99 protein-coding genes and 1 riboswitch (2 of these 100 only partly in view) are annotated in these 113,596 nt (G+C 66.3%); of the genes, 48 read left to right on the top strand and 51 right to left on the bottom strand.

The window, feature by feature from the left end:
• The 5 genes from AC1DE3_RS11800 to AC1DE3_RS11780 form a co-directional block, all read left to right on the top strand.
• Positions 1-17, top strand: the final stretch of a protein-coding gene (locus AC1DE3_RS11800; RefSeq protein ID WP_441509470.1) for a M48 family metallopeptidase. 724 nt of this gene lie to the left of the window's left edge; only the last 17 of its 741 coding nucleotides appear in the window; its start codon lies off the left edge, out of view; its stop codon occupies positions 15-17.
• A 93-nt stretch (positions 18-110) separates the two neighbouring features.
• Positions 111-326 (top strand): hypothetical protein, encoded by a 216-nt coding sequence (locus AC1DE3_RS11795; RefSeq protein ID WP_441509469.1) that lies wholly within the window; start codon positions 111-113, stop codon positions 324-326.
• 128 nt (positions 327-454) lie between these two features.
• Positions 455-1,612 (top strand): amidohydrolase, encoded by a 1,158-nt coding sequence (locus tag AC1DE3_RS11790; protein ID WP_441509468.1) that lies wholly within the window; start codon positions 455-457, stop codon positions 1,610-1,612.
• Positions 1,613-1,623: 11 nt separating this feature from the next.
• Positions 1,624-3,132 carry a serine hydrolase domain-containing protein gene (locus AC1DE3_RS11785; protein ID WP_441509467.1) on the top strand — a complete coding sequence of 503 codons (1,509 nt, stop codon included), beginning with the start codon at positions 1,624-1,626 and terminating at the stop codon, positions 3,130-3,132.
• 56 nt (positions 3,133-3,188) lie between these two features.
• The gene (locus AC1DE3_RS11780; protein ID WP_441509466.1) at positions 3,189-4,778 is read left to right on the top strand and encodes an ABC transporter substrate-binding protein; all 1,590 of its coding nucleotides are present in this window, start codon (positions 3,189-3,191) and stop codon (positions 4,776-4,778) included.
• 12 nt (positions 4,779-4,790) lie between these two features.
• Here the strand turns inward: AC1DE3_RS11780 and AC1DE3_RS11775 are convergent, their stop codons facing one another.
• On the bottom strand, positions 4,791-5,693 hold the full coding sequence (locus AC1DE3_RS11775) for an aldose 1-epimerase family protein (RefSeq protein ID WP_441509465.1): 903 nt from the start codon (positions 5,691-5,693) through the stop codon (positions 4,791-4,793).
• Positions 5,694-5,962: 269 nt separating this feature from the next.
• Between AC1DE3_RS11775 and AC1DE3_RS11770 the strand changes: the two genes are divergently transcribed.
• The 6 genes from AC1DE3_RS11770 (at position 5,963) to dapD (ending at position 10,866) form a co-directional block, all read left to right on the top strand.
• Complete coding sequence (locus tag AC1DE3_RS11770) at positions 5,963-6,562, top strand: nitroreductase family protein (protein WP_441509464.1); 600 nt, start codon at positions 5,963-5,965, stop codon at positions 6,560-6,562.
• Between the two features lie 70 nt (positions 6,563-6,632).
• A complete protein-coding gene (locus tag AC1DE3_RS11765) occupies positions 6,633-7,619 on the top strand; it encodes a TRAP transporter substrate-binding protein (RefSeq protein WP_441509463.1) in 987 nt (328 codons plus the stop codon).
• A gap of 24 nt (positions 7,620-7,643) precedes the next feature.
• Positions 7,644-8,423, top strand: a complete 780-nt coding sequence (locus AC1DE3_RS11760; RefSeq protein WP_441509462.1) for a VOC family protein — start codon at positions 7,644-7,646, stop codon at positions 8,421-8,423.
• 155 nt (positions 8,424-8,578) lie between these two features.
• Positions 8,579-8,845, top strand: coding sequence for a hypothetical protein (locus AC1DE3_RS11755; RefSeq protein WP_441509461.1), 267 nt, complete (start codon positions 8,579-8,581; stop codon positions 8,843-8,845).
• Positions 8,846-9,204: 359 nt separating this feature from the next.
• The gene (gene cobF, locus AC1DE3_RS11750) at positions 9,205-9,966 is read left to right on the top strand and encodes a precorrin-6A synthase (deacetylating) (protein WP_441509460.1); all 762 of its coding nucleotides are present in this window, start codon (positions 9,205-9,207) and stop codon (positions 9,964-9,966) included.
• Positions 9,967-10,023: 57 nt separating this feature from the next.
• Positions 10,024-10,866 carry a 2,3,4,5-tetrahydropyridine-2,6-dicarboxylate N-succinyltransferase gene (dapD, locus tag AC1DE3_RS11745; protein ID WP_441509459.1) on the top strand — a complete coding sequence of 281 codons (843 nt, stop codon included), beginning with the start codon at positions 10,024-10,026 and terminating at the stop codon, positions 10,864-10,866.
• Between the two features lie 108 nt (positions 10,867-10,974).
• Here dapD and AC1DE3_RS11740 read toward each other — a convergent pair whose 3' ends face one another.
• Together AC1DE3_RS11740 and AC1DE3_RS11735 are read right to left on the bottom strand one after the other, a co-directional pair.
• A complete protein-coding gene (locus AC1DE3_RS11740; protein WP_441509458.1) occupies positions 10,975-11,538 on the bottom strand; it encodes a DUF1269 domain-containing protein in 564 nt (187 codons plus the stop codon).
• A gap of 137 nt (positions 11,539-11,675) precedes the next feature.
• Entirely contained in the window at positions 11,676-13,169 is a 1,494-nt protein-coding gene (locus tag AC1DE3_RS11735) for an MDR family MFS transporter (protein WP_441509457.1), read from the bottom strand.
• A gap of 401 nt (positions 13,170-13,570) precedes the next feature.
• Between AC1DE3_RS11735 and AC1DE3_RS11730 the strand changes: the two genes are divergently transcribed.
• A complete protein-coding gene (locus tag AC1DE3_RS11730) occupies positions 13,571-14,101 on the top strand; it encodes a hydrolase (protein WP_476779769.1) in 531 nt (176 codons plus the stop codon).
• A 15-nt stretch (positions 14,102-14,116) separates the two neighbouring features.
• Here AC1DE3_RS11730 and AC1DE3_RS11725 read toward each other — a convergent pair whose 3' ends face one another.
• From AC1DE3_RS11725 to AC1DE3_RS11705, 5 genes are all read right to left on the bottom strand, one after another.
• A complete protein-coding gene (locus AC1DE3_RS11725) occupies positions 14,117-15,106 on the bottom strand; it encodes a branched-chain amino acid ABC transporter permease (protein ID WP_441509455.1) in 990 nt (329 codons plus the stop codon).
• 20 nt (positions 15,107-15,126) lie between these two features.
• The gene (locus AC1DE3_RS11720) at positions 15,127-16,014 is read right to left on the bottom strand and encodes a branched-chain amino acid ABC transporter permease (protein WP_441509454.1); all 888 of its coding nucleotides are present in this window, start codon (positions 16,012-16,014) and stop codon (positions 15,127-15,129) included.
• Between the two features lie 121 nt (positions 16,015-16,135).
• Positions 16,136-17,341: an ABC transporter substrate-binding protein gene (locus tag AC1DE3_RS11715; RefSeq protein ID WP_441509453.1), complete on the bottom strand. Its 1,206-nt coding sequence runs from the start codon at positions 17,339-17,341 to the stop codon at positions 16,136-16,138.
• A gap of 77 nt (positions 17,342-17,418) precedes the next feature.
• Positions 17,419-18,165 carry an ABC transporter ATP-binding protein gene (locus tag AC1DE3_RS11710; RefSeq protein WP_441509452.1) on the bottom strand — a complete coding sequence of 249 codons (747 nt, stop codon included), beginning with the start codon at positions 18,163-18,165 and terminating at the stop codon, positions 17,419-17,421.
• On the bottom strand, positions 18,152-18,919 hold the full coding sequence (locus AC1DE3_RS11705) for an ABC transporter ATP-binding protein (protein WP_441509451.1): 768 nt from the start codon (positions 18,917-18,919) through the stop codon (positions 18,152-18,154). The genes AC1DE3_RS11710 and AC1DE3_RS11705 overlap by 14 nt, the downstream gene beginning before the upstream one ends.
• A 407-nt stretch (positions 18,920-19,326) precedes the next feature.
• Here AC1DE3_RS11705 and AC1DE3_RS11700 point away from each other — a divergent pair, with 407 nt between their 5' ends.
• Positions 19,327-20,973, top strand: a complete 1,647-nt coding sequence (locus AC1DE3_RS11700) for a caspase family protein (RefSeq protein WP_441509450.1) — start codon at positions 19,327-19,329, stop codon at positions 20,971-20,973.
• 145 nt (positions 20,974-21,118) lie between these two features.
• Here the strand turns inward: AC1DE3_RS11700 and bluB are convergent, their stop codons facing one another.
• The 5 genes from bluB to cbiE all read right to left on the bottom strand — a co-directional run bounded on the left by bluB (position 21,119) and on the right by cbiE (position 25,652).
• Entirely contained in the window at positions 21,119-21,730 is a 612-nt protein-coding gene (gene bluB, locus AC1DE3_RS11695) for a 5,6-dimethylbenzimidazole synthase (RefSeq protein WP_441509449.1), read from the bottom strand.
• Positions 21,727-23,055, bottom strand: coding sequence for a cobyrinate a,c-diamide synthase (locus AC1DE3_RS11690; RefSeq protein ID WP_476852397.1), 1,329 nt, complete (start codon positions 23,053-23,055; stop codon positions 21,727-21,729). The genes bluB and AC1DE3_RS11690 overlap by 4 nt, the downstream gene beginning before the upstream one ends.
• Positions 23,052-23,816 (bottom strand): precorrin-4 C(11)-methyltransferase, encoded by a 765-nt coding sequence (gene cobM / locus AC1DE3_RS11685; protein WP_441509447.1) that lies wholly within the window; start codon positions 23,814-23,816, stop codon positions 23,052-23,054. Before cobM ends, AC1DE3_RS11690 begins: the two co-directional genes overlap by 4 nt.
• Positions 23,817-24,012: 196 nt before the next feature.
• Complete coding sequence (locus AC1DE3_RS11680) at positions 24,013-24,405, bottom strand: cobalamin biosynthesis protein (RefSeq protein WP_441509446.1); 393 nt, start codon at positions 24,403-24,405, stop codon at positions 24,013-24,015.
• Entirely contained in the window at positions 24,402-25,652 is a 1,251-nt protein-coding gene (gene cbiE, locus AC1DE3_RS11675) for a precorrin-6y C5,15-methyltransferase (decarboxylating) subunit CbiE (RefSeq protein ID WP_441509445.1), read from the bottom strand. The genes AC1DE3_RS11680 and cbiE overlap by 4 nt, the downstream gene beginning before the upstream one ends.
• On the opposite strand from cbiE, the gene AC1DE3_RS11670 reads away from it, so the two are divergent.
• A complete protein-coding gene (locus AC1DE3_RS11670) occupies positions 25,651-26,415 on the top strand; it encodes a cobalt-precorrin-6A reductase (RefSeq protein ID WP_441509444.1) in 765 nt (254 codons plus the stop codon). The two genes, cbiE and AC1DE3_RS11670, sit on opposite strands and share 2 nt — an antisense overlap.
• On the opposite strand, the gene cobJ is transcribed toward AC1DE3_RS11670, so the two are convergent.
• From cobJ to AC1DE3_RS11625, 9 genes are read right to left on the bottom strand one after another with little or no spacing between them, the layout of a single operon-like run.
• Positions 26,358-27,149 (bottom strand): precorrin-3B C(17)-methyltransferase, encoded by a 792-nt coding sequence (gene cobJ / locus AC1DE3_RS11665; RefSeq protein WP_441509443.1) that lies wholly within the window; start codon positions 27,147-27,149, stop codon positions 26,358-26,360. The two genes, AC1DE3_RS11670 and cobJ, sit on opposite strands and share 58 nt — an antisense overlap.
• Positions 27,146-27,886 carry a precorrin-2 C(20)-methyltransferase gene (locus AC1DE3_RS11660; protein ID WP_441509442.1) on the bottom strand — a complete coding sequence of 247 codons (741 nt, stop codon included), beginning with the start codon at positions 27,884-27,886 and terminating at the stop codon, positions 27,146-27,148. Before AC1DE3_RS11660 ends, cobJ begins: the two co-directional genes overlap by 4 nt.
• Before the next feature lie 3 nt (positions 27,887-27,889).
• Positions 27,890-28,522, bottom strand: a complete 633-nt coding sequence (locus tag AC1DE3_RS11655; RefSeq protein WP_441509441.1) for a precorrin-8X methylmutase — start codon at positions 28,520-28,522, stop codon at positions 27,890-27,892.
• Positions 28,519-29,829, bottom strand: a complete 1,311-nt coding sequence (cobG, locus tag AC1DE3_RS11650; RefSeq protein ID WP_441509440.1) for a precorrin-3B synthase — start codon at positions 29,827-29,829, stop codon at positions 28,519-28,521. Before cobG ends, AC1DE3_RS11655 begins: the two co-directional genes overlap by 4 nt.
• The gene (gene cobN / locus AC1DE3_RS11645; RefSeq protein WP_441509439.1) at positions 29,826-33,338 is read right to left on the bottom strand and encodes a cobaltochelatase subunit CobN; all 3,513 of its coding nucleotides are present in this window, start codon (positions 33,336-33,338) and stop codon (positions 29,826-29,828) included. Before cobN ends, cobG begins: the two co-directional genes overlap by 4 nt.
• A gap of 9 nt (positions 33,339-33,347) precedes the next feature.
• Positions 33,348-34,403, bottom strand: coding sequence for a cobalamin biosynthesis protein CobW (gene cobW, locus AC1DE3_RS11640; RefSeq protein ID WP_441509438.1), 1,056 nt, complete (start codon positions 34,401-34,403; stop codon positions 33,348-33,350).
• Between the two features lie 4 nt (positions 34,404-34,407).
• Positions 34,408-34,797 (bottom strand): DUF1636 family protein, encoded by a 390-nt coding sequence (locus AC1DE3_RS11635; protein WP_441509437.1) that lies wholly within the window; start codon positions 34,795-34,797, stop codon positions 34,408-34,410.
• A gap of 39 nt (positions 34,798-34,836) precedes the next feature.
• Positions 34,837-35,580 carry a CbtA family protein gene (locus tag AC1DE3_RS11630; RefSeq protein WP_441509436.1) on the bottom strand — a complete coding sequence of 248 codons (744 nt, stop codon included), beginning with the start codon at positions 35,578-35,580 and terminating at the stop codon, positions 34,837-34,839.
• A gap of 12 nt (positions 35,581-35,592) precedes the next feature.
• Positions 35,593-35,769, bottom strand: coding sequence for a CbtB domain-containing protein (locus AC1DE3_RS11625; protein ID WP_441509435.1), 177 nt, complete (start codon positions 35,767-35,769; stop codon positions 35,593-35,595).
• A 36-nt stretch (positions 35,770-35,805) separates the two neighbouring features.
• A riboswitch (cobalamin riboswitch) is annotated at positions 35,806-35,991 on the bottom strand.
• 147 nt (positions 35,992-36,138) lie between these two features.
• On the opposite strand from AC1DE3_RS11625, the gene cobU reads away from it, so the two are divergent.
• Complete coding sequence (gene cobU, locus AC1DE3_RS11620; protein WP_441509434.1) at positions 36,139-36,651, top strand: bifunctional adenosylcobinamide kinase/adenosylcobinamide-phosphate guanylyltransferase; 513 nt, start codon at positions 36,139-36,141, stop codon at positions 36,649-36,651.
• Positions 36,651-37,259, top strand: coding sequence for a cob(I)yrinic acid a,c-diamide adenosyltransferase (cobO, locus tag AC1DE3_RS11615; protein ID WP_441509433.1), 609 nt, complete (start codon positions 36,651-36,653; stop codon positions 37,257-37,259). The genes cobU and cobO overlap by 1 nt, the downstream gene beginning before the upstream one ends.
• A gap of 289 nt (positions 37,260-37,548) precedes the next feature.
• On the opposite strand, the gene AC1DE3_RS11610 is transcribed toward cobO, so the two are convergent.
• From AC1DE3_RS11610 to AC1DE3_RS11565, 10 genes are all read right to left on the bottom strand, one after another.
• Positions 37,549-38,274, bottom strand: coding sequence for an aspartate/glutamate racemase family protein (locus AC1DE3_RS11610; protein WP_441509432.1), 726 nt, complete (start codon positions 38,272-38,274; stop codon positions 37,549-37,551).
• Positions 38,271-39,419 (bottom strand): saccharopine dehydrogenase family protein, encoded by a 1,149-nt coding sequence (locus tag AC1DE3_RS11605; RefSeq protein WP_441509431.1) that lies wholly within the window; start codon positions 39,417-39,419, stop codon positions 38,271-38,273. The genes AC1DE3_RS11610 and AC1DE3_RS11605 overlap by 4 nt, the downstream gene beginning before the upstream one ends.
• A complete protein-coding gene (locus tag AC1DE3_RS11600; protein WP_441509430.1) occupies positions 39,412-40,191 on the bottom strand; it encodes an amino acid ABC transporter ATP-binding protein in 780 nt (259 codons plus the stop codon). The genes AC1DE3_RS11605 and AC1DE3_RS11600 overlap by 8 nt, the downstream gene beginning before the upstream one ends.
• Before the next feature lie 14 nt (positions 40,192-40,205).
• On the bottom strand, positions 40,206-40,868 hold the full coding sequence (locus AC1DE3_RS11595; protein ID WP_441509429.1) for an amino acid ABC transporter permease: 663 nt from the start codon (positions 40,866-40,868) through the stop codon (positions 40,206-40,208).
• Positions 40,869-40,964: 96 nt separating this feature from the next.
• On the bottom strand, positions 40,965-41,792 hold the full coding sequence (locus AC1DE3_RS11590; protein WP_441509428.1) for a transporter substrate-binding domain-containing protein: 828 nt from the start codon (positions 41,790-41,792) through the stop codon (positions 40,965-40,967).
• 124 nt (positions 41,793-41,916) lie between these two features.
• Complete coding sequence (gene dapA / locus AC1DE3_RS11585) at positions 41,917-42,825, bottom strand: 4-hydroxy-tetrahydrodipicolinate synthase (protein WP_441509427.1); 909 nt, start codon at positions 42,823-42,825, stop codon at positions 41,917-41,919.
• A 20-nt stretch (positions 42,826-42,845) separates the two neighbouring features.
• Complete coding sequence (locus AC1DE3_RS11580) at positions 42,846-44,243, bottom strand: aldehyde dehydrogenase family protein (protein WP_476779808.1); 1,398 nt, start codon at positions 44,241-44,243, stop codon at positions 42,846-42,848.
• 13 nt (positions 44,244-44,256) lie between these two features.
• On the bottom strand, positions 44,257-45,540 hold the full coding sequence (locus AC1DE3_RS11575) for an FAD-dependent oxidoreductase (protein ID WP_441509426.1): 1,284 nt from the start codon (positions 45,538-45,540) through the stop codon (positions 44,257-44,259).
• Positions 45,533-45,796, bottom strand: coding sequence for a 2Fe-2S iron-sulfur cluster-binding protein (locus AC1DE3_RS11570; RefSeq protein WP_441509425.1), 264 nt, complete (start codon positions 45,794-45,796; stop codon positions 45,533-45,535). The genes AC1DE3_RS11575 and AC1DE3_RS11570 overlap by 8 nt, the downstream gene beginning before the upstream one ends.
• A complete protein-coding gene (locus tag AC1DE3_RS11565; RefSeq protein ID WP_441509424.1) occupies positions 45,793-46,950 on the bottom strand; it encodes an NAD(P)/FAD-dependent oxidoreductase in 1,158 nt (385 codons plus the stop codon). Before AC1DE3_RS11565 ends, AC1DE3_RS11570 begins: the two co-directional genes overlap by 4 nt.
• A gap of 159 nt (positions 46,951-47,109) precedes the next feature.
• Here AC1DE3_RS11565 and AC1DE3_RS11560 point away from each other — a divergent pair, with 159 nt between their 5' ends.
• The 3 genes from AC1DE3_RS11560 (at position 47,110) to AC1DE3_RS11550 (ending at position 50,632) form a co-directional block, all read left to right on the top strand.
• Positions 47,110-47,994, top strand: a complete 885-nt coding sequence (locus AC1DE3_RS11560) for a LysR family transcriptional regulator (RefSeq protein WP_441509423.1) — start codon at positions 47,110-47,112, stop codon at positions 47,992-47,994.
• 365 nt (positions 47,995-48,359) lie between these two features.
• Positions 48,360-48,980 (top strand): TetR/AcrR family transcriptional regulator, encoded by a 621-nt coding sequence (locus tag AC1DE3_RS11555; protein WP_441509422.1) that lies wholly within the window; start codon positions 48,360-48,362, stop codon positions 48,978-48,980.
• Complete coding sequence (locus AC1DE3_RS11550) at positions 48,977-50,632, top strand: acyl-CoA dehydrogenase family protein (RefSeq protein ID WP_441509421.1); 1,656 nt, start codon at positions 48,977-48,979, stop codon at positions 50,630-50,632. Before AC1DE3_RS11555 ends, AC1DE3_RS11550 begins: the two co-directional genes overlap by 4 nt.
• A gap of 139 nt (positions 50,633-50,771) precedes the next feature.
• On the opposite strand, the gene cbiB is transcribed toward AC1DE3_RS11550, so the two are convergent.
• Positions 50,772-51,746 carry an adenosylcobinamide-phosphate synthase CbiB gene (gene cbiB / locus AC1DE3_RS11545; RefSeq protein WP_441509420.1) on the bottom strand — a complete coding sequence of 325 codons (975 nt, stop codon included), beginning with the start codon at positions 51,744-51,746 and terminating at the stop codon, positions 50,772-50,774.
• Between cbiB and cobD the strand changes: the two genes are divergently transcribed.
• The 3 genes from cobD (at position 51,745) to AC1DE3_RS11530 (ending at position 55,066) form a co-directional block, all read left to right on the top strand.
• Positions 51,745-52,776, top strand: coding sequence for a threonine-phosphate decarboxylase CobD (gene cobD, locus AC1DE3_RS11540; protein WP_441509419.1), 1,032 nt, complete (start codon positions 51,745-51,747; stop codon positions 52,774-52,776). The two genes, cbiB and cobD, sit on opposite strands and share 2 nt — an antisense overlap.
• An 81-nt stretch (positions 52,777-52,857) precedes the next feature.
• Entirely contained in the window at positions 52,858-53,829 is a 972-nt protein-coding gene (locus AC1DE3_RS11535) for a D-2-hydroxyacid dehydrogenase (RefSeq protein WP_441509418.1), read from the top strand.
• Between the two features lie 19 nt (positions 53,830-53,848).
• Positions 53,849-55,066, top strand: coding sequence for an MFS transporter (locus AC1DE3_RS11530; protein ID WP_476779775.1), 1,218 nt, complete (start codon positions 53,849-53,851; stop codon positions 55,064-55,066).
• A 7-nt stretch (positions 55,067-55,073) separates the two neighbouring features.
• Here the strand turns inward: AC1DE3_RS11530 and AC1DE3_RS11525 are convergent, their stop codons facing one another.
• Positions 55,074-55,601 (bottom strand): hypothetical protein, encoded by a 528-nt coding sequence (locus AC1DE3_RS11525; RefSeq protein ID WP_441509416.1) that lies wholly within the window; start codon positions 55,599-55,601, stop codon positions 55,074-55,076.
• Positions 55,602-55,760: 159 nt separating this feature from the next.
• Positions 55,761-57,425, bottom strand: a complete 1,665-nt coding sequence (locus AC1DE3_RS11520; protein ID WP_441509415.1) for a GMC family oxidoreductase — start codon at positions 57,423-57,425, stop codon at positions 55,761-55,763.
• Between the two features lie 957 nt (positions 57,426-58,382).
• Here AC1DE3_RS11520 and AC1DE3_RS11515 point away from each other — a divergent pair.
• Positions 58,383-58,886, top strand: coding sequence for a class I SAM-dependent methyltransferase (locus tag AC1DE3_RS11515; RefSeq protein ID WP_441509414.1), 504 nt, complete (start codon positions 58,383-58,385; stop codon positions 58,884-58,886).
• 264 nt (positions 58,887-59,150) lie between these two features.
• On the opposite strand, the gene AC1DE3_RS11510 is transcribed toward AC1DE3_RS11515, so the two are convergent.
• Positions 59,151-59,960: a hypothetical protein gene (locus AC1DE3_RS11510; RefSeq protein ID WP_441509413.1), complete on the bottom strand. Its 810-nt coding sequence runs from the start codon at positions 59,958-59,960 to the stop codon at positions 59,151-59,153.
• A gap of 686 nt (positions 59,961-60,646) precedes the next feature.
• On the opposite strand from AC1DE3_RS11510, the gene AC1DE3_RS11505 reads away from it, so the two are divergent.
• From AC1DE3_RS11505 to AC1DE3_RS11480, 6 genes are all read left to right on the top strand, one after another.
• Entirely contained in the window at positions 60,647-61,996 is a 1,350-nt protein-coding gene (locus AC1DE3_RS11505) for a nucleotide sugar dehydrogenase (RefSeq protein WP_441509412.1), read from the top strand.
• Positions 61,997-62,113: 117 nt separating this feature from the next.
• Positions 62,114-63,352, top strand: a complete 1,239-nt coding sequence (locus AC1DE3_RS11500) for a glycosyltransferase (RefSeq protein WP_441509411.1) — start codon at positions 62,114-62,116, stop codon at positions 63,350-63,352.
• A 49-nt stretch (positions 63,353-63,401) separates the two neighbouring features.
• The gene (locus tag AC1DE3_RS11495) at positions 63,402-64,754 is read left to right on the top strand and encodes a glycosyltransferase (RefSeq protein WP_476779809.1); all 1,353 of its coding nucleotides are present in this window, start codon (positions 63,402-63,404) and stop codon (positions 64,752-64,754) included.
• Between the two features lie 101 nt (positions 64,755-64,855).
• A complete protein-coding gene (locus AC1DE3_RS11490; protein WP_441509410.1) occupies positions 64,856-65,974 on the top strand; it encodes a glycosyltransferase in 1,119 nt (372 codons plus the stop codon).
• 221 nt (positions 65,975-66,195) lie between these two features.
• Positions 66,196-67,239, top strand: coding sequence for a glycosyltransferase family protein (locus AC1DE3_RS11485; RefSeq protein WP_441509409.1), 1,044 nt, complete (start codon positions 66,196-66,198; stop codon positions 67,237-67,239).
• A 311-nt stretch (positions 67,240-67,550) separates the two neighbouring features.
• The gene (locus tag AC1DE3_RS11480) at positions 67,551-68,657 is read left to right on the top strand and encodes a class I SAM-dependent methyltransferase (protein WP_441509408.1); all 1,107 of its coding nucleotides are present in this window, start codon (positions 67,551-67,553) and stop codon (positions 68,655-68,657) included.
• Between the two features lie 175 nt (positions 68,658-68,832).
• Here AC1DE3_RS11480 and AC1DE3_RS11475 read toward each other — a convergent pair whose 3' ends face one another.
• The 3 genes from AC1DE3_RS11475 to AC1DE3_RS11465 form a co-directional block, all read right to left on the bottom strand.
• Positions 68,833-69,939, bottom strand: a complete 1,107-nt coding sequence (locus AC1DE3_RS11475; protein ID WP_441509407.1) for a TylF/MycF family methyltransferase — start codon at positions 69,937-69,939, stop codon at positions 68,833-68,835.
• Positions 69,940-70,175: 236 nt separating this feature from the next.
• Entirely contained in the window at positions 70,176-71,624 is a 1,449-nt protein-coding gene (locus AC1DE3_RS11470) for an ABC transporter ATP-binding protein (protein ID WP_441509406.1), read from the bottom strand.
• Entirely contained in the window at positions 71,614-72,627 is a 1,014-nt protein-coding gene (locus AC1DE3_RS11465) for an ABC transporter permease (protein WP_476852396.1), read from the bottom strand. Before AC1DE3_RS11465 ends, AC1DE3_RS11470 begins: the two co-directional genes overlap by 11 nt.
• Here AC1DE3_RS11465 and AC1DE3_RS11460 point away from each other — a divergent pair.
• The 9 genes from AC1DE3_RS11460 to AC1DE3_RS11420 all read left to right on the top strand — a co-directional run bounded on the left by AC1DE3_RS11460 (position 72,620) and on the right by AC1DE3_RS11420 (position 83,312).
• A complete protein-coding gene (locus AC1DE3_RS11460; RefSeq protein WP_441509404.1) occupies positions 72,620-73,477 on the top strand; it encodes a dTDP-4-dehydrorhamnose reductase family protein in 858 nt (285 codons plus the stop codon). The two genes, AC1DE3_RS11465 and AC1DE3_RS11460, sit on opposite strands and share 8 nt — an antisense overlap.
• 29 nt (positions 73,478-73,506) lie before the next feature.
• A complete protein-coding gene (locus AC1DE3_RS11455) occupies positions 73,507-74,520 on the top strand; it encodes a polysaccharide biosynthesis protein (protein ID WP_441510095.1) in 1,014 nt (337 codons plus the stop codon).
• A 2-nt stretch (positions 74,521-74,522) separates the two neighbouring features.
• A complete protein-coding gene (wecB, locus tag AC1DE3_RS11450; RefSeq protein ID WP_441509403.1) occupies positions 74,523-75,647 on the top strand; it encodes a non-hydrolyzing UDP-N-acetylglucosamine 2-epimerase in 1,125 nt (374 codons plus the stop codon).
• A gap of 16 nt (positions 75,648-75,663) precedes the next feature.
• Positions 75,664-76,797 (top strand): glycosyltransferase, encoded by a 1,134-nt coding sequence (locus AC1DE3_RS11445; RefSeq protein ID WP_441509402.1) that lies wholly within the window; start codon positions 75,664-75,666, stop codon positions 76,795-76,797.
• A complete protein-coding gene (locus tag AC1DE3_RS11440) occupies positions 76,794-77,810 on the top strand; it encodes a glycosyltransferase (protein ID WP_441509401.1) in 1,017 nt (338 codons plus the stop codon). The genes AC1DE3_RS11445 and AC1DE3_RS11440 overlap by 4 nt, the downstream gene beginning before the upstream one ends.
• Positions 77,807-78,718, top strand: a complete 912-nt coding sequence (locus AC1DE3_RS11435) for a glycosyltransferase family 2 protein (protein WP_441509400.1) — start codon at positions 77,807-77,809, stop codon at positions 78,716-78,718. The genes AC1DE3_RS11440 and AC1DE3_RS11435 overlap by 4 nt, the downstream gene beginning before the upstream one ends.
• Entirely contained in the window at positions 78,715-79,332 is a 618-nt protein-coding gene (locus AC1DE3_RS11430; RefSeq protein ID WP_441509399.1) for a glutathione S-transferase, read from the top strand. Before AC1DE3_RS11435 ends, AC1DE3_RS11430 begins: the two co-directional genes overlap by 4 nt.
• Positions 79,333-79,580: 248 nt before the next feature.
• Positions 79,581-81,620: an NAD(+) synthase gene (locus AC1DE3_RS11425; RefSeq protein WP_441509398.1), complete on the top strand. Its 2,040-nt coding sequence runs from the start codon at positions 79,581-79,583 to the stop codon at positions 81,618-81,620.
• A 384-nt stretch (positions 81,621-82,004) separates the two neighbouring features.
• On the top strand, positions 82,005-83,312 hold the full coding sequence (locus tag AC1DE3_RS11420; RefSeq protein ID WP_441509397.1) for a TAXI family TRAP transporter solute-binding subunit: 1,308 nt from the start codon (positions 82,005-82,007) through the stop codon (positions 83,310-83,312).
• Between the two features lie 201 nt (positions 83,313-83,513).
• On the opposite strand, the gene AC1DE3_RS11415 is transcribed toward AC1DE3_RS11420, so the two are convergent.
• From AC1DE3_RS11415 to purU, 5 genes are all read right to left on the bottom strand, one after another.
• Positions 83,514-85,364: an ABC transporter ATP-binding protein gene (locus AC1DE3_RS11415; protein ID WP_441509396.1), complete on the bottom strand. Its 1,851-nt coding sequence runs from the start codon at positions 85,362-85,364 to the stop codon at positions 83,514-83,516.
• Positions 85,365-85,382: 18 nt separating this feature from the next.
• Positions 85,383-86,324: an ABC transporter permease gene (locus tag AC1DE3_RS11410; RefSeq protein ID WP_441509395.1), complete on the bottom strand. Its 942-nt coding sequence runs from the start codon at positions 86,322-86,324 to the stop codon at positions 85,383-85,385.
• Complete coding sequence (locus tag AC1DE3_RS11405) at positions 86,290-87,249, bottom strand: ABC transporter permease (RefSeq protein ID WP_441509394.1); 960 nt, start codon at positions 87,247-87,249, stop codon at positions 86,290-86,292. Before AC1DE3_RS11405 ends, AC1DE3_RS11410 begins: the two co-directional genes overlap by 35 nt.
• 153 nt (positions 87,250-87,402) lie before the next feature.
• Positions 87,403-89,190: a peptide ABC transporter substrate-binding protein gene (locus AC1DE3_RS11400; protein WP_441509393.1), complete on the bottom strand. Its 1,788-nt coding sequence runs from the start codon at positions 89,188-89,190 to the stop codon at positions 87,403-87,405.
• Positions 89,191-89,399: 209 nt separating this feature from the next.
• Positions 89,400-90,263 carry a formyltetrahydrofolate deformylase gene (gene purU / locus AC1DE3_RS11395; RefSeq protein WP_441509392.1) on the bottom strand — a complete coding sequence of 288 codons (864 nt, stop codon included), beginning with the start codon at positions 90,261-90,263 and terminating at the stop codon, positions 89,400-89,402.
• A gap of 349 nt (positions 90,264-90,612) precedes the next feature.
• Here purU and AC1DE3_RS11390 point away from each other — a divergent pair, with 349 nt between their 5' ends.
• The 7 genes from AC1DE3_RS11390 (at position 90,613) to AC1DE3_RS11360 (ending at position 99,800) form a co-directional block, all read left to right on the top strand.
• Positions 90,613-91,413 (top strand): SDR family oxidoreductase, encoded by an 801-nt coding sequence (locus tag AC1DE3_RS11390; RefSeq protein ID WP_476852395.1) that lies wholly within the window; start codon positions 90,613-90,615, stop codon positions 91,411-91,413.
• Positions 91,414-91,448: 35 nt separating this feature from the next.
• The gene (gene iolG / locus AC1DE3_RS11385) at positions 91,449-92,471 is read left to right on the top strand and encodes an inositol 2-dehydrogenase (protein ID WP_441509390.1); all 1,023 of its coding nucleotides are present in this window, start codon (positions 91,449-91,451) and stop codon (positions 92,469-92,471) included.
• A complete protein-coding gene (locus AC1DE3_RS11380) occupies positions 92,471-93,268 on the top strand; it encodes an inositol monophosphatase family protein (RefSeq protein WP_441509389.1) in 798 nt (265 codons plus the stop codon). The genes iolG and AC1DE3_RS11380 overlap by 1 nt, the downstream gene beginning before the upstream one ends.
• Positions 93,269-93,371: 103 nt before the next feature.
• The gene (locus AC1DE3_RS11375; protein ID WP_441509388.1) at positions 93,372-94,409 is read left to right on the top strand and encodes an ABC transporter substrate-binding protein; all 1,038 of its coding nucleotides are present in this window, start codon (positions 93,372-93,374) and stop codon (positions 94,407-94,409) included.
• Positions 94,410-94,639: 230 nt separating this feature from the next.
• Positions 94,640-96,859: an ABC transporter permease gene (locus tag AC1DE3_RS11370; protein WP_441509387.1), complete on the top strand. Its 2,220-nt coding sequence runs from the start codon at positions 94,640-94,642 to the stop codon at positions 96,857-96,859.
• A complete protein-coding gene (locus tag AC1DE3_RS11365; protein ID WP_441510094.1) occupies positions 96,853-97,920 on the top strand; it encodes an ABC transporter ATP-binding protein in 1,068 nt (355 codons plus the stop codon). The genes AC1DE3_RS11370 and AC1DE3_RS11365 overlap by 7 nt, the downstream gene beginning before the upstream one ends.
• A 152-nt stretch (positions 97,921-98,072) precedes the next feature.
• The gene (locus AC1DE3_RS11360) at positions 98,073-99,800 is read left to right on the top strand and encodes a Na/Pi cotransporter family protein (protein ID WP_441509386.1); all 1,728 of its coding nucleotides are present in this window, start codon (positions 98,073-98,075) and stop codon (positions 99,798-99,800) included.
• Between the two features lie 9 nt (positions 99,801-99,809).
• On the opposite strand, the gene AC1DE3_RS11355 is transcribed toward AC1DE3_RS11360, so the two are convergent.
• Positions 99,810-100,130, bottom strand: a complete 321-nt coding sequence (locus AC1DE3_RS11355; RefSeq protein WP_441509385.1) for a YnfA family protein — start codon at positions 100,128-100,130, stop codon at positions 99,810-99,812.
• Between the two features lie 124 nt (positions 100,131-100,254).
• On the opposite strand from AC1DE3_RS11355, the gene AC1DE3_RS11350 reads away from it, so the two are divergent.
• The gene (locus tag AC1DE3_RS11350) at positions 100,255-101,478 is read left to right on the top strand and encodes a TIGR03862 family flavoprotein (protein ID WP_441509384.1); all 1,224 of its coding nucleotides are present in this window, start codon (positions 100,255-100,257) and stop codon (positions 101,476-101,478) included.
• Positions 101,479-101,533: 55 nt separating this feature from the next.
• Positions 101,534-101,902, top strand: a complete 369-nt coding sequence (locus AC1DE3_RS11345; protein ID WP_476779779.1) for a hypothetical protein — start codon at positions 101,534-101,536, stop codon at positions 101,900-101,902.
• Positions 101,903-101,908: 6 nt separating this feature from the next.
• Here AC1DE3_RS11345 and AC1DE3_RS11340 read toward each other — a convergent pair whose 3' ends face one another.
• The gene (locus AC1DE3_RS11340; RefSeq protein WP_476852394.1) at positions 101,909-105,304 is read right to left on the bottom strand and encodes a class I SAM-dependent DNA methyltransferase; all 3,396 of its coding nucleotides are present in this window, start codon (positions 105,302-105,304) and stop codon (positions 101,909-101,911) included.
• Between the two features lie 159 nt (positions 105,305-105,463).
• On the opposite strand from AC1DE3_RS11340, the gene uvrB reads away from it, so the two are divergent.
• A complete protein-coding gene (uvrB, locus tag AC1DE3_RS11335) occupies positions 105,464-108,133 on the top strand; it encodes an excinuclease ABC subunit UvrB (RefSeq protein WP_441509381.1) in 2,670 nt (889 codons plus the stop codon).
• Position 108,134: 1 nt separating this feature from the next.
• Here uvrB and AC1DE3_RS11330 read toward each other — a convergent pair whose 3' ends face one another.
• The 5 genes from AC1DE3_RS11330 to nhaA all read right to left on the bottom strand — a co-directional run.
• Complete coding sequence (locus AC1DE3_RS11330; RefSeq protein WP_441509380.1) at positions 108,135-108,644, bottom strand: hypothetical protein; 510 nt, start codon at positions 108,642-108,644, stop codon at positions 108,135-108,137.
• Between the two features lie 62 nt (positions 108,645-108,706).
• On the bottom strand, positions 108,707-109,732 hold the full coding sequence (locus tag AC1DE3_RS11325) for a DUF262 domain-containing protein (protein WP_441509379.1): 1,026 nt from the start codon (positions 109,730-109,732) through the stop codon (positions 108,707-108,709).
• Between the two features lie 1,645 nt (positions 109,733-111,377).
• Entirely contained in the window at positions 111,378-112,184 is an 807-nt protein-coding gene (locus AC1DE3_RS11320) for a class I SAM-dependent methyltransferase (protein ID WP_441509378.1), read from the bottom strand.
• A 219-nt stretch (positions 112,185-112,403) separates the two neighbouring features.
• Complete coding sequence (locus AC1DE3_RS11315; protein WP_441509377.1) at positions 112,404-112,853, bottom strand: NUDIX hydrolase; 450 nt, start codon at positions 112,851-112,853, stop codon at positions 112,404-112,406.
• 128 nt (positions 112,854-112,981) lie between these two features.
• Positions 112,982-113,596 carry the 3' portion of a Na+/H+ antiporter NhaA gene (nhaA, locus tag AC1DE3_RS11310; RefSeq protein ID WP_441509376.1) on the bottom strand. It continues 582 nt past the right edge of the window, so 615 of the gene's 1,197 nt are visible here — the last part of the coding sequence; its start codon lies beyond the right edge, outside the window; its stop codon occupies positions 112,982-112,984.

Genomic DNA, 113,596 nt, shown 5'->3' with positions numbered 1-113,596 from the left:
TGCACGGTTATGGTTGACGCGGTCTCTCTGCCGCAATTTTGCCGTTAACCACTTTCTGAAGCTTGGGCCCGCACACTGTTCGCCGATTCGCCTTCAGTGTGAGTATGCCTATGGGTCAGGTCATCGCGTTCCGTCGCCCGCAACAGCCACCAGCCGCGCCCGAGCCCGTGCTCGGTCTGCTTTCGGCTGTCGATTTTGCGCTCCGCGATCTCGCGGAAATCATGCCGCACATCGCGCTCGACGCCGCCCGCGCGCAGGCCGAGGCTTGTCGCGCCATGCTGGCGCAGGCCTTCGACGCAGAGGTCGAGGCCGAGCTCGGCAATTGATTCTGGCCGGCATCGCGCTCGCGCATGCCGCCCCCGGCGACGACGCGGGTTGCCGAAGCGGATGAATTGTCGAACCTCTCCGGGAAAGAGCCGGCACACGCGCCGGCCACAGCCTGGGAGGCTCATCCGTGTTCCTGACCAACAGCGATATGGTCGATCTCGTCGATCTCAGGCATCGGCTGCATCGCAGGCCCGAGATCTCGGGCGAGGAACGCGAGACCGCTGCCACCATCGTCGCGTTTCTGGAGCCGACCCGGCCCGACCGCATCGTCACCGAACTCGGCGGCCACGGCGTCGCCGCGATCTATGAGGGCGCCGAGCCCGGCCCGACCGTGCTGATCCGCGCCGAGCTCGATGCGCTGCCGATCGAGGAGCTCTCGACCAGCGACCACCGCTCCGAAATTCCCGGCAAGGGCCATCTCTGCGGCCATGACGGTCACATGACCATCCTCGCAGGGCTGGCACGCGGGCTTCACCGCAATCCGCCCAAGCGCGGCCGCGCCATCCTGCTGTTCCAGCCGGCGGAAGAGACCGGAGCCGGCGCCGCCGCCGTGATCGCCGACCCGAAATTCCCCGAGATCGCGCCGGACTACGCTTTCTCCCTGCATAATCGCCCGGGTGTCCCGGTCGGCCATGCCCGCATCTCGGAAGGCGCCGCCAACTGCGCCTCGCGCGGCCTCAGGATCGTGCTCAACGGCGAGACTTCGCATGCCTCGACACCGGAGCACGGCCGCTCGCCGGCTCCCGCCATCGCCCGCCTCATCCCCGAGCTGACGGCGCTCGGCCCGGGCGGCGAACTCGACGCGAATTTCACGCTCGTCACCGTGACGCATGCCGGGATCGGCGAGCCGGCCTTCGGCATCGCGCCCGGCCGTGGCGAGCTTTGGGTGACGCTTCGCACCGTCAACGACGCGCAGATGGGCGCGCTCTGCGCGAAGGCCGAGGCGCTGGTGCGCGAGGTCGCAGCCGCCGGCAGCCTCGACGCCGAGATGAGCTATCACGACATCTTCCACCACTGCGAGAACGAGCCCGAGGCGGTCGCGATGCTGCGCCGGGCGATGGACGAGGAGAAGGTGCCGCACGGCCCGACCAAGCCGTCCCGCGGTTCGGAGGATTTCGGCCTGTTCGGCCGCAAGGCCAAGTCGGCGATGTTCCTGCTCGGCTCGGGCGATACCGCCCATCTGCACAACCCCGATTACGACTTCCCGGACGATGCGATCGACACCGGAGCGCGCGTCTTCATGCGGGCGCTGCGCAATCTAGTCGGCGAAGCCCCGCGAGCCTGAGGACAAGCCGGATGGCTTTGGACTGGATGCGCGCCGCTGCGTGCGCGAACGAAATTGTCGCTAGCTGGCAGCGCGAGGCCGGTCCCGGCGGCGCCGTCGTGCTGTTCGATCGCGACGGCGTGCGCGAGGCCTTTGCCGGCGGTCTCGCCAGCATCGACTATCAGCTGCCCTTCACGCCGCAGACGCCGAACCGCTTCGCCTCGATCAGCAAGCATGTGCTGGCGATCGCGTTGCTGCGCGCAGGTGTGCCGTTCGATGCCCCGCTCGGTCGCTGGTTGACCGAATTGTCGGCGCCGCTCGCAGAAGTAGAGCTCGGCCGCGCCCTCGACATGACCGCCGGCCTGCCGGACATGATGGAGGTCTTCTGGCAGCAGGGCGTGCCCTTCACGGCGACGCTGAGCGCCGACGAAGTCTTCGCGCTCGCCTGCCGCTTCCCGTCGCTGAGCGCAGAGCCAGGCACGGAGATGGCCTATTCCAACACCGGCTGGCGGCTCGGCCAGCGCATTCTGGAGCGGGTCACGGGCAGGCCCTACGCCGACATCGTCGCGGAGCTGTCGGGCGAACTCGGCCTCGCCTTCCGGCTGCCCTATGACAGCGCGGAGATCGTGCCGGGCCTTGCCACGGGCTATTGGCGTGATGGCGAAAGCTGGCGGCGCGGTCATTACGGCTTTCACTTCTCCGCCTCGGGCGGCATCGCCGGCTCCGCTGCCGATCTTGCCGGCTGGGCCTCCGCCTTGCTGGCGGGGCGCGGACCGCTTGCCGGCATGCTCGAACGCCTGACGATACCGCGCCATTTCGCCGATGGCAGCGAGAGCGTCTATCGGCTGGGGCTTGTTTGCAGCCGCCTCGGCGAGATCGGGATCGTCGGCCATGGCGGCTCGCTCACGGGCTATCGCAACCACTTTCTGATGGCGCCGGCCTATGGCGCCGGCGTGGTCGTGCTGACCAATCGCGAGGAAGAAGCGCTCTGGCCGGCCATGACGGTGCTGGCGGCGCTGCTCGGGCAGGAACTGCCCGTGCCGGCCGACGCGCCCGCCGGCCTCTTCGCCGCCGAAGAAGGTCCGTTCTGGGCGGAACTCACGCCGGATTCGATCAGCTTCATGGGCGGCTATGAGCGCCTTGTGAAGGACGGGGCCGACGGGCTGCGCAGCCTGCCGGCCTATCTTGATATCCGTCTCCGGCAGGAGGGGGCTGACCGCCTGTCCGGCCCAATCGGCGGCGTGCAGCGTTCGCTGCGGCGCGTCCCCGCCGATACGGCACTCGATGCCCGGCTCGTAGGCCACTGGCGCGATCCGCATTTCGGCACCGAGATCGAGGTGCGCGCCGACGGCACCGCGCTGATGCCTTGGCCCTCAGGCGGCACGGTCTCACGGCTGACGCCGCTGCCGAACGGCCGCGCGCTGGCCGATCTGCTGCACGGCCCCTGGCGTTCGCGGCCCTGCCTCTGGCTCGATGGCGCCGGCGGCTTGCAGGTCGCCGGGCACAGGGCAAGGATTTTGCAACTGAAACGCGTCGGCTGACACCGCTCCGCGTGGGCGATGCAGCTGGGTCGATGACGATTGAGGAGGACGTCCCGATGCAACTGCCCCGTTTCGCTGCCGCGCTGCTTTTGACGGCATCTGCGCTGCTGCCCTTGCCGGCGGCAGCGCAGGCGCAGCCCGCCGCGAACCGCGTGCTGCGTGTCGCGCCGCATGCCGATCTCAAGACGCTCGACCCGGTCGCAGCCTCGATCGTCATCACCCGGATGCACGGGCTGATGATCTACGAGACGCTGTTCGCCTGGGATTCGAACCTCCAGCCGAAGCCGCAGATGGTCGAGAGCTTCGAGACCGCGCCGGACAAGCTGAGCTGGAGCTTTACGCTGCGCCCCGGCCTCAAATTTCATGACGGCCAGCCGGTGACCACCAAGGACGTCATCGCTTCGCTCGCCCGCTGGATGAAGCGCGACACCATCGGCGGCAAGCTCGGCGAGTACACCGAAGGCATGGAGGCGGTCGACGACAGGACCTTCAAGTTGAAGCTCAAGCGCCCGCTGGCGCTGGTGCCGTTCGCGCTCGGCTCGGCCGTGGGCCAGATCCCGGTCATCATGCGCGAGGCGGACGCCAAGAGCGATCCGATGAAGCCGATCACCGAGACGATTGGCTCCGGCCCGTTCAAGTTCAACCGCGAGGAATGGCGCAGCGGCTCGAAGATCGTCTACGACCGCAATCCCGACTATGTGCCCCGCTCCGAGCCTGCCGACGGCCTCGCAGGTGGCCGTGTCGTCAAGGTCGACCGCGTCGAATGGCTGATCATGCCCGATGCCGCCACCGCCGCCGCGGCGCTCCAGACCGGAGAGATCGACATCTGGGAGCAGCCGAGCCAGGATCTGATCCCGACGATCGCCACCAACAAGCAGATCAAGGTCGAGCGCTATTCCAACCTCGCCAATCAGGTGATGCTGCGGCCGAACCATCTCTACCCGCCCTTCGACAATCCGAAGGCGCGGCTCGCTCTGGCCTATGCCACTGATCAAGCCGATTTCCTCGCCGCCGGCTTCGGCGATGAGGAATGGTGGAAGCGCTGCAACGCCTATTTCGTCTGCGGCAGCCCGAACGGCACCGAAGCCGGTGCCGAGGGCTATGCCAAGCCCGATCTCGCGAAGGCGCGGCAACTGCTCAAGGAAAGCGGGTACAAGGGCGAGAAGCTGGTTCTCTCGACCAGCAACGACATCGCGCCGATCGGCCGCATGGCCGAGGTTGCGGCCGCCTCGCTGAAGGAAGTCGGCTTCAATGTCGACGTGCAGTTCGCGGATTGGGGTGCCGTCACCACGCGCCAGCAGAACAAGAACCCGCCGGATCAGGGTGGCTGGAACCTCTTCGTCACCTATGCCTCTGGCGCGACGATGCAGTCGCCCTTGACCAATATCGGCACCAACATGGCCTGCGAGCGCGCCTGGGCGGGCTGGCCTTGCGATGCTGAAGCCGAGAAGCTGCGCGGCGCCTTCGTCGATGCGCCCGATGACGCCAGCCGCAAGATCGCGCTCGAAGCGCTGCACAAGCGTCTTGCCGAGGTGCAGCCCTATCGCGTGCTCGGCCAGTTCGATCAGCCCTATGCCCGCCGCACGAATGTCGCCGGCGTGCTGGCGGCGCCGGTCATGCTGTTCTGGAACATCGAGAAGAAATAGCGCCGGGGGCGTTCAAGCTGGCGAAGCCGTCGGGATGAAATGCGGCGTGGCATGCCAGACGAAGTCGCGGCTTTCGCCCGGCGCCAGCGTCAGGATGCCCGGCTTCTCCGCGAACTCGCCCTGCCAGCCGGCCGGGCTCGCCATACTGAACCAGGGTTCGATGCAGAGGAAGGGGGCGCCGGTCGGCTTCGACCAGATGCCGAGGTCCTTGTAGCCCTCCCAGCTCACGGTAAGGGCGCGAACCTCGCGCCCGGCCGTGTCGAAGGCTGCAAAGCGCACCGAACTGTTGGCGACGTCCGGGATCACGATCGCATCGTTGGCGAACAGCGCCTCCGCGAGCGGCAGCTCGGTGCCGTCGAAAGGCAAGGGGATCGGCGCGCCGAGCAGCCCGCCTTCGACGCCCAGGCCCGGTCCGGGCTCGGCGTGAATGAAGCTGAGGCGGTGGGCCTCCTTCGCGATGCCCTCCGCCAAGGGCCAGAGGAAAGCGGGGTGGGCGCCGACGCCGCAGATCAGCTTCGTCTCGGCCGGGTTGGTGACGCGCGTCGTCACCGAAAGCCTGTCGTCGGCGAGCTCGTAGATCATCTGCAATACGAAGCGGAACGGGTAGCGTACCAACGTCTCAGCGCTCTCCCGCAATTCCAGCACGGCGCGGTCCGCCGCTCGTTCGACCCATTGGAACAGGCTGTCGCGCGCGAAGCCGTGCTGCGTCAGATGATAGGACTGGCCCCCTAGGATCAGCGTGTCGTCGGTGAGCCGCCCGACGATGGGGAAAAGCACGGGTGTATGGCGCGGCCATTCCGGCCCGCCATGCCAGAGCAGCGGCCCGTTGGCATCGGACAACGCGATCATTTCGCCGCCCTGTGCCCGGATCGTCGCACGCAGCCGGCCGGAAGCAATTTCGTGGGTGTCCGTCATCGTCGTCTCCGCTGGCCGCCGCGATCTGGCAGATCGGTCCGCCCTGCATATCACGCAAGAGTGACACCGCATTCCCCGGAATCCATGCAAAAGCGGCATCGTTCTCCGCCGCGCTGCCAGGCAAGTAACGCGTTGCCGAAACGGGTCTTCTTAAGGTTTTTCCTTTCCTTGACCCCTCCTTCGCCCATGCCGATCCTGCCGGAGGCCCCGCAGGGCTCCAGGCGTGGTGTATCTCGCGCCGGGTTTCGTTCATGCCGTCAGGATTTCTGATGACCAGTATTGCCAATAGCCGCACCGCCGATCACGCGATCGACTCGCTCTTTCTCGAGCGCTGGTCGCCGCGCGCCTTCACCGACGAGGTCATTTCCGAAGCTGAGCTGAAGGCACTGTTCGAGGCGGCGCGCTGGGCGCCATCCTCCTACAACTCCCAGCCTTGGCGCTTCGTCTACGCCCGCCGTGGCACGGCACACTGGCAGACGCTGCTCGGCCTGCTCAACGCGTTCAACCAGTCCTGGGCGAAGAACGCCGCGGCCCTTGTCGTTGTCGTCTCGAAGGAGACCATGGCGGTGCCTGGCAAGGCCGAGGAAGTGCCGTCCTACAGCCATTCCTTCGATGCCGGCGCCGCCTGGGCCAATCTCGCCCTCCAGGCCGTGCGGCTGGGCTGGCAGGCGCATGGCATGGTCGGCTTCGACCGTGCGCGTGCGCTGACAGAGTTTAAGGTGCCTGCTGGCTACCGCGTCGAGGCGGCGGTCGCGATCGGCAAGCCCGGCGACAAGGCGCAGCTGCCGGAAGCCTTGCAGGCGCGGGAGACGCCCAGCCAGCGCAACCCGATCTCGGCGACCGCCTTCGAGGGCGCCTTCCCGGCCTGAATCGTGCGCACCTCTTGCCGCGGGGCGCGTTTCGCGCGATCTCGCGGCAAGCGCTGAAGGAGGCACGCCCTTGCCGATCACCCGCCGCCAGTTCGCCGCCGGCTCCCTCGTCGCGCCCGCTATTTTGCGAAGCGGGCGGGCCTTTGCCGCCGGCCGGCCGGTCACCGTCGCCTCGCTGCTCGGAGAGGCCAAGCCGGAGACCAGGATCTGGCGGCGCGTCGCCGAGATCCTGGCGCGCACGGCGCCGGGGCGCTTCGATCTGCGGATCGTGCCCAATGCCGCGCTCGGCGGCGAAAAAGAGGTCGCCGAGGGCTTACGCCTTGGCTCCATTCAGGCGGCGCTCTCGACAGTCTCATCCTTGTCCGGCTGGGTGCCGGAGGGGCAGATCCTCGACCTGCCTTTCCTTTTCCGGGATCGCGACCATCTCGGAAGGGTTCTGGCCGGCCCGCTCGGGGCCGAGCTCAAGGCGCGCTACGAGGCGCAGGGCTTCATCGTGCCGGGCTTCATCAACTACGGCGCCCGCCATCTCCTCGCCAAGGAGCCGTTGACGACGCCCGCTTCCGTCAAGGGCAAGCGCATTCGCGTCATTCAGAGCCCGCTCCACACCGCGCTCTGGTCCGGCTTCGGCGCTTACCCCACGCCGATCCCGATCCCCGAGACCTACAACGCCCTGAAGACCGGCGTGGTCGACTGCATGGACTTGACCAAATCCGCCTATGTCGGCTTCCGGCTGCATGAGGTCGTGCCGGTCCTGATCGAGACCGGCCATATCTGGGCTAGCGGCGTCGTGATGTTCGCTGCGCCGTTCTGGAAGGCGYTGACGCCGTCCGACCGCGAGGCGTTGGCCGCAGCTGTGGCCGAGGGAACCGCCTATTTCGACGAGCTCATGCTGGCTGACGAGGCCGCCTCTATGGCGAAGGCCGCTTCCGAAGGCGGCAGGACCGTGCCGGCCGAGGACCGCGCCGGCTGGCAGGACGGCGCCCGCAAGGTTTGGGCGAGCTTTGCCCCCCAGCTTGGCGGCATGGCCAGGATCGAAGCCATCGCACAAAGCGACTGATCACCGCATCGCAGGACGACAGCCATGCCGCTTTCGATCGACCATATCGTCATCGCCGTCGCCGATCTCGATGCGGCCATGCGGGACTACGCCGCCCTCGGCTTCACCGTGCTGCCGGGCGGCGAGCATCCGCGGGGCTCGCGCAATGCGCTCGTCGTGTTCGAGGACGGCGCCTATCTCGAGATCATCGCCTTTCCGCGGCCGGTGCCGGGTTTCCGCTGGTGGCAGGTGCTCGATAGCGCCGGGCCCGGCCTCGTCGACTATGCCGTTCTGCCGGATGATTTCGAGGCTGATCTCGCCCGCGCCCGCGCCACCGGCATCGTCATGGACGGCCCGATCGAGGGCGGCCGGCTCCAGCCGGACGGCACGCGCCTCGCCTGGCGCTCGGCACGCCCGCCCGAGCCGGACATTCCCTTCCTCGTCACCGACGTCACCCCGCGCGATCTGCGCGTCCCGACCGGTGCGGCACGTCGTCACCCGAACGGCGTCACCGGGGTCGCCGGCGTCACGGTTGCCGTTCAGGACCTCGCGGGTTCGACGGCGCGCTATCGTGCTCTGCTCGGCCGCGAGCCGGTCGCAACCGGCAGCGTTCCCGGACTCGGCTTTGGCCTCGCCCAGTTCCGCATCGAGCGACAGACCCTCTCGCTGGTGGAGCCGCGTGCGGCGGCCGCAGCCGCCCCGGCGGCGCATCTCATCGCCCGTGGCCAGGGCGCCTATGCGATTTCCTTCTATGGTCCGGACGACGCGGTGCTCGACGTCGATCCGGCCCATGGCGCCCGGCTGGAGATCGTCCGCGAGCCCTGAGCCGGCGGCGTCATTTTCCGGTCACGCTTGCGGGCGAGAGTGGCCCGTTACCTTCGAATAGTTCTATTTACGTATTAATAACAAAGGGTTGCCTCGAATCGCCTGACTGCCTATCTCTCTGCCGCGATCAGTGAATCAACCGACGGAGGACCGGAATGGGTGGAGTCACCGAGGTCGATGTCGCGGCCGCAATCGGCCGCATCGACAAGATCATCATTCAAGAAATCGTCCGCACCGGCGCGAGCCGGCCGGAGTTGCGCCGCGCGCTCGCTCTCGCCAAGGGGCCGGGCGATCTCGCCGCCGATGCGGCACTCCCGCCGCGCATGCAGCGCCTCGTCGATCTGCTTGGCGTCACATTGCCCGAACAGGGGCCACCGAGCCGCCTCCATGCCGCCATGAAGGGCCTCGATTGTGCGGCTTGATCAGGGGAGCGCAGAATCGTTGGAAACCGCCCGGGCAGGATCCGGCAGGCGGTGCTGACGGCTTTTTGTGTGGCGCTCCGCGATACTCGGCTGCCGCCTCTCACCCTGATCGAGCTGGCGGCGCAGGCGGTCGGTTCTGTCGACAGAGAGGTGGCGGATGCTCATCGCGGCGATCAGCCATGCCCTTGCGGCTGGCGGCCGCGCCTCCAGGCGGATCTGGAGGCGCGTCAGGCGGCGCTGGCGTTAAGCGCAGCGCCAGCTCCCCAGCCGAGCCTCGCCGGCATGGCCGTGCTCGGCCGGGCCTGATCTCGCATTTCGCGCGCAGGCCATGCTAAGCCGCTGCGAACCCTCGGAGCGGCATGCGCAACATCCTCATCATCGGCATCGGGGCCGGCAATCCCGACCATATGACGGTCGAGGCGATCGAGGCGCTGAACCGCGCCGATGTCCTGTTCATCCCCGACAAGGGTGAGGAGAAGGCGGCGCTGCGGGCCCTGCGCGAAGGCATCTGCACGCGCTTCATCCGCAAGCCGGGCTACCGCACGGTTCCCGTGGACATCCCGCGCCGGGTCGAGGCCGGCAGCGACTATCATGGCGTAGTCGACGATTGGCATGAGCGCATCGCTACGCGCTACCGCGCGTTGTTCGAGGCCGAGTTGGCCGAGGGGCAGACCGGCGCGCTGCTGGTCTGGGGCGACCCCGCGCTCTACGACAGTACATTGCGCATCATGGACCGCGTCGCCGCCTCCGGCCTCGCCATTGACTGGCAGGTCTATCCCGGCATCAGCAGCGTCCAGGTGCTGGCTGCGCGCCACCGCATTCCCCTCAACACGATCGGCGCGCCGATCCTGATCACCACCGGGCGCCGGCTGGCGGCAGGCTTCCCGGCCGACCAGGACAGCGTCGTCGTCATGCTCGACGGTGAGCAGACCTTCACGAAGATCGATCCGTCTGAACTCGATATCTACTGGGGCGCTTATCTCGGCACGCCCGACGAGATCCTGCGTGCCGGGCCGCTCGCCGAGCTCTCGGCCGAGATCACCAGCGTCAGGGCTGCGGCCCGTGCCCGCCACGGCTGGATCATGGATACCTATCTGCTGCGCCGGCGCTCTGCGGCTTGACGCAGCGCCCCTCATCCGCCATCGCTCCCGCGACCTTCCAAGCGCCGGAGCTGCCCGATGTCCCTCGCCGATCTCGCCGCCACCATCGACGCCGCCTGGGAGAACCGGGCCGAGATCGGCGTTTCGACCAAGGGCGCCGTGCGTGACGCTGTCGAGCAGGCGATCGAGATGCTCGATGCCGGCCAGGCTCGTGTCGCCGAGAAGCAGGGTGCCGACTGGGTCGTGCATCAATGGCTGAAGAAGGCGGTGCTGCTCTCCTTCCGCCTCACCGACAACGTGATCATGGCCAACGGCCCGGGTGAGGGCGTGTTCTGGGACAAGGTGCCGTCGAAGTTCGAGGGCTGGGGCGAGAACCGCTTCCGCGCCGCCGGCTTCCGCGTCGTGCCGCCGGCCGCCGCGCGCAAGGGCTCCTTCATCGCGTCGGGCGTCGTGCTGATGCCGTCCTTCGTCAACATCGGCGCCTATGTCGATAGCGGCACCATGGTCGATACCTGGGCGACGGTCGGCTCCTGCGCCCAGATCGGCAAGAACGTGCATCTTTCGGGCGGCGTCGGCATCGGCGGCGTGCTCGAGCCGCTGCAGGCCAACCCAACCATCATCGAGGACAACTGCTTCATCGGCGCCCGCTCCGAGGTCGTCGAGGGCGTGATCGTCGGCGAGGGCTCCGTGCTCTCGATGGGCGTCTTCATCTCGGCCTCGACCAAGATCGTCGACCGCGCCACCGGCCAGGTCCATATCGGCAAGGTGCCCCCCTATTCGGTGGTGGTGCCGGGTTCGCTGCCGGGCAGGCCCTTCCCGGACGGCACGCCGGGTCCGGCGCTCTCCTGCGCCGTCATCGTCAAGACGGTCGATGCCCAGACCCGTTCCAAGACCGGCATCAACGAGTTGCTCAGGGACTGAGGCGTCGGTCGCGACGCGTCATGCTCGGACCTGACCCGAGCATCTCCTCAACGCGATTCTCGGGCCTCAGCTCCGCTTCGCCCGAGAATGACGGAAAGCCGGGATACCTCACCCCACCGGCGAGGGCGCGCCGGTTCCCTGCGGATAGGGTTCGGGCGGCGAGTCCGCGGCCGGCGGGGTCGCCGTATGGGCGTCGGCCAGTGCGTCGCGCAGCTTCTGCTCCTGCGTGCGGTCGAGCGAGGTCTTGAGCACGGTGCCGCCCGTGCCGCGGATCGCCTCCAGCACCTTGTCGCCTGTCACCTTCTTGACCAGCACGAAGAGCGCGGCATTGCCGGGCCGCAGGCTGCTCGACAGATCCTTCATGAACTTGTCGTCGACGCCGTAATCGGTCAGGGCGCCGCCGAGCGCGCCGGAAGCCGCGCCGAGCGCCGCGCCGAAGATCGGCATCAGGAAGATCGCGCCGATCAGGAGCCCCCAGAACGAGCCCGAGAGCGCGCCCATCGCCGTGGTGTTGAGCAACTGGTTCAGCTTCACCTTGCCGTCTTCATGCATCACCGCGATGGCGGCATCCCCGATCTCGATCAGATATTCCTTCTGCAGGCCGATGAGCTTCTGGCGCATCTCTTCGGCGCGGGCCTCGGTCGGATACACGATGACGACGAGATCGGACATGGCGTGAACCTCTTGCTGCGAATGGTGGCATGCTGGCCCGTGCAGGTGACAAGCACAAGGCAACGCGCAGCATCGCTGTCGGTTCCGCCAGGGATCGTTTTCAGCTCAGGTTGTTTCAACCTGATCCGATACTGGCCCTACTCGCCGCCGACCACCTCGGCCGCTTCGATCGCCCGGCCGCGCAGGGGGAGTTGTTTCATGCGTGCGAGCGAGATCAGGGCGCAGCCGAAGCCGAGGCTCGCTGCGCCGAAGACATAGCGGAACAGCGTCACCATCGTCTCGCGATCGACCGTGCCGAGCTTCAGCGCCTCGGGCGAGAGCTGCGCGGAGGGGCCACCGACGCCGCCGAGCACGATCGCGCCGAAGATCGCGACGATGAGCGCGCCGCCGATCTGGCGGAAGAAGTTGGCCACTGCGGTTGCCGTGCCGAGCTGATGCGAGTTCACGGCATTCTGGATCGAGACGGTCGCGACCGGCAGCAGGGTGCCGAAGCCGATGCTGACGACGGCGAGGATCACGGAGAAAGCCGACAGCGGAAGCTGCCCCGAGAAGGCGGACAGCCCGGCCGTGCCGACAAGCGCGACGAAGAGCCCGGCCAGCGGCACGCGCTTGTAATTCGTCAGATGCGACATCGCGCGGCCGGAGCTCAACGCGCCGACCACCGTCCCGCAGGTGAGCGGCAGGAGGCCGAGGCCGGAATGCGTGGCGCTCATCCCCATCACCGTCTCGAAATAGAGCGGCAGATAGATCGTCAGGCCGATGAAGGTGCCCATGCCGAAACCGGCTGCGACGGTGCCGCGCCGCACGACGCGGTTGCCGAGCAGGTCGAGCGGAATCAGCGGCTCGGCGGCCGTCCGCAGGCGCCAGGCGAAGAGCGCCCAAAGCACCAGGGATATGCCGACCAGCCCGGCGATCGGCAGGGAGCGCCAGGGATAGGCGGTGCCGCCCCAGGACAGGGCGAGCAGCAGCGATACGGTTCCCAGCGTCATCAGCAAGGCGCCGAGCACGTCGAGCTTGTGGGGGCGCTCATGGCGCGGGAGGCGCTTCAGCGCCGAGCTCGTCATCCAATAGGCCACGAAGCCGAGCGGGACGTTGATCCAGAAGATCACCGACCAGTTCAACTGCTCCGCGAGCACGCCGCCGAGGACCGGGCCGAGGAGGGAGGACGACATGAAGACGCTGGCGAAATAGACCTGATAGCGTCCGCGCTCCTTGGGCGGCACCATGTCGCCGACGATGGTCTGGGCAAGCGCGATCAAACCGCCGCCGCCGAGCCCCTGGATGAAGCGCGCCAGCACCAGCAGCCAGAGCGACGGTGCGAGCGCGCAGGCGATCGACCCGATCACGAAAACGACGATGCCGGAGAGCAGGACCACCCGCCGCCCATGGATATCGGCGAGCTTGCCATAGAGCGGTGTCACGGCGGTCGAGGACAGCAGGTAGACGGTGACGACCCAGGACAGATGCGTGACGTCGTTGAGTTCGCGGCCGATCGTCGGCAGCGCGGTGGCGACGATCGTCTGGTCGAGCGCGGCCAGGAACAGCGCCAGCATGACGCCGATCAGGATCGAGCGGATATCGGCAGGTGTCAGCGATGCGGCCTGGGCCGGTGCGTCGAGCCGCTTGTCCATGGAAACCGTGTTTCAATCTGCATTTTGAGAATGACGGAAATTAGTGCTGGCGTGAGCCATGCGCCAGCCGCGTGTTGTCGGGGCCGCTCTGCGATGGGGGCGGAGCGGCTGCGATCTTCTTTAGGCTAGCTGGCGCAATGCAGCGCGCAGCGCCTCGGTCAGTCCCCAGGCAATGCCGCCTCGACGGCGGCGTGGCTGCTCTGCCAGATCGGGAGAGCGGCGGCGAGCACCAGCAGCGTGGTCGCGAAGGGAACGCTCGCATCCTCGTTCATGTCGATGGCATGTGGGGCGCGCCGGAGCGAGTCAAGCGGCACCCGCGGCGGGTGACCGGCCGGGTTGACGCTGAGGGTGCCGAGGCGCGCTATGGTAGGTAAACCGGAAACGGCGAAAGGAGGTTCGCGATGCCGCTGCTGGCCGCCGAGAATGTGATGCTGGTCGTCATCGATTTCCAGACGCGGTTGATGCCGGCGATCCATGACGGCGATAAGGTGCTGCTCAATGCAGGCCGTCTCGCCGAGGCGGCGCGCCTGCTCGATATCCCCGCGGTTCTGACGGAGCAGAATCCGCGCGGCCTGGGCACGACGGTGCCGGAACTGGCCGGGGCTGGTCCGGTCGTCACCAAGATGAGTTTCGACGCTTGCGCGGAACCCGCCTTCCTCGATGCCGTCGCAGGAGATCATGAGCTGGTTATCTGCGGCTGCGAGGCGCATGTCTGCGTCGGCCAGACCGTGCTCAGCCTGCTCGATCGCCGCCGGCGGGTGGTCGTCGCCGCGGACGCGATCGGCTCGCGCGTCCCGGAGTCGCGCGCGATTGCGCTGAACCGCATGGCGAGCCATGGCGCCGAGATCGTCACCACCGAGATGGTGCTGTTCGAATGGCTGCGGACGGCGGACCATCCGCAGTTCCGGCCGGTCTTGAAGCTGATCCGGTGACGGCCCCGTCTCGGCTCAGAGCGGCTTCTTGATCGCCTTGGCGATGACGCCGACGATGCCCTCGCGGAAAAGCAGCACGCAGACCACGAAGACCACACCTTGGACGACGGTGACCCAGGCGCCGAGCGTGGCGAGGTAGTTCTGCATGGCGACGATGACGAGCGCGCCGACGATCGGGCCGAACACGGTGCCCAAGCCCCCGACCAGCGTCATCAGCACGACCTCGCCCGACATCGACCAGTAGACGTCGGTCAGCGACGCCAGCTGGAATACGATCGCCTTGGTTGCGCCCGCGAGTCCCGCGAGCGTCGCCGAGAGCACGAAGACCGCCAGCTTGTATTGGTTGGCGCGATAGCCGAGCGAGATGGCGCGGGGCTCGTTGTCGCGGATCGCCTTGCAGACCTGGCCAAAGGGCGAGTGGATGATGCGGTAGATCAGCAAGAGGCCGATCATGAAGATCGCCGCCACCAGCCAATAGAGCACGCGGTCGTCGGCGAGGCTGATCAGGCCGAGGAACTTACCGCGCGGCACCGCCTGGATGCCGTCCTCGCCGCCGGTGAAGCGTGGCGCCTGCAGCGAGAAGAAGAACACCATCTGGGCGAGCGCCAGCGTGATCATGGCGAAATAGATGCCCTGGCGGCGGATGGCGAGCGCGCCGAAGACGGTGCCAAGCACGGCGGCGATTGCCGTGCCGAGCAGGATCGCGAGCTCCGGCGTCAGGCCCCAGTTCTTGGCGGTGTAGGCGCTGACATAGCTCGCCATGCCGAAATAGGCGGCATGGCCGAAGGAAAGGAGCCCGCCATACCCAAGGAGAAGGTTGAAGGCGAGTGCGAACAGCGCGAAGCACAAAACCTTCATCACGAAGACGGGATAGGCGACGAAGGGCGCGACCACGAGCACCGCGGCGATGGCGATGAACAGGTTGCGGTGCAGGCGCGCCGTGCTGTCGTCGGTCTCGGTGACGACGGCGGCAGCCGGGGTGTCGCTCGAGGCAAGGTCGGTCATGAGATTGTCCCTCGCTCGCGTCAGGCCTGACGGCCGAACAGGCCGGCGGGCTTCACCAGCAGCACCAGCACCATGATGATGAAGATCACGGTCGCGGCCGCTTCCGGGTAGAACACCTTGGTCAGGCCCTCGATCACCCCAAGCGAGAAGCCGGTGACGATGGCACCCATGATCGAGCCCATGCCGCCGATGACGACGACAGCGAAGACGACGATGATCAGGTCTCCGCCCATGTTGGGATTGACCGAATAGATCGGCGCTGCAAGCACGCCGGCGAAGGCCGCGAGCGCAACGCCGAAGCCATAGGTCAGGGTCACCAGGAGCGGCACATTGATGCCGAACGCCTGGGTCAGGGTCGGGTTCTCGGTTGCGGCGCGCAAGTAGGCGCCGAGTTTGGTCTTCTCGATCAGGAACCATGTGCCGAGGCAGACGACGAGAGATGCGACGATCACCCAGCCGCGATAGTTCGGCAGGAACATGAAGCCGAGATTCTGGCCGCCGGCGAGCTGCGGCGGAATGGCATAGGGCAGGCCTGAGGAGCCGTAATAGTTGCGGAACACGCCCTGGATGATCAACGCCAGCCCGAAGGTCAGCAGCAGCCCGTAGAGATGGTCGAGATGGGCGATGCGCTTGAGCAGCAGCCGCTCGATCGCGATACCGGTCGCACCGACGATGATCGGCGCCAGCAGCAGCGCTGCCCAGTAGTTGATGCCGAGATAGTTCAGGCACATCCAGGCGACGAAGGCGCCCATCATGTACTGGGCGCCATGGGTGAAGTTGATGATGTTCAGGAGCCCGAAGATCACCGCCAGCCCGAGGCTGAGGATCGCGTAGAACGAGCCGTTGATCAGGCCGAGAAGAACCTGGCCGAACAGCGCCTGGGGCGGGACTCCAAGAAGTTCGAACATGCGGGGCTCAGATCATCTGGATGTCTTCATGGAACCTCGTCCGTCATTCCGGGCGCAGCGAAGCGCAGGCCCGGAATGACGTCGGAGGGTTCGAAGCCCGGCCGAGCCGGGCTTCAGTGGCTCACTTCTTGACGAGCGGGCACTCGCTCTCGGAAAGCGGCTGGAAGGCCTGCTCGCCCGGCAGCACGGCGATCTGCTTATAGTAGTCCCACGGGCCCTTCGACTCGGAGGGCTTCTTGACCTCGTAGAGATACATGTCGTGCACCTTGCGGCCGTTGATGCGGATGGTGCCCTTGCCGAAGAGCGGGTCGTCCGTCGGCATTTCCTTCATCTTGGCCATGACCGTGGCGCTGTCCTTGCTCTTCGTGGCCTCGACCGCCTTGAGGTAGTGCAGCATGCCGGAATAGACGCCCGCATGGACCATGGTCGGCTTCTTGCCACCGTTGAGCTTGGCGAAGCGCTCCGACCAGGCGCGGGTCTGATCGTCGTGATCCCAGTAGAAGGCTTCCGTCAGGACCAGGCCTTGCGCCGCCTGCAGGCCGAGCGCGTTGACGTCGCTGATGAAGGTGAGCAGGCCGGCGAGCTTCTGGCCGCCCTGGGTGATGCCGAACTCACTCGCCTGCTTGACCGAGTTGATCGTGTCGCCGCCCGCGTTCGCCAGCCCGATGACCTTGGCCTTGGAGGCCTGCGCCTGGAGCAGGAAGGACGAGAAGTCGGTGCCCGGGAACGGCGTCTTCACCGAACCCACGACCTTGCCGCCGGCCTTGGTGATCACGGCCGTGGCGTCGCGCTCCAGCGCATGGCCGAAGGCGTAGTCCGCGGTCAGGAAGAACCAGGTGTCGCCGCCGGCCTTCACCATGGCGCCGCCGGTGCCCTGCGCCAACGCGTAGGTGTCGTAGGTCCAGTGGACGGTGTTGGGGCTGCAGGCCTTGCCGGTCAGGTCCGACGAGCCGGCGCCCGAGTTGATGTGGATCTTGTTTTTCTCCTTGGTGATCTGGCTGACCGCCAGCGCAACCGAGGAGGTCGGCACGTCGAGGATCAGGTCGACGCCGTCCTGATCATACCATTGCCGGGCGATGGTCGAGCCGACGTCCGGCTTGTTCTGGTGGTCGGCCGAGACGATCTCGACCTTGATGCCCTTATCGGCGGCCTTGAAGTCCTCGACCGCCATGCGCGCGGCGATGACCGAGCCTTCGCCCGAGAGGTCGGCATAGAGGCCCGAGCGGTCGTTCAGCACGCCGGCTTTGACCGAAATCTGCTGGGCCAGTGCCGGGCTGGCCATCAGGGCGGCGAGCGCGGTCGTTGCAAGAATCGTCTTCAGTTTCATCGTCGTTCTCCCTGGTGTGGTTGTCGGCATTTCGCCGTGTTCTTGGCCGCGCGATGCCGGCATCCGGGCGAAGCCCGTCAAACTCCGAGATAGCGGTGCAGCTTCTCGATATTGGCGTCGAGCTCGGCGTTCGGGATCATGTCGATAACCTTGCCCTGCTCGACGACATAGTGTCGGTCCGCCACGGTCTGGGCGAAGCGGAAGTTCTGTTCCACCAGGATGATGGTGAAGCCTTCCTGCTTCAGTTTTGCGATGGTGCGGCCGATCTGCTCGATGATCACCGGCGCGAGGCCCTCGGTGGGTTCGTCGAGGAGGAGCAGATGCGCGCCGGTCCGCAGGATGCGGCCGATCGCCAGCATCTGCTGCTCGCCGCCGGAGAGCTTCGTGCCCTGGCTCTTCAGCCGCTCCTTGATGTTGGGAAAGAGCGTGAAGATGGCGTCGAGGGAAAGCCCTCCCGGCCTGACCTGCGGCGGCAGCATCAGGTTCTCCTCGACCGAGAGCGAGGCGTAGATGCCGCGCTCCTCGGGCACGAAGCCGATGCCGAGCCGGGCGATGGCGCGCGAGGGCAGGCCGATCGTCTCCTTGCCCTCCAGCACGACCGAGCCCCTGCGCTTGCCGATCACGCCCATGATCGACTTCAGCGTCGTGGTCTTGCCGGCGCCGTTCCTGCCCAGCAGAGTCACGACCTCGCCGGGCGCGACGTCGAGATCGATGCCGTGCAGTACATGCGATTCCCCGTACCAGGCCTCGAGCCCGCGCACCTTCAGCAGCGGAGCGTTGCCGGCCGCCGTCGCAGGGGCCTTCGCGGCTTCAGTGGTGGCCATGTCCGCCTCCCGAGCCGATATAGGCCTCGACCACGCGGGGGTCCTTCGAGACGGTGGCGTAGTCGCCCTCGGCCAGCACCTGCCCACGCGCCAGCACGGTGATGCGGTCCGACAGCGAGGCGACAACCGAGAGGTTGTGCTCGACCATCAGGATGGTGCGGTTCTTCGAGACCTTGCGAATCAGGGCCTCGATGCGCTCGACATCCTCGCGGCCCATGCCGGCCATGGGCTCGTCGAGCAGCAGCATCTCCGGATCGAGCGCCAGCGTCGTCGCGATCTCGAGTGCGCGCTTGCGGCCGTAGGAGAGCTCGCCCGCCGTCAGGGAGAGGAAGGGCGTGAGACCGACCGCGTCGACGAGGCTCCTCGCCTCATCGTCCAGGCTCCTCAGCGTGCGCTCCGAACGCCAGAAATCGAAGGAATCGCCGCGCTTGCGCTGCAGGGCGATGCGGACATTTGTCAGCACCGAGAGCTGCGGGAACACGGCCGAGATCTGGAACGACCGCACCAGCCCGAGCCGTGCGATCTCCGCTGGCTTCTCGCGCGTGATGTCGCGGCCGTTATACATGATCGTGCCGCGCGTCGGAGGGAGGAACTTGGTCAGCAGGTTGAAGCAGGTCGTCTTGCCGGCTCCGTTGGGGCCGATCAAAGCGTGAATCGAGCCCCGCCGGACATTGAGGTCCACGCCGTTCACAGCTGTAAAGCCGGCAAATTCTTTGGTTAGACCTGACGTCGAAAGAATATTGTCCTCAGGCATGCCGGTTGCCAGCCCTCATCAGCTTAATCATTCTTGCTTGTGCGGTTCCCCTTGCATGGCATGCTGCACCGCGCCGCGAACATAAGTCAACGATCCCGGGGCCGGAAGCGGCGCGCGGAAGGGACATCTCATCCCTTGGTCTTATTCCGCCGATCTCCTGCAAATGGAGGATGTCGCGCTCGGCCGCGTCGCGCGATGTTGCCAGCTCCGGACAATGCTCCGGAAAATCCGTTTGAACCTGCGGCAGGGGAGGCGCGACCAAGGGGTATTCTGGTTTACCGTTGGGAAATGTTGCGGTAAAAATGCCCATTGGCCTTCGTTTTCGTTGTCAGTCGACCAATCGTGTGGCCCTTGTCGGGAGCTTCGCGGCCAGAGGGTATGTGCCGCTGAATTGGGGGGAGGTTGTCGTGAACTTCGCGTCTCTGGTTTCGGTGTTCCAAGCCCGCTTGGCTTCGACCTTTGCGCTGGTGCTCTGGGCCATTGCCTTGGCTTCCCCTGGCCTTGCGGCCGCGCCGGAGCGGCGGGTCGCATTGGTGATCGGCAACAGCGCCTATACGGCGGTGCCGCCTCTCGCCAATCCGATGCGGGACGCCAAGGGCGTCTCGGCGGCGCTGAAGCGCCTCGGCTTCGAGGTTGTCGAAGGCTACGATCTCAAGATGGAGGAGATGACGGGCATGGTGCGCGAGTTCGCGCAGAAGCTCGACGGCGCCAAGGCTGGCCTCGTCTACTATGCCGGCCACGGCATCGCCATCGGCGACGAGAACTATCTCATCCCGGTCGACGCTTCGCTGCGTTCGGAGGCGGATCTCGACTTCAGGGCGGTCAACGTCCAGCTGGTCCTGCGCCAGATGCAGCGCGACGAGCGCGTCAATATCGTCATTCTCGACGCCTGCCGCGACAACCCCTTCGCGACCCAGCTCGCCGCAAAGTCCCGCTCCGTCTCCCGCGGCTTGACCGCGATCGAGACCCAGTCGGCCTCGGGCATCCTGATCGCCTTCGCCACCGATCCGCGTGCGACTGCGCTCGATGGTGAGCGTGATGGCAACAGCCCCTTCACCTCCGCGCTGCTCAAGCACATCGAGACGCCCGAGGTTTCCATCACCACGGTGATGGACCGCGTCCGCGCCGATGTATGGGAAACGACGGGCAAGAAGCAGAAGCCCTGGACGAATTCCTCGATCATCGGCGAATTCAGGCTGAACCCGACGCTGAAGCTCGCCTCGGTCGATGCTTCGGCTGCCGCGACCAAGACCATCGATGCGGCCGTGCCGGTTCCGGCCATGCCGGCTGCGCCCTCCCTCGATCGCGCCCAGCTCGACGTGAAGACCTGGGAAGTCGCCGAGCGCGGTAATTCCGCGGCCGATTACCGCGCCTATCTCGATGCCTTCCCGTCCGGTCAGTTTGCCACCTTCGCGCGCAATCGCCTCGCCAGCCTCGAAGCGGCGAAGCCCGCTGCGAGCGCCACGGAGGCGCCTCCCGGCGTCACTGACGAGGCGCTCAAGAAGGAGGTCGGCACTGTGCAGACCGAGACGGCGATGAAGCTCGAGGCGAAGGATCGCCGCGAATTGCAAGCCCGTCTGCGCGTCGCCGGCTTCCAGCCCGGCAAGGCCGCCGCAACCTTCGGGCCGAGCCAGCGCAAGGCGATTCAGGAATGGCAGAAGTCGCGCAGCATCCCGGAAACCGGCTTCCTGACGGCCATGCAGGCGACGGCGTTGCGCGCCCAGAGCGAGCTTGCCTACCAACAGCTCCTGGCCGAGGAGCAGAAGGCGGCCGCCGAAAAGAAGACGCGGAAGGCTGTCGCGGATACACCGCAAGGCAGCCGCAGCACACGCAAGGTCGCCGATGAGGGCGAGGAAATGTACCGGCGCGATCTCGCTCGCGAGCGTGGCACCGCCAGCTCGGGTACGCAGCCGCGCGGCACAACCAGCACCGGCTATCAGGGCCGCGTCCGGACGCGTGAGAGTGATACCGGGGACAGCACGGGTGCCGCGATCTTCGGCGGCATCGTCGGCGGCGCTCTGGGCGGGGTGATCGGTGGCGGATTCCGCCGCTGAGGCGCCGTCTCCCGCTTATATCATCCGGAAGGCCGGCCCCTCGGGCCGGCTTTTTCTTTCTGTTGCAGCATGGTGGCCATGGCCTTGCGCGGCCTCGTCGTGCGGCTGCGGCAGGGCGGCGTCTGATGGGGAAGTGCCTGAGCCCTCAGCCCTGTTCCCAGCCGGCTCTGACCAGATCCGGCACGTCGCAATCCTGTTCGGGCCAGCCCACGCAGAGATAGGCGATCAGCTTCCAGTCGGGCGGTGCGTCGAGAGCTGCGGTGATCTCGGCGGGCTCGAGGATCGAGACCCAGCCGACGCCGAGACCGTGAATGCGGGCTGCCAGCCAGAACTGCGTGATGGCCGCGACGACCGAGTAGTCGAGCATCTCCGGCATGGTCCGACGGCCGAGGCCATGGCCGCGCTCGGTGCCATGGTCGCAGAACACGGCGAGTTGCACCGGAGCCTCGCGCAGACCTTCGAGCTTGAGGCGCGCATAGAGCGCGGCGCGCTCGCCCTCATAGGACGCCAGAGCCTCGACATTGCAGCGGCTGAAGCTGGCCTGTGCAGCTTCGCGCTGAGCCGGCTCCTCGACGGCGAGCCAGCGCCAGGGTTGCGAATGCCCGACGGAGGGCGAGAGCTGCGTCTGGGCGATGAGACGTTCGATGAGATCGGCGGGGACCGGATCGCGCCGGAACCGTCGGACATCGCGCCGCCAGCGCAGCAATTCCTCGAATTGCCCGGCGAAGGTCTCGTCGAAGGCCGGAGCCCGGCTCATCTTGCTTCCGCCGCCGCGATGGCATGGAAGAACGAACCTGTCACCAGCCTGCGCCGGCTTCCGGCCGGGGCAGGAGCCGAGCCATGCGGGTCCGTCACCACAGCGAATGGCGGATCCTCTCCCTGAGCGGCGATGCTGGCATAGTGGAACTCGTGCCCGGTCAGCGCGGAACCCGCCGGCCCGAGCGGTCCGTCCGCTTCCAGGATGGCGCGGCGATAGCCCAGATTCATCTTGCGCTTGGCGAAGGAGGTCTCGACCGAGAGCAGCCCGGCCATGGCATGAGCGACGCCGTCGGTATCGATCAAGCTGCGCCCGAGAACCATGTAGCCTCCGCACTCGCCATGCACGGGCCGGGTCTCGGCGAAGCTGCGCAGGCCGCCGAGGAAACCGCTTGCTGCCGCTATCGTGCCGGCATGGAGCTCGGGATAGCCCCCCGGCAGCCAGCAGGCGTCGCAATCCTCCGGCGGGGCCTCGTCCGCGAGCGGCGAGAAGGGCACGAGTTCGGCGCCCAGCGCACGCCATCCGGCCTCGACATGCGGATAGACGAACGAGAACGCGGCGTCGCGGGCGATTGCGATCCGCCGTCCCGGTGCGGGCAGCGGCGGGGTATCGCCATCGGCTGCGGCCATGGGAACGGTGTCGCCGGCTGCCGCTGCGATTGCATCGAGATCGACAGCAGCCGCGACGGCGTCGGCCAGCGCGTCGAGCCGGGCATGCAGGTCGGCGGTCTCGCCGGCCTGCACCAGACCGAGATGGCGCTCGGGCAGGATCAGGCTCGCCTCGCGTGGCAGCGCGCCGAGCACGGAGAGGCCAATGCGCTCCATGCCCTGCCGCACCAGCCGCTCATGGCGGGCGCTCGCGACTTTGTTGAGGATGACGCCGGCAATGCGGATGCGCGGATCGTAGGCTTTGCAGCCGAGCGCGACCGCCGCCGCCGACTGCGCCTGCCCGGAGACGTCGATGACGAGCACGACCGGCCAGCCGGTCCGTGCCGCGATGTCCGCGCTGGCGCCTGTATGGCCCTCAGGACCCGGCACGGCGTCGAACAGCCCCATGGAACCTTCGGCGATGACCATGTCGGCAGCGCGCGCCGCCTCGGCCGCGATCCGCCCGAGCAGGCGGTCCGACATCGCGTAGCTGTCGAGATTGGCGCTTGGCGCCCCGGTCGCGGCGGCGTGGAAGGCGGGGTCGATGTAATCGGGCCCGCATTTCAGTCCGCGCACGGTCAGACCGCGGCGTGCCAGCGCACGCTGCAGCCCGAGCGTGATCGTGGTCTTGCCGGAGCCGGAGCGCGGCGCGGCGATGAGCAGGCCGCGCGCGCTCACAGCCCGCCCCGCGGCCGGAAGCGGCGGTCGTAGTCGATCGAATAGAGCGCGCTTTCGCCGAAATCATCGGCTGCGAGCGCCGGCCCCACCAGGATCAGCGCGGAGCGTTCGAGTTCGCTGGCGCGGACCTTGACAGCGATGTCGGCGAGCGCCCCTTGCAGCACGGTCTCGTCCGGCCATGTCGCGCGGAACACCACCGCGACGGGGCAGTCGGCACCATAGAACGGGGTCAACTCCGCCACGACCTGCTCGATGACGTGGATCGAAAGATGGATGGCGAGGGTCGCGCCGGAGGCGGCGAAGGTCGCGAGCTTTTCCTTCGGCGGCATAGCCGAGGCGCGGCCGGACGTGCGCGTCAGCACCAGCGATTGCGCCACGCCCGGCAGGGTGAGCTCGCGCTTCAGCGCGGCGGCGGCGGCGGCGAAGGCCGGCACGCCCGGCGTCACCGTGTAGGGAATGCCTGATCGGTCGAGCCGGCGCATCTGCTCGCCACAGGCGCTCCAGATCGAGAGATCGCCGGAATGCAGCCGCGCCACGTCCTGTTCGGCGAGATGGGCGGCTTCCATCTCCGCGATGATCGCGTCGAGATCGAGCGGGGCGGTGTCGACGATGCGGGCGCCCGGCGGGCACCAGTCGAGCATAGCCGTCGGGATCAGCGATCCCGCATAGAGGCAGACCGGGCAGGCGGCGATGAGGTCGCGCCCGCGCAGCGTGATGAGATCGGGCGCGCCGGGGCCGGCACCGATGAAATGGACGGTCATAAGGGCGATGCCTTGCGGTTCTGCGCCGCCGTCATTCCGGGACGCAGCGAAGCTGCGAGCCCGGAACCCATGAGCACGTCACGGAACCAAAGAGGCGCGGGCAGCGATCGGTGCGGCAAACGCGGCAATGTCGAGTTCATGGGTTCCGGGCTCATGCCTGCGGCATGCCCCGGAATGACGGGGAGGTTCGGGTGCATCACGATACCGTCCTGGCCAGCGCGCAGGTGACGCGGCCCGTCGCGATGCGCGGCTGCACCAGCTGGCCGCCTGGGCCAGCTCCAGCCAGCGCCGCAGCCTCCGCCACCGAGCCGACGCCGTAGAGGGAAGCGATGCGGGTCGAACGCGTCGCGCAGGCGGCCTCGAAGCCCTTCAGCGCCTCGTCGGGTATGGCGACGAGCTCGGCCGCGCGGTCTGCCGCCGCGGCAATCATGCCGGCTTCCCCGACACGGCTCGCGAGCGTGGCGAAGCGCGGCGTCGCAGTGCCGCTGAGGCCGGCAATCGCCAGCGCTTCGTCCAGACAGGCCAGGATGTCGACTGCTTCCGTGCCGGGCCGGATGCCGATGCCGGCGACCAGGCGGCCGGCGCTCAAGGCTTCTCGACCCGCCATTGCGTCACCGGCATCGCCGGGCGCCAGCCATGCTTGCCGCCGACGGGGGCGAGCCGATCGATCGAGATGCGGCGCAGCGAGCCACCATGTTCGGCGTGTAGCGCCGCGAGCTTCGCTTCGCCCTCGATGGTGACGACATTGGCGACGAGCCGTCCGCCCGGCTTCAGCGCCGCCCAGGCCGCGACGAACAGGCCTTCCTCGGTCAGCCCGCCGCCGATGAAGACCGCATCCGGCGCCTCGCGCCCGACGAAGCCGGCGGGCGCCGCACCAACGACGGTCACGTCGAGGCCGCCGAGTTCGAGCTTGTTGCGCGCGATCCGCTCGGCCCGGTCGGCCCGAGCCTCGAAGGCGACAGCCCGGTTGCGGACATGGCGCTGGCACCATTCGACGGCGACCGAGCCGGAGCCCGCGCCGACGTCCCAGAGCAGCTCGCCGCCGCGCGGCGCCAGCGCCGACAGCGTGATGGCGCGGATCTCCGATTTGGTGATTTGCCCGTCATGGGCGAACCATTCCTCGTCGAGCCCGGGCGTCAGCGGCAGGATGCGCGAGTCGTGGGTCGCGGCAACCTCGACCGCGATCAGGTTGAGCGGCACGATATCATCGATGGCGAAGGCGTCGGCGCGGGCCTCGCGGATGCGCTCTTGCGGCCCGCCGAGCGATTCCATCACGACGATACGGCTCGCACCGAGGCCGCGTGCGACCATCAGCTCGGCGACGGCGCGCGGTGTGCTCTCGTCCCAGGAGAGGGCAAGGATGCGCGCATCGGGCTGGAGGTGCGGGACGATGCGGTAGAGCGTGCGGCCGTGCAGCGACACCAGCGCGCATTCCTCCTGCGGCCAGCGCATCCGCGTGCAGGCCATCGAGAAAGAGGAGAGCTGCGGGATGATCCGCATCTCCTCGGCCGGGATCGCGCGGCTCAGGCTGTTGCCGATGCCGTAATGGAACGGGTCGCTGGTCGCGAGCACGCAGACCTTGCGGCCGCGCTCCTTGAGGATCTGCGGCAGCGCGTTGCGGAAGGGTTGCGGCCAGGAGCGCAGCTCCCCCGGCACGGAGCCGACGAGCGCGATATGCCGCTCGCCGCCGAAGACGATCTCGGCCTCGTTCAACGCTGCCAGCGCTTCACGACAGAGGCCTGCGGAACCGTCCTCGCCGAGGCCGATCAGCGAGAGCCAGGGCGCCGGCGCTTCGCCGCTCGACAGAGCATCCGATTCACGCAAAACTGTCGACATGACCGTCCTCATCCTTGGCGGAACGACTGAAGCTGCTGCGCTTGACCAGCACTTGGCTGATCAGGCTCCCGATATTCGCGCCATTATCTCGCTGGCGGGGCACACCGTCGATCCCCGCCCGACCAATCTGCCGGTCCGCACTGGCGGCTTCGGCGGCGTCGAGGGCTTGAGGCGCTATCTGGTCGAGGAAGGCATCGTCGCCGTCGTCGATGCGACCCATCCCTTCGCCGCGATCATGCCCTTCCATGCCGAGCATGCCTGCAAGGCCGAAGGCGTGCCGCTTCTGGCGATCCGCCGCGAGTCCTGGAAGCCGCGCGCCGGCGACCGCTGGAAATCCGTGCAGGATATCGAGGCTGCCGCGCAGGCGTTGGGCGACGCGCCGCGGCGCGTCTTCCTCACCGTGGGGCGCTTGGAACTGCCGGCCTTCGCCGACGCTCCCCAGCATCGCTATCTCGTCCGCGCCATCGAGCCGATCGGCGATCGCCTGCCGGTGCCGCATGTCGACGTTATCCAGCAGCGCGGCCCCTTCGACGTCGACGACGAGGAAGATTTGATGCGCCGCGAGGGCGTCGAGATCCTGGTCAGCAAGAATTCGGGCGGGCCGGCGACGGTCGGCAAGCTCGTGGCGGCGCGCCGGCTCTCCCTGCCGGTGGTGATGGTGGAGCGCCCGCCCAAGCCCGATGTCGAGACCGTCGATCATATCGATCAGGTCCTGCCCTGGCTGGTGGCGCAGGGCATCTTCGCGACCGAGCGCGGCGTGTAGACGTAAGGCGCGGCGCCCTCGCGCGCGATCAGGCGCGTGCTCGACGCGCCGATCATCACCAGCGTCGCCATGTCCGCCGTGCTCGCGGCAGCAACAGCCTCCGCCAGCGTCAGCACGCGCAGGTTTTCGTCAGGGCGCCCGACGGCGCGGGCGAAGAGCACCGGCGTTCCGGCCTCGCGCTGCTTGGCCGCCAGTTCCAGCGCCTTGCCGAGCTGCCAGGGCCGGGCCTTCGAGATCGGATTGTAGAGGCAGATCACCAGATCGGCGGCGAGCACAGCGTCGAGCCGCGCCGTCACCACATCCCAGGGCTTGAGATTGTCCGAGAGCGAGATCGCGCAGAAATCCCCGCCGAGAGGAGCGCCGGCCTTCGCGGCGGCCGCCAGCATCGCGGTGATGCCGGGTTCGACCCCGATGGGAATGGCCAGCCACGCCGCGGGGCCGGCTTCCAGCGCCTCGAACACCGCCGCCGCCATGGCGAAGACGCCAGGATCCCCGCCCGAGACCACCGCGACTGTCCGGCCTTCCGCCGCCAGCCGCAGGGCGTGCGAGGCGCGCTCGACCTCGACGCGGTTGTCCGAGGCGTGCTTGGTCAATCCGGCCCGCTCGGGCACCCGGTCGACATAAGGGCCGTAGCCGACAATGTCGGTTGCGGAGTCGAGAGAGGCCTGCGCCGCTGGCGTGATCCACTCCGGCGTGCCCGGGCCCAGGCCGACGATGGTGAGCGAGCCCGTCACAGGCGCCGTCCCTCGCCGGGCACCAGCACCATGGCGAAATAGGGCGCCTCGTCATCGGCCTTGTCGGCGAGGCGCGCCACCACTTGCCGCGCCATCGTCGCCCGCTCGACATAGATCGCTCGGCCCGCCAGCCCGGCGGCCGCCAAGGCACGGCGCACCTTCGGGAGATTGCGGCCGAGCTTCATGATGACGGCGGCGTCGGTATCGGCCAGCCGTCGCGCCAGCTCCGCCTCCGGCAGCGTGCCCGGCAGCACGGTCATGACGTCGTCGCCCCAGGTGATCGGCGCCCCGGCTTCGCCCCAGGCGCCGGTCATGCCGGTGACGCCGGGCACCACCTCGGTCGGAAAGCGCTGGGAGAGCCGCCGCCACAGATGCATGAAGGAGCCGTAGAAGAACGGGTCGCCATCGCAGAGCACGGCGAGCGACCGCCCGGCCTGCATCTCCGCCGCCAGACGTTCCGCTGCCTCCTCGTAGAATGTCGCGATCGGCCCGTCATAGTCGGGCTCGCCGACATTGGCCTCGGTCGTGACGGGGAAGGCGAGTTCGATCTCGCGGGCCGGATCGGGCGCGATGATGGCGTCGGCCGTGCTGCGGGCATTGCCGCGCCGGCCGCGCTTGCAGAAATGCACGAGACGATCGGCCGAAAGGATGATCTCGCGCGCCCTGACCGTCATCAGGTCCGGGGCGCCGGGCCCGAGGCCGACGCCGTAGAGCAGGGGCCGTTGTGTCCCGCTCATCGCCTATTCCTTGTCCTGCGCGAGCGCATTGACGGCCGCTGCCGCCATGGCCGAACCGCCGCGCCGTCCATGCACGACGAGGCACGGCACGCGCCCATCCTCCGCCAGCGCTGCCTTCGATTCCGCCGCGCCGACGAAGCCCACGGGGATGCCGATCACGGCCGCCGGCTTGGGCGCGCCGGCATCGAGCATTTCAAGCAAGCGAAAGAGCGAGGTCGGCGCATTGCCGATCACGACGATGGCGCCGGCAAGCCGGGACTTCCACAGCTCCATCGCGGCGGCGGAACGGGTCGTGCCCATCTCAGCCGCGAGCGCGGGGACCTGAGGGGCGTCGAGCGTGCAAATGACCTCGTTGCCGGCCGGCAGGCGCGCGCGCGTCACGCCATTGGCGACCATCTTGGCATCGCAGAGGATCGGCGCGCCGCTCCTGAGCGCGGCCTGTGCGGCTTTCGCGAAATCCGCCGACATCTCGACGTCACCGGGCAGGTCGGTCATGCCGCAGGCATGGATCATCCGCACGACGACGCGCTCGGCCACACCGTTGAAGCGGGCGAGATCAGCTTCCGCACGGATGATTGCGAAGGAGCGCTCATAGATCGCCGCCCCGTCCTGAATGTAATCGTATGCCCTGCTCAACCCTGCGATCCCGTTGAACGCGCGACATTGGCCAGCCGCGCGTGAAACTCTTCTCCCGGCTGCAATCGCGCCAGCAGCGTCGAAAGGTCAAGCGTCGCGACCGGCTTGTCCCGCGCCGTGCCGCCGAACACGACGTCGTAGCGCCCGTCACGCCCGACCAGAGTGAGATCGGTGGCCGCCGGATGGGCGCAGGATTTGACACAGCCGGAGACATGCAGCGTCACGCCTCGCGCGAGCAGATCGGCGGCCGCGTCGGCGAGGATAGCCGCATCCGCCGTTGCCGGTGCCTTGGCGCGCGAGCAGGCGGGGCTGCCGGCGCAGGCCTGCACGGAAAGGCGCGGATCCTCTTCCCGCGTGATCAGGCCGAGGCCGTTCGCCCGTGTCATCAGCTTGTCGGCTTCGGCGCGGCGGAGATTGCGGAAGGCAAGCCCTCGCCAGGGCGAAAGCCGGATGTCGCCTGCGCTGGTCTCAATATCGGCGCCGAGCTTGTCGAGGGTGGCCGCATCGCACCGGCCGAAGGGTAGGCCGATGACCGCCGCGAACCGGTCCTCCCCCAGAGCGAGCAGCCCGGCGCGCAGCCCCCGGGGGCGGTAGGCATGTGCAGGCGCTTCCGGGAGCGTGCTCAGGCCGGTCAACCTCTCGGATGGCAGGTCGCGCAGGCGGCGGATACGGTCGGGAGCGGCGCTGCGCAGCGCTGCGAAGCCGCGCAGGATGGTGTCAACCGTCGCTGCGGCATCCGCTTCGGGGATTGGCCCACGCCACAGATGGTCCGCCAGACACAGGGTGACACCCCCGGCCCCGACGCCGACGATTCGGATGTCGGCTGAAAGGCTGTCCAGAGCCTGCGTGCCGCCATCATCGACGATAACGCTGAGCTTGGCCGGCAGGCCGGGAATCCTGCGGGCGCGCAGCTCGATCTGCCCGGCCAATGCGGCTGCGTCGATCAGGCCGTTCGAATCGCTGCCCGCCAGCGGCGAGACCAGCGTCAGCCGCTGTGGTCCATCACCCGCATGCTCATCGACGAGATGCTCCGCCAGCAGGCGCTCGACCAGCGCCGGATGGCTCGCGGGCGTCACCCCCCGGATTTGCAGATTGGCGCGGGCGGAGATTTCGACGAGTCCGTTGCCGTGCTCGGCTGCCAGAGCCGCGATCCGCCTCAGTTGTGAAGGTGTCAGCATCGCGCCGGGCGGATGGAGGCGCACCAGCCAGCCGTCGCCGGTCTCCATCGGCCTGAGGGTGCTCGGGCACCAGCCGCGTCGCAGCGCTTCCTTTCCGGCCTGCGGCGCTTTTTGCGGGAGCGCGCTCATTCCGCCGCCTCCCGCGCCAGGAAGGCGCCGACCGAGTTGCGCCGGCTGGTCCAGAGGCCGCGTCGCGCCGCCTCGGCCAGTCGCGAGCGGATCGAAGCGGCGGCCGGCGCATTGGCGCTTTCGAGAGCGGACCAGATCTGCGGATCGGCGCAATAGGCCTGGAAGACCGCTTCGAACAGCCCGTCCGCGACGGCCTCCGTGCTCGCCGCGAAGACGAAGAGCGTATCGACCGCCTCGGCCAGCTCCGCCGCCCCGCGCCAGCCATGGGCGAGTTGGGAAGCGATCCAGCGCGGATGCGTCAGCCGGCCGTGCACGATGCGAGCGATGTCCTCGGCCAGCGTCCGCGCCTTCGGCGCTTCGGGGTTCGAGCTGTCGAGGCTGTAGAGGGCAGGATCGGCGCCGAGCGCCTTCGCAGCTGCCGCGAGCCCGCCGATCACATCGGCGGCGCTGCTGGCTTCGAGAATGTCACGCCCGGCGGTGTCACTGACATGGATGAAAGCGTCGGAAGCCTTGATGCGGTCGATAAAGCCGGGGTCGGCCGTGGCCATGCCTTCCGGGCCGCCATAGGCATGGTCGGAGGCGGCGAGATAGGCGGCCCCCAGCTCCTGGCGCTCGGTCCAGTCGCCGTCGAGCGCTCGGTCCGCCATGGCGGCGCCATAGCGGCCGGGAGCCGCACCGAAAATGCGCGCGCCATGCCCGCCGCGGCGGCGGGCAGCGGCCGGCTCGTTCCAGTCGTCGGGCTCGTCCAGCGCGGCGACAGCCCGCGCCGCCTGGTCGATCAGCGCGATCTGCCCCGGAAAGGTGTCGCGGAAGGTGCCGGAAATGCGCACGGTCACGTCGAGACGCGGATAGGCGAGCTTCGGCTGTGGCAGAATACTGAAACCAGTGATGCGGGTCGAGGCATTGTCCCAGAGCGGCTCGACGCCCATCAATGCCAGCGCATGGGAGATGTCTTCGCCGCCGGAGCGCAGCGTTGGTGAGGCCCAGAGGTCCATGATGATCCGGCGCGGATAGTCGCCATGATCCTGCAGATGGCGCGAGACCACAGCCTGCGCCGCCAGTTGGCCCAGCCGTGTGGCGGCGCGTGTCGGGATCGCGCGGGGATCGAGCGTCGAGAGGTTGCGCCCGGTCGGCAGCACGTCAGGACGGCCGCGATGCGGCGAGCCGGCCGGGCCCGGCGGAACGAAGCGGCCATCTAGGGAGCGCAGGAGGTTCTCGCGCTCGTTGCGGGCGGAAGCCGGGTCGGCGTCGGACCGACCGAAGACGTGCAGCCCGTCGCGGAAGGGCAATTCGGCGATGTCGCAGAGATGGGCGTCGAGCCGGGTCAGGGCCTCGCTCATCTCCATGTCGGCTGCGACGCCGCAGGAGGCCGCGAGCCCGCTCGCCTCGGCCCGCGCCCGGATTTCGCTGGCGACGAGGTCGGCGCGGCGCGGATCGAGCACCTGCGCCTGCGAGAACTCCTCGACGAGATCGCGCAGCAAGGCGGTTTCGCCGGCGTCCTCCGTCTCGGCCAGCGGCGGCGGGAGGTGGCCGAGGGTGACGGCCGAGAGCCGTCGCTTGGCCGGCGCCGCCTCGCCGGGGTCGTCGACGACATAGGGGTAGATCACCGGCAGCCCGCCGACGGCAAGGCGCGGCCAGCAGCCGGCCGAGAGCGCCACGGCCTTGCCCGGCAGCCATTCCGTGGTGCCGTGCGTGCCGAGATGGATCAGCGCGTCGATGGCCTCGGATTGGCGCAGCGCGAGGTAGAAGGCGAGGTAGGTGTGGCCGGGTGGCGCGTCGGGGTCGTGATAGCGCGCCTTGCGGTCGGGCGTGGTATCGCGCGGCGGCTGCAGGGCTACGGTGAGGCATCCATAGCGTACGGCGCGGAAGCGGAAGGCGCTCTCGCGGCAGGTGGGATCGGCTTCGGGCGCACCGTGGCTGGCAAGAAGGGACTCGCGCGCCGCAGCGGGGATGGTGGCGAGCCATTCGCGATAGGCCGTGAGAGGCATGGAGAGATTGGTTGGCCCGGCAGTCAGTGCGGCCATCAAGAGCGAGCCCTCATCCTGAGGAGCAAGGCGCGAGCCTAGCGTCTCGAAGGATGCTCCAGAGCGCGCTGGATCATCCTTCGAGACGCCGCTGCGCGGCTCCTCAGGATGAGGGTTGAGAGCGGCAACAGCGTATCCCACCCCCGCCAACAATTCCCGGATCGCCGTCACGCTGGCAGGCGTATCGAGCCCGACGGCGAAGCCGGCCCGGCCGCCGCGCGCGGGATAGTCCGACATCACCAGTGCCAGCTTTCGCTCGGCCGCCGGTCTCCGGGCGAGAGCGATCCAGCCCTTCGCCAAATCGGCAAGCGCAGAGATGCCCTCTGCATCCGGCACGAGCCGGCGGATACTGAGCCCGGTCGCCGGGTCGGTTGCTTCGGCCTTGAACGCCACCGGAATTGCCCCGATGCGCCCGTCGAATTCCGGCAGCGCCACCTGCATGGCGAGATCGGCGGCGGAGAGGCCACGCGGCGAGGCTTCCCAGGCTTCGCGCGGGCTGCCCACCGGCACGGCCTGCAGGATCGGGCAATCGGCGCCGTCGAGCACGAAATCCGCGCCTTCGCGAGCGGAGAAGGCGGTGCTGGTGACGATCAGCGCCGGCTTTCGCACTGCGATCAGCGCTGCGAGTTCGGCGGTGACCGCGGGGTCCTTCAGGCTGGTCACCGCGAGCGGGAGGGGTGCGAGGTCGCGCGCGGCGAGGGCGGTGGCGAGGGCCTCGGCCATGGCCGTGTCGCCAGCCGCGACGCCGGATCGGTAAAGCAGGATCGGGACGAGTGGTTTGTCGGCCGGGATCGTAGCGAGCGCGTCGAGCCATGGCAGGGGTTTGCCGTCGCTGCCGAGCGCGAAGAACGATGGCAGCGGGAGTGGCGTCAGGTTGGATGCTCTTGGCGCCCGCGCGATATATCCTGCGATCCGCCCCAGCAGCCGCCGCATGTTCTCGGCGCCGCCGCCCGCCTGGAAATAGGCTAGCAGTTCCGCCGCGAACTCAGCCGGGACGGTCGCCTGCTCGCCCAGTCTCGGATCGTCGCGCTCGTCGCCGGGGAGGATCGCGAGCGGAATGCCGCGCGCGCGGCAGGCGATGCCGAGCTGCTCGATGCCATAGCGCCAGTAGTCGAGCCCGCCGAGGCAGCGCACCAGCACGAAGCGGCATTGCGCCGCCGTCTTCTCGATCAACAAATCGACCGAGAGCGGATGTCTCAGCCGCCTGAGCGGAGCGAGCCGCACCGACAGGCTCTGTCCGTCATGCTCGCCCTTGTGGCGAGGATCCACGTCTTTAACACGACCTTCGATAGGGGAAGGCGTGGATGGTCGGGACAAGCCCGACCATGACGAGGGCGGTTCCGCGTCGACGCGGGCCGCCACCGCCAGCGCGGAGAGGTCGCTGTCGGTGAAGGAGAGCATGAGCACGTCTCCCGGCGGCAAGGCGAGATCGACGGCGTCCTCGCCGTCGTCGAGCCTGATCTCGCTGGTCGGGAGAAGATGCATCGGTCCGGTTTACGCCCCCGCGAGAGCCGCTTCCACGGCCGTGAGGTCGAAGCCCTTGAGGCCGATCACGGTGAGGCGCCCGTCGCGCGGCTCGCTCGCGCCCCAGGGGCGGTCGAAATGATGCCCGACGCGCCGGCCCACGCCCTGCACGACGAGGCGCATCGGCTTGCCCGGCACGGCGCTGAAGCCCTTCAGCCGCAGCACGCCCTCGGCTTCGGCGGCCTTGGCGACACGCGCCGTCAGCTCCTCCGGTGAAAGCCCCGCCGGCAGCGGCACGGCGACCGAGTCGAAATCGTCATGGTCGTGATCATGCTCGCCCTCGCCATGATGCGAGGGGCGGGCGGCGAGATCGCTTTCGGCCGCGGCACCCAAGCCCACGATCAGCGCCGGCTCGACCTTGCCATGGGCGGTCTCGACGATTTTGATCGCCTTGGGCAGGTGCTCGGCGATCTCGGCCTTGACCCGTGCGCGGCCGGCCTCGTCGACGAGGTCGCTCTTGTTGAGCAGGATAAGGTCGGCGCAGAGGATCTGGTCCTCGAATACCTCCTCCAGAGGGTTGTCGTGCTCGACGGAGACATCGGCCGCCTTCTGCGCCGCGAGCGCCTCGGGATCATCGGCGAACTGGCCATCGGCCACGGCCGGTCCGTCGACCACGGCGATGACGCCGTCGACGGTGACGCGGGCGCGGATTGCAGGCCAGTTGAAGGCCTGCACCAGCGGCTTCGGCAAGGCGAGGCCGGAGGTCTCGATCAGGATATGCTCGGGCGGGTTCGGCCGGTTCAGGAGCTTCTCCAGCGCCGGCACGAAATCATCGGCGACGGTGCAGCAGATGCAGCCATTCGGCAGCTCGACCACGTCCTCGTCGCTGCAGCCGGCGATGCCGCAGCCCTTCAGGAACTCGCCGTCGAAGCCGAGATCGCCGAACTCGTTGACGAGCACGGCGAGCTTCTTGCCCTGCGCATTCTCGAGGAGATGGCGCACCAGCGTCGTCTTACCGGCGCCGAGGAAGCCGGTGATGATCGTGCAGGGCGTCTTGCCCAGGTTCGTGGTTTGCGGAGCGTTCATGATGTCATCCTTGCTGGCGCGCCGGCAAAGGCGGCACGCGTGCGACCACGCCCTTGCGGAAGGACTGCGGCCGCTCTTTCCAGGGAACGATGCCGTTGGCGCTGGCGGCATAGGCCTCCGCCGCGCCGACGATCTCGTCGAGATGGGTGTCGGTGTCGAGGTCGCCGATCAGATAGGTCCATTTGCCATCGGCGCTGAGCGCGATGGTGCAGGGCCGCTTGCAGACGGCGAGGCATTCGACAGGCAGCACCGGGATGGTGCTGCCCTTTGCTGCGAGCTGAGCGGTGAGACGCTCCGCGAGCGCCAGCCCCGGCTGGTCGTAACCCTCCGGGAGATCGGCGCGCGCCCGCCTGCAGGCGGTGCAGACATGGATAGTGAGGTCGCCCTCGGACATGACTTGCCTTTCGCGCGGAGCCCGGAGGCTCCGCTGCCTTCAGCGCGCGAGCGCGGCGCGCCGGCTGGCCCAGGGCCAGAGCACGCCGACCATGAAGGCGGTGGCGAGCCAGAGCGCAGCCTGGATGCCGAGTGACAGAGCCGCGAAATGCGCCGCAACCTCGGCCGGCACCTTGCTCTCCGGCGCAGCCGGATGCGGGGCGCCGATCACATGCGGGAGCAGGATCACGACGACGGCCAGCAGCTTGAGCCAGGGCTGCTCGAAGCGCAGGAACAGGAAGAGCCCAAGCGCCGTGGCGATAGCGGTGACCAGCCACCAGAACTGCCGCTGCTCCAGCGCTGCGGAAGCCGCGCCCGGCAATTCCGGCGCGAGCCCCATCGCGGGGGCGAGCCCGAGCGCCAGGAAGCCGCAGGCGCCCCAGACCAGGGCGCTACGTTGGTCGATCGTATCGCCGGCCGCGATCATTCCCGCGAGCAGCAGCGCGGCGAAGCCGATTGCGGTCGCGATCGTCACTGCGCTGGTGAAGAGCGTGCGCTGGAGGCCGTCCTGCGGCTTCCATTCGGCATGGTCGTGGCCGGGCGCATCGCCAGCGGGGCCATGCGCGAGGATGATCTTCGCCTCGCCGTCGAAGGCGGCGAGCGTCGGCGCCTGCAGGCGCAACGCCGCCTCATAGGTCTCGGCCTTGAGGATCAGCGGGGTGGTGGTGACATGCTGGAGGGCGGCGACGATCAGCCCAGCCAGAAGCCCGGCCAGAATGCTGACCGTGAGAACACGCGTAACCATGGATGCTTTCCCTCAGTGGCAGGGGAAGGCGAGACCGTGGCGGGTATCGTGCCCGGCGTTGTGAACGTTCGTCGAGGCCGCGAAGCCGGTCGTGTAGATCAGCGCGACGCCGATCACGAGCGCGGCGGCGGCTGCCTTGACGCGTTCCGAGACGCTGAGTTGAGTGGTGGAAACCGAAGCGGTGTTCATGGGGCTCTCCGTGGCCGCCCCGCCGGCAGCCGGTTGGATCGTTGCGGGTCGACGGCAGGTCTCCTGGCTCGCGGGTCTGATGTTCCCCACCGCCTTCCCGGAGCGAGCGCTCCAGTGGCCGATGGCGGGAAACACCCGCTTACAGTTGCGGGGGCAGCCGCGGTATCTCACCGCGTTCCCTTTTCACCTCCTTGCGGAGGCACCGTCATGGACCATCATTAGCTATCGGCGTGCCGCTGTGCAATGCAGTGCGCCGTGGCAGAAACGTCATTCTCGGGCTTGACCCGAGAATCTCGTACAGGAAGAGGCTCGCCCTTTCGGATGGAGATGCTCGGGTCGAGCCCGAGCATGACGGCATAGGACTTTTCGATGGAATTGCCCCACCTCACCCTCGTCCTCGGCGGCGCCCGCTCCGGCAAGAGCCGCCATGCCGAGGCGCTGATCGAGGCTTGCCCGGCCCCCTGGAGCTACATCGCCACCGCCCAGGCCTATGACGACGAGATGCGCGAGCGCATCGCCGAGCATCGCGCACGCCGCCCGGAGGGCTGGCAGACCGTCGATGCGCCGCTCGATCTCGCCGAGGCCATCGCCGTCCGTCCGGCCGGCCGGCCCATCCTTGTCGATTGCCTGACGCTCTGGCTGACCAACCTCATCCTCGCCGAGCGCGATACGGCCGCGGCGCGCCAGGCCCTGATCGCCGCCTGCGAAAGCGTCTCCGCGCCGCTCGTGCTGGTCGGCAACGAGGTCGGCCTCGGCATCGTCCCGGAGAATGCGCTCGCCCGCCGCTTCCGCGACGAGGCCGGGCGGCTGCATCAGGCGCTTGCGGCGCGCGCCGGCCGCGTGGTCTTCATGGTCGCCGGATTGCCGATGCGAGTGAAATGATGACCGACACCGAAGACACCGCCCGCCACAAGGCCAAGATGGAGAAGCGCAAGGCGGTGCAGGACGCCGAGGTCGCTTCCAAGACCGTCGAGAAGGGCCTTCTCATCGTCAACACCGGCCCCGGCAAGGGCAAGTCAACGGCGGCCTTCGGCCTGATCTTGCGCGCGCTCGGACATGGCTGGCGCATCGGCGTGGTGCAATTCATCAAGGGCGCCTGGTCGACCGGCGAGCGCAAGGCGCTGGAAACCTTCGGCGATCAGGTCGCCTGGCACAGCATGGGCGAGGGCTTCACCTGGGAAACGCAGGACAAGGCCCGTGACATCGCTGCCGCCGAGCGCGCCTTCGCGAAGGCGAGGGAGCTGATGGCCGACCCCGAAATCCGGCTCCTGGTGCTCGATGAGCTCAACATCGCCCTGCGCTACGACTATCTGCCGCTCGCCGACGTCGTGTCGACGCTGGTCGCTCGCCGCCCAGACCTGCACGTCGTCGTCACCGGCCGCAACGCCAAGCCGGAGTTGATCGAGGCGGCCGACCTCGTCACCGAGATGACGTTGGTGAAGCACCACTTCGCCGCCGGCGTGAAGGCGCAGCAGGGCATCGAGTTTTAGTCACTCGGCCCATCTCGCGCGCCGATTGGCCCATGGCAGCGGAGGGCCGGGACACGGCGCGGGGTGGCGCAAGCTACCGCGGAGCCTGGATGCCGAGGCTGCGGCACATCTCCGCCTCCCGGTCCCGCACGAAACTTGCGTAGTCCCGCAGATGGACGCCATCGCTGAAGGCCGAGCGCGACCCCCGCATCTCCGCTGCAGTCTCGCGCCTAGGGACATGCCTAGTCCCGCCTTGCGAGCACTTCAATCAATAGCGAGACCAAAAGCCAGCGGCGCTCCTCGTCAAACCTTAGCGGAAGCGCGGCGGCGCGATCGCATGCCCGAACCATTCAACGAACCCGATGACGTCGAAGACCGGCCGCCCGGTGGCAGCAGCGACCGCCGCCGAATGCGGCGGAAGATTCGTGCATTCGCAGAGGATCGCGCCGACATTCGGATGGCGGCGGACCAGCGCGCGGGCGGCTGTCACGACTTCTTCCTCGAGCTTTGCGACGTCGGACACGCCGCCGCGATTGCCATAGACCTGGCGGAACAGGCTGTCCGGAGGCAGCCCCTCGATGGGAGTGTCGGGACGCACCCCGACGGCGGCCAGATGGCGCGCCGTCAACGCCTCCGCGGCGAAGGTGAGGATGCCGACTTGCTGGCCGGCGGGCAGCATGGCCTCGATCAACGGTGCCTGCAGCAGGCTGCTCGTGGCCACGGGAACCGGGAGTGCGGCGGCCAGCTCTCGCTGCAGCAGCGCCAGAAAACCGCAGCTGGTAGCAATGCCGCGCACCCCGCAAGCGACGAGATCGAGGGCGGCGGCGATGAAGGGCTCGAGGAATTCTTCCGGGCGACCATGGACGATGGCCGCGGGATCGGCGCCGCGGACGACCCGGAACTGGACCGGGAAAGGCCAGGTGCGGCCGTTGCCGATATCGCCCGGCAGGCGTTGAAAATGGGTGTCGAGCATCAGGACCCCGATGCTCAGATCGTTCACGACCGCGCCCAGCCGTCCGGACCCAGAGCCGTTCATGGATGCACTCCCTGCAAAACGCGACCGGGGACAGGTGCCGGCGTCTCGAAGAACCAGGCAAGGAAACGGTTTTCGCGCAGGAGATCCAGAGGAATGTCCTCCTGCGCAAGGAGGCCTTGGCGGCCTATTTGCCCGAGGCGCAACAGATCGAGCACCGCGGCGACATGGGAGGCAGCGGTGCGCCGCATGGCGCCGATCGCGGCGTCGCCGATCTCTAGCGGCTCGACCTCGCGCAGGAAGTGTTCGTGGGGCGCACCATCCGCGTCACGAGACGCTGCGGTGATCGAGATCAGCAGACGATCATCGGTGATCTCGGGCAGCGCGTTGAGGAAGAGATTGCGCAGCAGATAGACGCGGTCGCGCAATTTCAACTCGTCCAGCAGGAACGCCATCTGTTCGGCGTGCCCGGGATAGCGGATGGTATGCGAGATCAGATTCCCGACCTTGCCGGCCAGGCGCTCGCGAAGCGTAGCCGGGATCGCGCCTGAGACGAAAACCTCGTAGTCGCGCGATCCGAGATGCAAGGGGCTGCAGCGGGACAGCGGCGCCAGCCCGGACTCGCGGCCGTCGACGAGCGCAAGCGAGGCGCGCGTATATTCGCGCAGGGTGGCGTCGACATCCCAGACCAGCCCGTAGCCCAGGCGCCCGGCGGCCGTTCGCGGCAGAGCGCCGATCCGGACGTCGATATCCGGCAGGCCCGGGCAGCGCGAGGCGAGATCGAGAACCAGGCCCGAGACGAGCCCCGGCGAGATGCCGCATTGCGCGATGAAGCAGCCTGCGGCGGCGTTGGCCTCGTGCTGGACGGCTTCGAGCGCGGCTCCGTCATCGCCAAGGTCGAGATAGTTGCTTCCGCTGCGGCGGGCGGCCGCGGCCACCATGGGCGTCGCCGAGGACGGCAATGCCGCGACCACGGCATCGGCCCCGGTCAAGAGCCGGTCGAGCTGGGCTGCGTTGGCCGGATCGGCTTCCGTCAGCGGCAGCGCAAGGTCCTTGGCTCGCCTGCGGCCGGGCTCGGTCGGGTCCGCGAGCAGGAACTCGAATTCCGGCTTTCCGCGCAGGAGGAGCGCCAGCGCCGTGCCGATCCGGCCTGCACCGACGATGACGACCTTGAAGGGCCGGGCGTTGCTTGCCTGCGGATCAGCCATGGAAGCGCGCGAGAAAGGTCTTGAGACGCTCGTTGTCCGGGTTGTGCAGGATGCGGTCCGGGCTGCCCTGCTCGGCGATGCGCCCGGTTTCCATGAAGACGACACGATCGGAAACCCCGGCCGCAAACGAGATCTCATGGGTGACGAGGACCATGGTCATGCCCTGTTCGGCAAGGTTGCGCACGACGCCCAGAACCTCTCCTACGAGCTCAGGATCGAGCGCGCTGGTGATCTCGTCGAGCAACAGAGCGTCCGGCTGCATCGCGAGGGCCCTGGCGATGGCCACGCGCTGCTTCTGCCCGCCCGAGAGCTGGTCCGGCCGCGCGTCGCGCTTATCGGCGAGGCCGACCTTGGCGATGTAGTCCATCGCGATGTCGATGGCCTCGCCGCGCGGCTTGCGCTGCACGGTCATGGGGCCTTCGATCACGTTCTCCAGCACGGTCATGTGCGGGAACAGGTTGAAGTGCTGGAACACCATGCCGACATGGCGCCGCAATTCGCCAAGACCGAGAAGCTGGCCCGTGCCGCGGAATGTCGGGCCGACGCGGCGGCCGCGGAACAGGACCTCGCCGGTGTCCGGCACCTCCAGCATGTTCATGCAGCGAATGAAGGTCGATTTGCCGGAGCCGGAGGGCCCGATGATCGAGACGACCTCACCGCTGGTCAGCGAGAGATCGATCCCGTGAAGGACGGTGAGCGCGCCGAAGCGCTTGGTGATGCCGCGCGCTTCGAGAACGGTCTCGCGCAGGCCGGGCATGGCAACGGAGTTCATGGAATGGCTCTCGCTCAATGGCTGCCGCGCGTCCGGCTCTCGACGATGTCGGCGAACTTCGTGATCGGGAACAGGATGGCGAAGTAGAGCAGCGCGAGGATGGTGTAGGATTCCAGCGGGCGATAGGTCTGCCCGTTGACGATGCTGGCCATGTAGGTGAGTTCCGCCACCGAGATCACGGAGATGAGCGAGGTGTTCTTGAACTGCGTCACCGACTGGTTGATGAAGGCCGGCATCATCCGGCGGATGGCCTGCGGCAGCACGATGCGCCGCATGACCTGCCAGCCCGACATGCCGATGGCGGCGCCCGCCTCGGATTGCCCCTTGTCGATCGAGACGATGCCGCCGCGGAAGACCTCGGCGTAGAAGGCCGCGGCATAGAGCGAGAGCGTGATCAGCGCCGCCGCCCAATTCGCGAGATCGAAGCCGAGCAGCAGCGGCAGGGCGTAGTAGATCCATAGCAGCTGCACCAGCAGCGGCGTGCAGCGGAACAGCTCCTGGAAGCCCTGCGCCAGCCAGCTCAGCGGCCCGATGCCGGAAAGCCGCGCGAAGCAGAGGAGCAGCCCGAGGACCAGCCCGATGGCGATGGAGGCCACGGTGTAGACGATGGTGATCCACGCGCCCCAGAGGAACAGATCACTCGCCTGGAAGATCGGGGCGAAGCTCCACGTGTACATATCATGCCAGCCTTTTGTGAAGGCAGCCCTCGAGCAGGATGCGAAAAGCCGGAAGCCGGTTTTCGCGAATATCCTGCTCTGGGGGCTGCTCCTGCCTTAACCGCCGAAGCCGAAGCCTTCGGGCATGTCGTCGAGCGTGATGCCGAAGGGCGCGAGGCTCTTCACGATCCAGGTCTGGTTGTTGCCGATGCGGCGGTTGTATTCGGCCCAGGCCGAGATGAAGGCGCGCGACTTCTCGTCGGCCTTCCAGTTCATGGCGACCACGGAGGGCGTCGACAGAACCGGAGACGGCACCATCACCTTGCCGATGCCGCTCGCCTTCTTGCTCATGACGAGGCCGTTCAACATGGTGTTGACGAGACCGTCTGCCTTGCCTGTGACCACCGCCACGATCGCCTCGTCGCGGGACTTGAAGCGCAGCATCTTGGCCTTCGGCAGGTATTGCTGGGCGATCAGGTCCTGCGAGGAGCCCAGGTCGACCGCGAAGGTGTATTTCGGGTCGTTGAGCTCGGCCCAGCTCAGCTTCGAGAGCTCCGCCTTGGGCGAGACGATGACGAAGCTGTTGAAGTAGGTCGGGTTCGAGAACGCGACGGAGAGGGAGCGCTGCGGCGTCGCCGTGACGCCAAGCGCCAGATCGACCTTGCCGCTCTGCACGTCGAGGATGGAATTCGGCCAGCTCGACTCGACGACCTCCAGCTTGACGCCGAGGGTGGTGGCGATGTCGCGGGCCATCTCGATGGCGAAACCGCGCCATTCGCCGGACCGCGGGTCCTTGTTGAAGTAGGGATCCTCGTTGATGATCCCCGGTATGCGCAGCACGCCGCGCGAGCGTATGGCGTCGATGGTGTCTTCGGCCCGGGCCGAGGCTTGAAGTGCCAGCAATCCCAGGCTGGCTGCGCAGATGGCGCGAATGATCGATTTCATGAGCTTTCCACTCCGTTCCCTTGCCGATGTTTTTCGGTCTTGCGCTGGTGGTTAGGACGACGAGAGCCTAGGCGACGCACTTGCGTGGACAATGCGAGAGTAGGTCGTCGTCCTACCGGCTTTCTTATATGTTCGCTCGGCTCTCGAACGATTGCAGGCTTGCTTCCAGCGCCTTGCGGCTTTCCGGGCGCAGCGCTGCGAGCGGCGCCCGCAGCTCCGGGCCGATCAGGCCGGCGCGCGCGAGTGCCGTCTTCACCGGCACCGGGTTGCTCTCGATGAAGAGATGGCCGACGAGGTCGAACAAGGCGTTGTGGATGCGGCGCGCCTCGCGCGGGTCTCCGGCGTACCAGGCCCGGCACAGCGCGACGACCTCGGCGGGCAGCAGGTTCGAGGCGACGCTCGTCACGCCGTCGGCGCCGAGCGCGAGGAAAGGCAGCGTCAGGCCGTCGTCGCCGGAATGGATGACGAAATCCTCGCCGAGTGCCAGCCGCAGCTCCGTGATCCGTTCCGCCTTGCCCCCTGCCTCCTTGATGGCGACGACATTGGAATGCGCCGCCGCAAGCCGCGCTGCGGTCTCCGGCGCGATCTCGACGCCGGCGCGTCCCGGCACGCTGTAGAGCATGATGGGCAGGCTAACCGCGCCGGCGATGGCGGAGAAATGGTCGAACAGCCCCTCTTGCGAGGGCTTGTTGTAATAGGGGGTCACGAGCAGGAGGCCGTCGGCGCCCGCCGCCTGGGCACGCTCGGCCTTGCCGATGGCGAGCCGCGTCGCGTTCGAGCCGGCGCCGGCCATGACGAAGACGCGTCCGGCAGCCGCCTTCACCGTGGTGCGGATCACAGCGTCGGCCTCATCCTCGCTCAGCGTCGCGGCTTCGCCTGTCGTGCCGACCGGGACGAGCCCGGACACACCGGCCGCGATCTGCGCAGCGACGAGCTTCTCGAGCGCGGGAATATCGAGCGCTCCGTCGCGGAAGGGCGTGACCAGCGCGGTGAAGACGCCAGTCAGGCGCCGGCGCAGTTCGGGATCGATCATCTTGTTGGCTCCTTGCATCATCAGTCGATGACGACCTTGGTTTCGCTCATCTCGCGCAGGGTCATGTGGATGCCCTCGCGGCCCAGTCCGCTCGACTTGATGCCGCCGAACGGCACATTCTCGGCGCGGAAATCCGGCCCTTCATTGATCATGACGCCGCCGACGCGGAGCCGGCGGGAGACCCGCTTCACGAGCGCATGGTCGTTGGTGAAGAGCCCGGCCTGCAGCCCGTAGGCGCCGCCATTGATCTCGGCGATCACAGCGTCGGGATCGTCGAAGCGGCGCACGGCGAGCACCGGCCCAAACGTCTCGGAACGAACGAGTTCCGTCTGGGCCGGAACGGCGTCGAGCAAGGTCGGCGCGAACAGCGTGCCGCGGCGGTTTCCGCCCGCGACGATCCGGGCGCCGTCCGCGACGGCGAGTTTCACACGTCGTTCGACTTCCGCTGCCGCCGGCTCGTCGATGACGGTGCCCATGGCAGTCTCGGCATCGGCCGGATCGCCGGTGGTGACCTTCGCGACGCGCGCCGCGATGCGCTCGATCATCGTCTCGCGGATGGCGTCGTGCAGATAGAGCCGCTTCACGGCGGCGCAGCTCTGGCCGGCGATTTCGAAGCGGTGCGCGATCGCGACGTCGGCGGCGCGGTCGAGATCGGCGTCCGGCATGACGATCAGAGGGTCGTTGCCGCCAAGCTCCATCAGGCAGCGGACAAGGCCAGAGGCGTTCTTCAGCGCCAATCCCGCCGTCGGCCCACCCGTGAAGCTGAGCAGATCGATGTCGCCGCTCGCGATCATCGCCGCGACATCGGCGCCGCCATGGACGATACCGAACAGGCCGTCCGGGAAGCCCGCCTCCTCGGCCAGCTCTGCGAGGCGCTGCGCAGCGAGCGGAGCCTTCGGCGAGGGTTTGGCGACGACGGCATTGCCGGCCGCGATGGCGGGGCCGAGTTTGTGACAGAGCAGGTTGAGCGGATAGTTGAACGGCGTGATCGCTCCCAGGACCCCGGCAGGCTCATGCGTGATCACGGCCTGCTTGTCCGGCGCTCCCGGCACGATGGCAGTGGGCAGGACCTCGCCATGCAGGACGGTGACGGCGTCGCCGCTCAGCCGGAGCGTGTTGCGGGCGCGGCGGACTTCGTTGCGTGCCTCGGCGATCGTCTTGCCGACCTCCGCGCAGATCGTCCGGGCCATCGCCTCCGCCTCGTCCTCGAGGCGGCCGGCCAGGCGATAGAGCAGTTCCTTGCGTTCCGCGGGCGTGCTGAAGCGGAAGCTGGACCAGGCCTTGCGCGCCCGGCGCAGGGCCTCGGCCACCGCGACCTCGTCCGCTCCGCGGACCTTGCCGACGAGGGCGCCGTCGAACGGATTGGTCACCTCGACCATGGAGGCGGCGATAGCCCGGGCAGGCTTGGCGAGGGACATCGTCACGGTCAGATCACTCCGTTTCATCATCTGTCAGGCGGGCGAGCGCCGCGACCGAAACCGGTCGCAAGGGCCAGCGCGGGGGAGTTGCGGCCGGCAATGGCCGGTCTCGCAGGGCTGCGATCATCGGGCCGCAGAAGCGGCCCTGGCAGGCACCGAGGCCGAAGCGCCCCATCAGCCGGATCTCGCGCGGCGAAGCGTCGTCTGCCAGGGCGGCCAGATCCGCGCAGCTGCGTCCTTCGCAACGGCAGATCACGGTCTCGGGCGCAGGCACCACCGGCTCGCTGTGGAGCGCTTGTCCGAGAGCGGCCTGAAAGCCCCGTGCACGCTGCAGGCCGCGTTGCACTTGCGAAGCGTCTGTGCCTGCCAGGCCGAGGCGGGCAAGCATCTGCATCGCCGCGCGTCGACCGTCGAGCAGCGCGGCATCGGCGCCGAGCGCTTCCCGCCCATCCCCGGCGAGCAGGACGGGCACGGCCGCGTCGGGGGCCGGCAACGGAATCCCGGTGCGGTTCGGGGCGATGCCGTCATGGATGAGCAAATGCCGCACGCGCAGGGTGTCCTGCGTCTCCCCAACGCGGATGCCGACCTTGAGGCCTGGGCCATCAGGCTCAGCCCGTGTCACGACGGCTCCGCAGCGGTAGGGCACGCGGCTGATGGCAAGCGTCGCTGCATAGGCAGCCGCCTCGGCCATCGGCGCCCATGACGCGGCGAGGCGGGCCAGAGCCCTTGCGGCGCGCCATGGCCGGCCGCGCTCCAGCACGGCGACCGGGGGATTGCCGGCCTTTGCGAGCTGGGCCGCGAGGGCGGGCAGCAGCGGTCCGCTGCCGGCCACCAGGATCGGGCCCTCCGGAGGGCGGCCCGTTTCCTTGAGCAGGACCTGCGCACCGCCGGCCGTCATGACGCCGGGCAGTTCCCAGCCCGGGAACGGACAGATCGTCTCGACGGCACCGACCGCGATGATCGCTCCCCGGGGGCGGTGCGCAAAGACGTGGCCGGCACGACGATCGTCGAACAAAAAGCGACCCTCGCCGTCGACGCCGAGGAACACTGTTTGCGTCCGAACCTCGATCCGCTCGGCGGAGCCCCGGAGTCGCGCCGTCAGCTCCGTCCAGTTGCGGCGGTGACGAGCGGGCCGCCAGACATGGTTTTCGCCGGCAGCCGGCTGGCGATGGATGGCGCCGCCGAGCTGATCCCGCTGCTCGACCAGCATGACGGGCAGGCCGGCCTCCGCGATGGCGGCAGCCGCGCTGGCGCCGGCCGGACCGCCGCCCACGACGAGGACAGGGCCCTTATGCATGATCGGCTCCGACCGCAGGTAGCGCGCCGAGCCGGAGGCCTTCGCTAGCGAGCGTCAGGCAGGCCTCGACCGGCGCCGCACCTGCGACCGCGACGACGCAGCCCTGGCAGGCGCCGATCCCGCAGAACATCCGTCCGCCGGGCGCGTCGTTGGACTGGCCGAGATCGGTGATCCCGACCCGGAGCAGCGCTGCGGCGATCGTCTCGCCCGGCTGGAAAGCCACCGGCGCGCCGTTCCAGAGAAAATGGCTGGTCATGCGTGGGCCTCGACGCGAGCGAAGCGTTGCGGCGACAGAGCGGACAGGTCGGTTTCCGGCTTCTCGCCCAGCAGCAGGCGGGCAGCGCAGGCACCCATGAACGGTCCGAGGCAGATGCCGTCGCCCTCGAAGCCAGTCGCAATGACGACGCCTTCGCGATACGGGTGCAGGCCGACGATCGGCAGGCCGTCGCGGGAGGCGGTCCTAACCCCGGCGAAGCTGCGCAGGACGCGGCGACCGGCGAGCGGCGGGTAGAGATCGAGCGCCTCACGCAGGATCGCCGCGATGGTCACGGCATCGGTGGCGTGGTCGCTGCGATGGTCTTCGCGGCTGCCGCCGATCAGGAACTGGCCCGTCATCAGCGGGTCGATCACCAAGCCGATATGGGCGTTGTCGCGGACGATGCCGCGTTTGGCGGCGAGATACGAAGCCGCCATCAGATGGCCGTCGATCGCAGGTCCTGCCGTGCTGGCACGGTCGGTGACGACCATCTGCCCCTTGCGCGGGATCAGAATCTCGCCAAGGCCGAGCAGCGGAGCCGAGCCGATCCCCGCGGCGACGAGCACGGCATCGGCTGCGAGCAGCTCGTTCCGGATCGCGACGCCGCCGACGCGCCCAGCCCGCATGACGATCTCGGACACGGGCGCATTGCGGCGGATGCTGACGCCGCTCTTGTGCAGGAGGCGCTCGGTGATCTCATAGCCCAGCGCATGCCCGTCATCGGGGATTTCGAGCGCTGCGCAGACGCTGGCACCCAGCCCCGGAATGCGATCCAGCAAAGCCGTGCGGCTGATTTCGACGACGCGCTCGCCCACCGCGGCGAGGTCGGCGCCATGCTGGGCGACGAGATCGGCCTCGATCGCCGTTCGTGCGACGAGGAAAGTCGAGCGGCGATGGAACAGGCCGCGAAACAGGCCATCCCGCTCGCTGCGGACATAGAAGGCCCGGGCGTGGCGGGCCAGATCCATCATCGGACCCGGCCGTTTGCTGGCGACCGAGACGGCGCCATCCGACGCGCCGGTCGCGCCCGCAGCTGGCCCAGAGGCGTCGAGCAGCGTCACCCGCGCACCGGCGGCAGCCAGAAAATGGGCGGCCGCTGCGCCCACGATCCCGGCGCCGATCACGGCGACATGAATGGATGAAGAAGAGGCCATGCCCGGAGCGGTTCGTCCCGTAACGCGATGGCCAGAACCTCGTTCGCTTCTCCTGCCGGGTCGATGCAAATGATCCGGGCCGACTTGCCTCATTGTTTGCAAGTGGCGGAAGGAGAGCTGTTGTAGGAAGGAATGACGGGCCGGCCGGCGGAAGGGACCATGCGCGAAGCCAATCTGACGCTCATCCAGACGTTCTTCATCGTTGCGCGCGACGGCTCCTATTCCGCCGCGGCGCGCAAGCTCGGCATGAGCTACCAATCGGCCGCCAACCATGTGCGGCGCCTTGAGCAGTTGCTGGCGGAGCGACTGGTCGTCTCCGAGCAGGGCGCCAAGACGGTGACCCTGACGCCGCGTGGGCGCAGCCTCTACAAGCTGTTGCTGCCCGAGCTCGATACTGTGCTGACCCGGCTCGACCGCACGCTCCAGAAGGAGCGTCCCGTGCTGCGCATCGGCCTGCCGCAGGCGATCTTCTTCTATCTGATGCCGCCGATCCTGGCGCAGTTCCGCACGCTTTTCCCGCAGGTCGAGATCATCGCCTTCGAGCGCGATACCGCTCTTCCGGAGATGATCCGGGACGGCAGCCTCGACCTGTGCATTACGGAGCGCTATTTCGGCGACCCCAACGTGCCGCAGCACCTTGTCTGCACATACCGGCCGGCGCTCGTCCTGCCGCGCGAATGGGGGACGCCGCCGCGGGGGGAGATCAGGCAATGGGTGCAGGGGCGCCCCTTCGTGACCTATGAGCCCGGCCAACTGCTGCGCAACCTCGCCATCGATTATCTGCAGCCGGACGATACCGAGATGGAGATCGCGATCTCGACATCGGGCAGCTCAAGCGTGAAACGCTGCGTCGAAGCCGGTCTCGGCTACGCGATCATTCCCGCCTGGTGCATGGATGGCAGCGAAACCACGATCACCGTGATCGATTTGCCGGAACTGCCTGAAATTCCGATCTATTTCGGCGAAGCCAGCTTTTTGGCGCGAAACCCCTACGTCGTCGCGCTGCGTCGACTTTGCGTCGGTTTCACATCCGCGATGGGCTAGCAACGCGCCACCTAGGCTCGCTGCGATCCGATCCGGCTCGTCGAACCGCTGCTGCGCCTTGCGAGATCGGAAGGCGGCACCGCAGCAGCTTGCCGTGCAGCCGTGGCGGCGATGCCGCGGATGCGCTCGCGGCTCGAATGCGGCTGCTTCAGTCGGATGGCATAGCGGCTGCAACGCACAGGCTCACGGTCGAACTCGCTGATGCGACAGCGCATCCCGTTATTTTCAGGTCCGCTCCGGCCGCGCCAGCAATAGGCCAGGTTCAATGGACCCCTCCCAGAGCCCGCACGCTTCGCGCCGCTTGACGGGTGCTGGATTTGCTCTCAGATTGAATTTGAATTCAGATTCAAAACTCGAGGCGGGCCATGCCTGTTGCCACACCGAGACAACCGCGCAAGGTCGGGAAGCGCGAGGCGATCCTCTCCGCCGCGCGGGGCATCGTCTCGGAGGTTGGCTTCCAGGAGACATCAATCGCAGCCGTCGCTGCCGCCAGCGGCGTATCCACAGGCAGCGTCTATTCCTATTTCTCGTCCAAGGCTGAGCTGATGGCTGAGATCGTCGCCATCGTTTCGGCGCGCGAACTCGCCGTGCTGCGCGAGATCGCCGCCAGCGATGCGCCCGTTGCCGAACGCCTGACCGCCGCGGTCGAGGCTTTCGCCCGGCGCGCCTTCGCCAATCGCCGCCTGGCATGGTCGATGATTGCCGAGCCCGCCGATCCGGCGGTCGACGCGACGCGGCTCGACTATCGCCGCGAGATCGCCGGCATCTTCCGGGCACTCGTCCTCGAAGGCGGCGAACAGGGCGCTTTCCGCCCCGTCGACCCCGACGCCGCCGCGGCGATGATCGTCGGCGGGTTCATGGAGGCGCTGATCGGCCCGCTTTCGCCGGAGCGTGCCATCACCTCGGAGCGCGGCCGCGAGATCGCGGCGGCTCTGGCAGATCTCTCCCTTGCCGCCCTCATCAGCCGTGAAGGACAAGCTGCATGACCGCTCTCGACCCTTACGGCTACGACACCCATGAAGTGCTGAACCAGGCGCCGGCGCTGGCGGATTACGATGCCTTCGCGGCGGACCCCGCGCTCGGACGCATCCTCAATGCCTTCGGCGCGGGCTGGTTCCGCGAGCAGGCGAGTGTCGTCGGCGGCCATGTCGGTTCGCAGCGCGTGCAGGATCTGGCGCGGCAGGCCAATCGCAGCCTGCCGGAATTGCGCACCCATGACCGCTGGGGCCGGCGCGTCGACCAGATCGAGTTTCATCCCGCCTGGCACGAATTGATGGGGCTCGCGATGCGCGACGAGTTCCATTCGCTGTGCTGGACGAAGCCCCGGCCCGGCGCGCAGGTGGCGCGTGCCGCGGTTTCCTATCTCTGGAACCAGGGCGAGAACGGCATCTGCTGCCCGCTCGGCATGACCTATTCGGCAATCCCGGTCCTGCAGCGCGATCCCGAGCGCTGGGCGGAGTTCGGCCGGCTGGTCACCTCGTCAGACTACGATCCGCGCCCGCTGCCGGCGGCGCAGAAGCGCGGCGGCACGGTCGGCATGGCGATGACCGAGAAGCAGGGCGGCTCGGATCTCCGCCAGACCCAGACCGTGGCGACGCGCAATGCCGACGGCACCTATGCGCTCACCGGCCACAAATGGTTCTTCTCGGTCCCGCATTCGGATGTGTTCCTGACACTGGCGCGGACGGAGGAAGGCGTCTCCTGCTTCGTCGTGCCGGGCTGGCTGCCGGACGGCTCGCGCAACCGGCTGCAGATCCAGCGGCTCAAGGACAAGTGCGGCAACAAGTCGAACGCCTCCTCCGAGGTCGAATTCCGTGGCGTCATCGCCCATCTCATCGGCGAGCCCGGTCACGGCATCCGCGCCGGGCTGGAGATGAACCACTATACGCGGCTCGATTTCGCCGTCGGCTCGGCCGGGCTGATGCGTCACGCCGTGGCGCAGGCGGCGCATCACACCGCGCATCGCCGTGCGTTCCAGAAGGCGCTGATCGACCAGCCGATCATGACGAATGTCATCGCCGATCTCGCGCTGGAAGCAGAGGCCTCCGCCTGGCTCGCCTTCCGCTTTGTCCACGCGCTCGATCGCGAAGGCGAGAGCGAGGCCGAGAAGCTCATCGGCCGCATCGGCGCGCCGATCGCGAAATACTGGAACTGCAAGCGCGCCACGCCGGTCGTCACCGAGGCGCTCGAATGCCATGGCGGCAACGGCTTCATCGAGGACCATCTGATGGCGCGGCTCTATCGCGAGGCGCCGCTCAACGGCATTTGGGAGGGCACGGGCAATGTCGTCTGCCTCGACGTGCTCCGCTCGATCCGCCGCTATCCGGATTGCGTGGCAGCCCTGCTCGACGAGTTGCGCGCCGCGCGCGGCAACGATCCGCGCTACGATGCTTTCCTCGCAGAGTTGGAGACCGATCTCGTCGACGTGCTCAAGCATGAGCATCTGGCGCGCCGCTTCGTCGAGCGCATGGCGCTGGCCTTGTCGGCCGCGCTGCTGATCCGCCATGCGCCCCATGCGGTCGCCGATGCTTTCGTCGCCTCGCGGCTGGCCGGTGGCTGGTCCGGCCATTTCGGCTCGCTGCCTGCGGGAGCCGATCTCCAGGCGATCGCGCGTCGCGCCGTGCCGGTTCCGGATTGAGGCCGAAAAACCGAGATGCATGCCACGCGTCATGCTCGGGCTTGACCCGAGCATCTCATGCCTAAAGGGGCTTCGGTGCCTTATTTGCAAGAGATTCTCGGGTCTGCGCGCCGCTCCGCCCGAGAATGACGGGCGGGCGTCAGAGCAGCGCGGCAGCCAGCAGCGCCGCCAGCACCCAAAGCAGGCCGCAAGCGCGCCGGTAGAGCGCAAGCGCGCGCCTGATATCGGCCGCCGTTGCCTCGGCCCGGCCATCGCCCATCCAATGATCGTCGATGCGGGTCTGGCCGTAGACACGCGGCCCGGCGAGACGCAGGCCCAGCGCCCCCGCCATGGCCGCCTCCGGCCAGCCGGCATTGGGCGAGCGGTGCCTGCCGGCATCGCGCCCCACAGCCCGCCAGGCACCGCCGGCATCCGCCGACCGATCGAGCGCCGCCGAGGCAACCAGCAGCAACGCGGTCAGCCGCGAAGCCGGGAGATTGACGAGGTCGTCGAGGCGCGCAGCGGCCCAGCCGAAGGCGATATGGCGCGGCGTGCGGTGGCCGATCATCGAATCGGCGGTATTGATCGCCTTGTAGGCGGTGATGCCCGGTAGCCCGCCAACGCCGAGCCAGAAGGCCGGCGCGACGATGCCGTCCGAGAAATTCTCCGCCAGGCTCTCGATCGCGGCGCGGGCCACCCCCGCCTCGTGCAAACTCTGCGGATTGCGCCCGACGATCATCGACACAGCCGTGCGGCCGCCCTCCAGCCCATCCCGCTCCAGCCCTTCGGCAACGCGCGCGACATGCTCGTAGAGGCTGCGCTGCGCGATCAGCGTCGAGGCGATCAGCGCGAGCGGGATGAGACCGAGCGGTCCGAAGAATAGGCACAGGCGCTGGACCAATGCCGACAATGCGATGGTGACGGCGAGCAACAGCGCCAGCGCCAGCACGCCCATGGCCCTGCGGGTGATGAAGGACGAAGCGTCGCGGTTGAGGGCCCGGTCGAGCATGCCGATCACGCGCCCGATCCAGGTGACGGGATGGCCGATTGCGGCATAGAAGCGCTCGGGATAGCCGAGGGCTGCCTCGATCGTAAGCGCGAGCACGAGCAGCGGCAGGCTGGCGGAGAGGTTCATGCGGGGCGCGGGCAGGGTCGTGGCTGAGGACGGTATCTGGCATGGCGGCGATCTCGCCAGGGCCCGCGCGCTCTTTCCGGATGCGCCGCAGCCCTGGGTCGATCTCTCCACCGGGATCAACCCGATCCCCTATCCGCTTCCGGCGCTGCCGTTAAGCCTCTGGACGCGCCTGCCCGGTGCCGATGACGAGGCGGCGCTGATCGCCGCTGCCCGTGCGGCCTATCGCGTGCCCGATCATGCCGGCATCGTCGCAGCGCCCGGCACGCAGATCCTGATCGAGCTGCTGCCGCGCCTTGCGCCGTCTGGTCCCGTCGCCATCCTCGGCCCGACCTATGCCGAGCACGGCCATGCCTGGCGCAAGGCGGGCTTCTCGGTCGCCGAGGCGGGGCCGCCTGAAGAGACAGCCGCGACCATCGTCGTGGTCAATCCCAACAACCCCGATGGGCGGCAGCTCTCCCGCACCGAACTGGTGAGCCTCGCCGCGCGTTGCGCCAGGCGCGGCGGCCTGCTCGTCATCGATGAGGCGTTCGCCGATTTCACGCCCGAGACCAGCGTCGTGCCGGATTTGCCCGAAGGCGCGATCGTGCTGCGCTCCTTCGGCAAGACTTATGGGCTCGCGGGCCTGCGTCTCGGCTTCGCCATCGGCGCCGCCGACATGATGGCAAGGCTCAAGGCGGCGCTCGGCCCCTGGTCGGTGGCCGGTCCAGCCCTTCATGTCGGCGCCCAGGCTCTGGCGGATGCCGACTGGCTTGCCAGGGCCGGTGAAGCGCGGACGCATGATGCCTCTCGTCTCGACGCGCTGCTCGCGCCGCATGGCCGCATCGTCGGCGGCACCAGCCTGTTCCGGCTGCTCGAGACGCCCGCGGCGCCGGCGCTCTTCGCCCGCCTCGGTCGCCACGGCATCTATGTCCGTCGTTTCCAGAACGCGCCGGTTCGTCTGCGCTTCGGCCTGCCGGGCGACGAGGCCGGCTGGTCGCGCTTGCGGGCGGCGCTGGCCGCCGATGCGCGGGAGGCATCGCCTCCAGCGTGAAGCTTGCATGCGGCGGATGCGGGGACGGGAGCCGGCGCGCCAGCTAACGTCCACCGAAAAGGATTCGGGGAGAGACAACGCATGGCACTCCTGCCGCCGGAAGGCGAACTGACGATCGGCTTCGCCCACGCCGCCTATCAGCTGGGTGACGAGTTCGCGACGCGCGGCCATTCGGCCGGCAGCTTCGAGGTCCGCACCCTCGACGAATTGCGCGAGCGTGCGCCGGAGGCCGATGTGCTCGTCGTTTCCGGCCTGTGGCGCAACGAGCTGCTGCCGCGCCTGCCGAAGCTGCGTTTCATCCAGTCGATCAGCGCCGGTACCGACCAGTTCGACAAGGCGGCGATCGCCGCGGCCGGCGTCCGCCTTGCCAGCGCGCAGGGGAGCAATGAACGGGCGGTGGCGGAGCATGCGATGTCGCTGATCCTTGCGCTCGCCCGTCAGATCCATCTCGCTCGCGACAATCAGGCGAAGCAGCACTGGCGCCCGATGATCGGAGAGCGTGCTCGCCGCGAGGACGAGCTCGGCGGCAAGACATTGGTCGTCGTCGGGCTCGGCCGCATCGGCCAGAGGCTGGCGAAGCTGGCAGATGCCTTCGACATGCGCGTCATCGGCGTGCGGCGCAGCTCCGAGCCTCAGCCTCATGTCGAGGCGGTCGTCCATCCCGAAAAGCTCGAAGAAGCCGTGGCAAACGCGGATTTCGTCGCGCTGACCTGCCCGCTGACGCCCGAGACCGAAGGGTTGGTCGATGCCCGCATCCTCGCGGCGATGAAGCCCTCCGCCTTCCTGGTCAATGTCGCGCGCGGCCGCGTCGTCGACGAGGCGGCGCTGCTCGATGCCCTCGGCAACGGCCGGATTGCCGGCGCCGGGCTCGACTGCGTCCATGAGGAGCCGCTGCCGGCCGCCTCACCGCTCTGGCGCCTGCCGCAGGTCATCGTTACGCCGCACAGCGCCGGAGAGACCCGTGCCTATGAAGGCAATGTGGTCGACATCCTATTCGACAATCTCGCTCGCCTCGCCCGTGGCGAGACGGCGTTGCGCAACCAGATCGTCTGACCGGGAACAGGGGGCGGCCATGCCCTGGCCCAAATTCGGGCGGCCCGGCGGGCCGTCGCTCATTCTCGCGCTCGGCATCACCCAGGTCTTCGGCTACGGCGCGCTGTACTACGCCTTCACGGTGCTGGCGCCGCGCATCACCGCAAGCTTCGGCTGGGCGCCGGAATGGACCTATGGTGGTCTTGCGGCCGGTCTTTTTCTCGGTGGTGCCGTCGCGCCCGTCACCGGCAGCCTGATCGATCGCTACGGCACGCGGCTGGTGATGACCGTGGGCTCCGCGCTGGCCGGTCTCGCACTGCTGGCGCTGGCCGAGGCGCGCGGCATCGTCAGCTATGTCCTCGCCATGGTGGCTCTGCAGGCGGTCACCACCGCGGTCTTCTACGATGCCGCCTTCGCCGCGCTGACGCAGGCGCGCGGCAGCCAGGCGCGCCGCGCCATCAGCCAGCTCACTCTGATCGGCGGCTTCGCCTCGACGCTGTTTTGGCCGCTCACCAGCAGCCTGCTCGCCATTCTCGACTGGCGCGGTGTCTACCGGCTCTATGGCCTCGCGCAGATCCTGGTCTGCATGCCGCTGCATCTCGTCTTTCTGCCTGGGCGGGTGAAACGGCCGCTCTTGGCGCCGGCGGCTCATGCCGCGGCGACAGCCCCGCAGGAGCCGGAAGCGGCCTATCTGACGGGCGATGCCCGTCGCCGCGCCTTTCTGCTGCTGGCGCTGGCCTTTTCGCTGCAGGGCTTCGTGGTCTCGGCCATGGCCGTGCACATGCTGGCCCTGCTCCAGGGCTTCGGGCTCAGTGCCGCCGTCGCGGTCGGCCTCGGCGCCATGCTCGGGCCGTCTCAGGTCGCCGGGCGCCTCGCCGAGATGCTGTTCGGCCGCGCGCTCTCGCCGGTCACCACCGCCTGGGTCTCGGCCTGGCTGATGCCCTTGGGCCTTGGGCTTCTCCTGGTCGGCGGCTCGCTCCCGGTGGTCGCGGGCCTCTTCGCCATCGCCTTCGGCATCAGCATGGGGCTGAGCTCGATCGTGCGCGGCACCGTTCCGCTCCAGCTCTTCGGCCCGGTCGGCTTCGGCGCCACGATGGGCAAGCTCTCGGCGCCCGGCCTCGTGATCAAGGCGGCGGCGCCGCTCGTCTTCGCCGTTTCGCTGCAGCGCGGCGGCGTCACGGTCTCGACGTTGCTGCTGATCGCCTTCTCCGCTCTTGCGGCGACAGCGCTCGTCCTGCTGGCGCGCAGCCGGCGCTAGCGCGCTCTCAGGCGACGAGCCCCTGCCACCACCGCCGGGCGGCGTTGCGTGTGCGGATGGCGAAGCCATAGGCGGCCGAGGCGCGAACCCAGCCAAGCACCTGATCGCGCACGCGCACCACCTGCCCCATGATCCAGGCGAACCAGCGATAGCTCAACAGCTTCTCGCGGCCGGCATGGTAGATGCGCTCGACGAAGACGAAGCTCATCAGATGCGCGAAGGCCGTCACCACGAGCCCGGCCCAGAACTGCCCGCGCGCGAACAGCAGCAGGCCGACGAGCTTCAGCGGCTCGGCGATGGCGAAGGGGATCGCCAACGCCAGAAGGACGAGTGGACGCGGCAGCCCGGCGACAATCTCCTCAAGCCTGCGCATGACACGCAGGCCCGCGAGCCTGCGGATCAGCGGCCGGTAGAGCGGCCGCAGCAACTCGTCGAGGACGATGAAGACGGTGAGGACCGCGCGCAGTGCCGCAAGCAGCCCGCGCTTCAGCGGGCCGCGCTCCGGGGCGGGCGGGGGCGGGATTTTGTTGGACATTGCTGCCAGACTCATTGGCCCGAATTTATGGCATTTCGATGCAGCGCGCTGCTCGCATCGCGAGGAGCTCCAGCTGAGAAGCGATCCAGGAGGGCAGGGTGAAAGGTTCTCGCCCGGATCGCTTCGCTCCGCTCGCAAATGACGGTTCAGTTGCCCGCTCTAACCGCGCGCATCCTCTTTCAGCATCGCCACGCCCTTCTCGGCGATCATCATGGTCGGGTTGGCGGTATTGCCGGAGGTGATGGTCGGCATCACCGAGGCGTCGATGACGCGAAGGCCCGAGACGCCGCGCACGCGCAGCCGCTCGTCCAGCACGGCGCCCGGATCGTCGTCGGCACCCATCTTCGCCGTGCCGACCGGATGGAAGATCGTGGTGCCGAGCTTGGCGGCCGCCTCCAGCAGCGCTTCGTCGGACTGAGCCGTGTCGCCCGGCAGATATTCCTCAGGCAGGAAGCGCGCCAGCGGCTGCTGCGCCACGATTCGGCGCGTCAGTTTCAGCGCGTCGATCGCGACCTGCCGGTCTTCCTCGGTATCGAAGTAGTTCGGCGAGATCACCGGGTTGTCGAACGGACCGGCGGACCGCAGATGGATGCTGCCCCGGCTCGTCGGCCGGAGATTGCAGACGCTGGCGGTGAAGGCATCGAACGGGTGCAGGCCGGAACCCCAGCTGTCGAGCGAGAGCGGCTGGAAATGATATTGCAGATTGGCTGTCTCATAGCGCGGTGACGATTTGGCGAAGGCGCCGACCTGCGAGGGCGCCATCGTCAGCGGCCCGGAACGCAGGGCTGCCCATTGCAGCGCCATCAGCGGCCGGCGCCAGATCCTGGCGTAGTCGCTGTTCAGCGTCTTGACGCCGTGGACTTTGTAGACCGGCCGGATCTGGAGATGGTCCTGCAGATTCTCACCGACGCCGGGGGCGTCGACCAGCGTGTCGATGCCGAGGCCCTGCAGCCGCGCACCGGCGCCGATGCCGGAGCGTTCGAGCAGAAGCGGGGAGGCGACCGCGCCGGCCGAGAGCACGACCTCGCCGCCCACCTCGACCCGCAGCTTCTCTTCGCTGGGGGTGCCCAGGCCATGGGTGAACTCGACCGCTTTCGCCCGGCCGTCCTCGAAGACGATGCGCTCGACATGGACGCGCGTCTCCAGCCGGAGATTGGTGCGCTCGCGCTGGTCGAGCAGCGGCTTCAGGAAGGCGCGATAGGCGCTGAGGCGGCGTCCACGCCGCTGGTTCACCTGGAAATAGGAGGAGCCTTCATTATCGCCGGTGTTGAAATCCGGAATCTTGGCGATGCCCGCTGCCTCCGCCGCATCGCGGATGGCGTCGAGGATCGCCCAGCGCACGCGCGGATGCTCGACGCGCCATTCCCCGCCGGCCTTGTGCATCCCGCCGGGCGACGGCGCGATATGATCCTCGTGTTTCAGGAAGTACGGCAGCACGTCGTCCCAGCCCCAGCCGGTCAGGCCGCGCTGGCGCCAGCCGTCATAATCGGCGGCCTGGCCGCGCATATAGACCATGGCGTTGATGGCCGAGGAGCCGCCGACGACCTTGCCGCGCGGATAGGCCAGCGCCCGCCCGCCGAGGCCGGGCTGGGGCTCGGTCTGGAACAGCCAGTCGGCGCGGGGGCTGCCGATGGCGAAGAGATAGCCGACCGGAATGTGGAGCCAGATCCAGTCGTCCATGCCGCCGGCTTCCAGCACCAGAACCTTGGCCTCCGGATCGGCCGCGAGCCGGTTCGCCACCACGCAGCCGGCCGAGCCCGCACCGATGACGACGTAGTCGAAGGTGCCGATCAGGCGGCGGGCGGTGGAGGCGACGTCAGGCATGGCGTGTCCAGGGGCTTCGCTACCTGCCCGTTTTGTCGGCAGTCGGGAGCAATCTGGCATAGGTCGGAGTGCGGTGTCAGTCGGTGAAAACGCACAGCTCGTTGGCGGCGATTGAGGCGCTATCGATTTGCGTGCTCGCGGGCGTTCTCCGAGGCGATTGCTTAGGACAGATTAGGGTCGTCGCATTCTCCCGTTCGAAGGTAGGTCCGTCGACCCAGATGCGGTGGAGAATTACGGGGTCTTGCTTGCAATTGCGACCGCGTCGTTTTCATGCCGATCCGTTTTGATGCGCGACTCCGCGGCTAGACAGCATCACGCCGCGTTTTTGTCGTGAGCCGGGCGTTGATCCCAAAATAGCTGAGCGCGGAGTGCAGTCTGCTTGCGAAAGCACGGCGCTCCTACCAATTGCTGGCAGGCATATTGTCCAACTCAGTGGGTACTCCATTTGCCGACTTACGGCGTCCAAAACTTGCGTGCCGAAACACACCTGGTCGCCCTTTTTTAATCCCGCCTATCGCTCGAAACCGCGCAATCGCAAAGTTCCTCACTGAGAAACGCATACTACGCTACAACTACTTCTGGACATTTGCCTCGGATATTGAACGGTTGTCGCGCGCCCCGCCGAACGGATTTGGGCGCCGTTTAGTCTTATTTGGAGGCTTTCGCTCGTGCCAGTGCAAACTCTGGCTCACTTGGTAGGCCACTTGCCTACGCCGCTGCGCAGGTCGTTGCGGCGGGCCATCGGCGGCGAAGGCCATGCTCAACACTGGACGCACACTCTCTGGGCTTGGCACCGGGCCCGAGGCGAAAAGCGCATCGACCGAATTGGCCCTGGGCTCGCCGCCTCGATTAGAGACACATGTGGCTCCGTTGAAGGCCGTTCCTGCCTTGAATTCGGCCGTGGGCACTTGCGCTCGGAGGCGCTGGTCTTCTGGCTCGCGGGGGGGCGCGTGAGTCGTGGCTGTCGACTATTTCTCCCTCTTGCACCTGCATTTCGCGCGCCGCGCGTTTACGTCTGCCGACCGCGATGTGTTGCTGGCCGCTTTGGCGCCGGCGGCGTCGGGGGCGACCGTTGCGGAACGCATCACAGAGCAGGGGATCGACTACCTGGCCCCGGCTGATTTTGGCCGGGAGACGGAATTCGCCGGCACCTTCGATCTCATTCACTCCGCCACGGTGTTGGAGCATCTGCCGCTCGCCGATGTCAGAGCCATCGTCGCCAACACGCAGGCCGCGCTACGCCCGGGTGGGGTTGCCTTGCATGCCATCCATCTTGAAGACCATCTCGATTACCGACATAATCCGCATGCCTTTCTTGCAGTCGACACCGACTGGCGGGAAAGCGATGCGGATGCACGCGGAAATCGGCTACGTGCATCAGATTGGCTACGAATCTTCCGATCGATGCCGGCTGCGCAGGTCGAGGTTCTGTGGGATGCCGTACGCGAAGACGCCCCATAGCCGAGCGTTCTTGATGCAGTGTTCGCGAATTACGCAGAACGTGATCTCCGTATTGGCGGGATCATGCTTGCGGGCCGCTCCAGCACCGAGGCTTCCGAGCAACTGCCCGTCAAATGAAGAGCTGGCTTACGGCGCATGGCTGAGCACGGCGCGCGGCGCGGCGTCCTCGCGCGCTACGATCTACAACTATTGCGATCATAGCTTCGGAAAGCCCGATGGCCGGGCCTACGGTCGCGCGCTAGAACGCCCTTCTAGTGAGCAAGCTCACAAGAGACGCTGCAATTCCTGGATTAGCTCTGCTTCGACCTGCTCGGCAATCGGCGCTCGATAATGGGTTCTATCGAAAAAGTTCTTGGGGGTTTTCGTGAGGGCATCCGCCTTTCTGCGGTCAATGAATATTCCGCGGTGAAGAGACTCGGCGAAGTTCTTGAAGGCGCGCTTGCACAGTCCCTCGGAGATCAGCTCGGCGCCTCCTTGTGGCAGCGTTTCGGCCCAAACGGGGAGCATAATCAGCGCGACGGCCACATCGGGTGGTGCCAGCGATAGAGTTTGCTGAAGTAATCCCAAGGCGGGATAAGTTCCGGACAAGTTGGTCGAGTGAATCCAAGGCTTGGAAAGCTCGGAGCGAATCTTCTCTTCGTCCCATTTATAGTCCAGTTCGAGATCCCAAAAACCGCGAGGATCAGGCGGCCGCGCGACGGATCTCTCGGAGTTGGTGAAGCGCTGTACCGCCTGCTCCACACTGTCGTAGCGAAACAGCTTTGCCGCATACGACAATGAACTGTCGCTGATGAGCCAAGTGGGAAGCGCAGGCTCCTCCACATATTTTGGCGATTGTCGGCACCAAACATCGTCGATGCCGACGACGATCAGCCTTGGCGGCGCTTTTCGATGGGTGAGGAACCACTTCAGCAGTTGCAACTCGGGTTGAACCGACGCTCCTGGAAGAGTCAGAGATACGAACTCCAGCCTGGTCTTGGTGGAGAGCCGATGGGGCGATAGAGGAGCAACATGGGAGTTACCGATGATCGCTGCATCGAACCGATCATTTCGGCCGAGGCTGGCGATTGCCATCCGCGTTGATATCGACGACAGCGGTCGCTTACCGAAGGTCGCGAAGCGACCCGTATCATACGGATCCGCCATCAAGGTGAAAAGCCATGTGGCTGCGACCGCAACGGCAATAGTTACAAGTATAGTCGCCGAGAAGCGGCTCCAAGATTGTTGCATTCGTACCATACTCGATCGGCCCAACTGGCCCCCAACTGTTCGACCACCGGACGTTCGGGGCCGGCATTCCTAGTTCGGAGACTGCGCTCCTCGATCGAACATTTTTTACCGTGGAACCCCAAACGAAGGAAGGCGCTGYGCCTACGTCTGCGCAATCCTATTGATTTCGCTCGTACCGCCTGCTTGGCAGGCTTGGCGAACTTTCGCCAGCAGCGATCCGTCATTTTCAGCCGATACCGTGCGCATGACCAATTTGGCCGTTGCCCTCAATCTTGTATGGCATAGGTCGGAACGGTGTCTCAGCGCGTGGGGCCGCACATCCGGACGGCTTGCCTACGGTTCATCTTTGCTCGAAAGCCAATCGCGAGTCGCCGCGCCGGAAGCAAGTTACGGACCCAGCATACTTGTCATGGCCGCGAGGATGTGGCCGAAAGTGGGTTGCTAGGCGTTCGCATGCATCCATTTCGCGAGGAGCAGCAACGGGTGCCCAGCATCGAAACTCCTGCTGTGTCCGTCTGAGAATGATCGCTATGAATGAAATTCTGCCGGATGAGGCGGCGAAGAGGCTGCTGCAGCGCGTGCGCGACCGTAGCTTTCGAGTTGGTGTCATCGGCCTGGGGTATGTCGGCGTCCCGCTCGCCTTGGCTGCTCTCCGTGCCGGATTCGACGTACTCGGTTTCGATATCAACCCTGCAAGGGTGTCCGAGCTCAACGCGGGCAGAACCGGGATCAAGCATATTCAAGCCGACGATCTCGCCATGGCCGCGAGGGCAGGGCGCTTTCTCGCCACGGACGATTTTTCGCGGCTGGATGAGCCGGATGGCCTTATTATCTGCGTGCCGACACCGCTCACGCGCCACCGCGAGCCGGATCTCAGCTTCGTCGTCCAGACCGCGGAAGCCATCGCGGGACGTTTGCGAAAGGGGCAGTTCATCGCGCTGGAGTCCACGACGTATCCGGGGACGACCGAGGAAATCCTCAAGCCGATTCTCGAACGAACCGGGTTAAAAAGCCAGAAGGATTTCTACCTGGCCTTCTCGCCCGAGCGGGAAGATCCGGGCAACCTGCGCTTTGGAACCGCCTCGATACCCAAGGTCGTCGGCGGCGATGGTCCCGAGGCGCTCGCGATAGCGCAGGCGTTGTATGGCGAATTCGTCGTTCAGACCGTGCCGGTCTCGTCGACCTCCGTTGCAGAAGCCGTGAAGCTGACGGAGAACATCTTTCGCTCGGTCAATATCGCGCTCGTCAATGAGCTGAAATTGATCTACGCGGCGATGGGCATCGATATTTGGGAGGTTATTGAGGCCGCCAAAACCAAACCATTCGGCTTCATGCCGTTCTATCCCGGCCCTGGGTTGGGCGGGCACTGCATCCCGATCGATCCATTCTATCTTTCATGGAAGGCCCGAGAATACGGGATCACGGCCCGCTTCATCGAACTGGCGGGCGAAATCAACACGGCCATGCCGCACCTTGTGGTCGAACGGCTCGCGCAGGGGCTGGATCAGCGTTTCGCGCGCGGACTGAACGGAGCGCGGATTCTCGTCTTCGGCGCCTCCTACAAGAAGAACGTCGATGACATGCGCGAAAGCCCGTCATTGCGCCTGATCGAGCTGATCGAGCAACGCGGCGCCCAGACGTCCTATCACGATCCGCATGTTCCGATCATTCCGCAGACCAGGGAGCACGGGGGCCTAGCCGGGCGCCGATCCATTGACCTCGCCCCCGGTACGATAGGCGATTTCGATGCCGTTCTCATCGCGACAGACCACGACGCCGTCGATTACAAAAGACTCGTCACGGAAGCTCGTCTGGTTATAGACACGCGTAATGCTTGCGAGCGGCACGGCGTCTTGGCTGCTAACGTGATCAAAGCCTGACGAGTTCTGCCACGCGAGGTCTGACTGATTGTCGACTTCGGCATGCGAGGTTCCTGCCGTTGACCGTGCTGTCGGGCGGGTGCTATGCGCTCGCTGCGCCGGTTGGGTTGAGGCGTCTTGGCCTTTCAGGATGTAGTACGCAGTATAATGAAGCGCTTAGCGATTGTCACAACTGCGGTGCCGCCCTCCGCCAGCGGTCAGGCGCGGGTGCTGGGCGCGCTTCTGGCACAAGAGCGCGGCGAGTCACGCCATCTTTTTCTATCCGATCAGCTTCATGCGCGCGACGCAGGCGAAGCTGGATTTGGGGTTTACGTCGCCTTGTCGCCGCCGAGATTCCAGATCATGCGGACTCTCGGAAATGAACATATCCAGCGGTTCAATAATTTCGCCGGGCTGGTGCGGGACGTTTGGGCACGCGCGGGCGAAATCGTGGCTGCCGTCAAGAGGCACCCGGTGCAGATGATCGTTGGATGCAGCGGCAACCCCTTCGATCTGCCGGCTGCTGCCATCGCTGCAAGGCGTTTGCATCTCCCCTTTGTAGCCTATCTGTTCGATGATCCGGTCTATCAATGGGAGGAGGGTCCCTACCGCAGTCTGGCCCGGTTCTGGGAAAGGCGGTGGGCCGTGGCTGCGGCGAAGGTGATCGTTCCGAATGAGGTGCTGGCCCAGGATGTGCGCGCCCGCGTTCCTAAAGCCTCCATTGCCATCGTCCGCAATCCGGTGGATCTGGCGCGGATCGAGCATGGGGAGATCGGTCCGGACAGCGCGGCGCAGGAAGTCCCCCTGCCGAGTGCGCAATCTCCCTGGACGGTGCTGTACACCGGTTCAGTTTATAGCGCGCAGGCGAGCGCGTTCCGGAATCTGATCGGTGCGCTGGAGCGGGCCGAGGGGCGCTTTCATCTTCATGTCCACACGGCGCAGAGCGAAGTGCAGCTTCGGTACAACGGTCTTGTTGGCCCCTTCGTTCGCCGTTTTGACCACTTGCCGCAGGAGCAGGCGCTCGTGCGGCAGCGCGAGGCCGACATTTTGTTTTTGCCGCTTGCTTTCGAATCTCCGATCCCTGAGGTCGTACGTTCATCGGCACCCGCCAAAGTCGCGGAATATCTCGCCTCGGGACGGCCTGTCGTGGTTCACGCGCCGCGAGGGTCGTTCGTATCGTCGTTTTTCACGGAGCGCGAGGCGGGGCTGGTGATCGATCAACCGGATGTCGAGACACTCGCACAGGCCCTGACTCGGTTGAGCGAAGATGCGACCCTGCGGGCCAATCTCGTCGCCAACGCGCGGGTCGCGGCGAAGGAATTTGGTGTCGATCGCGCCCGTGCGGCCTTTTCGGCCGCGCTTGGCGAGGTCGCATAGAATGAAGCCTTTGTCGGGCGGAAGACGCCCCCGCATCCTATTCGTGGCGATGCATCATTCCGTGCATGCGGCACGTTGGATCGAAGCTCTTCTGGACGCGGACTTCGACTTGCACTTGTATCCGGTCGACCCCGCTCCCCCACACGCTTACATCCGCGGCCTGACTCTACATCGACCGACGCCGGCATCCCCTGTCGCCGCACCGTCGGTTTCGATCAGCCGGCGGGTGGCACGCTTTCTTCGGCATGTTCTCCAGGATCCGTTGGACGCGATCCGCCTGCTGCGCGAGAAACTCGCCCGCCATGCGGCCTCGACGCCCGCGCCGGAGCCGCGGCCGCGCGCTGGAGACCCTCTTCGCGTTCGCCCGGTTCCGTTCGATGGCGACGATCCGCAGGCACGGGTGCGGCTCGGTCGCCCCGACGAAAGCGAGGAAACCATTATGGCGCTTCACGGTCCGCAGATGCTGGCCAAAGTGATCGCCGAGGTGCAGCCGGACCTCATCCACTCGCTGGAATTCCAGCACAACGCCTACCTTGTGCTGGCAGCGCGCGATCTCATGCTCGCGGCAGATCCGTCCCGTGGCTTCCCGCGTTGGCTGGCGACGAACTGGGGCAGTGACATCTATTACTTCGGTCGGGACGAAGCGCATGCGCGCCAGATTCGGCGGGTATGCGAGGCGGTCGACCTCTATTCGTGCGAATGTCGGCGCGATCTCGCGCTTGGGCGCAGCTTCGGCTATCAGGGCCCGGAATTGCCGGTTCTGGCCAATTCCGGTGGCATCGATGTCGACGCCGCCCAGCGCCTGCGCAGCCAAGTCCCCCCATCGCAGCGCAAGCTCATCATGGTCAAGGGCTACGACCACTTTGCCGGCCGCGCCATGGTCTCTCTTGCCGTGCTCGAGCGTTTCGCCGACCGCTTGAAAGACTATGAGATCGTCATGTTTTCGGTCGGTTCCCGTCCTCGCGTCCGTGCACTCGAATTGAAGGCCGCCGGTATCCTCAATATCCGCGTCATCGATATCGCCACGCATGACGAGATTTTGGAATGCTTCGGACGTGCTCGAGCATATCTGGCCGTTAGCATATCCGACGGAATCTCGACCTCGGTGCTCGAGGCGATGCTGATGGGTGCCTTTCCAATTCAGACCAATACGTCTTGTTGTGAGGAATGGTTCGTGCAGGGGGAGACCGGTTTCGCCGTTTCTCCCGACGATTTCGATGAGATTTGTACGCAGTTCGAACGCGCGCTAACGGACGACGCCCTGGTCGACGAAGCGGCGATACGCAATCTCGATATCATACGGTCCCGCCTCGATCAGACTGTCATGACACCGGCCATCCGAGACTTCTATCGTCAAGCGCTCGGCATGCCGTCCCGTCACGAGGGGAGTGAACCCCGCTGAAAGTCCTCCAGGTCAACGCAAGCGATGTCGTCGGCAGTCGTTTCAATAATTTCGACATTCGCCATCTGCTCGCCGCGGAAGGCATCGATTCGACGCATCTTGTGTGGAGCAAGCTGAGCGACAGCCCGGACTCCCGGCTCTTCTTCGACGTGCCCGGCGCGCGCCTGGCCAACAGGGCCATCAACCGGATCGAATCCAGACTGTCGATCCATTCGCGGCTGCAATGGCAGGCTTATACGCTGGCGTTGTCGAAAGCCTATCGCGAGGCCGATCTGGTCCATTTCCACATCGTCCATGACGGCTATTTCAGCCTGGACGCCCTGCCTTGGCTAACGCGCGGCAAGCCGAGCGTATGGACCTGGCACGATCCCTGGCCGATGACCGGCCATTGCATCTACTCCCTGGAATGCGAGCGGTGGCTGGATGGTTGCGGGCGGTGCCCGTCGCTCGACCTGCCCTTCGCTATGCGCAAGGATCGCACGGCCGAGCAGTTTGCCTGGAAGAAGCGCATCGTCGCCAAAAGCCGCGCGCAGATCGTCGTCGCCTCACGCTACATGCGCGACATGGCTGCACGGTCCCCTATCGCCGCGGGCAAAAACATCGAGGTTATTCCGTTCGGCATCGATCTCACACGCTTCCGACCCGTCGATCCAGAACCGGCGCGGTCCCGTCTGGGAGTCCTGCCCGGCAGGCTGGTGCTCGGCGTGCGTGCTTTTGCCGACAGCCCGTTCAAGGGGTTCGAATATGTCGTCGAGGCGTTGCGGCAGCTACCCGACACGGGCGTCCCTCTGACCATTCTGACGACCCACGGCAAAGGGCACCTCAACGAGTTTATCGGGCGTCATCAGATCATCGATCTCGGCTGGGTCAATGACAATGCGACCATAATGGATACCTTCGCTGCGACGGATATTTTCCTGATGCCCTCGACGGCCGAAGCCTTCGGCATGATGGCGATCGAGGCACTCGCCTTCGCCAAGCCGATCATTGTCTTTGAGGGCACTTCGCTGCCCGAGGTTGCGGGAGCGCCGGATGTTGCGATCGCCACCCCGATGCGGGATGCGGCCTCGCTAGCTGCAGCGATTGAACGCCTCGTCGGGTCGCCCGACGAGCGCGAGCGGCGGGGCGCTGCGGGCAGACGCTGGGCCGAAGCGCATTACAGCGACGTCGATTTCACGCGCAAGATGTCGGCGCTCTATCGAAAGGTTGTGCAGGGATGACGCGGGAGGCTCCGAAGAAGCGTATCCTTCTCCTGACCGACATCCCACCATGCAGCAATCTAACTGCGGGGATCGTGACGGCGCAGATGTGCCGCTTCCTGCCGAAAGATGAGCTTGCGATCTTCTGCGTCATGAATCCGCATCTTCAGCCGAAGCGCTACGACGATCTAGCGGGCATCGAGATGAAGACTGTCCGCAAGCCCACCGAATTGCAGAGCCGGGTGCTGCGCGGCATCAGGGTGGGGAGAGCGGGTGCGGCGGCGATCGAGGCGATGAGGCGCATAGCCTTGCCCCGCCGCCTCATCCGCCAAGCGATCGACTACGGCCGGGTGGTAGGTGCGACCGATCTGTGGGCGATTCTCCAGGGGCAGACGATGGTGCGTATCGCCGCGCCTGTGGCGCGGGGGCTCGGCGTGCCGTTGCGCGTTCACGTCTGGGACCCGCTGCGCTGGTGGCTCGACGCCCACGGGGTCGACCCGGTCAATCGCCAGCTCGATCTCGCGATGTTCGATCGCACCTTGCGGCAGGCGGCGAGCTGTGCCGCGGCATCGGACCCGATGGCGCGGCACTATGAGGAGACCTATGGCGTCCCCTCGACAGCGGTCATCGCCTCGATCGACCCGGCGCTCGCCCAAGCGCCGCCGCCGAAGCTTGTCAGCGACGACAGCGTCGTCATCGGCATGGTCGGCCAGTTCTATGCCAGCGAGGAGTGGGCACAACTGGTCGCAGCCCTCAAGATCGCAAAGTGGCGGGTCGGTGAACGGAAGGTCGTTTTAATGACGTTCGGCCACGAGCGACCGCCAAACGACGTTCCTGATGAGCATCTCAGGTTCATGGGCTGGATGGATCAACCTGACGTGATCCGAACGATCGCCCGGCATTGCGACATCGCCTATTGCCCCTATCCTTTCGCGGAAAGGATGGCGGAGGTCTCGCGTCTCAGCTTTCCGTCGAAGGTTCCCACCTATCTGGCGGCGGGGCGGCCGATCCTGTTTCACGGCCCGTCTTACTCGGCGCCTTACGCCTATTTGAAGGAACGGCGCGCAGCCTATCTCTGCCGTGACCTTCTGCCGTCGGCGGTCTATAACGGCCTCGCCCATCTGGTCGAGGATCGCGCGCTGTATGAGGCGACGGCGTTGGCCGCGAGACGGGCATTTCTCGCCGATTTCACCCTGCCGCAGATGGAGCGTGTGGTGCGCCGGTTTCTTGGTTACAAAGATGGCGAGGCGGAAGCAGGCCCAAGCATCGGGGACCGAGGCGTCTGACGATGGGCGGCGCTGATGTTGAGGCGGCGGCGATAGTTTGCTATCCGGGTTAAGTGACCAAAGCGGCGAGTTTTGCGAAGCTCACGGGTACGCGAGAAACGCGCCGTACCCGACTGCGATAGCCCTGACCTTCTTGAGCTTGTTGAAGAAGCTCCAGGCTCAATGCCGTCGAAGCCCTGAGCCAGGCTGCACTTCATCAGAGCGGCAATCGCCTTGCCTTTTGATCCAGCTTTGTGGAACTCTGAGCTCTCCGAGCGACGAAGCTTGAATTTCTCCTGCGTACGACAGTTGCTTCGGCCTTCGATAACAGGATGCGAGTAATTGTGATGGTATTGCGTCGGATCGCTCGCGACACTGCCCGCCTCTTTCCGCCCTTTCGTCGCCTGCATGATTTTGCCCTGCAGGCCGAGACAGGGAGAATAGCAGCGAGGCAGGAAGCGGACAGGTTGGCTGCGGAGCTAAACGCGTTGCTTGCGCAGTCGGATGCGGAAGGGCGGACGAGCGCAACTGCACACTACGGGTTGCATTCAAAGCAGGATGCAATCGGCTCTGGTCCCGGGGTCTCGGCCGAAGAAAGCGACCGCAACGCGCATTGGCTATATCTCAAGAACCGCCGTCAGCTCATTGAACTGGACTTTCCGGTTACTCCAAAAGTGCGCCATGGCTATGGTCAGCCACCTGAGCCGCTCATGCTGGCTCGGCTAAAGGCTTGCTCGCATCAATTTGCTTCGCAAATGCGCACGATGCTCCCTTTGCTGGAGCCGATGCTGACGATCCCGAGCAATCCTGTTGCGGATGCAACTGAACCGAATTGGGTTAATCCGGCTTTCCCTGCCCTGGACGCGATGGCGCTCTATGGAATGATAGCGCTCCACAAGCCGCGGCGCCTGATCGAGATTGGTTCGGGCTTTTCCACCAAATTTGCCAGGCGCGCGATCCGCGATCATCGCCTTGACACGCAACTGATATCAATTGATCCGGAGCCGCGTACCGAAATCGACGCAATTTGCGATGAAGTAATTCGAGCGCCGCTTGAGGATGTTCCTATCGAATTTTTCGAGAAAGCTACGTCAAGCGATATGATATTTTTCGACGGTAGTCACCGGTCTTTTCAGAATAGCGATGTAACCGTATTTTTTAACGAAATACTCCCCCGTCTCAAGAGCGGAACCGTATTTGGAATACATGACGTATTCCTGCCGGACGACTACCCGGCTGCGTGGTTGGAATGGTATTTCAATGAACAGTATCTACTGGCCTGCTGGCTGCTTGCCGGTGATAAGTTGAGGCCCGATTTCGCCGCCTATTTTATTGGCGAGACGCCAGAGCTTCACGCGATCTTCTCATCCATGTGGCGCCATCCGAATCTTGATGGCGCAAACCACAAAGGGGGAGCCTTTTTCGCGACGATTTCCTGAGAGGCGTCATGCTGTCGCCTGCCTAAGGGAAATGGCGAGGGCGCTGGTGCCAAACGCTTGGTGCCCAAAGAGGACTCGGCATCGGATCGAAAAGCGGCTTCCACTTTTCAATCCGATGCTAAAAGGCACGGTCAGCGTCGAATGCTCGCCTCGCGCTGTGAAACCGCGTCATGCTTCATAGGGGAACACGCCACCAGACCGCAGCGCCGTCCACGGGCTCCATTGGCGCTTCGATGCCATGCTGACCACGAAAATCATGGATCGCCTTGGCACAGGGCTCGAGCACATAATCGTCCACGATGACGAAGCCTCCCGGCGATACTTTGTGATAGAGCGCGTTGAGCGCATCCATCGTGCTCTCATACATGTCGCCGTCGAGGCGCAGCACCGCCAGCCGGTCTATCGGCGCGGCGGGAAGCGTGTCCTTGAACCAGCCTTCAAGAAAGACGACTTGCTCGTCGAGCAACCCGTAGCGGCGGAAATTGCCGGAGACGGCCTCACGGGAAATAGCGAGCTGCCCATAGGTGTGGTGGGTGTCGCCAGTATCGGCCGGATTGTGAGCTGAGTCGGGTTCGGGCAGGCCGCGGAAACTATCGGCGACGAAGACCTTGCGATCCTTTGCGCCATAAGCCTCGAAGATTCCCTTAGCGTAGATGCAGGCGCCACCCCGCCATACGCCGGTCTCGATGAAATCGCCGGGAACGCCTTCTTCCAACGCCCGTGTCGCCAGCATCCGCAGATTGCGCATGCGCGCGGTTCCGATCATCGTGATCGCCTGCTCGGGCCAGTCGCGGCCGATGGCGCGCAGCGACGGGTCGAACTTCCGCTCCGTCCAGGGTGCCTGCGAAGCATCCTCGATCAGCAGGCCGGTCAGCGACGCTTCCAGCAGGTCGAGGTAGAGCTCCGCGGCGCGCCCATCGCCGCCAAGGCTGGCGCCGTCGCCGCGCAGCCGGCGCCCGAGGCGAGCGACAGCTTCCTCCTGACGCGCACTCACGCCGAGGATCTGGGCGGAGACATTGTCCAGCTTCAGATATGTGGAATCGTGATAGGCGCCGATCCGCTGGAGCAAATGGTTGACTTGGTCCTCCAGCGTCGCCTTCGCGGCCAACTGCTCGACCAGGGCGTTACGCTCCTCTGCAGACTTGCGCGCGGTCTCGCGCCAGGCGTCGCGCTCTTCGGCGGCCTTGCGAGCTGCCTCGCGCAAATCGTCGCGCTTGCGCGCTTCCTCGCGCAAAATTGGAAGACGGCGCAAAAGGCTGCTGGTGAAAGAAGATTGCGTCACTGGACTACCCATCGCTGCGCACCCAACCCTGCGGAAAATCGAGCGCTCGCATCATCAACCCGGCGGAGAAAGACCAAACTTTCGACGCCACTCGTGGATTACAAAATATTGTCAGTTCCATACAACCCATTGCCGAGATCCTGAATCCAGGAGCGGCACTGGCTAATTAATGAACCGACGACCTTGGTGGCGGCCCGTGTCGACCCGTGGTGGCCCCGGCTAGACATTCATCGGCGTCAAGCATCGGTCGTTTCCTTCGGCTGGTGCGGCTCGACAGGAGCGATCTCGACGCGGTCCATATCGATCGCGAGCAGAACACCGTTCCGGAACGGCGAATGGACGTCGAACATCAACGCGTCGTGCATCCATTGATGCTGCACGTGGTTCTCCAACGTTCCGGAAGCGCAGGCGGCGGTCACCGAATAGCGTCCGGACGCGAGCGCGGGCAATCGGAACGCGAAGGTTGTTTCGAGTGTCTGGCCGGCACGAGCTGTGAGCGGGTTGGCGAGAGTCTTGAGGAAGGTGTTGTCGCCGAGGATCGGCTGGCCGAGACGGTCCTTGACGTGGAAGCCCACGATCGGCGCCTCGAAATCCTCGAGGACGGCGATGTCTATGACAAGCTGCACGTCCTCCCCACCCTCTATCCAATGCAGCGGTGAGCCGTCGGCATGGGTGAGGCTCACGCGCTGGATGCGCGCCTTGCCGCTCCCGAAATCGGCGCTATCTGCCATGGTGTCGAAGATGGCCGGACGGTCCGGCCTGGGCGGCTCGGGGAGCGAAGCGCGTTTCGGCTTCGCTGCGGGCGGAGTCTCCTCGCCCGCCGTCGCCGGCGCATCGGCCGGGCCCGCATTCGCCTTGACGCGAGGCCGCGGGGCCGGCCGATCCGACAATCCTTGCGCCTGGCTCATGATGGCCGCTGAATAAGCTTCGCAGACATCCTTCGCGGAGCCCTGCATCACCAGATCGCCCTTGTCGATCCAGATCGCGCTGTCGCACAGGCTCATCACCGCGCCGGTGTCATGGCCGCAGAACAAGACTGTTCCGCGTTCGCGGAACTGCCGGAGCCAGCGCAAGCATTTCTGCTGGAAATAGGCGTCGCCGACCGCGAGCGCCTCGTCGATGATCAGCACGTCGGCGTCGACATGGGCAATCACCGCGAAGGCCAGGCGCATCGCCATGCCAGTCGAATAGGTCTTCACCGGTCTTTCGATGAAGTCGCCGATATCGGCGAAGGCGAGGATGTCGTCGAAGCGGGCCTGCGTTTCCTCGCGGCTCATGCCAAGGATTGAGGCATTGAGATAGACGTTCTCGCGGCCAGTGAATTCCGGGTTGAAACCCGATCCCAGTTCCAGCAGCGCAGCGACGCGCCCCTTGACGCGCGCCTCGCCCGCAGTGGGGGCCAGGGTCCCGCATACGAGCTGCAGCAGCGTGGATTTCCCGGAGCCGTTGCGGCCGATGATCGCCATGCTGTCGCCGCGCGGAACCTCGAAGGTGATGGATTTGAGAGCCCAGTGATTGGTGTAGTAGTTCTTCTCCGGCCATTTCACGCCGAACGCGCGCAGGGCTGGCGCCATCGCCCGCCGCAGACGCGGCATCACGGCCTGGGCGAGCCGGTCGGATGGGCTCTGATAGATGTGATAGGCTTTTTCGAGCCGTGTGGCCTCGATCGCGATCTCAGAGGACATCGGCGAAACCCGCGCGCAGGCGATTGAAGACCCAGAACGCGGCGGGCAGGCTCACCAGCGCTCCCAGCCACAGAAATGCCAGGGCCTGCCAGTCCGGAGCTCTGCCGAACAGTAGCACATTGCGGGACTCCTCGACCACGATGGTCAGGGGATTGAGCTGCATCGCGGCCCGGAAACCAGGAGGAACCGAGGAGATCGGATAGAAGATCGGCGTCAGGAACATCGAGGCCGTGACGATGAAAGCCACGATCTGTCCGATATCGCGGAGATAGACGCCCAGGGCTGAAAGCACATAGGCCGTCGCGAGCAGCAGCAGCAGATAGGGGATGACGATCAGAATAAAGAGCGGCGCGGTCGCCTCGACGTGACCGCTATGCAGGAAATGGCCCAGCACGACGATCAGCAGGCCGAAGGCTGCGGTGATCAGGGCCCCCAATACGACGACGATGGGCAGGATGCCGAGCGGGAAGACGACCTTCTTGACGTAGCTGCTATGGGCGAGGATCAATCCCGCAGCCCGGTTCAACGTCTCCGCGAGCATCGAGTGCAGCAGAACGCCGACGAGCAGAATCAAGGTGAAGTTGGCATCGGTCCCGTCTTGCCCGGTTCCCCAGCGAGCCCGAAACACGGCGGAGAAGACGAAGGTGAAGATCAGCGCCGTCAGCAGTGGCGTCAGGAAAGCCCAGCCGACGCCCAATACACTGCCACGATAGCGCGCTTCGAAGTCACGCATTGTTAGGCGCAGGGTCAGTTCTGTCGTTTGGCGCAGATGGTCGCCCCAACTCGTCAACGCTTTAATCCTTGGACTCCAGCCGCACCGGGTGGTCGGCCGCGGCGCCCCTTTAGCACCTCGTATCCGCGTCCCGCAAACGCGTTCTGTCGTGGTGCGGGTCGGGCGGCTCGACAATCCCGGATCGGTTGAGTAAATCCTGCTCGCCTCGGCGGACGCGATTGCGACGGAAAGACGCCGTTTCACCGTTTGAGCGGAGATGCCCTTGACCAAAATCCTCATTCTCGGCGCGGCGGGCATGCTCGGCAACGCCGCCTACCGGTTCTTTGCCGCGTCGCCGGGCTTCGACGTCGTCGGCACGATCCGTGGCGGTGCGCCGGTCGGGCTCCCGCAGAGTGCGACGGCCCGCCTGCTAGGAGGGGTCAATGCGGCCGATCAGGACGGCCTTGTCCGGATGATTGGCGAGACGCGGCCCGACGTGGTGGTCAACTGCATCGGCGTGGTCAAGCAACTTTCTGCCGCCAAGGACCCGCTTGTCTCCATCTCGTTGAATTCGCTGCTGCCGCACCGTCTCGCTGAACTCTGTGCGGCGGCCGGGGCGCGTTTCGTGCATATCTCGACGGATTGCGTTTTCGACGGCCGCAAGGGTGACTACAAGGAAACGGACCTTTCGAACGCCGAAGATCTCTATGGCAAGAGCAAGTTTCTCGGCGAGGTCGACTATCCCAACGCGATCACGCTGCGCACGTCGATCATCGGGCATGAGCTCAATTCTGCCCATTCGCTGGTTGACTGGTTCCTGAGTCAGCCCGGTCCCGCGGTGAAGGGGTATCGCAAGGCGATCTATACCGGCCTGCCGACGGTCGAACTCGCGCGCGTCATTCGGGATGTCGTCATTCCGCGCCCGGAGCTGCGCGGCCTCTGGCATGTCGCCGCTGGCAAGATCGATAAATTCGAGCTGCTGAAGCTGGTGGCGCAGGAATACGGGAAGACGATCGACATCATCCCCGACGATGCGGTCGCGATCGACCGTTCGATGGACGGCTCGCGCTTCCAGGCGGCAACGGGATACGTGGCCCCGGCCTGGCCGGAGCTGATCGCACGCATGCACGCCGCACGCTGAGCGCACGCTAGGAGAAAGTGACCTATCCCATGGATATCAAGGGCAAGACCCTGCTCATCACGGGCGGAACCGGATCCTTCGGTAACGTTGTTCTGCGCCGCTTTCTGCGCGAGGGCATCGGCGAGATTCGTGTCTTCAGCCGTGACGAGAAGAAGCAGGAGGATATGCGCCTCGAGCTGAAGAACGATCGCGTCAAGTTCTATATCGGCGACGTGCGCGAGCCCGGCAGCTTGCGCGCCCCGATGCGCGGCGTCGATTTCGTCTTTCACGCTGCGGCGCTGAAGCAGGTGCCCTCCTGTGAGTTCTATCCGATGGAGGCGGTGCGCACGAACGTCCTCGGTGCGGGCAACGTGCTCGAAGCCGCCATCGACGCCGGCGCTCGGCGTGTCGTCGTGCTCTCCACCGACAAGGCGGTCTATCCGATCAACGCCATGGGCATCAGCAAGGCGATGATGGAGAAGATCACGGTCGCTCGGGCCCGCCTGCTCTCCAAGAGCGATACCACGCTGTGCGCCACCCGCTATGGCAACGTCATGGCTTCGCGCGGCTCGGTGATCCCGCTCTTCGTCTCGCAGGTGAAGGCGGGCCAGCCGATCACCATCACCGATCCGAACATGACCCGCTTCCTGATGTCGCTCGAGGAATCGGTCGATTTGGTCATCTATGCTTATCGCAACGCCGAGCAGGGCGACATCTTCATCAAGAAGGCGCCCGCCTCGACCATCGGCCATCTCGCCGAGGCGGTGATGCAGATCTTCGACAAGCGCGTTCCAGTCAAGGTGATCGGCACCCGCCACGGCGAGAAGCGCTATGAGTCGCTCGTCTCGCGCGAGGAGATGGCGCGCTCCATCGATCATGGCGGCTATTACCGCGTGCCGCAGGACGATCGCGATCTCAACTACGCCAAATATTTCGTCGAAGGCGAAAGCGCGATCTCGATGGCGGAGGACTATACCTCCGACAACACCGAGATTCTCGACGTCGAGGGGGTGAAGAAGTTGCTCCTCGGCCTCGATTACATCCAGGCTGAGCTGCAAGGCTAGACATGCGCAAGGTAATGTCGATCGTGGGCACCCGCCCCGAGCTGATCAAGATGTGCCGCGTCATCGCCCTGCTCGACGAGCAGACGCAGCACGTCCTCGTCCACACCGGCCAGAATTACGACTATGGCCTCAATCAGGTGTTCTTCGAGGATCTCGACATCCGCAAGCCCGATCATTTCCTAGAGGCGGCGGGCGGCTCGGCGATCGACACCATCGCTGAGGTGCTCAAGCGCTCCGACGCGGTGATGGAGCAGGAGAAGCCCGACGCCTTGATGATCTATGGCGACACCAATTCGGGCTTGGCGGTGATCGCGGCGAAGCGGCGCAAGATTCCCGTCTTCCACATGGAGGCCGGCAATCGCTGCTTCGATCAGCGTGTTCCCGAGGAGCTCAACCGCAAGGTCATCGACCACCTCTCCGACGTCAACATGACGCTCACGGAGCATGCGCGGCGCTATCTGGTTGCCGAGGGGCTGCCGCCCGAGCTCACGTTCAATGTTGGCTCGCACATGCATGAGGTGCTCGAGCATTTCCGCCCCCGCTACGAGGCCTCCGACGTCCTCGATCGCCTCGGTCTGACCGAGCGTCGCTTCTTCGTCGTCTCCAGCCACCGCGAGGAAAATGTCGACAGCGAGCGGAATCTCGCCGACCTGCTCGATTCGCTCAAGGGCCTCGCCGAAACCTATGATTGGCCGGTGATCGTTTCGACCCACCCGCGGACGCGCAAGCGGCTGGAGGCGCTGGGCGAGACCGATCTCGATCCTCGCATCCGGTTTCTGCCGCCCTTCGGCTTCCACGACTACATCAAGCTGCAGATGACAGCCGCCTGTGTCGTTTCCGACAGCGGCACGATCACCGAGGAAAGCTCGCTTTTGGGTTTCCCGGCCGTGACCATCCGCCAGGCGCATGAGCGTCCCGAGGGCATGGATGAGGGCACGCTCGTGATGTGCGGCCTCACGCGCGAGTCGGTTCTCGATTCCGTGCGCTTCGTCATGCACGCCGACGTGGCCGGACTCACGCCGCGGCCGGTCGCCGACTATGTCGCCGGCCCCGTGTCGCGCAAGGTCGTTGCTATCGTTTTGAGCTATATCGACTACATAAATCGCACGGTGTGGCGCAAACCGTGAGGCGAGAGGGCGCGGCATGGCCGGGCTGAAAATCCTGCATGTTGCGCCCCATCTGCGCCAGGGCGGTGCTGAACGGCTGCTGTTCGAGCTCGCGACGCATCCTTCTGACGGCGTAACCCACCATGTTGCGCTCATGCAGGACGAGGTCTTCTTCGACCGGGCCAGCCTACATGTCGAGGATCTCGGCTTCGACCTGGGGCACCGCTTCGGGGCCTTGACCCATCTGCCGGCGTCACGTCGGCGTCTGCGCGCCCTGATCGAACGGCTCAAGCCCGACGTCGTGCAGGGCTGGCTCTATTACGGCGCGTTCCTCAGCCTTGCCGTCGGCGCACGCGCGCCGCTCGTCTGGTCGATCCACAACACCACCTTTCCACGGCTTCTCGCCAATCCTCTGCTGCATCTGGTCGATCGCGCGCTCGCCACGCGCTCACGCGCGGCGCCCGATGCGATCGTCTATTGCGCGTCGTCCGCGCGAGCCTTCCACGAGGCGCGCGGCTATGCGGCGAAACGCGGCCTCGTCATCGAGAACGGTGTCGATCTCGCTCTTTTCCGCCCTGACGCGGCGCGGCGCGTGGCGCGCCGCGCCGGTTTGGGCCTTTCCGACGACGCCTTTGCCGTACTGTTGAGTGCCCGTAACGATCCACAGAAGGACTTGCCCAATTGCCTCGACGCCTTCGCTCTATTCCGGAGCAAGGCGCCGCAGGCACGGCTGCTGCTGGCGGGGCGCGGCATGGACGGTTCAGATGTGGGGCTGGGCGCCATGATCGCCGCGCGCGGACTTGAGGCCGCTGTCCTGACACTCGGGGCAGTCGCCGACATGCCCGGCCTCCTCGACGCCGCCGACGCCGTTCTGCTCGGCTCGCGCTATGGCGAGGCCATGCCCATGGCGTTGCTCGAGGCGCTGGCGATGGGCAAGCCGATCGCCGCGACCCGCATCGGTGATGTCGGGCGGCTGCCTTGTCCGCCCGAGGCGCTGGCACCGCCCGCCGACCCGCGATCGCTGGCTTCTGCCTTGTCCTTCGCGCGGGCCGGAGATCCGCGCTGGGCAGCGTCCTTTGCCGAAGCCCGCACGCATTACGGGCTCGACACGATGACGCGCGCCTATGAAGCGCTCTATCGCCGCCTTGCCGCGCAGGAGCAGGTGTCATGACGTCGGGTCCTCGGCTCGCCGTCGTCACGCCGGTCTTCAACGGCGCCGACTACATTGTCGAGACGGCGCGCTCCGTCACAGAGCAACTGCGTCCCGGCGACCGTTACGTCGTGGTCGACGACGGTTCGACCGATGACACGCGGGCGCGCCTCGTCGCTGCCGATCTGCCGATCGAGCTCGTCGCACAGGCCAATGCAGGCGAGGCACAGGCCGTCAATGCCGGGATCGCACATGCGGCCTGCGACATCGTCGGGATCGTGAACGCCGACGACCCGATCCTGCCTGGCCTCCTCGATGCGGTGCGGGCCGCCTTCCACGACGATCCCACCCTCGATGCTGTGTATCCCGACTGGCTCAAGATCGAGGCGGACGGGCGGCAACTCGCGCGCATCGCGACGCGCGAATACGACTACGATGTGCTGCTCGGCCAGCATTTCTGCATTCCCGGCCCGGGCGCCTTCTTTCGGGTCAGTGTTCTCGCCGGCGAGCCTGTCCGCGACGCTCGCGCCTCACTGATCTCCGATTACGACTTCTGGCTGCGTTTCGGCTCGCGTGGCGCCAAGGTCAGGCGACTCCCACACGTGCTTGCTACCTGGCGGTTGCACGCCGGTGGCGCGACCCGCCGCGGCCAAGGTCCGCGGCTGGCGCTCCAGAAAATTGAAACGATCAAGCGCCTCCTGGGCCGATCTGATCTTCCCCAACATGTGCGGAGGCTGGGGCCGCAGGCGCTCAGCGCCGCCTATTATCATGCTGCGCTCGTCGGGCTTCGCGCGCCCGACACACCGGCTCTGCGCTATGCCGTGCAATCCTATCTTCTGAAATGGCGCTGGGCCGAGCCGGTCGAGGCCACGCAGCGCCGGGCGGCAGGCCATCTCGCCTACGCTGCGGCGCAGCCTCTGTCGGGTTGGCTGCACGCGCTCGCGTCGCCCTTGCTGCCTGCCCGATTCAACAGGCAAGCGGTCCTCGACCAGACATTCGGTCTCGATCCCATCCCGCGGAAGGAGGAGACATGACGGCATCGACACCGCATGTCAGCGTCGTGATCCCGATGTTCAACCGCGCCGCCACCATCCGGCGGGCGGTGGAGAGTGCCCTGACGCAGAGCTTCCGCGACATCGAGGTGATCGTCGTCGACGACGCTTCGAGTGACGATTCCGTCGCGACCGTCGCCGCTATCGACGATCCGCGTGTGCGGCTGCTGCGCCGCGAGCGCAATGGCGGCGCCTCTGCCGCGCGCAATGTCGGCGTGGCCAACGCGCGCGGAGCTTTGATCGCCTTTCTCGACTCCGACGACGAATGGTTCCCGCGCAAGCTCGAAATCCAGGTTGCGGCGCTCGAAGCCGCGCCCGCCGAGGCCGCCGTCTCCTGCACCGGCGTCGAGATGCATCTGCTCGACCATGCGGTCACGCGAATGCAGCCACTGGAGGACAGCCCCGATTGGGCGCGGCGGCTGGCGATGGATTGCGACCTGAGCCCCGGCACGACACAGCTCACGCGCCGTGCGGTTTTCGACACCATCGGCCCGCTTGATGAGACCTTGCCCCGTTTCGAGGACTGGGACTGGCTGATCCGCTATACGCGCAAGGGCACGATCGTCGCGGTTCGCGAACCGCTGGCGCGCGTCTATAATCGCCGCGCGCGACTAGGGGAGGTTGTGGAGCGTTCGGCCGAGCTGCTGCTCGCGAAGCATCGCGATGTCTTCGCGGCCCTTGCACCGGCCGACCGCCGCAAGGCGGTGGCCGACGTTTGGTTGCAGGCGGTCGGCACCTATGCCTTCGAGGGCAAGCTCGGCGCCATCCTGCGCCCGGCGGCAGGAGCCTTCGCCCAGCGGCCCGTGCACACGCTCGGTCGCCTCGCGGCCGGGGCCGGGGCGGTGGCTCGCGGGCGGCTGGTGCGTGCTATGAAAGGACGCGGCGGATGATCCTCTACTGCGCGCCGATTTCGCCCTTCGCCCGCAAGGTGCGCATGCTGACGCGCCATCTAGGATTGGATGGGCAGGTCGAGGAGCGTTTCGTCGATACGGGCGCGCCCGACGCTGCCTTCCTTGCTGCCAATCCACTCGCCAAAATTCCCACGCTGGTCACGCCACAGGGTGAGGCACTCTTCGATTCCGCCGTGATCGCCGCCTATCTTGACGTCCGCGCCGGCAGCCCACTGACACCGCAGGGGGAGGCCGGCTTCGTCGCTCGAGCCTACGAGGCTTTGGCCGACGGCGTGATGGAGGCGATCGTCCTCGTTGTCTACGAACGGCGCTGGCGCGAAGAAGCAAAGCGCGAACCGCGCTGGGTAGCGCATCAGCAGGGCAAGATGTCACGCGGCCTGGCGCGCGCCGCTCAGATTGTTTCCCGACCTGATCACGGGCTCCAGATCGGTGATTTCGCCCTTGCCTCGGCGCTTGGTTATCTCGACCTGCGCTTTGAAGGCGCCTGGCGGACGGAGTTTCCTATGCTGACGGGCTGGCTCGATCGTTTCGCGGCACAGGTGCCTGCTTTCGAGGCGACGCGCTATCGCGATCCTGCCGCAGCCTCGCGCTGAGCGGTCCTTGCCTGGAAGGTGGCCGGGATGTGTATTGCTCGGCGACGAAGCTTCCGTCGAGATATCTGGGCAGGCGGATGCCTATCGCCTCAACACTGGCGGAATAGCGGCTAGCGGCTGGATTGACCTGCCTTGGGTTTCTTGATCCGTCAGCCGGGCCGGGATGCAGGAGCAGCATTGCTCTGGGATTATCGTCTGCGCGATAAGCAGTGGCCGTGTTGTCGGCGTCCGAGCCTAACGGAGTCTCCATGAGTTTCCGCAACATCCATTCGCACGGTCTCGTCCGGATCGCTTGCGCCGCGCCGCGCCTCAAGGTGGCTGATCCGGCCTTCAACGTGGCCGAGACGATCGCGATGCTGCGGCGGGCGGATGAGAGCGGGGCGTCGCTGACCCTGTTTCCCGAACTCGGCATCAGCGCCTATGCGATCGACGATCTGCTGCAGCAGAATGCATTGCTGGATGCCGTGCGCGACGCCTTGGGTCGCCTCGTCGAGGAGAGCCGCGCGCTGCGTGGCGTCGTCGTCGTCGGGGCGCCGCTGCGGGTCGAGGGGCGGCTGTTCAACTGCGCCGTCGCTGTTCATCGCGGGCGCATCCTCGCCGCTGTGCCCAAGACCTATCTGCCGAACTATCGCGAATTCTACGAGCGCCGGCAGTTTGCCTCGGGCGAGCGGGCGAGCGCGCTCTATATCGATCTTTGCGGCCAGGACGTGCCGTTCGGCACCGATATCCTGCTGGCTGCGGCCGATATCCCGGATTTCGTCGTCCATATGGAGATCTGCGAGGACGTCTGGACGCCGATCCCGCCCTCGTCCTTTGCGGCGCTCGCGGGCGCGACCGTCCTGCTGAATCTCTCGGCATCCAACGTCACCATCGGCAAGTCGGACTGGCGCCATGCGCTCTGCAAGGCCCATTCCGGCCGCTGCATCGCGGCTTACGCCTATTCCGCTGCCGGCACCGGCGAATCGACCACCGACCTCGCCTGGGACGGGCAGGCGATGATCTACGAAAATGGTGCGCTGCTGGCCGAAGCCGAGCGCTTCGCCGCCGAGCCGCAGCTCACCCTCGCCGATATCGATCTCGAACGGCTGGCCATGGACCGCATCCGCCAGAACACCTTCGGCGACAGCGCCGATGTGAACCGCGACCGGCTCGGCTTCCGCCGCATCGACTTCACGTTGGAACCAGACCGCGAGAACGATCTCGGCCTCGCCCGCACCGTCGAGCGCTTCCCCTTCGTGCCGAGCGACGATGCCAGGCTGAACGAACTGTGCTTCGAGGCCTACAACATCCAGTCGCACGGCCTGCGCAAGCGGCTGGAGAGCACGCGGCTCGACAAGGTCGTCATCGGCGTTTCCGGCGGTCTCGATTCGACGCAGGCGCTGATCGTTGCGGCCCACACCTTCGATGCGCTGGGCCTGCCCCGCGAGAACATCCTCGCCTATACCTTGCCGGCCTTCGCCACCAGCAAGGACACCAAGGACAATGCCTGGCGGCTGATGCGGGCGCTTGGCGTCAGCGCCGAGGAGATCGACATGACGCCGGCCTGCCGGCAGATGCTGGTCGATATCGGCCATCCCTTCGCGCAGGGCGAGCCGGTCTACGACATCACCTTCGAGAACGTGCAGGCCGGCGCGCGCACCTCCGTGCTGTTCCGCCTCGCCAACCGGCACAATGGCCTGGTGATGGGCACCGGCGACCTCTCGGAGCTCGCGCTCGGCTGGTGCACCTATGGCGTCGGCGATCACATGTCGCATTACAACGTCAACGGCTCGGTGCCGAAGACGTTGATCCAGCATCTGATCCGCTGGGTGGCGCAGTCCGGCCGCTTCGGAGCGGAGGCGTCGGATGTGATGCTCGATATCCTCGCCACCGAGATCTCGCCGGAGCTGGTGCCGGGCGATGGCGACAAGCCCGCCCAGAAGACCGAGGATTTCGTCGGCCCCTACGCGCTGCAGGACTTCAACCTGTTCTACACGACGCGCTACGGCTTCCGCCCGAGCAAGATCGCTTTCCTGTCCGAGCATGCCTGGCGCGATGCCGGAGCAGGCGACTGGCCGCCGAACATGGAAGCGGGCAAGCGCGTCGCCTACGATTTGCCGGTGATCAAGCGCTGGCTCGGTGTCTTCATCCGCCGCTTCTTCGAGACCAGCCAGTTCAAGCGTTCGGCCGTGCCGAACGGCCCGAAGGTCTCGTCCGGCGGCTCGCTCTCGCCGCGCGGCGACTGGCGCGCGCCGAGCGATGCGTCGGCAGCACCATGGCTCAAGGACTGGGAGCGGATTCCGGATTGAGGGAGGGAGCCGGGGCCGGCGGCCTCTATCCCAGCCCAAACGGCGAAACCCGTCACGTCGGCGGTCGACCCTGCGTGGCGCGCGTTTGCTCGGAACGATCTCCCCAAGGCGCCGGGCAACCTATCCGAACCCGGCCGGGCCTCCTGACGGCGCCTTGATCGGCTCCCGGCGGCACCTTGTCGAGATCATCGTTCAACGAAGGTGATTACCGAGTTGCTGATCGAGGCTACATTCACCTTGGGCGGTCAGGCGCCGGAGGCGGCTACGACGACGACGGGGATCGCGACCAAGCTGGGCAAAGCCCACCGATCTGTCCAAGAATAGGGGAGCGCCTTACTCGCCGGACAGAGCGGCTGAGCCAGCCGAAGACGGGGGAACAGGTCGATGCGATTTGTCCTATGGACAGGGGCTCTCCTCATCGTCGCCGCCCTCGCGGCGGCAATCCATTACTGGTCCCCGCACGCGACCTTGCGGGTGACAACGGGGGCCTTCGGCACCGACGCTCAGCGCTTTATCGGCGCTCTCATCACCGAGACGGCCAAGGATCACCCCCGCATCAGGCTCCAACCCGTTCAGGTCAACGATCTGGCTGCCAGTTCAAAAGCGATCGAAAACGGCGATGTCGACCTCGCGCTGATCCGCAGTGACGTCTCGCCTCCGACCAATGGCCAGACGATCGCGATCCTGCGCCGAGACGTCGTCGCTTTCGTGCTCCCGCCGAAATCGGCCATCGACAGCATCGGCAAACTCGCCGGCAAGACGATCGCAATTCCGCAAGGGCGTCTGCAGGACACCAACTCCGTGCTGCTCGACGTGATCCTGAGCTACTACAATGTCGCGCCTCAAGAGGTGAAGCGCCTGTTCCTCTCGCCCGACGAGCTGGTCGCGGCGGTTCACCTACGGCACGTTGCCGCCATCCTTGCCGTGGGGCCCATCGGGCCGGGGGAGGTGGTGGGCGCCGTTACGGCGATGGCCAAGGGGGCCGCGGGGACACCGACGATCCTGGCGTTCTCTGATGCGGATGCCTTCAATCGGCGCTTTCCGGCGTTCGAGTCGTATGATGTGCCGGAAGGTGCCTTCAAGTCTCGCCCGGCGACGCCCGACGACACGGTCACGACGCTCGCCGTGACATACCGGCTCGTCGCGCCTGACACGATGCTCGATCTTGTCGCCGGGGCCATAGGCCGGACCCTCTTCACCTCCAAGTCAAAGCTGACTGCGCTGACCCCCCTGGCGAGCCAAATCGAAGCGCCAGACCCCGACGCGAAGAACCCCATCCTGCCGATCCATCCCGGCGTCGCCAATTACCTCAACAACGGCGAACAGAGCTTTTTCGATGAGTTTCAGGGCTATTTCTACCTTGCGGCGGCCCTGTTCAGCCTCCTGGCTTCGCTTGCGACGATTATCATGGGGAGTGTGAAGTCGAGGCGCATGCATCAGGAACAGGGGCGGATCGGGCAGTTGATCCAGATCGCCGACCAGGCGCAGAGCGCTGATGCCGAGGCACTGGAGGCGCTTGATCGCTCACTTCATCACCTGATCGCCGAGGCCGTTGCCTCCGCTGGCCGCTCTGGCAATGATTCCACGATGGCCCTCGCGATCAACCACGCCCGTTATTCCGTCAGGGAGCGCCGGGCACTGCTGAGTTCCCGGGGCATGCGAGCCTCCGGGCATTCTTCGGTGTCGATCTAGAAGGCTGGGCCTCCGGCCCAGGCAGGAGGATCGCATGAGCGCCCGCTTACGGTCCCGAGGCCAAGGTCGGCGCATGGCGCCACCCGGCCCAGGGACGGCGCCCAACGAGCTTCCGCGTCCCACCCGACTGGGACATTCCCGCCGCCCAGTAAAAAGCCCGCGGCTGGCGCCGCGGGCTGATCGTTTCGAGTTTCGAAGGACTTAGGCCGCGACGGCGGCGGGCTCCTTCTTTTCCCATTCCTCGCCCCAGATCATCACGGCATGGCCGGGCGAGACCTCGCGGTACTGGCGCACGGGCACGACATAATCGGGCGCTCGCACCGGGCTCTTGATCTCGTCGTTCGAGACAGGGCGCTTTTCCAGGCGCCGGGCCGGGTCGGCAATCGGCACCGCCGCCAGCAGGCGCTTGGTGTAGGGATGCTGCGGGTTCTGGAAGATCGCCTCGCGCGGGCCGATCTCGACGATCTCGCCGAGATACATCACCGCGACGCGGTGGCTGACGCGCTCCACCACCGCCATGTCGTGCGAGATGAAGAGATAACCCAGACCCATGCGGGCCTGCAGATCGAGCATCAGGTTGACGACCTGCGCCTTCACCGAGACGTCGAGCGCCGAGACCGCCTCGTCCGCCACGATCAGGCGCGGCTCCACCGCGAGCGCACGCGCGATGCAGATGCGTTGGCGCTGGCCGCCCGAGAATTCGTGCGGGAAGCGGTTGGCCATCTCAGGCAGCAGCCCGACGCGCTTGAGCAGGTCGGCGACCTTGTCGCGCGCTTCCGAGCGGGTGGCGAGGTTGTTGATCAGCAGCGGTTCGGCGACGGCCGTGCCGACATTCATGCGCGGATTGAGCGAGGCGAACGGGTCCTGGAAGATCATCTGCATGCGCTTGCGCTGCTCGCGCAGGTCATGCTGGTTGAGCTTGAGGACGTCGACGCCGTCGAGCAGCACCGAGCCGGCGAGCGGCTCGATCAGACGCATCACCGAGCGGCCGGTGGTCGACTTGCCGCAGCCGGATTCGCCGACCAGCGCCAGGGTCTCGCCGGCCTTCAGGCTGAAGGAGACGTTCTCGACCGCGTGAACCCGGCCCTTGACCGAGGAGAGCAGGCCGCCGCGGATTTCGAAGCGGGTGGTGAGGCCGGCGACCTCGAGCACGGGGCGCTCGGCCGCCTGGACGGTATCGGGCACCTCGGTCGGCACGTCCGAGAGACCGGTCGCGCGGTCGACGACCGGAAAGCGCATCGGCCGCCGGCGGCCCTCCATCGAGCCCAGCTTCGGCACGGCCGAGAGCAGCGCCTTGGTGTAGGGCTTCTGCGGATTGCGGAAGATGTCGTCGGTGTTGCCCGTCTCGATCTCGTCGCCGTTGTACATCACGACGGTGCGGTCGGCGATCTCGGCGACGACGCCCATGTCATGGGTGATGAAGAGGACGGACATGCCCTCTTCGTCCTGCAACTGCTTGATGAGCTCGAGGATCTGCGCCTGGATGGTGACGTCGAGCGCGGTGGTCGGCTCGTCGGCGATCAGGAGCTTCGGCTTGCAGGCCAGCGCCATCGCGATCATCACGCGCTGGCGCATGCCGCCCGAGAAGCGGTGCGGATATTCGTGGAAGCGCGACTTCGCCGCGGGAATGCGGACCTTCTCGAGCAGGCGGACCGTCTCGGCCTCGGCCTCCGAGCGCGACAGGCCGCGATGCAGGATCAGCGCCTCGGCGATCTGGAAGCCGATGGTCAGCACCGGGTTCAGCGAGGTCATCGGCTCCTGGAAGATCATCGCGATCTCGTTGCCGCGGATGTGGCGCATGTCGGAATCCGGCAGCGTCAACAGCTCCTTCCCGTTGAGCTTGATCGAGCCTTCGATCTTGCTCGACTGGGGCGGGGTGAGGCGCATGATCGAGAGCGCGGTCACGCTCTTGCCGGAGCCGGATTCACCGACGACCGCCAGCGTCTCCTTCGGCTTGATGTCGAAGGAGATGTTGCGGACGACGGATTTCCATTGGCCTTCCACGCGGAAGGAGGTCGAGAGGTTCGAAACCGACAGGATCGGGGAGGTCATTTCGGGTCCTTCTCTGGATCAGATCACGCGGCGCGGGTCGAGCGCATCGCGCAGGCCGTCGCCGATGAAGTTGATCGACAACACGGTCAGGAAGATCGCGGCGCCGGGGAACAGCGCCCAGTGCGGCGCCGAGTCGAGGTGGTCCTTGGCGTCGAACAGCAGACGCCCCCAGGTCGGGATGTCCGGCGGGAAGCCGAGGCCAAGGAAGGAGAGCGTCGATTCCGCGATGATCGCCGATGACACCTCGATCGTCGAGGCGACGATGACCGGACCGAGCGCGTTGGGCAGGATGTGGCGCGTCATCTGGCGGAACTTGGTCGCGCCCTGGGCGCGGGCTGCCTCGACGAACTCCTTCTCGCGCAGCGAAAGGAACTGCGCGCGCACCAGCCGCGCCACCGGCATCCAGCGCAGCCCGCCGATGACGACGACGATCAGCACGAAGACACCGCCCTCGACGCCGAACACCGCCTTCAGCTGCTCGCGGAACAGGTAGATGATCAGCAGCAGCAGCGGCAGCTGCGGCAGCGACAGGAACAGGTCGGTCACCCACATCAGGACGGGGTCGGCGACCTTGCGGGACATGCCGGCGAAGGCGCCGACGATGACGCCGACGATGGTCGCCACGATCATCGCGGCGAGGCCGACGGCGAGCGAGATGCGCCCGCCATACATCATCCGCGCCAGGATATCCTGGCCGAGGTCGTCCGTGCCGAGCGGGTGCGACCAGGACGGCCCCTGGAGCTGTGCCGAGAAGTCGATATCGTTGATCGGGATGGTCCAGAACCAGGGCCCGACGACGACAGCGAGGATCAGGAAGGCGAGCACGAAGGTGCTGGCCATGGCGAGCTTGTGCCGGCGGAACCGGCGCCACGTCTCGCGCCCCGGCGAGACCACGGCGGTGGTGGCTGCTGCGGTTGCCATCGGATCAGCTGAAGGAGATGCGAGGGTCGAGCCAGCCATAAAGGACATCCGCGATGAGATTGAACAGGACCACCAGGCAGGCGAAGACGAAAGTCACGGCCATGATCACAGGTGTGTCGTTGGCGAGGATCGCGTCGATCAGAAGCGAACCGATGCCGGGGATTCGGAAGATTTGCTCGGTCACGATGGCGCCGCCGAAGACGGCGGGCATCTGCAGCGCGACCAGCGTCACGACCGGGATCAGCGCGTTGCGCGTGATGTGCCGCAGCGTGACCTTGCGTTCGCTGAGGCCCTTGGCGCGCGCCGTGGTGACGTAGTCGAGCCGGATGACGTCGAGCACGGCCGAGCGCACATAGCGCGTATAGGAAGCCGCCTGGAACAGGCCGAGCACCATGATCGGCATGATCGCCTGGCGGAACATCTCCCAGTACCAGCGCCAGCCGGTGGCGGCGACGTCGGAGCGATAGACGAAGGGGAACCAGTCCAGCGTCACCGAGAAGAGCAGGATGAAGAGCAGGCCGGTGAAGAAGGTCGGCAGCGAGAAGCCGACGAAGGCGAGCGTGTTGGCGATCTGGTCGAAGACCGAATAGGGCCGCGTCGCCGCGTAGATGCCGACCGGCAGGGCGATGCATAGCGCCAGGATCTGCGAGGAACCGACCACGAACAGCGTCGTCGGCACGCGCTGCAGAATGAGCTGGTCGACATTGATGCGGCTGGCGAAGGAGAAGCCCCAATCACCCTGCACCATCGCGCCGAGCCAGCGCAGATAGCGCACCATGATCGGGTCGTTCAGGCCAAAGCTGGCACGGATGGCTTCACGCACCTCGGGCGGCACGTTGGGATTCGTCGCCATCTCGGAAAAGGGATCGCCCGGCGCCAATGCAAGCACCGTGAACAGGATCAGGCTGATTCCGAGAAGGCTGGGAATGGCGATCAGAAGCCGCCGTATGAGATAGGTCGCCATGTAGTGTTTTTCTCTTTGCGTGCGCGGCGTCGCCGCGGACCGAACGCCGATTGCAACCTACTCACCCCTTGCAGCTACCGAAAGCCGAGGGGATGAGCGGGTGCAAAAGCGCCCCTCGCGAAGATCACCTCTCCGCGAGGGGCTAATCGGCACTTAGCTGCGATACCAGGCCGCGAGGTTCCAGGTATCGACGTCCCAACCGGAGTGGTCGTGGGAGATATTGTTCAAGGCTGCAGCCACGCGGGTGCGCGAGAGCAGCGGCAGGATGATGTTGGCCTCGCAGAAGATCTCGTTGACCTTGATCAGGAGCGCTGCGCGCTTGGCCGGGTCGAGTTCCTTCTGCGCGGCCTTGTAGGCCTTGTCGGCCTCAGGGTCCGAGTAGCGCGAGACGTTGCGGCCGAGCCACTTGTTCTCCTTGGTCGCGATCTCCCAGGAGGTGAACTGGTTGAGGAAGCGCTCCGGGTCAGGCTGCGGCTGCGTCGTCGTATACATCTCCATGTCGACATAGAGCTTGGTGTAGGTGTCGGGGTTGGCGACGTCCGACGAGAAGAACACCGACGCCGTGACCGACTTGAGCTCGAGGTCAATGCCGGCGCGCTGGCAGGCCTGCTTGATGATGGCCTGGGTCTTCTGGCGGGGGGCGTTGATCGAGGTCTGGAAGACGTATTTGAGCTTCTTGCCGTCCTTTTCGCGGATGCCGTCGGCACCCTTCTTCCAGCCGGCCTCGTCGAGGATCTTGTTGGCCTTGTCGATGTTGAACTCGTATTTGAGCTTCTGCGACTTGAACTGCTTGGGCTCGTTGACGAAGCTCGCCGTCGCGGTGCCGCCGCGGCCATAGATGAACTTCTGCACCGAATCGCGGTCGATCAGCAGGTTGATCGCTTCGCGAACCTTGGGGTCGGACAGCGTCGGGTGCTTGGTCTTGACGCTGGAGCGCTCGCCATCGACCTCGGTCCACGGATCGGTCGGGTTCAGGATGATGAACTCGATGTCGCCCGAGGGCACGGCGCTGACCTTGCCGCGTCCACCGGTCTCCATGCGCTTGAGGACCTCGTCCTCGACCTGCAGGTTCCAGGCGTAGTCGTATTCGCCGGTCTGGAGGACGGCGCGCGCCGCCGAGACCGCGTCACCGCCGCCCTTGACCTCAAGCGTGTCGAAATGCGGCTGGTTCTTGACGTGGTAGTCGGGATTGCGCTCGGCGGTGATGATGTCGCCCGGCTTGAACTCGACGAACTTGTAGGGGCCGGTGCCGATGGGCTTCAGGTTGCCTGGAGCCTCGCGCGACTTGGCGCCGATGTAATCGCCGAACTGATGCTTCGGCAGGATCTGGCCTGTCACGCCGACGAAGGCGTCGGCCCAGAACGGCGTCGCCTCGGGGAAGATCACCTTGACGGTGAGGTCGTTGACCTTCTCGACCTTGATGTCCTTGTAGGCGCCCGTGGTGTAGGCGGCTGTCGCCGGATCCTTGGCATATTCCCAGGTGAAGACGACGTCGTCGGCGGTGAGCGGCTTGCCGTCATGCCACTTCACGCCCGGCTTCAGCTTCCAGGTGACGGACTTGCCGTCCTCCGAGAGGCCGCCATTGGCGCGGGTCGGAACTTCAGCCGCGAGCTGCGGAATGAGGTTGCCTTCCTTGTCCCAGCCGGCGAGCGGCTCGAAGAAGATGCGCGAGGCGATCTGATCCTTGGTGCCGGAGGCGAAGTGGGGGTTGAGCAGGGTCGGGGCCTGCCAGAGCAGGATCTTCAGCGGCCCGCCGCCACCGGCCTTGGTCGGCTTGTAGGGCAGCGTGGCATCCGCCATCGCAACGCCGTTCCAGACGAGGATCTGGCTCGCGATCGGCGCGGCAATACCCACCGCCGCCATCTTCTGGATGAAGGATCGTCGCGACAGCGCGCCACCCTTCACATCCGCGACCATGCCGCGGATTTCCTGCTCATTCATCGAACTGCCTCCACCATATAAACAATAAGTCATCCCCAGCGCTTTCGCGCCGTTTTCTCGTTGATGGTCTCAGCAAGGCATGTGCCAACGAAAGCGTCAACTGTGCGGCGCGGGACCGTTCGGTCCCGGTGAGGGCTTTGGGCGGTTTGAAGCGGTAAGCTTTGCATGAATGTGCCTTCCATTCACGCGATGTCGCAATTTTATGCGGGTCACCCCGTAAAGACGACAGTTTTCTTTCCGTTGAGAATGATGCGGTCCTCCAGATGATGGAGGACGGCACCCGCCAGGACCCGCCGCTCGATGTCGCGGCCCTTGCGGACGAGGTCGTCGGGCGTGTCGCGATGCGAAATCCGCTCGACGTCCTGCTCGATGATCGGACCCTCGTCGAGATCGGAGGTCACGTAGTGCGCGGTGGCGCCGATCAGCTTCACCCCGCGCTCATGCGCCTGATGATAGGGCTTGGCGCCTTTGAAGCCGGGCAGGAAGGAATGATGAATATTGATGCAGCGCCCGGCGAGCTTGGCCGAAAGCCCGTCCGACAGGACCTGCATGTAGCGTGCGAGAACGACGAGGTCGGTCTGCGTCTCTTGGATCAACTGCCAGATCTGCCCTTCCTGCTCCATCTTGGTCTGGCGGGTGACCGGCAGATGGTAGAAGGGCAGGTCGCCGAGATCGGTCGAGGCGATGTGCTCGCGCGCGTGGTTTGAGACGACGCCGGCGATGTCCATCGGCAATTCGCCGATGCGCCAGCGATAGATCAGATCCGCGAGGCAATGGTCGAATTTCGAGACCAGCAGCATGACGCGCTTCCGGCGGCTGGCCTCATGCAGGCTGAGCTCCATGCCGAAGCGCCGGCCGAGTTCGGCGAGCGCTTCGGCGATGGCCTCGTGCGGCTGGCTGCCTTCGAGCCGGTTGAACACGACGCGCATGAAGAACCGGTCGGACTCGGTGTCGTCGAACTGCTGGGCGTCGAGGATGTTGCAGCCGGCTTCGAACAGCAGGGTCGAGACGGCGGCAACGATGCCCGGGCGGTTCGGGCAGGCGAGGGTGAGGGTCGAGCTGAGATCGAGCATGGCTGACGCCGCCGAGGGGGCGGCCCTTTCAAGGAAACGACAACGACGCGGAACGAAGACGGCTGCGCGCGGCGCGCTGCGGTCAACCTCGTCCGGTCGCGCGCCGGAAGGCGACCGGTTCTGAGCTACGCTGTGGCCGGGAAAGGGCCTTCGGTCTCGCGGTCGTCATGATCGTATGGTTTGCACGGGCTCGCTGGTCGGGGACCATGCCGGACCAAACACCGCCTTCGCCGCTTTTTGTCAACGCGAGCGTCCGGATCGTCTTGACTTGCCTATGCCGGAAATGGAATGTTTATTCCATCGAGCGGGAAGCCTAAAAAATTCCTGCCGTTTCCGGGAGACAGCTACCTTGCCGCAAGCCAGTTCGTTCAGCCGTGACCTTCATGCCAAGGCGGCCGTCATCACCGGTGCCAGCCAGGGCCTCGGCGAGGCAATCGCGCGCGAATTCGTCGGCCGCGGCCTCAAGGCGGTGCTGCTGACCGGGCGCAATGCCGCGCGCGGCGAGGCGGTGGCGGAAAGCCTGCGCACAGAGGGCTGCGATGCCCGCTTCCATCAGGTCGATCTCGCCGACCTCGATGCCGTCAGGCAGATCGTCCCGGCAGCCGAGAAAGCCTTCGGCCGGCTCGACATCCTCGTCAACGCGGCGGGAGACACCGATCGCGGCACGATCTTCGACACCTCGCCCGCGCTCTACGAACGCATCATGGCGGTGAATCTGCGCGCGCCCTTCTTCCTGATTCAGGATGCGGCCGAGCTGATGCGCCGGCAGGAGATCGCGGGCGCCATCGTCAATATCCAGTCCATGTCGGCCCATGGCGGCCAGCCCTTCCTCGCCGCCTACAGCGTCTCGAAGGGCGCGCTCGCGGTGCTGACGAAGAACGTCGCCTACGGCCTGATCAAGCACCGCATCCGCGTCAACGGCCTGAATATCGGCTGGATGGCGACGCCGGGCGAGGATGCCATCATGAAGCTGCGCCACGACGCCAAGGACGGGTGGCTGGAGGAGGCCGAGGCCGGTCAGCCCTTCGGCCGGCTGATCGATCCGCGCGAGGTCGCCAAGGCCGTCGCTTATCTCGCATCGGCCGAGTCCGGGCTGATGACCGGCGCCAATATCGACTTCGACCAGAACATTCTCGGCGCGCACGACTAGCGCCGGCCCCAATCGCGGCAGGAGCGCCGCCTGACATGACCACGGGACTGAAGACGACCATGAAGATCGGATTGCTGGGCGCCGGCCGCATCGGGCGCATCCACGGGCTGAACGTTGCCGCGCGTGGCGATGCCGAGTTGGTCGCCGTCACCGACGCGATGCCGGGGGCCGCCGCCTCGCTCGCCGCCGCTGCCGGTGCCAAGGCGATGACGACCGAGGCGATCCTTGCGGATGCCGCGATTGACGCCGTGCTGATCTGCACGCCGACCGACACCCATGCCGATCTCATCGAGCAGGCGGTTTCCGCCGGCAAGGCCGTCTTCTGCGAGAAACCGGTCGATCTCGACGCCGCCCGCATCCGCCGCTGCCTCGCCACCGTCGAGAAGTCCGGCAAGCCGCTGATGATCGGCTTCAACCGCCGCTTCGACCCGAACTTCGCCGCGCTGGAGAAGCGGCTGCGCGCGGGCGAGGCCGGCGCGATCGAGGTCGTCACCGTGATCTCGCGCGATCCGTCGCCGCCGCCGGTCGATTACGTCAAGCGCTCGGGCGGCCTCTTCCGCGACATGATGATCCATGATTTCGACATGGCCCGCTTCCTCTTGGCCGAGGATCCCATCGAGGTCTTCGCGCTGGGCTCGGCCCTCGTCGACAAGGCGATCGGCGAGGCCGGCGACGTCGATACCGCCGCGGTGGTGATGAAGACGGCCAGCGGCAAGATCGCCCAGATCTCCAATTCCCGCCGCGCGACCTATGGCTACGACCAGCGCATCGAGGTCCACGGCTCGCAGGGCATGCTGCGCGCCGGCAATATCCACGAGACGACCGTGGAAATTGCCACCGCCTCCGGCTTCCGCGCCGATCCCGTGCAGAATTTCTTCCTCGAGCGGTACGCTGCGGCCTACCGCGCCGAGCTCGACGCCTTCATCGCCGCCTGCCACGGCAAGGCCGCGGCCTCGCCGACCGGCCTCGATGGCCTGAAGGCGCAGATCCTCGCCGATGCCGCGACCGAATCCGCGCAGACCGGCAAGCCCGTCCGCGTCGACCTGGGGGCCAAGTGATGGCTGGTGGTTCGATGACCCCGGCGGAACGCGATCTGCGCTACTATGCGGCGCTCGGCCTTGCGGCCGAGGCGAGCCATCTGGCGCTGGGCTACTTCAACAAGCGCGAGTCGCTCGGCATCACCATGAAAGGCGCGCAGGACTGGCTCACCGTCGCCGACGGCAAGGTCGAGGACTTCCTGCGCCAGCGCCTGTCCACGCTGTTCCCGAACGACTCCGTCATCGGCGAGGAGGGCGGGGGCCAGGCTTCGGACGCGGTCTGGATCCTCGATCCCATCGACGGCACCGCCAACTTCGCCCATGGCGACCGCAACTGGTGCATCTCGATCGGCTTCCTCGCGAACCGCACGCCCGAGATCGGTGTCGTGGCGGCGCCGGCGCTGGGCGAGGTCTATGCTGCCCGGCGCGGTGCCGACGCGACCCTGAACGGCGATCCGATCAAGGTTTCCGGCGCCACCGACATCGCCCGCGCCTCGGTGGAACTGGGATGGTCGACCCGCGTGCCCGCGGCGAACTATCTCAAGGTGATCGAGCGTGGCTATACCGCGGGCGCGGCGATGAAGCGCGGCGGTTCGGGCACGCTCGGTCTCTGCCATGTCGCCAACGGCAGCAGCGATGCCTATGCCGAGCTGCACATCAACGCTTGGGACGTTGCGGCCGGCATCGTCATCGCCAGCGAGGCGGGTGCCTCCATCAACGATTTCTTCGCGGGCGAGGGGATCGCGAAGGGCAACCCGATCCTGTGCTGCACGCCGAAACTGGCTCCGACACTCCAGGAGATCACAGGAATCGCTTAGCCGGCGCTGTATTTCGTTGATCTTTCGCAACCATTCGTCTCAGTTTCACATCAGTCACAAGAACCGGACATAGAAGCCGGGTTCTTCGATCAGGGAGGTTAGCATGTCATCGAAATCCTGGCTCAAGGCGGGGCTTTTCGCCGCGCTTGCCACAGCGGCCTTCGCCGCCACCCCGGCCCGCGCGCAAGGGTCGCTCGTCATGTATTGCGGTGTCCAGGAGGAATGGTGCCGCGCCATGTCGACGGCCTTCGAGAAGGACACCGGCATCAAGGTCGCCATGACCCGCAAATCGGCGGGCGAGATCTATGCCCAGCTCAAGGCCGAGTCCTCCAACCCGCGCGGCGACATCTGGTGGGGCGGCACGGGCGATCCGCATCTGCAGGCGGCTGAAGAGGGGCTGACCCTCGAATACGAGTCGCCGAAGAACGCCGAGCTGCATAGCTGGGCGCTCGATCAGTGGAAGGCGGCCAAGCAGCGCTCCATCGGCATCTACGCCGGCGCGCTCGGCTTCGGCTACAACACCGAGCAGATCAAGGCGAAGGGCATTCCGGAGCCGAAATGCTGGGCCGATCTGCTCAATCCCAAGCTCAAGGACGACGTCCAGGTCGCCGATCCCAATTCGTCGGGCACCGCCTACAACCTGCTCGCCACCGTCGTGCAGTTGATGGGCGAGGAGAAGGGCTTCGACTATCTGAAGCAGCTCCACAAGAACGTCAGCCAGTACACCAAGTCGGGTGCGGCACCGGCCAAGGCGGCGAGCCTCGGCGAGACCGCGGTCGGGATCGTCTTCATCCATGACGCGGTGGTCTTCGCCGTGCAGGGCGACCCGATCAAGCCGGTCGCACCCTGCGAGGGCACGGGCTACGAGATCGGCTCGATGTCGATCGTCAAGGGCGCGCGCAATCTCGACAACGCCAAGAAGTTCTACGACTGGGCCCTGACCCCGGCGGCCCAGGCGCTTGCCGCCCCGGCCAAGTCCTATCAGGTGCCGTCGAACAAGGCGGCGCCGGTGCCGGCGCAGTCGCCCAAGATGGATCAGATGAAGCTGATCAACTACGACTTCGTGAAATACGGCTCCTCGGCCGAGCGCAACCGCCTGCTCGCCAAGTGGGACAAGGAAGTCAAGGCGCTGCCGAAGTAAGGCGCGTCTCTCCGGCGTGTTTCCGGATGATCGCGGAAACACGTCGTCATCCCGGGCTTGACCCGGGATCCATGCCTGAACCTCCGCCGGATGCGCTCCGGCATGGATCCCGGATCTCCGCTTCGCTGCGTCCGGTATGACGCTGGAGATTCGGGCGCAGGACAAGGGCTGGGCTCTGAAAGCCGGGGCAACCGGTTCGGGCCAACGGAAACTGTGAGGGCAGGGCAAGCATGGCACCGGCGACGCGATTCGTGCTGCTGATCGGCTGGCTCGGCTATGCGCTGATGCCCTGGTATCTCGTCGAAGGCATGAGCCTGACGAGCTGGGGCTGGCTGGCGGAATATCCGTTCGGCAAGGCCGGTAGCGCGCTGGCGCTCGCCCTCTCCGGTCAGACGCCCTGGCTCCTGCCGGTCGGCGTCGCGCTCGCGGCGGCGACGTTCTTCTGGGGCAGTCAGGACCGTCAGCGCACGGCCGCCGTGCTGATCTGGGCCGGCGCGCTCGGCCTGCTGCTGTTCTTCGCCCAGGCCTTCGCCATCGTGCTGAAGGATCAGGGCATCGGCTGGCTCGCCGCCTTGCTCGGCGGCGCCGGCGCCGCGCAGCGCGGCATTGGCGGCGGCGCCTTCGTCACGCTGCTCTCGCTGCTCTTCCTGCTCTGTCACGGCCTCGCCTATCGCGGTGTCTGCCGGGGCGATCTCTTCACCACCTCGACGATCGGCCTGATCATCCTGCTGATCGGCGTCTTCATCTTCTTCCCGGTCGCGATCATCCTGAGGAGCGCGCTGGTCGACCAGAGCGGCGCCTTTGCCCTCTCGGCCTTCGTCGCGCGCTTCCTGGATTCCTCGATCTGGGGTCTTGGCTGCGTCACCAGCAACACCAATTGCGGCGTCGCCTGGAACACGCTGGTCCTGGCCGTGCTCTGCGGCGTCATCACCACGCTGCTCGGCCTCGCCTGCGCGCTGCTGATCCTGCGCACCGGCATGCCGGGCAAGCGCATCATGCGCGCGCTCACCGTGCTGCCGATCATCACCCCGCCCTTCGTCATCGGCCTCGCGCTGATCCTGCTTTTCGGCCGCGCCGGCGCCTTCTCGACGCTGCTGTATGAGTGGTTCGACATTCCGCGCTCGCGCTGGCTCTACGGCCTGCCGGGTGTCCTTCTGGCGCAGGTGCTCGCCTTCGCGCCGATCGCCTTCCTCGTGCTGATCGGCGTGGTGCAGGGCATTTCGCCCAGCCTGGAGGAAGCCTCGCAGACGCTCGGCGCCAAGCGCTGGCAGACCTTCCGCACCGTGACCTGGCCGCTGCTCAAGCCCGGCATCGCCAATGCCTTCCTGCTCGGCTTCGTCGAGAGCATGGCCGATTTCGGCAATCCGCTGGTGCTCGGCGGCAATTTCGAGGTGCTTTCGACCAAGATCTTCTTCGCGGTGGTCGGCGCTTCCTACAATCAGGGGCAGGCGGCGGTGCTCGCCATCGTGCTGCTTGCCTTCACGCTCGGCGCCTTCTGGGTGCAGCAGCGCTGGCTCGGCGGCAAATCCTATACCACCGTGACCGGCAAGGGTGACGCCGGCCTGCCGACGCCCTTGCCGCGCCGCATCACCTGGCTCTCCGTCGCTGTGATCGTGCCCTGGGTCGCGCTGACGCTGGTGATCTACATCGTCATCCTCATCGGCGGCTTCGTCCGCAACATGGGCCGCGACTTCACGCCGACGCTGCAGCATTATCTCACCGGTTTCGCCATCGATTTCAGCAACGGCATCTATTTCCAGGGCTCCGCCTGGCCGTCCTTCTTCACCACGATCAAGGTCGCGGCCATCTCGGCGCCGCTGACCGCGATCATCGGCCTGCTGACCGCCTATCTGCTGACGCGCCAGCGCTTCCGCGGCCGCGGCGCGCTCGAATTCGCGACGATGCTCTCCTTCGCCATTCCCGGCACAGTGCTCGGCGTCGCCTATATCCTCGCCTTCAACGTGCCGCCGATCGAGATCACCGGCACGGGGTTGATCCTCATCATCGCCTTCGTCTTCCGCAACATGCCGGTCGGCGTCCGCTCGGGCATCGCCGGCCTGTCGCAGATCGACAAGAGCCTGGACGAGGCTTCGACCACGCTGCGCGCTCGCAGCTTCACCACGCTCTGGCGCGTCGTGCTGCCGCTGCTGAAGCCCGCGCTGGTCTCGGCGCTGGTCTATTCCTTCGTGCGCTCGATGACGGCGGTCAGCGCCGTGATCTTCCTGGTCTCGGCCGAGTACAACCTCTCGACGGCCTATATCGTCGGGCGTGTGGAAGCCGGCGAGTTCGGTCTCGCCATCGCCTATTCCTCGGTGCTGATCGTCTTCATGGCGCTCGGCATCGGCCTCATCCAGCTCGGCGTCGGCGAGCGTAAGCTCGGCCGCCGCAAGCTCATCCCGCTGTCGAGTTCGGCCGCCGAGCCGCTCAAGCCAGGAGTAGCCGCATCGTGAAGGCCGGGCCCGCTTCCGTCGAATTCCGCAACGTCTCCATGCGCTACGGCGCGGTGACGGCGGTCGACAACGTCAATTTCACCATCGAGGCCGGCAAGCTCGTCACGCTGCTTGGCCCCTCCGGCTGCGGCAAGACCACGACTTTGCGCATGATCGCCGGGCTCGAGATCGCCAGCGAAGGCCAGATCCTGATCGGCGGCAAGGACGTGACGAAGCTCTCCGCCGCTGACCGCGACGTCTCCATGGTCTTCCAGTCCTACGCACTCTTTCCGCATATGAGCGTGCTGGAGAACGCGGCCTACGGCCCGACCGTGAAGGGTCTCGGCAAGGAGCAGGCGAAGCAGATGGCGCTGGAGAAGCTGGCGCTCGTCGGCCTCAAGGGCTTCGAGAACCGCTACCCGTCCGAGCTGTCCGGCGGCCAGCAGCAGCGCGTCGCAGTGGCGCGCGCCCTCGTGCTGGAGCCGCAAGTGCTGCTCTTCGACGAGCCGCTCTCCAACCTCGATGCGAAACTCCGTCGCCGCGTGCGCGAGGAGATCCGCGAATTGCAGCAGGATCTCAACCTGACCGTCGCCTATGTCACCCACGACCAGGAGGAGGCGCTCGCCGTCTCCGACCGCATCATCGTGATGTCGAATTCGCGGATCGCGCAGGAGGGCGCCCCCCGCGACCTCTATGAGCAGCCCTCCAACGCCTTCGTCGCGGACTTCATCGGCGATGCCAATCTGGTGGATGTCACCGTGAAGGCGGTGGCGGACGGCCGCGCCGATGTCGGCATCGGTTCGGCGACCGTGTCGCTGCCGGCGCGCGGGCTCGGTCCCGGCCCGGCCAAGGTCGCGATCCGGCCGGAATCCCTGCTGCTCGGCGAGACCGGTCTGGCTGGCTCGCTGCCGGGCACGATCCGCAAATGCGCCTATCTCGGCAATCACCTCGACATCATGGTCGAGACCGAGGTCGGCGAGCTTTTCGTGGTGCAGTATGGTGCTCGCGATTTGCTGGAGCAGGGTGCTCCGGTCGCGGTTTCCTTCGCGAAATCGGGCGTGACGCTGATTCCGCCGGCCTGAAGGCCGCCAGAGACAGGAAATCGCTCACATATGCGGCAGGAAACTGCCGCATTCTCAGCACTTTCACTGCTTATATCTGTTGAGTTGGCTAATCAAAAACTGTTAGATTCGGCCTGTCATCGTCACCTGAATCGGGAAAAGACCGCACAAAAATGGCCACGGGCGAGAGCGCAACCAATATCCTGATCCATCTGGCGGGCGGCGTCGCGCTGCTGATCTGGGCGGTCAGATTGGTGCGAACCGGCGCGATGCGCGCCTTCGGCTCGCAGCTCAGGCACGCCCTGCAGAGTTTCACACGGAATCGCTTCGCCGCCTTTGGCAGCGGCGTCGTCGTGACCATGGTGCTGCAGAGCTCGACGGCAACGACGCTCCTGGTCTCCTCCTTCGCCGGTCAGGCGCTGATCGGCTCGGCCATGGCGCTCGCCGTGCTGCTCGGCGCCAATCTCGGCACGGCGCTCGCCGCCTTCGTCATCTCGATGGATCTCGGCTGGCTCTGGGGCCTCTGCATCGCCATCGGCGTCGCCATGTATCTTTCGAGCGAGGCGATGGAGCGGCCGCGCAATATCGGCCGCGTCCTCGTCGGCATCGGCCTGATTCTGCTCTCGCTGATCGAGCTGAATACGGCGGCGGCCCCGCTCGCCCAATCGCCGACCTTCCGGGTTGTCCTCGGCGCTCTCGGCAGCGAGCCGCTGCTCGCCGTCCTCGTCGCCATCGCGGCGACCTGGATGGTGCATTCCAGCATCGCGATCATCCTGCTGGTCGCGACCTTCGCGGCGTCGGGCCTGTTCCCGCCGGCCACCGCGCTGACGCTGGTCATCGGCGCCAATCTCGGCAATGCGCTGATCCCGGTGCTCGACCAGCTCGGCGCGCCCGCAGCCCAGCGCCGCGCCGCCGTCGGCAACCTGCTGACGCGCCTCCTGCTGGCGCTGGCCGTCATCCCCTTCGTCGGCCCGCTCTCGGCCTGGCTCACCAGCCTGCCGATCACCGGCCAGCGTTTCGCCATCGAGTTCCATGTCGGGCTGAATCTGGTCGGCGCGCTGATCTTCCTGCCCTTCGTCGGGCCGATCGCCGCCCTGGTCGAGCGTTTCATGCCCGGCAAGCAGGAGAAATCCGAGGCGGTGACGCCGCGCTATCTCGACCCCAACGCCCTCGACAGCCCGACCGAGGCGCTCGCCGGCGCGATGCGCGAGGCGCTGCGGCTGGGCGACCGCGTCGAGGCCATGCTGCGCGACACGATGACCCTGCTGGAGAAGGACGAGCTCAAGCTCTCCCGCGCCATCGCCCAGGCCGATGACGGCGTCGACACCATCCACGAGTCCATCAAGCTCTATCTGGTCAAGGTCTCGCGCAACGAGCTGACCGAGGAGGAGAGCCGCCGCTTGTTCGAGATCATCACCCTGATCACCAATCTCGAGCATATCGGCGACATCATCGACAAGAACCTGCGCGAGCTCGCCGAGAAGAAGATCCGCAAACGCTACAGCTTCTCGCCTGAGGGGCTGGCCGAGATCCGCGATTTCCATCAGCGCGTCGCCTCGGCGCTGGCGCTGGCGCTCAACGTCTTCGCCACCCGCGACATCGTGCTCGCCCGCCAGCTCTTCGCCGACAAGGCGGCGATGCGCGAGGCCGAGCGGCATGCCGCTGACAGCCATTTCCAGCGCCTGCGTTCGGGCCGGCCGGAATCGATCGAGACCAGCGCGATCCATCTCGACATCATCCGGGACCTCAAGCGCATCCACGGCCATGTCGTCTCGATCGCCTATCCGATCCTCGAGAGCGCCAACGAATTGCGCGAAAGCCGCCTGCGCGAGAACAAGGAAGCGGCGCGCAACCGTGAGACGCCGGCCGTGCTCGTCCCCGCCCCGCATTCGGGCAGGTGATCCACCGCCCTACCGCGGCGCTGCCAGGATAATCGCGGCGCCGGCGAGGCAGATGGCGCCGCCGGTCAGGTCCCAACGATCCGGCCTGACGCCCTCGACGGCCCAGAGCCAGCCCAGCGAGGCGGCAATGTAGACCCCGCCATAGGCGGCGAAGGCGCGCCCTGCCGCCGCGCTCTCCACCAGCGTCAGCAGCCAGGCGAAGAGCCCGAGCGACACCAGCCCCGGCAGCAGCCACCAGACCGGCTTGCCGAGCCTGAGCCAGCCCCAGAAGGCGAAGCAGCCGGCGATCTCGAAGAACGCGGCGCCGATATAAGCGGCTATAGTGGGCATGGAGCGTCCTGGTGGGGCTTCTCGCGGCGGGAGCGCCAGTCTAAAGCCAAGCCTTGCGGAAACAACGCTGTCCTGGATCTCCGCTTCGCTCCGTCCGGGATGATGCCTCAGGATGCGAGAGCCCATGCCCGACATCGCCATCATCGGCGCCGGCCCCGCCGGACTGATCGCCGCCGAGCGGCTGGCAGAGGCCGGGCATCGCGTCACGATTTATGAGCGCATGGCCTCCCCGGCCCGCAAGCTCCTGCTCGCCGGGCGCGGCGGCCTGAACCTCACCCATTCCGAGCCGTTCGACGCCTTTCTCAGCCGTTATCGCGAGGCGCAGGGCTGGCTGGAGCCGGCGCTGCGGGCCTTCCCGCCACAGGCCTTGCGCGACTGGGCCGATGCGCTCGGCGCCGAGACCTTCATCGGTTCGAGCGGCCGCGTCTTTCCGCGCGCGATGAAGGCCTCGCCGCTGCTGCGCGCCTGGCTGCGGCGTCTCGAAGGGTTGGGCGTGACGCTCGCGTCGGGCCGGCTCTGGACCGGCTGGGACGTGGATGGCGCCCTGAACTTTCGCCTTGCGAGCGGCGACATGGAGCTTGTCCGCCCCGATGCGGCGTTGCTGGCGCTGGGCGGCGCGAGCTGGCCGCGGCTCGGCTCCGATGGCGGCTGGGTGCCTTTGCTGGCCGAGCGCGGCGTCGCTGTCTCGCCGCTCCGGCTGGCAAATGGCGGCTTCGCGGTCGCCTGGTCGCCATTGATGAAGGAGCGCTTCGCCGGCCACCCCCTCAAGCGCATCGTGATCCGTTTCGGCGGCGAGGCAGCCTCTGGCGAGGCGATGATCGATGCTGATGGCATTGAGGGCGGCGCGATCTACGCGCTCTCGGCGCCGATCCGCGAGGCGATCCTGCGCGATGGCGCCGCTGGGATCGCGATCGACCTGCGGCCGGATCTTGCGATGGGCGATCTTGCCATGCGCCTGGCGAAGCGCCGCAAGGGCGAGACGCTGAGCAACCACCTGCGCAAGGCCGGGGGGCTTTCGCCCGTCGCCGCCGCGCTCCTGCGCGAGTCGACTGGTAACGCACTGCCGACTGAACCGGAGGGTTTGGCATCGCTGATCAAGGCCGTGCCGCTGCGCCTCGACGCGCCGATGCCGATCGCACGCGCCATCTCGACGGCCGGCGGCATCGTTCATAACGAGCTCGATGCCGGCTTCATGCTGAAGCGCCTGCCGGGCGTCTTCGCCGCCGGCGAGATGCTCGACTGGGAGGCACCGACCGGCGGCTATCTGCTGCAGGCGAGCTTTGCGACCGGCGTCGCTGCTGCCGCCGGAATCGCAACTTGGCTACAGGAGGAAGGCCGCACCGGTTGAACCTCTGCCTGCCCCTGGGCGTTGTTTCCAGACCGAAGGAGGGGAGTGTCGTGCGATGATCATGAGGGGAGCGGCTGCGATGCAGCATGTCGACCTCACGCCGCCTGAAACCGTCGCCAAGGCGGCTGCGAAAGGTCTGAGATTGCGCCAGAAGTTTAACCGCGGCGGCACGCAGATCGGCGTCGCGCGCGCCCGCGATCTCAGTCATCGCAGGCCCCTGAGCGAGGAAACCGTGCGTCGCATGGTGAGCTATTTCGCTCGCCACGCTGTCGACTGCCAGGCCAAGGGCTTCGGCGACAAGGACAATCCCTCTGCTGGCTGGATCGCCTGGCTGCTCTGGGGCGGCGACGAGGGCCGCGTCTGGTGCGAGCGCAAGCAGGCGGAACTCGACCGGGCCGAAGGACACGGGCAGAAGCCAGCCTGAGCCCGCTCATCCCGTGGCGCTCAAGCGGCGCGCGAAGCGGCGCCCGCCATCGGCAGTCGAGATTTCGCCGACGCGGGCCAGCGACACCAGGATGCCGCGGATTGCGCGCTCGACCTTGCGGCCCTGCCGGAAGCGCGCGGCGATTGCGGCAGCGTCGAGCGCTGTCGGAGCATAGACGAGAACCGACAGCACGCGGGCGACCCTCTCCACCGGATCGAGCGGGAAGAGCGGCCGCTGCGTGCCAGCCGGCAGCGCAGCAGCCAGCCCTTCCGCCTCGATCTGCTCGCCGCCCCGGCCGGCATCGCCGAAGCGCGGGCGCTGATAGTCCGGTCTCAGCCAGCGCACCATGCCGCGCGCCTCTTCCTGAAGGCGCTGCCGGTTCAGGGCGACGAGCCGCGTCAGCATCTCCTCGGCGGCCAGATCGACCGGCCAGCCATAGGCGGCGGCGACCGCGGCATCGATGGCGTCGTGATGCTCGTCGAGGATCAGAACAAGCCCGCGGTCGCGGATATCGGCTTCGGCCGTCGTCAGGGCGCGGCCGGCGCGGATCGCCTCGCGCACATTGTAGAGCTTGGTCAGGGTGAGATCGGGGTGATCGGCCAGCACCTGTTTGCGCAGCGCGTCCAGTTTCTCCGTGGGTCGGCGGATGGCTTCCTTCTGAAGCTCCGCCGCATCGGGAAGAGGGAAGGGGTCGAAGCAGCGGGATTTCGAGTAGCGCGGGCGATCTTCCAGAGTCGCGCCCTGCGCCAGGCACCAGGTGACGTGGATGCGCGAGGATAGCACGCCGAGATGGAACGCGTCGGATAGCGCCACCGCGACCAGCATGTTGTCGGGCAGGATCGACGCGTCGAGGAACCGGAAGACCCGGTGCTTGGCGGTCTCGACCGTGGCGATATAGCGCTGAAGCGGCGCGAGGACGGGGCGGATTTCATCGCGCGTCCGTCCGAAGAGCCACCATCGTGCCCTGATATCGGCATCCCTGTTGCGGTCACGCTCGACCTTCACGGTCCGGAGCAGATGCTGATAGACCTCCGGGTATTGTTCCCGGACATGGTCGGGCCGCAGCCCATAGAGATCGATGGCCATCGCGCCTCGCGGGCGAGCCATCAGGTCGCGGCCGTTGCGATAGAGGCGGATGTGCTCCTCCAGGCCTGCCCTGCGTCCGAGGCCGAGCGCTTCCGCCTGTTGAGGCGACACGATGAACCCCTTGCCGAACAGCATCATCCCGCGTGAGCTCAGCCCTGCATTGGCCTGCAGGCCCATGGCCTGGCTGGTATCGGTGCCGACCGTCAGATCGGCGTTGATCCGCCCCTCGCATGCGCGCAATTCGATATGAGGCTGGTCGGTGTCGAGCGCCGCCTCGGACGTGACCTCGCAAAGCCTTCCATCACGCCGCCCCGCCTGCGCCACCGTCATCGCGATCCGCACCGCGGCGGTGTCCTTGCCGGCCTTGGTCCAGGGGTGGTCGGGGATCGCCATGACCAGCGAGAGCGGCCGTCGCGCCGCCAGATGCCGCTCGATCGTGCGCCGCTGGAAGAGCTGCGTGATCGAGTTGGTGGTGACGAAGCCGAAACGCCGCAGTTTGGTGTCCGGCCGCGTCAGCAGCTCGGCGGCCCGGTCCCACCAATACATCACGAAATCGGCGCTCTCGTTCATCTGCGGATGCACCGCCCACAGCGCCTCCGCATAGACGTCGGTGAGTCGGCCGCGCAGGTCCTTGCCGCCGATGAAGGGCGGGTTGCCGACGATGAACTCGCTCTCCGGCCATTCCGGAAGGCGCGGATTCGGCAGGAATTCCTTGCCATTGCGCCAGCCCGGGATCGGCCAGTCGTCCCACGACAGAACGGCGTCGCGCTTGTGGATGTGATTGAGCTTTTCGAGGATCGGTTCCTTGGGAGCGAAGCCGCGCGTGCGGAAATGCCATTGCAGATGACCGATCCAGAGCACGAGATCGGCAATGGCGACAGCGCGGCGATTGATCTCCATGCCGAGGAACTGGTGCGGACCTACCGCATGTCGCGCAAAGCCGCCGAGCGATTCGGCACTGCCGAGCTCACTTGCGGCGTCGAGCACCTCGCCTTCGAGCTTCTTCATCAGCTCCTGAGCAACGTGCAGGAAGTTCCCGGTTCCGCAGGCCGGATCGAGCACGCGCGTTCGGCACAGGGCTTCGTGAAAACTTTCGACCAGCGCCAGCGCCTTGTTCGCGTCGCCGCCATCGCGCGCCTGCTGGGCGGCGGCGAGCACCGCCCGCCAATCGTCCCGCAATGGGCCGATCACCGTCTCGACGACAAGCCGCTCGACATAGGCCCGCGGCGTGTAATGCGCGCCCAGCCGGGCGCGCTCCTTCTCGTCGAGCGCCTGCTCCAGCAGCGTGCCGAAGATCGCGGGCTCGACTTCCTTCCAGTCATGCTCGGCGGCGGCGAGCAATTCGCCGATCTCCTCGCGCCCGAGCGGGTAGACCTTGGCGTCCTCGTAAAGCTTGCCGTTGAAGCGCTTCATCCGCTCTCGCACCGAGGTCGAGTAGGAGCCCTTGTCCATCGCCTGCCACAGCTCCGATACCAGCGGCAGGAAGGAGGCGGGGTCGTCGCGACAATCCCGCAGCAATGTCTTGAAGGCGTCCTTGCGGATCAGCCCGACATCCTCGGCGAACATCGTGAACAGGCAGCGCATCAGGAAGAGCGCGACCTCCTCGGGGTCGTGCTCGCGCTCCAATGCCTTGGAGACGGCCGCCAGCCTCTCGGCGATGGCGCGGGTAACGCGCGCCGCATGGCGGGTCGGGTCGAGCGAGAGCGGGTCGGTCCAGACCATCGCGAGGCGGCGACGCACAGCCTCGTCGCGCAGATCGTCGAGATAGACGCGGTAGCGCTGCCGGTCCGGGAACTGGACGTAGTTCTTACCATGCCCGGTGAAGTCGGCGTAGAACTCGAAGCAGTGGCCGACGTCGCAGACGATCAGGAAGGGCGGCCAGCCATGCGGGGCCGGCAGGTCCTTGGCATAGTCCTCCGCCTGGCGCCTGGCGTTGAGCATCAGCACGTCCCAGGCGCGATCGGCCCCGCGCCGGCCGCGCGGTCCCGCCGGCTCCGCGAAGGGCAGGGCGCCCTGTGCCGGCAATATCTCCTTCGCCTGCCCCTTCAGCCGGCTCTGCTTGGCTTCGAGGACGAAGGCGCCCTTTCGGTAAAGATCGATGCGCCCCGTGCTGTGGCCGCCCTGCCCATCGGGAAAGCGCACGGGATACTCGAAGCGATAGGTCACAGCGTCGGAGTCGCTGGTCGGCGGCTGCGGCGGCTCGACGCCGATCAGCCGGCAGAGCTCGCTGAGGAACTGCGCATAGGCGGCGCGCTCCGCTCCCTCCGAAACCCGCCAGCGGGCGATGAAGGTCTCGATTTCATCGCCCGCCGGCACGGACCTACTCCTCAATATGGCCCGTCCTTCAGGTTGTTGGAATCGATTATATACAACTTAAAATAGCAAGACGATCCCCTGTCAACTCCTGTCACCAATCGCGCTGGCGAGGCGCCGCGCCCTCTCGCATCCGCAGCCGTTCCGCCCCATATTGCGGCCATGCCGAAAAGCCCCGACAGCACGACCACCAAGCCGAAGGCCGCGAAGAAGCCGTCGAGCGCCCGCACGCCGAACTCGAAGGCGTCGAAGCCGGAGCTGAAGCCGCTCGAAGGCTATCTCGCCGATCTGCTGAACCCCGCGATCAACCGCGGCACGGCGGTTCCGGGCGGCGCCTCGGGCTTCAGTGACCAGCCGCAGGCCGGCTACGAGGCCGAGGCCGAGGCCCGCCCCGGCGATGGCGACACCCGGCCGAAGAAGAAGCTGTCGAAGAAGGCCGATTCCGCTTTCGCCGGCGCCGAGGGGGCGGCGGCCGCGACCGCGACTTCGCTGCAGCACCTCCTCGAAACCGGCAGCCCCTTCATCGATCCGGGCAAGGCCTGGACGCCGCATCGCCCGCCGCGCCCCGAGAAATCGGAAGGCGGCATCGCCTTCACGATGAAATCGGAGTTCTCCCCATCCGGCGACCAGCCGACCGCCATCGCCGATCTCGTCGACGGCATCCGCCGTCAGGAGCGCGACCAGGTGCTGCTCGGCGTCACCGGCTCCGGCAAGACCTTCACCATGGCCAAGGTGATCGAGGAGACGCAGCGCCCGGCGCTGGTGCTCGCGCCGAACAAGACGCTGGCGGCCCAGCTTTACGGGGAATTCAAAAGCTTCTTCCCCGACAACGCGGTCGAGTACTTCGTCTCCTACTACGATTATTACCAGCCGGAGGCCTATGTTCCGCGCTCGGACACCTATATCGAGAAGGAATCCTCGATCAACGAGCAGATCGACCGGATGCGCCACGCCGCGACGCGCTCCCTGCTCGAACGCGACGACGTGATCATCGTCGCCTCCGTCTCCTGCATCTACGGTATCGGCTCGGTCGAGACCTATACGGCGATGACCTTCTCGGTGAAGCTCGGCGAGCGCATCGAGCAGCGCCAGCTCATCGCCGATCTCGTCGCCCTGCAATACAAGCGCACGCTCGGCGATTTCGCCCGCGGCACCTTCCGCGTGCGCGGCGATGTCATCGAGCTGTTCCCGGCGCACTATGAAGACCGCGCCTGGCGCATCGGCTTGTTCGGCGACGAGGTCGAGAGCATCAGCGAGTTCGACCCGCTCACCGGCCAGAAGACCGGCGAGCTGGAGTTCATCAAGGTCTACGGCAATTCGCACTACACCACGCCGCGCCCGACGCTGACCCAGGCCGTCAAGTCGATCAAGCAGGAGCTGAAGGCCCGCCTCGACGAGCTCAACCGCATGGGCCGCTATCTCGAGGCGCAGCGGCTCGACCAGCGCTGCACCTTCGACATCGAGATGATCGAGGCCACCGGCTCCTGCAACGGCATCGAGAACTATTCGCGCTATCTCACCGGCCGCAAGCCGGGCGAGCCGCCGCCGACTTTGTTCGAATACCTGCCCGACAACGCGCTGGTCTTCACCGATGAGAGCCATGTCTCGGTCCCGCAGATCGGCGCGATGTACAAGGGCGACTTCCGCCGCAAGGCGACGCTGGCCGAATACGGCTTCCGCCTGCCCTCCTGCATGGACAACCGGCCGCTGCGCTTCGAGGAATGGGACGCGATGCGGCCCCAGTCGGTGCATGTCTCGGCCACGCCCGGCGGCTGGGAGATGGACCAGACCGGCGGCGTCTTCACCGAGCAGGTCATCCGCCCGACAGGTTTGATCGATCCGCCGGTCGAGATCCGCCCGGCCAAGCATCAGGTCGCGGACCTCCTCGACGAGGTCAAGGAGGTCACTTCGAGCGGCTACCGCACCCTCGTCACCGTGCTGACCAAGCGCATGGCCGAGGACCTGACCGAATACCTGCACGAGAACGGTATTCGCGTGCGCTACATGCACTCGGACATCGACACGATCGAGCGCATCGAGATTCTCCGCGATCTCAGGCTGGGCGCGTTCGATGTCCTCGTCGGCATCAACCTGCTGCGCGAGGGCCTCGACATCCCCGAATGCGGCTTCGTCGCCATCTTGGACGCCGACAAGGAGGGCTTCCTGCGCTCTGAGACCTCGCTGATCCAGACCATCGGCCGCGCCGCGCGCAATGTCGACGGCAAGGTCATCCTCTATGCCGATCACATCACCGGCTCGATGGAGCGGGCGATGGCGGAGACCAATCGCCGCCGCGAGAAGCAGGTCGCCTATAACGAGGCCAACGGCATCACGCCGCAGACGATCAAGCGCGCCATCGGCGACATCCTCGGCTCGGTCTATGAGCGCGACCATGTCACGGTCGACAAGGGGCTGGTGGCGCCGGCCTCGGGCCACAACCTCAAGGCCGCGATCGCCGATCTCGAGAAGCGCATGCGCGAGGCCGCGGCCGATCTCGAATTCGAGACCGCCGCGCGTCTGCGCGACGAGATCAAGCGCCTGCAGGCGACGGAGCTGGCGATCTCGGACGACCCGCTCGCCCGCCAGAGCGATGTCGAGGCCTCCGCCGGCAAGTACAAGGGCGAGCGCTCTTACGGCTCCAGCGCCAACCTGCCGCCGACCCGCGCGCGGAAACCGACCGACGCCGATATGGGCCCCCATAATTTCGGCGGTGGCGAGGGCAAGCCGAAGAGCGACCCGCTCGCCTCACGCGCCCGCAAGCCGACCCTGGACGAAATGGGCCCGGTGCCGGAATCGCGGCCGAAGGGCGCGGGAGAGAGGCGGAGGAGGTAGGCTACTTCGCCATCAGCTTATTCGCCGCCGAAGCTAGGATCTTTGCGCGCTCGTCGATGAATTTTTCAAAGTCGTCATCGAATATAGATATAGGTATGAGATTTCCAGGGAGTGTTTTTTCAACGTTGTCGGCGAGCCTTGGCTTGTATTGAGATGGTTGAAGGCTGCCGACCTTTTTGTTGTCAGCAGCAGATAAGATGCAAAAATTTGCAAGAGCATTTATTCTTACGGAGTCGATTCCCTTTGATCGCAGGAAGGCCTGAGGATAAAGATGGTGAAACTCTGCTCGATTTCCGGCAGTGAGGACTTTTGAGATATTAATACTATTGCCATTTACAATAGATTTTGGGTTTTGATGGCTAAGGAGCAAAACAAAAACGCGTGTATCGACCGTTCCGATAATGAATCGACGATCCTTGAAGTAGCTCTCGCTTATAGGCGCGTCGAAATTTCCGAGCGTGCTATCTCCTTCCGCACGAAGGGTTTTCGCTCCGCTGATGTCGGCTTCCAAATTGCGTTTGGTCGCGCTGCTGTACCGCCGAGAGAATGCCGATCGCCAAAACCATTGCTTAATTACGTCGGATTGCTTGCGGTAAGCGAAAGTTGCTCTCCTTCCGGCCCTTCAAAGAAGGCCGTAAGAGGAATCAGCATTGTTGGATAAGGCAGGTTGCCTAGTCGCTGGATTCCGAAGTTTTGCTTAAGAAAATCGATAGACGCTTTGATGCCTTTCTTTATTCGAGGCAATGTGTCTCTAACGGTTGCTCCATCGACGAGTAGAAGGCTTTCCGGGCTTTCCTTGCCTAGCAATACTGCCGCTGCGCATCTAAGGAGCAAATCGGTATCGTCTCCGATTGACTCAAATCCAAAAGGCTCAAGCTCGTCGGCGAGTTCTTCGAACTGCTGTTTAAGCTCGAAATCTTCACTCCATGTCCAAGCTGTGAGAAGCTGAAACGTATCGAGCGGAATTCCTTTGCGATTGATGCGTTCAAATACGATTGCGATTTTTTGCTTTTCTTCCGTTTCCATCAGAAAATACGGAAATTGCGCCTGCTGGAAGCGTTTCTGTAGATCGTCTAAACGAGCGCTCAATTCATCGCTAAAATTTCGCGTTGTTCTTCTATAAGAAGTTGAATCGAAGATAATCTTGAGCGGAAAGTGCCTCTCAGGGTCGACTTCGGGAGGATCGAGCGCGATAAACTGAGAGTTCTGCGCGTTCTCGGGCGCTTGCATATCAAAATAAATATCCTTCCAATCTATGATGTTGGTTCTTGGAAGGTCATTTGCGAAAACACCCAAAATCGACGTTAGCCTTTGCTGCCCGTCGAGGACATAATCAATAGGGTAATCAGCTTCTGGCTTCGGTATCTCAAAGGGCCCTAAGTTCCTCTCTTGCGTGAGTTTTATTTTTGTTCGCCAGAGTAGGACGCTCCCGAATGGATAATCTTTATAGATGCTGTCCATAAGAAAGGCTACATCGTCCGGCGTCCAGACAAACCCACGTTGAAACGCGGGTATGCGAAGTTCGCCCCTTTTCAGTTTTCCAACAATGTCCTCAATAAAGAGATGAGCCACTAATCGCCCCGCTGATTCGAAATGCATTTCCGCTCAATTGGAGGTTGTGGGGTGAAGGCCGTCAAGAGGCTCCCGCATGACCGTCCCCTGCACCTCCACCTCCACCTTCGTCTACGCCTCGCGCGATCTCGAACAACCTCGCTGCGCGATGCAATGAAGCGCGGAGAACCCCTCTCCCGGATGGGGGCGGGGCAGGGGTGAGGGACTGCCGCTGATCGTCAAGCCGCAACGGAGCCGCTGCGCCTTCTACGGATAGGGCGCGCCCTCATCCGGCGCTCCGCATCACCTTCTCTCCTGCGGGAGAAGGATAGCGTCGCGGTGCATGCGCTCTGCCGTCATGCTCGGCCTTGTGCCGAGCATCCACGTCTTGCGGCGTTGATGACGGGCGCCCCCATCGGGAATGCGTCGCTCGGCCAGGGCAAAGACGTGGATGGTCGGGACGAGCCCGACCATGGCGGAGGAGGCGCCATCGCTTATCCTCCCGCCATGACATCCCCTCCACCTTCGTCTACGCCTCACGCGATCTCGAACGACCTCGCTGCACGCGATGAGTTGAGGCGCGGGGAACCCCTCTCCCGCAGCGTAGTCGGCTGTTGCCGACTACGCCACTTGAAGTGTTGATCTCGGGCAACCCCGAGGTCAGTGAGAGGGGCAGGGGTGAGGGGCCGCCGCTGACTACCAGAGCGCAACGGAGCCGCTGCGCCTTCTATGGATACGGCACACCCTCATCCGGCGCTCCGCGCCACCTTCTCCCATCCGGGAGAAGGATAGCGTCGCGGTTCATGTGCTCTGCCGTCATGCTCGGCCTTGTGCCGAGCATCCACGTCTTGCGACGCTGATGACGGGCGGCCCCATCGGGAATGCCTCGCTCAGCCAGGGCAAAGACGTGGAAGGTCGGGACGAGCCCGACCATGACGGCGGAGGCCCCGTCGCCCATCCTCCGGCGATGACCGTCCCCTCCGGCGTCGCGGTCCCCCGCACGAAACTTGTCCCCGCCTTGCCAAATCGCCCTATCCTCGGCCCACCTCACCCCGAGGGGCGGCCATCCGGAGGCATGCTGCATGGCGGGGTGGGGGCGGCGCCCTGCGGCCGGGTTTGCACCCCGGACTCGGGAGGCTGCGGGGCACCGCCCTGGGGGTACTACGGCCCCTGTGCGAGGAGCTCGCTGGAAGGTTGGGGGCGTCCAGCTTTGACGCGGAGCGGATGACGAGGCGATGAGCCGAACTGATCCGCGAAGCGTCGGGCACGAGGAGACCCCGGCCGGATAAGCGCGGCCCGTGGCTTTCAAATCGCCGGCAAGCGGAGCGCCACGGGGCGTGCGGAAGGTGGCTCAATCCTTCCGCGCCGCGTCCTGGCTCAACGGAAGCGGCCCGATACCTCGCGCCTCGCGGCGCTCCGCTGCCCCTCGATCGCGAACGCCCGCGCGGAAGCGTGGGCGGGTGAAAACACGCGCGTCATTCTCGGGCGACCGGCGGGAGACCCGGGAATCTCAGGCCGGAACAGCCTGCGGGAGACTCCTTGCCCGGAGATGCCCGGGTCAAGGCCGGGCATGACGCGAGCGGCAAGCCCGGGCGTGAGACGGGAGGGAGGCCCGGGTGTGATGCGACAACAAATACATCGATCGCCGCCAGCGCGTCCGGTCGGGCGCATGGTGATCCACGCGCGGTCCCTCTCAGGGGGAGATGCCCTGCACCGCCCAGGCGCGCGCCTCCAGCGGGATCGTGCCGTCGGAGGCGAAGCACAGGCTTTCGCGCAGCCGCTGCCGCAGCAGTTCGCGCGCGGCCAGTGACAGATTCGCGCAATAGCCGGGCGCCGGGCCGGTGCCGAGCGTGAAGGGTTGCCAGAAATCGTCGAAGCTGCGGAACAGCGTCGGCACGGAGATCGGCTCGCAGGCGATGTCGATCAGCCCGGCGGCGGCGGCGAGTTCCGTCAGCCCCTCAGGCGTGCAGAAGGGAAAGCGCCTGTCCACGGCCAGGTCCGTCGCCTGCGGGTCGAGCGCCGTCGCCGCGGTCCAGAAGGCGTGCACGAATTGTGGGGCTCCGCCCGGATAGTCCCAGACATAGAAGCTGACGAGCCCGCCCGGCCGCACGGCGCGGCGCATCTCGGCCAGCGCCTTGCCCCGGTCAGGCACGAAGTTGAGCATCAGCCCCGAGCCGACGGCGTCGCAACTCGCGGTCTCGACCGGCAGCGCCTCGGCGCTGCCCTGCCGGAAGCTGACGCGCCAGTTGGTGATGCGCTCGCGCGCCAGTGCCAGGAGCCCCTCCGAAGGGTCGATCCCGATGATGCTGACCGGCACGGCGCCGCCGAGCAGCGCCTCGGTCAGCGCGCCGGTGCCGCAGCCGACATCGAGCCATTCGAAGCCGGGCAGGGGATTGAGCCAGTCGACGAAAAGAGGCGCGAGCTCGCGGCTCCAGCGCCCCATATAGCGATCGTAATTCTCGCCGGCCTGCCATGCGTCATGGCGAGTCTGGTCGGGCATTCTTTGGCCCTTTGGTCCGGAAAGGCTGACTTTACGTCATTTGGGCAGATTCTGCCAGTTGAAGATGTGTTGCAGCGCGCAAGCGGCGATGCCTCGGCGGAATCTACACGAATTCGTTTCCGTTTTTTATTGGCTTCAACTTATTCGCGAGCCGTGCCATCAGAACGATATGCCGTATTCGAGGTGGACGCGGCTGCGCTCATGCATCGAGAGGCGGCCTCACGCCGCCAAAGCGGGCAGGCGTTCCAGCTTGCGGATGGCCGTGCTGAGCTCCGGCTCGTCGACGAGATCGGCGGCGTCGGCCAGTTTGAACCAGTGCAGGTCGCGCTGATGCTGCTCGGAGAAGTTCTCGAACTGCTCCTCGACCTCGAGCAGATAGAGATTGACCTCGCAGAGCACGAAATGGTCGCTCATGCGCTTCCAGTAATTGTAGCGCCCCGCCGGCTCGCTGCTGATGCGGCCGACGACGCCGGCCTCCTCGAAGGCCTCGCGGGCGGCCGCGTCATGATCCTTCAGGCCCTTCATGGGCCAGCCCTTAGGCACGATCCACCGGCGCGTCGTGCGCGAGGTGACGAGCAGGATCTCCCGCGAGCCGTCGGCAGCGTGGCGGATCGGCATGGCGGCGATCTGCGACCGCTTCTCCCCCGGTTTCCGCTTGGCCTTCTTCATCGGCTCTGGACGCTCCTCGCTGCTTGCGGGCTCGCTCCGGCTACGAATCGGGAATGGCTGCCGGACCGAATAAATATTGCATCGCTGCGCGAAAATGGAAGAGGCGTTCTGCCAAAAAGGTGAACAGATCAGCCTTGCTTCTTGTGCATAACCTCGCCCGGACAAAGCCTTAGCAGCAGCCAGCCGCCGATGCCGGAGAGCAGCGAGCCGGCCAGGACACCGATCTTGGTCTGGTTTTGGAGCGCCTCGGAATCCGGGAAGGCGAGCAGGCCGATGAAGAGGCTCATGGTGAAGCCGATGCCGCAGAGCAGGGCGATGCCATAGAACTGCGGCCAGGAGGCGCGAGCCGGCAGATCGGCGAGGCCGGCGCGGATCGCTAGCCAGCCGAAGCCGAAGACGCCGACCTGCTTGCCGAGGAACAGGCCGAGCATGATGCCGAGCGGCACCGGCGCGGCGAGCGTCGCGAGCCCGAGGCCGCTGAAGGAGACGCCCGCATTGGCGAAGCCGAAGACGGGGATGACCAGGAAGGCGACATAAGGGTGGAGCCCGTGTTCGAGCTTGTGCAGCGGCGATGCGGCGTCATCGGGCCGGGCCGGGGAAGGCTTCAGCGGGATGGTCAAGGCCAGCGCGACACCCGCCAGCGTCGCATGCACGCCGGACTTCAGGGTGAAGTACCAGAGCGCCGCGCCGAGCAGGAGATAGGGCACCAGCCGCGTCACGCCGAAGCGGTTCAGCGCCGTCAG

The organism is Allobosea sp. 10L417 (assembly GCF_056395485.1).
Note: the sequence above shows the minus strand (reverse complement) of the source record. Positions and strands in the feature narration are given on the sequence as shown.

What these genes read in the sequence shown, in the direction of transcription:
- AC1DE3_RS11795 (WP_441509469.1), top strand. Translation starts at nt 111, where the DNA reads ATGGGTCAGGTCATCGCGTTCCGTCGCCCGCAACAGCCACCAGCCGCG.
- AC1DE3_RS11785 (WP_441509467.1), top strand. Translation starts at nt 1,624, where the DNA reads ATGGCTTTGGACTGGATGCGCGCCGCTGCGTGCGCGAACGAAATTGTC.
- AC1DE3_RS11780 (WP_441509466.1), top strand. Translation starts at nt 3,189, where the DNA reads ATGCAACTGCCCCGTTTCGCTGCCGCGCTGCTTTTGACGGCATCTGCG.
- AC1DE3_RS11775 (WP_441509465.1), bottom strand. Translation starts at nt 5,693, where the DNA reads ATGACGGACACCCACGAAATTGCTTCCGGCCGGCTGCGTGCGACGATC.
- AC1DE3_RS11770 (WP_441509464.1), top strand. Translation starts at nt 5,963, where the DNA reads ATGACCAGTATTGCCAATAGCCGCACCGCCGATCACGCGATCGACTCG.
- AC1DE3_RS11760 (WP_441509462.1), top strand. Translation starts at nt 7,644, where the DNA reads ATGCCGCTTTCGATCGACCATATCGTCATCGCCGTCGCCGATCTCGAT.
- AC1DE3_RS11755 (WP_441509461.1), top strand. Translation starts at nt 8,579, where the DNA reads ATGGGTGGAGTCACCGAGGTCGATGTCGCGGCCGCAATCGGCCGCATC.
- cobF (WP_441509460.1), top strand. Translation starts at nt 9,205, where the DNA reads ATGCGCAACATCCTCATCATCGGCATCGGGGCCGGCAATCCCGACCAT.
- dapD (WP_441509459.1), top strand. Translation starts at nt 10,024, where the DNA reads ATGTCCCTCGCCGATCTCGCCGCCACCATCGACGCCGCCTGGGAGAAC.
- AC1DE3_RS11740 (WP_441509458.1), bottom strand. Translation starts at nt 11,538, where the DNA reads ATGTCCGATCTCGTCGTCATCGTGTATCCGACCGAGGCCCGCGCCGAA.
- AC1DE3_RS11735 (WP_441509457.1), bottom strand. Translation starts at nt 13,169, where the DNA reads ATGGACAAGCGGCTCGACGCACCGGCCCAGGCCGCATCGCTGACACCT.
- AC1DE3_RS11730 (WP_476779769.1), top strand. Translation starts at nt 13,571, where the DNA reads ATGCCGCTGCTGGCCGCCGAGAATGTGATGCTGGTCGTCATCGATTTC.
- AC1DE3_RS11725 (WP_441509455.1), bottom strand. Translation starts at nt 15,106, where the DNA reads ATGACCGACCTTGCCTCGAGCGACACCCCGGCTGCCGCCGTCGTCACC.
- AC1DE3_RS11720 (WP_441509454.1), bottom strand. Translation starts at nt 16,014, where the DNA reads ATGTTCGAACTTCTTGGAGTCCCGCCCCAGGCGCTGTTCGGCCAGGTT.
- AC1DE3_RS11715 (WP_441509453.1), bottom strand. Translation starts at nt 17,341, where the DNA reads ATGAAACTGAAGACGATTCTTGCAACGACCGCGCTCGCCGCCCTGATG.
- AC1DE3_RS11710 (WP_441509452.1), bottom strand. Translation starts at nt 18,165, where the DNA reads ATGGCCACCACTGAAGCCGCGAAGGCCCCTGCGACGGCGGCCGGCAAC.
- AC1DE3_RS11705 (WP_441509451.1), bottom strand. Translation starts at nt 18,919, where the DNA reads ATGCCTGAGGACAATATTCTTTCGACGTCAGGTCTAACCAAAGAATTT.
- bluB (WP_441509449.1), bottom strand. Translation starts at nt 21,730, where the DNA reads ATGAGCCGGGCTCCGGCCTTCGACGAGACCTTCGCCGGGCAATTCGAG.
- cobM (WP_441509447.1), bottom strand. Translation starts at nt 23,816, where the DNA reads ATGACCGTCCATTTCATCGGTGCCGGCCCCGGCGCGCCCGATCTCATC.
- AC1DE3_RS11670 (WP_441509444.1), top strand. Translation starts at nt 25,651, where the DNA reads ATGACCGTCCTCATCCTTGGCGGAACGACTGAAGCTGCTGCGCTTGAC.
- cbiE (WP_441509445.1), bottom strand. Translation starts at nt 25,652, where the DNA reads ATGTCGACAGTTTTGCGTGAATCGGATGCTCTGTCGAGCGGCGAAGCG.
- AC1DE3_RS11660 (WP_441509442.1), bottom strand. Translation starts at nt 27,886, where the DNA reads ATGAGCGGGACACAACGGCCCCTGCTCTACGGCGTCGGCCTCGGGCCC.
- cobG (WP_441509440.1), bottom strand. Translation starts at nt 29,829, where the DNA reads ATGAGCGCGCTCCCGCAAAAAGCGCCGCAGGCCGGAAAGGAAGCGCTG.
- cobN (WP_441509439.1), bottom strand. Translation starts at nt 33,338, where the DNA reads ATGCATCTTCTCCCGACCAGCGAGATCAGGCTCGACGACGGCGAGGAC.
- cobW (WP_441509438.1), bottom strand. Translation starts at nt 34,403, where the DNA reads ATGAACGCTCCGCAAACCACGAACCTGGGCAAGACGCCCTGCACGATC.
- AC1DE3_RS11635 (WP_441509437.1), bottom strand. Translation starts at nt 34,797, where the DNA reads ATGTCCGAGGGCGACCTCACTATCCATGTCTGCACCGCCTGCAGGCGG.
- AC1DE3_RS11630 (WP_441509436.1), bottom strand. Translation starts at nt 35,580, where the DNA reads ATGGTTACGCGTGTTCTCACGGTCAGCATTCTGGCCGGGCTTCTGGCT.
- AC1DE3_RS11625 (WP_441509435.1), bottom strand. Translation starts at nt 35,769, where the DNA reads ATGAACACCGCTTCGGTTTCCACCACTCAACTCAGCGTCTCGGAACGC.
- cobU (WP_441509434.1), top strand. Translation starts at nt 36,139, where the DNA reads ATGGAATTGCCCCACCTCACCCTCGTCCTCGGCGGCGCCCGCTCCGGC.
- cobO (WP_441509433.1), top strand. Translation starts at nt 36,651, where the DNA reads ATGACCGACACCGAAGACACCGCCCGCCACAAGGCCAAGATGGAGAAG.
- AC1DE3_RS11610 (WP_441509432.1), bottom strand. Translation starts at nt 38,274, where the DNA reads ATGAACGGCTCTGGGTCCGGACGGCTGGGCGCGGTCGTGAACGATCTG.
- AC1DE3_RS11605 (WP_441509431.1), bottom strand. Translation starts at nt 39,419, where the DNA reads ATGGCTGATCCGCAGGCAAGCAACGCCCGGCCCTTCAAGGTCGTCATC.
- AC1DE3_RS11600 (WP_441509430.1), bottom strand. Translation starts at nt 40,191, where the DNA reads ATGAACTCCGTTGCCATGCCCGGCCTGCGCGAGACCGTTCTCGAAGCG.
- AC1DE3_RS11595 (WP_441509429.1), bottom strand. Translation starts at nt 40,868, where the DNA reads ATGTACACGTGGAGCTTCGCCCCGATCTTCCAGGCGAGTGATCTGTTC.
- AC1DE3_RS11590 (WP_441509428.1), bottom strand. Translation starts at nt 41,792, where the DNA reads ATGAAATCGATCATTCGCGCCATCTGCGCAGCCAGCCTGGGATTGCTG.
- dapA (WP_441509427.1), bottom strand. Translation starts at nt 42,825, where the DNA reads ATGATCGATCCCGAACTGCGCCGGCGCCTGACTGGCGTCTTCACCGCG.
- AC1DE3_RS11580 (WP_476779808.1), bottom strand. Translation starts at nt 44,243, where the DNA reads ATGTCCCTCGCCAAGCCTGCCCGGGCTATCGCCGCCTCCATGGTCGAG.
- AC1DE3_RS11575 (WP_441509426.1), bottom strand. Translation starts at nt 45,540, where the DNA reads ATGCATAAGGGCCCTGTCCTCGTCGTGGGCGGCGGTCCGGCCGGCGCC.
- AC1DE3_RS11570 (WP_441509425.1), bottom strand. Translation starts at nt 45,796, where the DNA reads ATGACCAGCCATTTTCTCTGGAACGGCGCGCCGGTGGCTTTCCAGCCG.
- AC1DE3_RS11565 (WP_441509424.1), bottom strand. Translation starts at nt 46,950, where the DNA reads ATGGCCTCTTCTTCATCCATTCATGTCGCCGTGATCGGCGCCGGGATC.
- AC1DE3_RS11560 (WP_441509423.1), top strand. Translation starts at nt 47,110, where the DNA reads ATGCGCGAAGCCAATCTGACGCTCATCCAGACGTTCTTCATCGTTGCG.
- AC1DE3_RS11555 (WP_441509422.1), top strand. Translation starts at nt 48,360, where the DNA reads ATGCCTGTTGCCACACCGAGACAACCGCGCAAGGTCGGGAAGCGCGAG.
- AC1DE3_RS11550 (WP_441509421.1), top strand. Translation starts at nt 48,977, where the DNA reads ATGACCGCTCTCGACCCTTACGGCTACGACACCCATGAAGTGCTGAAC.
- cobD (WP_441509419.1), top strand. Translation starts at nt 51,745, where the DNA reads ATGCGGGGCGCGGGCAGGGTCGTGGCTGAGGACGGTATCTGGCATGGC.
- cbiB (WP_441509420.1), bottom strand. Translation starts at nt 51,746, where the DNA reads ATGAACCTCTCCGCCAGCCTGCCGCTGCTCGTGCTCGCGCTTACGATC.
- AC1DE3_RS11535 (WP_441509418.1), top strand. Translation starts at nt 52,858, where the DNA reads ATGGCACTCCTGCCGCCGGAAGGCGAACTGACGATCGGCTTCGCCCAC.
- AC1DE3_RS11530 (WP_476779775.1), top strand. Translation starts at nt 53,849, where the DNA reads ATGCCCTGGCCCAAATTCGGGCGGCCCGGCGGGCCGTCGCTCATTCTC.
- AC1DE3_RS11525 (WP_441509416.1), bottom strand. Translation starts at nt 55,601, where the DNA reads ATGTCCAACAAAATCCCGCCCCCGCCCGCCCCGGAGCGCGGCCCGCTG.
- AC1DE3_RS11520 (WP_441509415.1), bottom strand. Translation starts at nt 57,425, where the DNA reads ATGCCTGACGTCGCCTCCACCGCCCGCCGCCTGATCGGCACCTTCGAC.
- AC1DE3_RS11510 (WP_441509413.1), bottom strand. Translation starts at nt 59,960, where the DNA reads ATGGCAATCGCCAGCCTCGGCCGAAATGATCGGTTCGATGCAGCGATC.
- AC1DE3_RS11505 (WP_441509412.1), top strand. Translation starts at nt 60,647, where the DNA reads ATGAATGAAATTCTGCCGGATGAGGCGGCGAAGAGGCTGCTGCAGCGC.
- AC1DE3_RS11495 (WP_476779809.1), top strand. Translation starts at nt 63,402, where the DNA reads ATGCATCATTCCGTGCATGCGGCACGTTGGATCGAAGCTCTTCTGGAC.
- AC1DE3_RS11480 (WP_441509408.1), top strand. Translation starts at nt 67,551, where the DNA reads ATGCGAGTAATTGTGATGGTATTGCGTCGGATCGCTCGCGACACTGCC.
- AC1DE3_RS11470 (WP_441509406.1), bottom strand. Translation starts at nt 71,624, where the DNA reads ATGTCCTCTGAGATCGCGATCGAGGCCACACGGCTCGAAAAAGCCTAT.
- AC1DE3_RS11455 (WP_441510095.1), top strand. Translation starts at nt 73,507, where the DNA reads ATGGATATCAAGGGCAAGACCCTGCTCATCACGGGCGGAACCGGATCC.
- wecB (WP_441509403.1), top strand. Translation starts at nt 74,523, where the DNA reads ATGCGCAAGGTAATGTCGATCGTGGGCACCCGCCCCGAGCTGATCAAG.
- AC1DE3_RS11445 (WP_441509402.1), top strand. Translation starts at nt 75,664, where the DNA reads ATGGCCGGGCTGAAAATCCTGCATGTTGCGCCCCATCTGCGCCAGGGC.
- AC1DE3_RS11440 (WP_441509401.1), top strand. Translation starts at nt 76,794, where the DNA reads ATGACGTCGGGTCCTCGGCTCGCCGTCGTCACGCCGGTCTTCAACGGC.
- AC1DE3_RS11435 (WP_441509400.1), top strand. Translation starts at nt 77,807, where the DNA reads ATGACGGCATCGACACCGCATGTCAGCGTCGTGATCCCGATGTTCAAC.
- AC1DE3_RS11430 (WP_441509399.1), top strand. Translation starts at nt 78,715, where the DNA reads ATGATCCTCTACTGCGCGCCGATTTCGCCCTTCGCCCGCAAGGTGCGC.
- AC1DE3_RS11425 (WP_441509398.1), top strand. Translation starts at nt 79,581, where the DNA reads ATGAGTTTCCGCAACATCCATTCGCACGGTCTCGTCCGGATCGCTTGC.
- AC1DE3_RS11420 (WP_441509397.1), top strand. Translation starts at nt 82,005, where the DNA reads ATGCGATTTGTCCTATGGACAGGGGCTCTCCTCATCGTCGCCGCCCTC.
- AC1DE3_RS11415 (WP_441509396.1), bottom strand. Translation starts at nt 85,364, where the DNA reads ATGACCTCCCCGATCCTGTCGGTTTCGAACCTCTCGACCTCCTTCCGC.
- AC1DE3_RS11410 (WP_441509395.1), bottom strand. Translation starts at nt 86,324, where the DNA reads ATGGCTGGCTCGACCCTCGCATCTCCTTCAGCTGATCCGATGGCAACC.
- AC1DE3_RS11405 (WP_441509394.1), bottom strand. Translation starts at nt 87,249, where the DNA reads ATGGCGACCTATCTCATACGGCGGCTTCTGATCGCCATTCCCAGCCTT.
- AC1DE3_RS11400 (WP_441509393.1), bottom strand. Translation starts at nt 89,190, where the DNA reads ATGAATGAGCAGGAAATCCGCGGCATGGTCGCGGATGTGAAGGGTGGC.
- purU (WP_441509392.1), bottom strand. Translation starts at nt 90,263, where the DNA reads ATGCTCGATCTCAGCTCGACCCTCACCCTCGCCTGCCCGAACCGCCCG.
- iolG (WP_441509390.1), top strand. Translation starts at nt 91,449, where the DNA reads ATGACCACGGGACTGAAGACGACCATGAAGATCGGATTGCTGGGCGCC.
- AC1DE3_RS11380 (WP_441509389.1), top strand. Translation starts at nt 92,471, where the DNA reads ATGGCTGGTGGTTCGATGACCCCGGCGGAACGCGATCTGCGCTACTAT.
- AC1DE3_RS11375 (WP_441509388.1), top strand. Translation starts at nt 93,372, where the DNA reads ATGTCATCGAAATCCTGGCTCAAGGCGGGGCTTTTCGCCGCGCTTGCC.
- AC1DE3_RS11370 (WP_441509387.1), top strand. Translation starts at nt 94,640, where the DNA reads ATGGCACCGGCGACGCGATTCGTGCTGCTGATCGGCTGGCTCGGCTAT.
- AC1DE3_RS11360 (WP_441509386.1), top strand. Translation starts at nt 98,073, where the DNA reads ATGGCCACGGGCGAGAGCGCAACCAATATCCTGATCCATCTGGCGGGC.
- AC1DE3_RS11355 (WP_441509385.1), bottom strand. Translation starts at nt 100,130, where the DNA reads ATGCCCACTATAGCCGCTTATATCGGCGCCGCGTTCTTCGAGATCGCC.
- AC1DE3_RS11350 (WP_441509384.1), top strand. Translation starts at nt 100,255, where the DNA reads ATGCCCGACATCGCCATCATCGGCGCCGGCCCCGCCGGACTGATCGCC.
- AC1DE3_RS11345 (WP_476779779.1), top strand. Translation starts at nt 101,534, where the DNA reads ATGATCATGAGGGGAGCGGCTGCGATGCAGCATGTCGACCTCACGCCG.
- uvrB (WP_441509381.1), top strand. Translation starts at nt 105,464, where the DNA reads ATGCCGAAAAGCCCCGACAGCACGACCACCAAGCCGAAGGCCGCGAAG.
- AC1DE3_RS11325 (WP_441509379.1), bottom strand. Translation starts at nt 109,732, where the DNA reads ATGCATTTCGAATCAGCGGGGCGATTAGTGGCTCATCTCTTTATTGAG.
- AC1DE3_RS11320 (WP_441509378.1), bottom strand. Translation starts at nt 112,184, where the DNA reads ATGCCCGACCAGACTCGCCATGACGCATGGCAGGCCGGCGAGAATTAC.
- AC1DE3_RS11315 (WP_441509377.1), bottom strand. Translation starts at nt 112,853, where the DNA reads ATGAAGAAGGCCAAGCGGAAACCGGGGGAGAAGCGGTCGCAGATCGCC.